General features: G+C 59.2%; 121 protein-coding genes and 1 tRNA gene (1 of these 122 only partly in view). 70 read left to right on the forward strand and 52 right to left on the reverse strand.

All coding sequences use genetic code 11. The features are described from left to right. Positions 1 to 241: the final stretch of a Cdc6/Cdc18 family protein gene (locus tag GJR98_RS05465; protein ID WP_151136238.1), read on the forward strand. 989 nt of this gene lie to the left of the window's left edge; 241 of the gene's 1,230 nt are visible here — the last part of the coding sequence; the start codon falls outside the window, past its left edge; the stop codon is at positions 239 to 241. Positions 242 to 482: 241 nt separating this feature from the next. Here GJR98_RS05465 and GJR98_RS05470 read toward each other — a convergent pair whose 3' ends face one another. Continuing rightward, the gene (locus tag GJR98_RS05470) at positions 483 to 1,634 is read right to left on the reverse strand and encodes a glycosyltransferase family 4 protein (protein ID WP_151136240.1); all 1,152 of its coding nucleotides are present in this window, start codon (positions 1,632 to 1,634) and stop codon (positions 483 to 485) included. Between the two features lie 457 nt (positions 1,635 to 2,091). Then, positions 2,092 to 2,652, reverse strand: a complete 561-nt coding sequence (locus tag GJR98_RS05475) for a hypothetical protein (RefSeq protein WP_151136243.1) — start codon at positions 2,650 to 2,652, stop codon at positions 2,092 to 2,094. Between the two features lie 112 nt (positions 2,653 to 2,764). Between GJR98_RS05475 and GJR98_RS05480 the strand changes: the two genes are divergently transcribed. The 5 genes from GJR98_RS05480 (at position 2,765) to GJR98_RS05500 (ending at position 8,847) form a co-directional block, all read left to right on the forward strand. Then, on the forward strand, positions 2,765 to 2,974 hold the full coding sequence (locus GJR98_RS05480) for a winged helix-turn-helix domain-containing protein (RefSeq protein WP_151136245.1): 210 nt from the start codon (positions 2,765 to 2,767) through the stop codon (positions 2,972 to 2,974). Positions 2,975 to 3,030: 56 nt separating this feature from the next. Continuing rightward, a complete protein-coding gene (locus tag GJR98_RS05485; RefSeq protein ID WP_151136247.1) occupies positions 3,031 to 4,299 on the forward strand; it encodes a sulfatase in 1,269 nt (422 codons plus the stop codon). 57 nt (positions 4,300 to 4,356) lie between these two features. Continuing rightward, positions 4,357 to 5,835 (forward strand): flippase, encoded by a 1,479-nt coding sequence (locus GJR98_RS05490; protein WP_151136249.1) that lies wholly within the window; start codon positions 4,357 to 4,359, stop codon positions 5,833 to 5,835. A gap of 64 nt (positions 5,836 to 5,899) precedes the next feature. Continuing rightward, positions 5,900 to 7,231 carry a sulfatase gene (locus GJR98_RS05495; protein WP_191965423.1) on the forward strand — a complete coding sequence of 444 codons (1,332 nt, stop codon included), beginning with the start codon at positions 5,900 to 5,902 and terminating at the stop codon, positions 7,229 to 7,231. 119 nt (positions 7,232 to 7,350) lie between these two features. Next, positions 7,351 to 8,847, forward strand: a complete 1,497-nt coding sequence (locus GJR98_RS05500) for a hypothetical protein (RefSeq protein ID WP_151136253.1) — start codon at positions 7,351 to 7,353, stop codon at positions 8,845 to 8,847. A 4-nt stretch (positions 8,848 to 8,851) separates the two neighbouring features. Here GJR98_RS05500 and GJR98_RS05505 read toward each other — a convergent pair whose 3' ends face one another. After that, positions 8,852 to 10,255, reverse strand: coding sequence for a sulfatase (locus tag GJR98_RS05505; protein ID WP_151136255.1), 1,404 nt, complete (start codon positions 10,253 to 10,255; stop codon positions 8,852 to 8,854). A 71-nt stretch (positions 10,256 to 10,326) separates the two neighbouring features. Here GJR98_RS05505 and GJR98_RS05510 point away from each other — a divergent pair, with 71 nt between their 5' ends. The 4 genes from GJR98_RS05510 (at position 10,327) to GJR98_RS05525 (ending at position 13,214) form a co-directional block, all read left to right on the forward strand. Further along, positions 10,327 to 11,334, forward strand: coding sequence for a glycosyltransferase family 2 protein (locus tag GJR98_RS05510; protein ID WP_151136257.1), 1,008 nt, complete (start codon positions 10,327 to 10,329; stop codon positions 11,332 to 11,334). Between the two features lie 85 nt (positions 11,335 to 11,419). Continuing rightward, positions 11,420 to 11,890: a dTDP-4-dehydrorhamnose 3,5-epimerase family protein gene (locus GJR98_RS05515; RefSeq protein WP_151136259.1), complete on the forward strand. Its 471-nt coding sequence runs from the start codon at positions 11,420 to 11,422 to the stop codon at positions 11,888 to 11,890. A gap of 68 nt (positions 11,891 to 11,958) precedes the next feature. Next, positions 11,959 to 13,032, forward strand: coding sequence for a glucose-1-phosphate thymidylyltransferase (locus GJR98_RS05520; protein WP_151136261.1), 1,074 nt, complete (start codon positions 11,959 to 11,961; stop codon positions 13,030 to 13,032). A gap of 2 nt (positions 13,033 to 13,034) precedes the next feature. Further along, on the forward strand, positions 13,035 to 13,214 hold the full coding sequence (locus tag GJR98_RS05525; RefSeq protein ID WP_151136264.1) for a hypothetical protein: 180 nt from the start codon (positions 13,035 to 13,037) through the stop codon (positions 13,212 to 13,214). On the opposite strand, the gene rfbD is transcribed toward GJR98_RS05525, so the two are convergent. Beyond that, positions 13,202 to 14,104, reverse strand: a complete 903-nt coding sequence (gene rfbD / locus GJR98_RS05530; RefSeq protein WP_151136266.1) for a dTDP-4-dehydrorhamnose reductase — start codon at positions 14,102 to 14,104, stop codon at positions 13,202 to 13,204. The two genes, GJR98_RS05525 and rfbD, sit on opposite strands and share 13 nt — an antisense overlap. A gap of 53 nt (positions 14,105 to 14,157) precedes the next feature. Between rfbD and rfbB the strand changes: the two genes are divergently transcribed. Next, positions 14,158 to 15,090: a dTDP-glucose 4,6-dehydratase gene (gene rfbB, locus GJR98_RS05535; protein ID WP_151136268.1), complete on the forward strand. Its 933-nt coding sequence runs from the start codon at positions 14,158 to 14,160 to the stop codon at positions 15,088 to 15,090. Next, the gene (locus tag GJR98_RS05540; protein ID WP_151136270.1) at positions 15,091 to 15,552 is read left to right on the forward strand and encodes a GDP-mannose mannosyl hydrolase; all 462 of its coding nucleotides are present in this window, start codon (positions 15,091 to 15,093) and stop codon (positions 15,550 to 15,552) included. A gap of 56 nt (positions 15,553 to 15,608) precedes the next feature. Here the strand turns inward: GJR98_RS05540 and GJR98_RS05545 are convergent, their stop codons facing one another. The 4 genes from GJR98_RS05545 to GJR98_RS05560 form a co-directional block, all read right to left on the reverse strand. Further along, complete coding sequence (locus GJR98_RS05545; protein WP_151136272.1) at positions 15,609 to 16,844, reverse strand: glycosyltransferase family 2 protein; 1,236 nt, start codon at positions 16,842 to 16,844, stop codon at positions 15,609 to 15,611. A gap of 373 nt (positions 16,845 to 17,217) precedes the next feature. After that, entirely contained in the window at positions 17,218 to 18,357 is a 1,140-nt protein-coding gene (locus GJR98_RS05550) for a hypothetical protein (RefSeq protein ID WP_151136274.1), read from the reverse strand. A 236-nt stretch (positions 18,358 to 18,593) separates the two neighbouring features. Beyond that, positions 18,594 to 19,265 (reverse strand): hypothetical protein, encoded by a 672-nt coding sequence (locus GJR98_RS05555; RefSeq protein ID WP_151136276.1) that lies wholly within the window; start codon positions 19,263 to 19,265, stop codon positions 18,594 to 18,596. Between the two features lie 988 nt (positions 19,266 to 20,253). Next, positions 20,254 to 21,447, reverse strand: a complete 1,194-nt coding sequence (locus tag GJR98_RS05560; protein ID WP_151136278.1) for an MFS transporter — start codon at positions 21,445 to 21,447, stop codon at positions 20,254 to 20,256. 5 nt (positions 21,448 to 21,452) lie between these two features. Here GJR98_RS05560 and GJR98_RS05565 point away from each other — a divergent pair, with 5 nt between their 5' ends. After that, positions 21,453 to 21,638: a hypothetical protein gene (locus tag GJR98_RS05565; RefSeq protein WP_151136280.1), complete on the forward strand. Its 186-nt coding sequence runs from the start codon at positions 21,453 to 21,455 to the stop codon at positions 21,636 to 21,638. A 41-nt stretch (positions 21,639 to 21,679) separates the two neighbouring features. Here the strand turns inward: GJR98_RS05565 and GJR98_RS05570 are convergent, their stop codons facing one another. The 3 genes from GJR98_RS05570 to GJR98_RS05580 all read right to left on the reverse strand — a co-directional run bounded on the left by GJR98_RS05570 (position 21,680) and on the right by GJR98_RS05580 (position 22,742). Then, on the reverse strand, positions 21,680 to 21,832 hold the full coding sequence (locus tag GJR98_RS05570; protein WP_154269704.1) for a hypothetical protein: 153 nt from the start codon (positions 21,830 to 21,832) through the stop codon (positions 21,680 to 21,682). A 93-nt stretch (positions 21,833 to 21,925) separates the two neighbouring features. Then, positions 21,926 to 22,177: a hypothetical protein gene (locus tag GJR98_RS05575; RefSeq protein WP_151136282.1), complete on the reverse strand. Its 252-nt coding sequence runs from the start codon at positions 22,175 to 22,177 to the stop codon at positions 21,926 to 21,928. Positions 22,178 to 22,547: 370 nt separating this feature from the next. After that, complete coding sequence (locus GJR98_RS05580; RefSeq protein ID WP_151136284.1) at positions 22,548 to 22,742, reverse strand: hypothetical protein; 195 nt, start codon at positions 22,740 to 22,742, stop codon at positions 22,548 to 22,550. A 212-nt stretch (positions 22,743 to 22,954) separates the two neighbouring features. Here GJR98_RS05580 and GJR98_RS17450 point away from each other — a divergent pair, with 212 nt between their 5' ends. Together GJR98_RS17450 and GJR98_RS05600 are read left to right on the forward strand one after the other, a co-directional pair. Then, positions 22,955 to 25,204, forward strand: a complete 2,250-nt coding sequence (locus GJR98_RS17450) for a PGF-pre-PGF domain-containing protein (protein ID WP_191965424.1) — start codon at positions 22,955 to 22,957, stop codon at positions 25,202 to 25,204. Between the two features lie 108 nt (positions 25,205 to 25,312). Further along, on the forward strand, positions 25,313 to 26,392 hold the full coding sequence (locus GJR98_RS05600; RefSeq protein WP_191965425.1) for a cell surface protein: 1,080 nt from the start codon (positions 25,313 to 25,315) through the stop codon (positions 26,390 to 26,392). Positions 26,393 to 26,445: 53 nt separating this feature from the next. On the opposite strand, the gene GJR98_RS05605 is transcribed toward GJR98_RS05600, so the two are convergent. After that, positions 26,446 to 26,979: a metal-dependent hydrolase gene (locus GJR98_RS05605; protein WP_151136286.1), complete on the reverse strand. Its 534-nt coding sequence runs from the start codon at positions 26,977 to 26,979 to the stop codon at positions 26,446 to 26,448. A gap of 127 nt (positions 26,980 to 27,106) precedes the next feature. On the opposite strand from GJR98_RS05605, the gene GJR98_RS05610 reads away from it, so the two are divergent. The 9 genes from GJR98_RS05610 (at position 27,107) to GJR98_RS05650 (ending at position 35,921) form a co-directional block, all read left to right on the forward strand. After that, positions 27,107 to 27,856, forward strand: a complete 750-nt coding sequence (locus tag GJR98_RS05610; RefSeq protein ID WP_151136288.1) for an ABC transporter ATP-binding protein — start codon at positions 27,107 to 27,109, stop codon at positions 27,854 to 27,856. Beyond that, positions 27,849 to 29,084 carry an FtsX-like permease family protein gene (locus GJR98_RS05615; RefSeq protein ID WP_151136290.1) on the forward strand — a complete coding sequence of 412 codons (1,236 nt, stop codon included), beginning with the start codon at positions 27,849 to 27,851 and terminating at the stop codon, positions 29,082 to 29,084. Before GJR98_RS05610 ends, GJR98_RS05615 begins: the two co-directional genes overlap by 8 nt. After that, complete coding sequence (locus GJR98_RS05620) at positions 29,077 to 30,333, forward strand: ABC transporter permease (RefSeq protein ID WP_151136304.1); 1,257 nt, start codon at positions 29,077 to 29,079, stop codon at positions 30,331 to 30,333. The genes GJR98_RS05615 and GJR98_RS05620 overlap by 8 nt, the downstream gene beginning before the upstream one ends. Positions 30,334 to 30,747: 414 nt before the next feature. Continuing rightward, entirely contained in the window at positions 30,748 to 31,518 is a 771-nt protein-coding gene (locus GJR98_RS05625; protein WP_195759375.1) for a restriction endonuclease, read from the forward strand. Positions 31,519 to 31,771: 253 nt separating this feature from the next. Beyond that, on the forward strand, positions 31,772 to 32,725 hold the full coding sequence (locus tag GJR98_RS05630) for a hypothetical protein (protein ID WP_151136309.1): 954 nt from the start codon (positions 31,772 to 31,774) through the stop codon (positions 32,723 to 32,725). Positions 32,726 to 32,989: 264 nt separating this feature from the next. Next, positions 32,990 to 33,499, forward strand: a complete 510-nt coding sequence (locus GJR98_RS05635) for a DM13 domain-containing protein (RefSeq protein WP_151136311.1) — start codon at positions 32,990 to 32,992, stop codon at positions 33,497 to 33,499. 163 nt (positions 33,500 to 33,662) lie between these two features. Beyond that, positions 33,663 to 33,938 (forward strand): hypothetical protein, encoded by a 276-nt coding sequence (locus tag GJR98_RS05640; RefSeq protein WP_151136312.1) that lies wholly within the window; start codon positions 33,663 to 33,665, stop codon positions 33,936 to 33,938. Between the two features lies 1 nt (position 33,939). Then, the gene (locus GJR98_RS05645; RefSeq protein ID WP_151136314.1) at positions 33,940 to 34,848 is read left to right on the forward strand and encodes a DUF4350 domain-containing protein; all 909 of its coding nucleotides are present in this window, start codon (positions 33,940 to 33,942) and stop codon (positions 34,846 to 34,848) included. Between the two features lie 86 nt (positions 34,849 to 34,934). Continuing rightward, positions 34,935 to 35,921, forward strand: coding sequence for an AAA family ATPase (locus tag GJR98_RS05650; RefSeq protein WP_151136316.1), 987 nt, complete (start codon positions 34,935 to 34,937; stop codon positions 35,919 to 35,921). Positions 35,922 to 35,944: 23 nt separating this feature from the next. Here the strand turns inward: GJR98_RS05650 and GJR98_RS05655 are convergent, their stop codons facing one another. From GJR98_RS05655 to GJR98_RS05665, 3 genes are read right to left on the reverse strand one after another with little or no spacing between them, the layout of a single operon-like run. Then, positions 35,945 to 36,787, reverse strand: coding sequence for a hypothetical protein (locus GJR98_RS05655; protein WP_225316413.1), 843 nt, complete (start codon positions 36,785 to 36,787; stop codon positions 35,945 to 35,947). 47 nt (positions 36,788 to 36,834) lie between these two features. Further along, positions 36,835 to 37,296 carry a hypothetical protein gene (locus GJR98_RS05660; protein ID WP_225316369.1) on the reverse strand — a complete coding sequence of 154 codons (462 nt, stop codon included), beginning with the start codon at positions 37,294 to 37,296 and terminating at the stop codon, positions 36,835 to 36,837. Between the two features lie 48 nt (positions 37,297 to 37,344). Further along, the gene (locus GJR98_RS05665) at positions 37,345 to 38,763 is read right to left on the reverse strand and encodes a DUF58 domain-containing protein (protein ID WP_151136320.1); all 1,419 of its coding nucleotides are present in this window, start codon (positions 38,761 to 38,763) and stop codon (positions 37,345 to 37,347) included. A 102-nt stretch (positions 38,764 to 38,865) separates the two neighbouring features. On the opposite strand from GJR98_RS05665, the gene GJR98_RS05670 reads away from it, so the two are divergent. The 10 genes from GJR98_RS05670 (at position 38,866) to GJR98_RS05715 (ending at position 47,798) form a co-directional block, all read left to right on the forward strand. Beyond that, positions 38,866 to 41,007 (forward strand): DUF4129 domain-containing protein, encoded by a 2,142-nt coding sequence (locus GJR98_RS05670; protein WP_225316370.1) that lies wholly within the window; start codon positions 38,866 to 38,868, stop codon positions 41,005 to 41,007. Between the two features lie 90 nt (positions 41,008 to 41,097). Next, positions 41,098 to 42,141 (forward strand): DUF1616 domain-containing protein, encoded by a 1,044-nt coding sequence (locus GJR98_RS05675; protein ID WP_151136322.1) that lies wholly within the window; start codon positions 41,098 to 41,100, stop codon positions 42,139 to 42,141. A gap of 359 nt (positions 42,142 to 42,500) precedes the next feature. After that, positions 42,501 to 43,160, forward strand: a complete 660-nt coding sequence (gene rdfA / locus GJR98_RS05680; RefSeq protein WP_151136324.1) for a rod-determining factor RdfA — start codon at positions 42,501 to 42,503, stop codon at positions 43,158 to 43,160. 29 nt (positions 43,161 to 43,189) lie between these two features. Next, positions 43,190 to 45,154 (forward strand): archaea-specific SMC-related protein, encoded by a 1,965-nt coding sequence (locus GJR98_RS05685; protein WP_151136327.1) that lies wholly within the window; start codon positions 43,190 to 43,192, stop codon positions 45,152 to 45,154. Positions 45,155 to 45,405: 251 nt separating this feature from the next. Next, entirely contained in the window at positions 45,406 to 45,648 is a 243-nt protein-coding gene (locus GJR98_RS05690; protein WP_225316414.1) for a HalOD1 output domain-containing protein, read from the forward strand. A gap of 77 nt (positions 45,649 to 45,725) precedes the next feature. Then, positions 45,726 to 46,004 (forward strand): ubiquitin-like small modifier protein 1, encoded by a 279-nt coding sequence (locus GJR98_RS05695; protein ID WP_151136331.1) that lies wholly within the window; start codon positions 45,726 to 45,728, stop codon positions 46,002 to 46,004. Position 46,005: 1 nt separating this feature from the next. Next, positions 46,006 to 46,263 carry a hypothetical protein gene (locus GJR98_RS05700; RefSeq protein ID WP_151136333.1) on the forward strand — a complete coding sequence of 86 codons (258 nt, stop codon included), beginning with the start codon at positions 46,006 to 46,008 and terminating at the stop codon, positions 46,261 to 46,263. Continuing rightward, a complete protein-coding gene (locus tag GJR98_RS05705; protein WP_154269707.1) occupies positions 46,260 to 46,724 on the forward strand; it encodes a hypothetical protein in 465 nt (154 codons plus the stop codon). The genes GJR98_RS05700 and GJR98_RS05705 overlap by 4 nt, the downstream gene beginning before the upstream one ends. 39 nt (positions 46,725 to 46,763) lie before the next feature. Then, positions 46,764 to 47,459, forward strand: coding sequence for an AzlC family ABC transporter permease (locus tag GJR98_RS05710; protein WP_151136338.1), 696 nt, complete (start codon positions 46,764 to 46,766; stop codon positions 47,457 to 47,459). Then, positions 47,460 to 47,798, forward strand: a complete 339-nt coding sequence (locus tag GJR98_RS05715) for an AzlD domain-containing protein (RefSeq protein WP_151136340.1) — start codon at positions 47,460 to 47,462, stop codon at positions 47,796 to 47,798. A 155-nt stretch (positions 47,799 to 47,953) separates the two neighbouring features. On the opposite strand, the gene GJR98_RS05720 is transcribed toward GJR98_RS05715, so the two are convergent. The 3 genes from GJR98_RS05720 to GJR98_RS05730 all read right to left on the reverse strand — a co-directional run bounded on the left by GJR98_RS05720 (position 47,954) and on the right by GJR98_RS05730 (position 50,461). Continuing rightward, entirely contained in the window at positions 47,954 to 48,520 is a 567-nt protein-coding gene (locus GJR98_RS05720) for a hypothetical protein (RefSeq protein ID WP_151136342.1), read from the reverse strand. Positions 48,521 to 48,807: 287 nt separating this feature from the next. Beyond that, positions 48,808 to 49,419 carry a GyrI-like domain-containing protein gene (locus tag GJR98_RS05725; RefSeq protein WP_151136344.1) on the reverse strand — a complete coding sequence of 204 codons (612 nt, stop codon included), beginning with the start codon at positions 49,417 to 49,419 and terminating at the stop codon, positions 48,808 to 48,810. Between the two features lie 49 nt (positions 49,420 to 49,468). Then, positions 49,469 to 50,461 (reverse strand): WD40/YVTN/BNR-like repeat-containing protein, encoded by a 993-nt coding sequence (locus GJR98_RS05730; protein WP_151136346.1) that lies wholly within the window; start codon positions 50,459 to 50,461, stop codon positions 49,469 to 49,471. 280 nt (positions 50,462 to 50,741) lie between these two features. Here GJR98_RS05730 and GJR98_RS05735 point away from each other — a divergent pair, with 280 nt between their 5' ends. Further along, positions 50,742 to 51,944, forward strand: coding sequence for an MFS transporter (locus GJR98_RS05735; protein WP_151136348.1), 1,203 nt, complete (start codon positions 50,742 to 50,744; stop codon positions 51,942 to 51,944). 148 nt (positions 51,945 to 52,092) lie between these two features. Here GJR98_RS05735 and GJR98_RS05740 read toward each other — a convergent pair whose 3' ends face one another. Both GJR98_RS05740 and GJR98_RS05745 read right to left on the reverse strand, forming a co-directional pair. Next, positions 52,093 to 54,024 (reverse strand): aldehyde ferredoxin oxidoreductase family protein, encoded by a 1,932-nt coding sequence (locus tag GJR98_RS05740; RefSeq protein ID WP_151136350.1) that lies wholly within the window; start codon positions 54,022 to 54,024, stop codon positions 52,093 to 52,095. 126 nt (positions 54,025 to 54,150) lie between these two features. Further along, positions 54,151 to 55,218: a hypothetical protein gene (locus GJR98_RS05745; protein ID WP_151136352.1), complete on the reverse strand. Its 1,068-nt coding sequence runs from the start codon at positions 55,216 to 55,218 to the stop codon at positions 54,151 to 54,153. Positions 55,219 to 55,344: 126 nt separating this feature from the next. Between GJR98_RS05745 and GJR98_RS05750 the strand changes: the two genes are divergently transcribed. Then, positions 55,345 to 56,427: an archaeosine biosynthesis radical SAM protein RaSEA gene (locus tag GJR98_RS05750; RefSeq protein ID WP_151136354.1), complete on the forward strand. Its 1,083-nt coding sequence runs from the start codon at positions 55,345 to 55,347 to the stop codon at positions 56,425 to 56,427. Between the two features lie 467 nt (positions 56,428 to 56,894). On the opposite strand, the gene purQ is transcribed toward GJR98_RS05750, so the two are convergent. The 4 genes from purQ to GJR98_RS05770 all read right to left on the reverse strand — a co-directional run bounded on the left by purQ (position 56,895) and on the right by GJR98_RS05770 (position 59,074). Further along, entirely contained in the window at positions 56,895 to 57,569 is a 675-nt protein-coding gene (gene purQ, locus GJR98_RS05755) for a phosphoribosylformylglycinamidine synthase I (protein WP_151136356.1), read from the reverse strand. Between the two features lies 1 nt (position 57,570). Continuing rightward, entirely contained in the window at positions 57,571 to 57,822 is a 252-nt protein-coding gene (gene purS, locus GJR98_RS05760) for a phosphoribosylformylglycinamidine synthase subunit PurS (RefSeq protein ID WP_151136358.1), read from the reverse strand. Between the two features lie 86 nt (positions 57,823 to 57,908). Continuing rightward, on the reverse strand, positions 57,909 to 58,772 hold the full coding sequence (locus GJR98_RS05765; RefSeq protein WP_323849378.1) for a winged helix-turn-helix domain-containing protein: 864 nt from the start codon (positions 58,770 to 58,772) through the stop codon (positions 57,909 to 57,911). Positions 58,773 to 58,849: 77 nt separating this feature from the next. Then, positions 58,850 to 59,074 (reverse strand): hypothetical protein, encoded by a 225-nt coding sequence (locus GJR98_RS05770; RefSeq protein WP_151136362.1) that lies wholly within the window; start codon positions 59,072 to 59,074, stop codon positions 58,850 to 58,852. A 209-nt stretch (positions 59,075 to 59,283) separates the two neighbouring features. Here GJR98_RS05770 and GJR98_RS05775 point away from each other — a divergent pair, with 209 nt between their 5' ends. From GJR98_RS05775 to GJR98_RS05790, 4 genes are all read left to right on the forward strand, one after another. Beyond that, positions 59,284 to 60,267 carry a formyltetrahydrofolate deformylase gene (locus GJR98_RS05775; protein ID WP_151136364.1) on the forward strand — a complete coding sequence of 328 codons (984 nt, stop codon included), beginning with the start codon at positions 59,284 to 59,286 and terminating at the stop codon, positions 60,265 to 60,267. A gap of 34 nt (positions 60,268 to 60,301) precedes the next feature. Then, on the forward strand, positions 60,302 to 60,778 hold the full coding sequence (locus GJR98_RS05780; protein WP_151136366.1) for a VOC family protein: 477 nt from the start codon (positions 60,302 to 60,304) through the stop codon (positions 60,776 to 60,778). Positions 60,779 to 60,884: 106 nt separating this feature from the next. Then, positions 60,885 to 61,415, forward strand: coding sequence for a DoxX family protein (locus GJR98_RS05785; protein ID WP_151136367.1), 531 nt, complete (start codon positions 60,885 to 60,887; stop codon positions 61,413 to 61,415). 5 nt (positions 61,416 to 61,420) lie between these two features. Further along, positions 61,421 to 61,756, forward strand: a complete 336-nt coding sequence (locus GJR98_RS05790; RefSeq protein ID WP_151136369.1) for a hypothetical protein — start codon at positions 61,421 to 61,423, stop codon at positions 61,754 to 61,756. Positions 61,757 to 62,051: 295 nt separating this feature from the next. Here GJR98_RS05790 and GJR98_RS05795 read toward each other — a convergent pair whose 3' ends face one another. Next, complete coding sequence (locus GJR98_RS05795) at positions 62,052 to 62,561, reverse strand: CHRD domain-containing protein (RefSeq protein WP_151136371.1); 510 nt, start codon at positions 62,559 to 62,561, stop codon at positions 62,052 to 62,054. Positions 62,562 to 62,662: 101 nt separating this feature from the next. After that, a complete protein-coding gene (locus GJR98_RS05800) occupies positions 62,663 to 63,682 on the reverse strand; it encodes a phosphoribosylaminoimidazolesuccinocarboxamide synthase (RefSeq protein WP_151136373.1) in 1,020 nt (339 codons plus the stop codon). A 150-nt stretch (positions 63,683 to 63,832) separates the two neighbouring features. Between GJR98_RS05800 and GJR98_RS05805 the strand changes: the two genes are divergently transcribed. Further along, complete coding sequence (locus tag GJR98_RS05805; RefSeq protein ID WP_151136375.1) at positions 63,833 to 64,591, forward strand: SIR2 family NAD-dependent protein deacylase; 759 nt, start codon at positions 63,833 to 63,835, stop codon at positions 64,589 to 64,591. Between the two features lie 99 nt (positions 64,592 to 64,690). Here the strand turns inward: GJR98_RS05805 and GJR98_RS05810 are convergent, their stop codons facing one another. Then, positions 64,691 to 65,140 (reverse strand): DUF5518 domain-containing protein, encoded by a 450-nt coding sequence (locus GJR98_RS05810; RefSeq protein WP_151136377.1) that lies wholly within the window; start codon positions 65,138 to 65,140, stop codon positions 64,691 to 64,693. Between the two features lie 154 nt (positions 65,141 to 65,294). On the opposite strand from GJR98_RS05810, the gene cofH reads away from it, so the two are divergent. Both cofH and GJR98_RS05820 read left to right on the forward strand, forming a co-directional pair. Further along, complete coding sequence (gene cofH / locus GJR98_RS05815) at positions 65,295 to 66,665, forward strand: 7,8-didemethyl-8-hydroxy-5-deazariboflavin synthase subunit CofH (protein ID WP_151136379.1); 1,371 nt, start codon at positions 65,295 to 65,297, stop codon at positions 66,663 to 66,665. A gap of 1 nt (position 66,666) precedes the next feature. Beyond that, positions 66,667 to 67,215, forward strand: coding sequence for a metal-dependent hydrolase (locus tag GJR98_RS05820; RefSeq protein ID WP_151136381.1), 549 nt, complete (start codon positions 66,667 to 66,669; stop codon positions 67,213 to 67,215). 35 nt (positions 67,216 to 67,250) lie between these two features. Here the strand turns inward: GJR98_RS05820 and cofG are convergent, their stop codons facing one another. From cofG to GJR98_RS05845, 5 genes are all read right to left on the reverse strand, one after another. Next, positions 67,251 to 68,459, reverse strand: a complete 1,209-nt coding sequence (gene cofG / locus GJR98_RS05825; RefSeq protein WP_151136383.1) for a 7,8-didemethyl-8-hydroxy-5-deazariboflavin synthase subunit CofG — start codon at positions 68,457 to 68,459, stop codon at positions 67,251 to 67,253. 299 nt (positions 68,460 to 68,758) lie between these two features. Then, complete coding sequence (cofC, locus tag GJR98_RS05830) at positions 68,759 to 69,379, reverse strand: 2-phospho-L-lactate guanylyltransferase (protein WP_151136385.1); 621 nt, start codon at positions 69,377 to 69,379, stop codon at positions 68,759 to 68,761. 6 nt (positions 69,380 to 69,385) lie between these two features. Continuing rightward, positions 69,386 to 70,180, reverse strand: coding sequence for a hypothetical protein (locus GJR98_RS05835; RefSeq protein ID WP_151136388.1), 795 nt, complete (start codon positions 70,178 to 70,180; stop codon positions 69,386 to 69,388). Next, positions 70,149 to 71,336 carry a tubulin/FtsZ family protein gene (locus GJR98_RS05840; RefSeq protein ID WP_191965426.1) on the reverse strand — a complete coding sequence of 396 codons (1,188 nt, stop codon included), beginning with the start codon at positions 71,334 to 71,336 and terminating at the stop codon, positions 70,149 to 70,151. Before GJR98_RS05840 ends, GJR98_RS05835 begins: the two co-directional genes overlap by 32 nt. Positions 71,337 to 71,576: 240 nt before the next feature. Then, on the reverse strand, positions 71,577 to 72,482 hold the full coding sequence (locus tag GJR98_RS05845; RefSeq protein ID WP_151136390.1) for a complex I NDUFA9 subunit family protein: 906 nt from the start codon (positions 72,480 to 72,482) through the stop codon (positions 71,577 to 71,579). A gap of 183 nt (positions 72,483 to 72,665) precedes the next feature. Between GJR98_RS05845 and tmk the strand changes: the two genes are divergently transcribed. Further along, positions 72,666 to 73,259, forward strand: coding sequence for a dTMP kinase (tmk, locus tag GJR98_RS05850; protein WP_151136392.1), 594 nt, complete (start codon positions 72,666 to 72,668; stop codon positions 73,257 to 73,259). Positions 73,260 to 73,286: 27 nt separating this feature from the next. Here the strand turns inward: tmk and GJR98_RS05855 are convergent, their stop codons facing one another. Further along, positions 73,287 to 73,607, reverse strand: coding sequence for a hypothetical protein (locus GJR98_RS05855; RefSeq protein WP_151136394.1), 321 nt, complete (start codon positions 73,605 to 73,607; stop codon positions 73,287 to 73,289). A gap of 101 nt (positions 73,608 to 73,708) precedes the next feature. Here GJR98_RS05855 and GJR98_RS05860 point away from each other — a divergent pair, with 101 nt between their 5' ends. Continuing rightward, positions 73,709 to 74,755, forward strand: a complete 1,047-nt coding sequence (locus tag GJR98_RS05860; protein ID WP_151136396.1) for a thiamine pyrophosphate-dependent dehydrogenase E1 component subunit alpha — start codon at positions 73,709 to 73,711, stop codon at positions 74,753 to 74,755. 46 nt (positions 74,756 to 74,801) lie between these two features. Here the strand turns inward: GJR98_RS05860 and GJR98_RS05865 are convergent, their stop codons facing one another. After that, positions 74,802 to 75,035 (reverse strand): Lrp/AsnC ligand binding domain-containing protein, encoded by a 234-nt coding sequence (locus tag GJR98_RS05865; protein WP_151136398.1) that lies wholly within the window; start codon positions 75,033 to 75,035, stop codon positions 74,802 to 74,804. Between the two features lie 109 nt (positions 75,036 to 75,144). Here GJR98_RS05865 and GJR98_RS05870 point away from each other — a divergent pair, with 109 nt between their 5' ends. Next, on the forward strand, positions 75,145 to 75,828 hold the full coding sequence (locus GJR98_RS05870; RefSeq protein ID WP_151136400.1) for a potassium channel family protein: 684 nt from the start codon (positions 75,145 to 75,147) through the stop codon (positions 75,826 to 75,828). A gap of 2 nt (positions 75,829 to 75,830) precedes the next feature. Further along, entirely contained in the window at positions 75,831 to 76,067 is a 237-nt protein-coding gene (locus tag GJR98_RS05875) for an Lrp/AsnC ligand binding domain-containing protein (protein WP_151136402.1), read from the forward strand. A gap of 158 nt (positions 76,068 to 76,225) precedes the next feature. Here GJR98_RS05875 and GJR98_RS05880 read toward each other — a convergent pair whose 3' ends face one another. From GJR98_RS05880 to GJR98_RS05895, 4 genes are all read right to left on the reverse strand, one after another. After that, positions 76,226 to 76,726: a DUF5813 family protein gene (locus GJR98_RS05880; protein WP_151136404.1), complete on the reverse strand. Its 501-nt coding sequence runs from the start codon at positions 76,724 to 76,726 to the stop codon at positions 76,226 to 76,228. A 352-nt stretch (positions 76,727 to 77,078) separates the two neighbouring features. Continuing rightward, complete coding sequence (locus GJR98_RS05885; RefSeq protein WP_151136406.1) at positions 77,079 to 79,415, reverse strand: methyl-accepting chemotaxis protein; 2,337 nt, start codon at positions 79,413 to 79,415, stop codon at positions 77,079 to 77,081. 111 nt (positions 79,416 to 79,526) lie between these two features. After that, complete coding sequence (locus GJR98_RS05890) at positions 79,527 to 79,706, reverse strand: hypothetical protein (protein ID WP_151136408.1); 180 nt, start codon at positions 79,704 to 79,706, stop codon at positions 79,527 to 79,529. Positions 79,707 to 79,758: 52 nt separating this feature from the next. Next, the gene (locus GJR98_RS05895) at positions 79,759 to 80,496 is read right to left on the reverse strand and encodes a tetratricopeptide repeat protein (RefSeq protein ID WP_151136410.1); all 738 of its coding nucleotides are present in this window, start codon (positions 80,494 to 80,496) and stop codon (positions 79,759 to 79,761) included. A gap of 272 nt (positions 80,497 to 80,768) precedes the next feature. On the opposite strand from GJR98_RS05895, the gene GJR98_RS05900 reads away from it, so the two are divergent. From GJR98_RS05900 to GJR98_RS05910, 3 genes are read left to right on the forward strand one after another with little or no spacing between them, the layout of a single operon-like run. Then, positions 80,769 to 81,941: a tubulin/FtsZ family protein gene (locus GJR98_RS05900; protein ID WP_151136412.1), complete on the forward strand. Its 1,173-nt coding sequence runs from the start codon at positions 80,769 to 80,771 to the stop codon at positions 81,939 to 81,941. A gap of 52 nt (positions 81,942 to 81,993) precedes the next feature. Beyond that, positions 81,994 to 83,271 carry a tubulin/FtsZ family protein gene (locus GJR98_RS05905; RefSeq protein WP_151136414.1) on the forward strand — a complete coding sequence of 426 codons (1,278 nt, stop codon included), beginning with the start codon at positions 81,994 to 81,996 and terminating at the stop codon, positions 83,269 to 83,271. After that, positions 83,268 to 84,089 (forward strand): hypothetical protein, encoded by an 822-nt coding sequence (locus tag GJR98_RS05910; protein WP_191965427.1) that lies wholly within the window; start codon positions 83,268 to 83,270, stop codon positions 84,087 to 84,089. Before GJR98_RS05905 ends, GJR98_RS05910 begins: the two co-directional genes overlap by 4 nt. Positions 84,090 to 84,267: 178 nt before the next feature. Here the strand turns inward: GJR98_RS05910 and GJR98_RS05915 are convergent. After that, positions 84,268 to 84,352 (reverse strand) — tRNA-Leu (locus GJR98_RS05915). Positions 84,353 to 84,393: 41 nt separating this feature from the next. Beyond that, the gene (locus tag GJR98_RS05920; protein WP_151136416.1) at positions 84,394 to 84,738 is read right to left on the reverse strand and encodes a ferredoxin; all 345 of its coding nucleotides are present in this window, start codon (positions 84,736 to 84,738) and stop codon (positions 84,394 to 84,396) included. A gap of 93 nt (positions 84,739 to 84,831) precedes the next feature. On the opposite strand from GJR98_RS05920, the gene GJR98_RS05925 reads away from it, so the two are divergent. Continuing rightward, a complete protein-coding gene (locus GJR98_RS05925; protein WP_151136418.1) occupies positions 84,832 to 86,112 on the forward strand; it encodes a hypothetical protein in 1,281 nt (426 codons plus the stop codon). 6 nt (positions 86,113 to 86,118) lie between these two features. Here the strand turns inward: GJR98_RS05925 and GJR98_RS05930 are convergent, their stop codons facing one another. Next, positions 86,119 to 86,637, reverse strand: a complete 519-nt coding sequence (locus GJR98_RS05930) for a peptidylprolyl isomerase (protein WP_151136420.1) — start codon at positions 86,635 to 86,637, stop codon at positions 86,119 to 86,121. Positions 86,638 to 86,852: 215 nt separating this feature from the next. Between GJR98_RS05930 and GJR98_RS05935 the strand changes: the two genes are divergently transcribed. The 3 genes from GJR98_RS05935 (at position 86,853) to GJR98_RS05945 (ending at position 89,340) form a co-directional block, all read left to right on the forward strand. Beyond that, positions 86,853 to 87,080 carry a YgaP family membrane protein gene (locus GJR98_RS05935; protein ID WP_151136422.1) on the forward strand — a complete coding sequence of 76 codons (228 nt, stop codon included), beginning with the start codon at positions 86,853 to 86,855 and terminating at the stop codon, positions 87,078 to 87,080. A 98-nt stretch (positions 87,081 to 87,178) separates the two neighbouring features. Next, a complete protein-coding gene (locus tag GJR98_RS05940) occupies positions 87,179 to 88,207 on the forward strand; it encodes a succinylglutamate desuccinylase/aspartoacylase family protein (protein ID WP_151136424.1) in 1,029 nt (342 codons plus the stop codon). 179 nt (positions 88,208 to 88,386) lie between these two features. Continuing rightward, positions 88,387 to 89,340 (forward strand): superoxide dismutase, encoded by a 954-nt coding sequence (locus GJR98_RS05945; RefSeq protein ID WP_151136426.1) that lies wholly within the window; start codon positions 88,387 to 88,389, stop codon positions 89,338 to 89,340. A gap of 72 nt (positions 89,341 to 89,412) precedes the next feature. Here the strand turns inward: GJR98_RS05945 and GJR98_RS05950 are convergent, their stop codons facing one another. Further along, positions 89,413 to 90,492 (reverse strand): anthranilate phosphoribosyltransferase, encoded by a 1,080-nt coding sequence (locus GJR98_RS05950; protein WP_151136428.1) that lies wholly within the window; start codon positions 90,490 to 90,492, stop codon positions 89,413 to 89,415. 108 nt (positions 90,493 to 90,600) lie between these two features. On the opposite strand from GJR98_RS05950, the gene ahbB reads away from it, so the two are divergent. The 5 genes from ahbB (at position 90,601) to GJR98_RS05975 (ending at position 94,014) form a co-directional block, all read left to right on the forward strand. Next, the gene (gene ahbB / locus GJR98_RS05955) at positions 90,601 to 91,644 is read left to right on the forward strand and encodes a siroheme decarboxylase subunit beta (RefSeq protein WP_151136430.1); all 1,044 of its coding nucleotides are present in this window, start codon (positions 90,601 to 90,603) and stop codon (positions 91,642 to 91,644) included. A 216-nt stretch (positions 91,645 to 91,860) separates the two neighbouring features. Then, positions 91,861 to 92,466 carry a hypothetical protein gene (locus GJR98_RS05960; RefSeq protein ID WP_151136433.1) on the forward strand — a complete coding sequence of 202 codons (606 nt, stop codon included), beginning with the start codon at positions 91,861 to 91,863 and terminating at the stop codon, positions 92,464 to 92,466. Between the two features lie 128 nt (positions 92,467 to 92,594). After that, entirely contained in the window at positions 92,595 to 92,876 is a 282-nt protein-coding gene (locus tag GJR98_RS05965) for an ArsR/SmtB family transcription factor (RefSeq protein WP_151136435.1), read from the forward strand. Continuing rightward, positions 92,873 to 93,283, forward strand: coding sequence for a hypothetical protein (locus GJR98_RS05970; protein WP_195759376.1), 411 nt, complete (start codon positions 92,873 to 92,875; stop codon positions 93,281 to 93,283). Before GJR98_RS05965 ends, GJR98_RS05970 begins: the two co-directional genes overlap by 4 nt. Before the next feature lie 473 nt (positions 93,284 to 93,756). Further along, positions 93,757 to 94,014, forward strand: a complete 258-nt coding sequence (locus GJR98_RS05975) for a hypothetical protein (RefSeq protein ID WP_151136437.1) — start codon at positions 93,757 to 93,759, stop codon at positions 94,012 to 94,014. 7 nt (positions 94,015 to 94,021) lie between these two features. Here GJR98_RS05975 and GJR98_RS05980 read toward each other — a convergent pair whose 3' ends face one another. Beyond that, positions 94,022 to 94,945 (reverse strand): 2-dehydropantoate 2-reductase, encoded by a 924-nt coding sequence (locus GJR98_RS05980; RefSeq protein ID WP_151136439.1) that lies wholly within the window; start codon positions 94,943 to 94,945, stop codon positions 94,022 to 94,024. Positions 94,946 to 95,084: 139 nt separating this feature from the next. Here GJR98_RS05980 and GJR98_RS05985 point away from each other — a divergent pair, with 139 nt between their 5' ends. Continuing rightward, positions 95,085 to 95,987, forward strand: a complete 903-nt coding sequence (locus GJR98_RS05985) for a CPBP family intramembrane glutamic endopeptidase (protein ID WP_151136441.1) — start codon at positions 95,085 to 95,087, stop codon at positions 95,985 to 95,987. Between the two features lie 46 nt (positions 95,988 to 96,033). Here the strand turns inward: GJR98_RS05985 and GJR98_RS05990 are convergent, their stop codons facing one another. Next, complete coding sequence (locus tag GJR98_RS05990; protein ID WP_151136443.1) at positions 96,034 to 96,897, reverse strand: CehA/McbA family metallohydrolase; 864 nt, start codon at positions 96,895 to 96,897, stop codon at positions 96,034 to 96,036. A gap of 207 nt (positions 96,898 to 97,104) precedes the next feature. Between GJR98_RS05990 and GJR98_RS05995 the strand changes: the two genes are divergently transcribed. Further along, positions 97,105 to 98,850, forward strand: coding sequence for a Rieske (2Fe-2S) protein (locus GJR98_RS05995; protein WP_151136445.1), 1,746 nt, complete (start codon positions 97,105 to 97,107; stop codon positions 98,848 to 98,850). Positions 98,851 to 98,875: 25 nt separating this feature from the next. Here GJR98_RS05995 and GJR98_RS06000 read toward each other — a convergent pair whose 3' ends face one another. Then, on the reverse strand, positions 98,876 to 99,910 hold the full coding sequence (locus tag GJR98_RS06000; RefSeq protein WP_151136447.1) for an NAD(P)/FAD-dependent oxidoreductase: 1,035 nt from the start codon (positions 99,908 to 99,910) through the stop codon (positions 98,876 to 98,878). A gap of 131 nt (positions 99,911 to 100,041) precedes the next feature. On the opposite strand from GJR98_RS06000, the gene GJR98_RS06005 reads away from it, so the two are divergent. From GJR98_RS06005 to GJR98_RS06030, 6 genes are all read left to right on the forward strand, one after another. Next, a complete protein-coding gene (locus GJR98_RS06005; RefSeq protein WP_151136449.1) occupies positions 100,042 to 100,743 on the forward strand; it encodes an HAD family hydrolase in 702 nt (233 codons plus the stop codon). Continuing rightward, a complete protein-coding gene (locus GJR98_RS06010; protein WP_151136452.1) occupies positions 100,740 to 101,513 on the forward strand; it encodes an aldo/keto reductase in 774 nt (257 codons plus the stop codon). Before GJR98_RS06005 ends, GJR98_RS06010 begins: the two co-directional genes overlap by 4 nt. 87 nt (positions 101,514 to 101,600) lie before the next feature. After that, complete coding sequence (locus GJR98_RS06015) at positions 101,601 to 102,305, forward strand: RAD55 family ATPase (RefSeq protein WP_151136454.1); 705 nt, start codon at positions 101,601 to 101,603, stop codon at positions 102,303 to 102,305. 6 nt (positions 102,306 to 102,311) lie between these two features. Next, complete coding sequence (locus GJR98_RS06020; RefSeq protein WP_151136456.1) at positions 102,312 to 102,728, forward strand: hypothetical protein; 417 nt, start codon at positions 102,312 to 102,314, stop codon at positions 102,726 to 102,728. A gap of 38 nt (positions 102,729 to 102,766) precedes the next feature. Then, positions 102,767 to 103,174, forward strand: coding sequence for a peptide-methionine (R)-S-oxide reductase MsrB (msrB, locus tag GJR98_RS06025; protein ID WP_151136458.1), 408 nt, complete (start codon positions 102,767 to 102,769; stop codon positions 103,172 to 103,174). Positions 103,175 to 103,307: 133 nt separating this feature from the next. After that, positions 103,308 to 103,583, forward strand: a complete 276-nt coding sequence (locus GJR98_RS06030) for a hypothetical protein (RefSeq protein WP_151136460.1) — start codon at positions 103,308 to 103,310, stop codon at positions 103,581 to 103,583. 148 nt (positions 103,584 to 103,731) lie between these two features. On the opposite strand, the gene GJR98_RS06035 is transcribed toward GJR98_RS06030, so the two are convergent. Both GJR98_RS06035 and GJR98_RS06040 read right to left on the reverse strand, forming a co-directional pair. Then, on the reverse strand, positions 103,732 to 104,160 hold the full coding sequence (locus tag GJR98_RS06035) for a universal stress protein (protein WP_151136462.1): 429 nt from the start codon (positions 104,158 to 104,160) through the stop codon (positions 103,732 to 103,734). A gap of 167 nt (positions 104,161 to 104,327) precedes the next feature. Further along, on the reverse strand, positions 104,328 to 105,287 hold the full coding sequence (locus GJR98_RS06040) for a helix-hairpin-helix domain-containing protein (protein ID WP_151136464.1): 960 nt from the start codon (positions 105,285 to 105,287) through the stop codon (positions 104,328 to 104,330). A gap of 83 nt (positions 105,288 to 105,370) precedes the next feature. Between GJR98_RS06040 and GJR98_RS06045 the strand changes: the two genes are divergently transcribed. Then, positions 105,371 to 106,390 (forward strand): NAD-dependent epimerase/dehydratase family protein, encoded by a 1,020-nt coding sequence (locus GJR98_RS06045; RefSeq protein ID WP_151136466.1) that lies wholly within the window; start codon positions 105,371 to 105,373, stop codon positions 106,388 to 106,390. Positions 106,391 to 106,411: 21 nt separating this feature from the next. Here GJR98_RS06045 and GJR98_RS06050 read toward each other — a convergent pair whose 3' ends face one another. Both GJR98_RS06050 and GJR98_RS06055 read right to left on the reverse strand, forming a co-directional pair. Beyond that, entirely contained in the window at positions 106,412 to 107,029 is a 618-nt protein-coding gene (locus GJR98_RS06050) for an SAM-dependent methyltransferase (protein ID WP_151136468.1), read from the reverse strand. 41 nt (positions 107,030 to 107,070) lie between these two features. After that, the gene (locus GJR98_RS06055) at positions 107,071 to 107,583 is read right to left on the reverse strand and encodes a GNAT family N-acetyltransferase (protein WP_151136470.1); all 513 of its coding nucleotides are present in this window, start codon (positions 107,581 to 107,583) and stop codon (positions 107,071 to 107,073) included. A gap of 100 nt (positions 107,584 to 107,683) precedes the next feature. Here GJR98_RS06055 and GJR98_RS06060 point away from each other — a divergent pair, with 100 nt between their 5' ends. Continuing rightward, positions 107,684 to 107,902 (forward strand): hypothetical protein, encoded by a 219-nt coding sequence (locus GJR98_RS06060; protein WP_151136472.1) that lies wholly within the window; start codon positions 107,684 to 107,686, stop codon positions 107,900 to 107,902. A gap of 126 nt (positions 107,903 to 108,028) precedes the next feature. Here GJR98_RS06060 and GJR98_RS06065 read toward each other — a convergent pair whose 3' ends face one another. Further along, the gene (locus GJR98_RS06065; protein WP_151136474.1) at positions 108,029 to 108,637 is read right to left on the reverse strand and encodes a translation initiation factor IF-2 subunit beta; all 609 of its coding nucleotides are present in this window, start codon (positions 108,635 to 108,637) and stop codon (positions 108,029 to 108,031) included. A gap of 202 nt (positions 108,638 to 108,839) precedes the next feature. On the opposite strand from GJR98_RS06065, the gene GJR98_RS06070 reads away from it, so the two are divergent. Next, positions 108,840 to 109,058, forward strand: a complete 219-nt coding sequence (locus GJR98_RS06070; RefSeq protein ID WP_151139395.1) for a hypothetical protein — start codon at positions 108,840 to 108,842, stop codon at positions 109,056 to 109,058. Positions 109,059 to 109,108: 50 nt separating this feature from the next. On the opposite strand, the gene GJR98_RS06075 is transcribed toward GJR98_RS06070, so the two are convergent. Beyond that, positions 109,109 to 109,831 (reverse strand): fumarylacetoacetate hydrolase family protein, encoded by a 723-nt coding sequence (locus GJR98_RS06075; protein ID WP_151136476.1) that lies wholly within the window; start codon positions 109,829 to 109,831, stop codon positions 109,109 to 109,111. Between the two features lie 453 nt (positions 109,832 to 110,284). Further along, a complete protein-coding gene (locus GJR98_RS06080) occupies positions 110,285 to 111,256 on the reverse strand; it encodes an aldo/keto reductase (RefSeq protein ID WP_151136480.1) in 972 nt (323 codons plus the stop codon). Positions 111,257 to 111,286 lie beyond the last annotated feature (30 nt).

Below are 111,286 nucleotides of genomic sequence, written 5' to 3' on the forward strand. Positions count from 1 at the left end.
CTCTGCGAGTGGTATCGAACCACTCTCACATCGACAGATGCAGGCGCATCTCTCAGAGCTGAAGATGATGGGCGTGATTACTGGACGAGAGAAAAACCTAGGTCGAGGTGGCGGTAAGAAGGTATTGTATGGTCTCAACTACGACTTGCGTTTGATTGTGGAGACCTTAGAACAAACAATCGACGATATCGGTGTACACCGCTCTGTTCAAGCATTCGTGGAGAACCATTCGGAGACGTAGGCCATAGAACAGGTGAAGTCGTGGGGTGGGTGGCTCATATTCTGTGCCTCGAAATAACAGATGAAGTCGTGGGGGAGGGGTATGTTCCTCGCTCGTCGTCATTGGCAACCGTGGTGGACTTCTCCCTTGTCCTCACGGGTCCACAGTTACCTCGAAGAACAGATGAAGTCGCGGGGTGGGGTGGTATCACGAGCACATGAACTGTACTCATCTTCTTGATCAACGGTGGTCGCGACAGCAATCACCAACGTCGGTTAATCGCGCGTTTGTACGTCTTCTCAGCCTGCTCCGCGACGCTGTCCCAATCGTATTGCTCGGCACGCTTCGTGGGTTGGGTCGCCGGCGTCTCACCTGCAAGTGCCCGTTTTAGTGACTCCGTGACTGAATCGACGGTTGGCTCGGCGAGATACCCCGCGTCGCCGATAACCTCACTCGCGGCCGACTCGGGATGTTGTGCCCCGATGACGGTACAGTCGGCAGCCATCGCCTCGGCGTAGGTGATGCCGAAGCCTTCACGGGTCGATGGGGAGGCGAACACATCTGCTGCACGCATGTGCCCAAGCACGTCTTCGTACTCGTCGAGGAACCCGAGGAAGTCCACTCGGTCGGTGTGATTGAGGTTCTCTGCTTGGCGTTGGAGACGGTCGAACTCTGGACCATCTCCAACGATGCCGAGCGTCACGTCGTACTCGTTGGCGACCGAGTCAAAGGCGTCGAGGAGCAGTGAAACGTTCTTATCGGCGATGAGCCGCCCGGCGAAGAGCACGTCGAACGATTCTTGGTCTCGTTTTTCGGGAAGTGGGGCGTTGCGTATTTGGTCAACGTCGATACCGTTCGGAACAACTTCGATATCGTCTCTGTCCGGACCGATGTCAGCGAGGCGGTCAGCGGTGATTCCCGAGACGGCGATTGGGTTTTGGGGGACTCGAACTGTGAGGTGTTCGACGAACTTTCCGAAGGGTGCGAGTGCACCGAGGTAGTCGTTCCAGTAATCTTGCCACACCTCGTGCCACGTCGTAATGACTGGGACGTCGGTGCCGAGAGACGCGAGTTTCGACGAGAGAACTGGGAAGTAGGGGAAGACAGAGGCGACCACGAGGTCGTGGTCGTTCTTATGGAGTTGTTTGGAGAGGGGATAGGCGAGCCGAGCGGCGAAGTCGATTGCTTCAGTGATCGAGCGTCGGTCGTCACTGTAGAGGTCTGTTTCCGGGGCGACTGCGCGGAGAGTGACGCCCTCGTGTTCTATTTCGGAGGGGCCGTCCCAGAAGTGGCGGCCGTAGATTGTCACGTCGTGGCCATTGTCGGAGAGGCGGGTAGCGATTTCGTGGATGCGTTTTTCTGCGCCTCCGGTCACGTAGGGATAAACGACATTCGAGACAAAACAGACTCGCATTATGTACTTGCGGACGACCGAAAATAATATTTTTTCGGTCGGACGCGTTACTGCCCCTTACCGCTCGACTCTCGGGAACTTATAGTCGTACTCGGACACCACGTTTCGTGGGCCAAGTTGTCCGATAGAGTGGCGGGAAGAATCGTCTCGGAGGCGAATCGCTAATCCGGAGCCGTTCGTAACGTTTCGTTGCTCGACGGCGTAATTTGCATATCCCACGGATTCGAGTTCCGACTGAAGCGTCCACACAGACTCCTCGGGGAACCCGTGTGTCGTGAACGAAACCCGTGGGGCACCGCTCTCTCGAAGCGTGCAGTTTCCGTCACCCCAATATCAATGCATTAGGGCCGTCTCGTCCAGCTTGTAATTGTCTGGGACGACCTTACGATGTCTGTCTTCCTATGGTTCATACCAGCTGTCATACACCTCGCGAAAGAGGGCTGCGCACGCGACCGGATTATCCATTGGTATAGTCGTCCTTGTTAAACGCGTTCGACCGCGTCACTGAGTACGGTTGCTCTGACGAGATGAGTCCGTCAGGGAGTCGTAGCCTGACGTGTTCAACGTGCTTTTCGTTGTTGTTCGAGACTTGGAACACACACGACCCGGACTCCTTCTTGTAGAGACAGTCATCCCCAAGGAGTTCGCCAACGACGATAGAGACTTGTGCTGGCGTGAATCCGAGGTCATCAGACTCAGATGGCGAATCTCGAAGCTCAACGCTCGATTCGAGTAACCGCCGCTTGATCGCGTCAGCTGATGTCCCGTAGACAGTGGCAATCGTCTGGAGTGATTCACCTCCTCCGACGTACCGGTCAACGATGTCTTCAGTGTGGTCGTCTAGCCACACGTATCGACTCCCCGCAGGACGGGTCGATACATCGTTCTCCAGCAATCGGTTTCGGATAGTCCCCGAAGATACGTCAAATTCGTCGGCGATCGACTGCATAGATTTGTTTTCGTCCACGTACTGTCTGATGATATCGTCCACTTGCTCGTCTAACCACTCGTATCGCATACTTCGATAGAAGACAACTCACCACATGTTATTTACGAATGTATCAATACAAATATCAGTACGCACATCGTATGTAACCCGTTTTAGTGACGGCGTCAAGTAGGGGGTGGAAATGACCGATATCAAACTCAACCCGACTGACCGCGTGATTCTCCAAATGCTCCGAGAGGGGCGTTGTACACCTTCGTATATCGCCGACGAACACGACTACAGCAGACAGAACGTCACGAACCGACTCAACCGATTGGTCGAACACGGATACGTCGACAAAGTTCACACCGGGTTATACGAACTCGTCAAAGACCCCGGTCAGACTAACTAGTCTCGAATCGTGTCCTTCGGAAGAATAATATCACTTCATGAATACGTGACCGTTAGATGACCACTGACTGGGATAACATCGTCCTCTTGTCAGCCGACGCCCTTCGCGCTGACCACCTCTCCTGTCACGGATACCATCGAGAAACCTCACCCGTGTTAGACGAACTCGCAGAAGAGGGCCTGCACTTCACGAACGCCTACAGCGCGAGTTCGCACACGCGCGAAGCGGTCCCAGCATTGCTGACCGGGGAATATCCAGACACTGCGGTCGGGTCTGATTACCGCCTCGCTACGGATACGATCGCCTCGACGCTATCCGAAGAAGGGTTCGCGACCGGGGGCTTTCACTCGAATCCGTTCGTCTCTCGGGCGTACGGCTTCGACGAGGGCTTCGATAAGTTCGACGACGACCTGCACCTCGGCCAGCACAAACTGATTGCGTTGGCACAGCGTGCACTCGACAAGCTTCGAAATCGGCACTACGCTCGCGCCGAGGAGATCAACGAGCGATCGTTGGAGTGGATCGACTCCCTCGACGACGACCAACGGTTCTTCATCTGGAATCACTACATGGACACCCACGGTCCGTACGAACCTCCGGGGGAGTACGCGACACTGTATCGGGAGGATCGGGTTTCTGACCGGGAAGCGGCTTCGCTGTACCAACGCGCCATCAAGGATCCAGGGTCGATCACGGAGAACGAGCATCAATTGTTGATCGACCTGTACGATGCCGAGATTCGGTACAACGACGAGAAGATCGGAGAGTTTCTCGACGAACTTCAGGAGCGGGGCCTGCTGGAGGAGTCGCTGCTGGTCGTCACCGCCGACCACGGCGACGCCTTCGGGGAGCACGGCTACTACGAGCACCCGCGGTACCTCCACGATGAGATCACCCACGTTCCACTGTTCGTCCGCCCGGCCGGCGGTGCCGACGGTCGGGAGGTGTCGGTCCCGACGAGCACGCTCGATGTGGCCGCTACGATTGAGCGCGCGGTCGGCCGCGAGGTTCGCTCTGGGGGCGTGCCGCTGACGGAGGCACCGTCGGAGGACAGGACGGTGTTCCTGCAGGCCCGCGGGGAAGACGAGCACAGCCACCTGCGGCGCTACTCGCTGCGGACGAACGAGGGTTCGTGTTTCTGCGAGCGCGACCGGGAGACCAACGCAGTCGAATTTGTCGAGTGCTCCGACCGGTCGCTGCGGGAGCGACTGGAAGCGCACGTCGACGAGCGGACCCGCCGAGAGGGCGGCGACGGCGAGAAAGACGGCGAGGAGGTCGACGAGGAGATCGAACGGCGACTGAGCGCGCTGGGGTACAAGGAGTAGTATCGCAAACGTTGGACCCAATACTGCTTAAACCAATAAATTACATCACCAAACACTATGAGTGACGGGTCTTCTCGGCTTGGATCGCTTGCACTTTCGTCTGGAACCTTATTATTCGGAAGGATATTCGGGAAACTGGCTAATGTAGCCGGTCTCGCCTTACTTACGCGAGAATTAACCAGCAGCAATTTTGGTGTCGTTATGCTTGCCTACACTATCTCTTCAGTTATCGGCCTGATATGTGTGTGTGGCATCCCTAACGGTTTAGCTAGTTTGTTACCACGGTTAGACGGGAAAAGGAAAATCAGGGTTTTGTTATCCGGAATCTCTATCTCGATAGCTGGTGGTCTCATAGGCTCAACTTTGCTCGTTTTCTTCCGAAAAGAGATTTCGATGGTCACCAGCGAACCGCAACTAACCACTATATTAGTTCCGTTTGCAGCTTTTGGATTTCTCTTTGGGCTTTCGAAGTCTGTGACCGGGGTCCTTCGAGGTTACAAGTTGTCCACCGAGGCGACCCTTTCCAGAGATATAATTGCCGAATCGCTCTCATTAGCTTTTCTAGTATTTTGGTTTCTCTCCTGGGAGTCATTTGAGGGGGTCTATGTCTATTGGTGGTTGATTCCTATCACTTCCATTCTTGTTGGGTCAGTGCTCTTTCTCAGGAAGATAAGTGAACTTCCCTTTAGTTTTCCGCAGGTTGACGATTACAAGTATATATTGGACTTTTCTTGGCCATTGACGATCGAATCTGGCTTCGTTGTCTTGATGTCTAATATTGATGTGATACTTATCGGTGTTTTTCTGACGTCCACACCAGTAGGGATCTATAAAGCAGCCCAACCAATTGCAATGTCAATGGTAATTATACTAACTTCGTTCACCTTCTTGTATCTGCCATTGGCTTCCGAGATGTACGAGAATGGAGAGCTGAAGGAACTCAACAATCTATACAAGATATGTACAAAATGGATTATCACCTTTTCAATTCCTCTGACTACGGTTATCATTGCTTACTCTGAAACGATTCTAAGTACAGTATATCAGCAGGAGTTCGCAGCCGGTGCAACGGCGTTATCTATCTTAACAATAGGCGTTTTTTTGCGTACCTTTTTTGGACCAAACGGCGCTATGATCAAGGCGATTTCCAAAACCACTGTTGATTTATATGCCTCTGTCGCGAGTCTTCTTACGAATCTCTGTTTGAATCTGTTTCTCATTCCAAGAATTGGAATGGTTGGGGCGGCAATCGCCACTGCTACAGGGTTCACCGTCTTTAATCTCATAGAGGTAGTTGTCACATACAAGTCAGTAAAGATGCAACCCATATCTAAAGAAAACATTCAAATTATCCTCACTGTAATCATATTTGGCGGGGTAGCCCGTCAGTTCTTGGGAGACACAGTTGGATCCTTATTCCTGTTTTCTCTCTTGGTAGGGATAGTTTCTCTAATTTCATCGCTAGTAGTTGCTGACTCTACCGAAGAACGAAGGCTAACCCGTGAGTTTACTACCAAGGTATCGGAGATGTTCTAGATTAGACCAGGTAAGATGATAAGAAAAAGTAATTAATATGTTCGTCTTAGAAGAGGACGTCACTATGGACAATCCGAACGTAATCATTCTTGTGCTTGATTCGTTGAGATTTGATTACGTATCTCCAGAATCTAATAAAAGCTCAAACACGCCAAACATAGGAGATCTAATAACTGATGGAACATACATCGATAACGTTTATTCTTCCGGGTCGTGGACAGTTCCCGCACATGGGTCTCTCTTCACGGGGAAATTACCTTCTGAAACCGGGATTGGTGGTGAGAATCGCCGATTTGATGCGGAACAATCAATTGCACAAATAGCAAGCGATAACGGATACACTTCTATAGGAGCTTCAACCAACCCATGGATAACTGATGACTTTGGATTCGATCGGGGTTTTGACGTCTTTGAGCAAAGCTTTCCAGAACTACCGTTCGGAAGTGACGACCCGAGGAGCGTAATTAAAAACATTGACGGTAGAGGAAATGTCGGAGAGAAGTGGTGTGACTTCATAAAGTGGACGTTATCGTCGAACCAATTAGCTAGAGTTGGGAATTCCATTTACTCATTCCTCTCCGATGAACTACCGTACACAGAAGCCGACCAGTTCAACGAAGATGTCTTGAGTTTGGTGACAGAAGATCAATCGCCGTTTTTCTTATTTGCTAATTATATGGATGCGCATGAACCATACATGGACGAAGACGAGCTCGGTGAAAATGTTAGTTGGAATTTGGAGAGTCTCCAGTCACCACCGACTGCTGACTTGACGGAGAGTCTCCGCCAGCTGTACGCTGATGACGTCCAATTTCTAGACAGACACATTGGTGAATTCTTTGATAGGCTTAGATTGAGAGGGATGTACGATGACTCGTTAATCGTTTTACTTGGTGACCATGGCCAATCTTTGGGAGAAAATGAGTACTGGGGCCATGGGACTTTCCTGTACGAATCGCTAGTCAAGATCCCACTCGTCATCAAGCCTCCATCCGACATGTCACCTATACCTGACATACCTGCGCCCACAAGTATCACAGATTTATTTGATTTCTTATTTGAAGTCGTAAATGGAAGGTCTGACCAGATTGACTTTAATTCCATCTTTGGGAATGAATATGTAGTGACTGAATCTTACGGGCCACACGAATCGCTTTTGGTAGACGGTGTCTCAAGCGACGGTTACAGGGGACTAGCCACGGAGGATTGTTATGGAATTATCAATCTTAGTACTGCTGATGTTACGACAAATATGGTGGAAGATAGCTGTCTCCGGGAGCTTGAATCAATCATTGAATCCAAGAAGGAGTTAACCACAAAGCTAACGGACACAACCGTGACTGGTGAAGTAGATCAGGTAGTCGAGCAACGATTGGAACAGCTAGGGTACAAATGATGAATACAAGGCGGTTTTTAGTCTCAGTGCTGTGCGTTTCGTTCTTGTTTATTCTAATAGAACTTCATCGGCTAAACACTCTCGTTCCTTTGGATCCGTATTGGCGCTATCAAGGCGATATGCTGGCCGCATACGTGATCAACACAGGGCATCTCTCTACAGGTGGTGAGTTTGCAGAACATTCTCTTCTGACAGGGTGGGTCAATTCGTTCTATGACGATTTTGGAAGTCCAGTCATCGTCGCAGTGTTGTCTATAGTTACTGGTAAAGATACTCTCTATATTGAGACATTGCCAATATATGCACCAGCAATGATTCTAGTACAGAGTGTCCTTGCGACAACGATAGTTGGTAAAAGGGACGTTTTCCCGGTTGCTCTAGCTGGGGCCACCTTCTACAAATTCCTCGCCCCTCATACCTTTAGTAATGCTCATAGGGGCGGATTTGCGTGGACGATGCTGCTGTTAACTTTGCTTGCAGTGGTATTGGCGAAACGCCAACCAAGCCGATCTACTGTCCTATTATTGCTTTTTGCTGCTGTACTTCCAATGGCAGCTCATACACTTCCCGTTGCAGCTCTACTACTTCTATTTATACTGTTTCTGTTGAACGAGGTTCTTGGAAGACAAATGTTTGGCTACAAGCGGGCCGCGCTGGTCGCAATTGTAATTTTAGCTTACAATCTATTCGTATCTACTTGGGTTGGCAGAGTTGTATTCAAATTCACCGTGGCCACATCTAGTGTGTCTGAACCAATTACTCTGTCTACGTTAGTACAATCGGTTACTCGATCCGCAGCCGTTCATTCTTCCCTGTTTCCGTATCTAATCGATGGTGCACCACCAGAGTTCCAGATGATAGTAATTATTTCCGTAGCTACCGCAGCAGCGATAACTGTCATTGTTGTCTTGTATCGCCTCAGACAGCTACTCAAATCGAGATCGATTGAGGATATACAAACCTTCGACATAGTCATTGGTGCGGTTGGTATTCAGGCTATAGCGTACATTAGTATCATTCCGTTTTTCGCCCCCAGTGGGGGAATAAATCCCCCTCTGCTTGGACTGATGTTCTTCCCGATATTCTTGGGAAAGTTCTCGGATATAACTAGAAGAATTAATCTACCTGCTGTCCAGCGCCAAACTTGGGTATCGATTGGACTAATTATACTCATTCTCATTCCAGGTGCTATCGCATCCGTTGCAAATCCGATGACTGTAGGAAAGGTGAACTCGTTTACTGAAGATGAATATCAGACTCTTGAATGGGTTAGTAAACACGACTCAAATAGGCTTGTAACTGATTTTGACACGGCTAGTACCTACTATGCAATTGGTGGTCGTTCGTCGACCTATCTCCCACCGCCTGGTGAGCCTGCGTACGCAACAGAGGAGGCGACAAGCCGAATCATACAAATCCATTACACCAATCCAGGTCTCGCGTGTACTAAAGGTGGTACCTACCTAGTAACTGAACGGATGACGGACGTCGGATTAATACATTTAGGATCACTCGTCACGAAACCAAATACTAATATTAGGTCAACTGTCCGGGGAAGCCCTAAATTTAATCTAGTATTTGAAACAAAGGACAGTTTCGTAGCTACTTGCGATTAACTATCTAACCTAGGTAACCAAGTTCTTTCAACCGTTCCTCAGTGTTTTCATTGATTTCTATATTTTCGTCACTATGACTAAGAGAGACTGAATTGTTGATCGTTGTAAGATATTCTTCACGATTCTCCTCACATAAGTCATTGAGAGGCTGTTCTCTTCCATTCTCGACATTGAAAATTTCACGGTTATCCCTGCTATCGATCACCATTTTCGTTCGATACTTGATTAACGAAGCCAACCACTTAGAGTTAGAATTGTTATTGAAATCAACGGGATCCCCCGGTGAGGTCGAATGAGCAATAATTTCTCTGTCCTCTTTGATTGAGTCCTGTAATATATTTTGACCGTGGAAATTCCTTGAGGTCAATTCTGTCCCAGCTTCAGATAGTATTGTTGGCGCAAGATCAAGTAGACTCACTGGAGCAGATATCTCTTTTTCGTCTTGCACAGGTACATCACCTGCAAACACGAGTGGAATACGTAACATTTCCTCGTACAGTGTCATTTCCCTCGGGATCGAGGGGCGACCGGCATGTCCAAAGCATCCGTGATCCCAAAGTTCTTCTCCGTGATCAGAGGAACAGATGAAAAGTGTACTATCAAGGTCGATTTCGTCCACTAATTTAGATATGTTCTCGTCCGCCTGTAGGATACTAGCATCGTAAGCATCACGTAGGTATTGTTGTTGCTCTTTGTCGAGTTCCCAAACGAAGTTACCTTTCCGGGTATGCGTCATAGCCCGTGTGAGGAGACGCGCGTATCGATTTTCATTGAAAGAGAACTCTGATACCTGTTCGAAGTGTTCTTCTGCAAAGTTATACGGATAATGTGTATCCATAAAGTGTATCCAAATGAAAAACGGTTCTTCAACAGCCGACATCCAATCAATCGCTTCTTCAACTAGTTTTTGGTCTTCGACGTGAGGCTGCAGGACTCCAGCGAAGCGATGGTAACTGTCCTTCAGCATCACCCCGATCTTACCGGAGACACCCCCAGAATCAAGAAACTTCTTCCCTTTATCGAATATCTCGCTGGCTATTCTGGAGGATTCAGAGCTATCATCGGATATATTTGAAAAGTCAATGTGAGTGCCGAAATCACTATGGTAATTAAATCTCGGGATTTGGATGTTAGAATTAACAAAACAGGTTTGATACCCACTTTCTTGAAGATATTTTGGGATGGTATCCTTCTCCTGCAAAGCAAGAACACCGTCTGAAAGCGGGAGTAGTCCGGTAAGTGCGGAGGGCATTGAATGTGGAGTACACGGTGCATTAGATCTAGCGTTGAGGAAATTCACTTGGGCAAGCTGCTCGAGTGTAGGAGTAGTGTTTTTAGAGTATCCACCTACAGTCGTGTGGTCGGCTCTTACCGAATCCAAAGTGACGACAACTACGTTATCCGCCATGGTGTTTGAGAGATAATCAAATGCAATAACTTTACTGACTCGTTGACTAATTCTTGATTGAGGTAGATGCTATGAATGAACCCGTCTCCGTTATTTTGGTAAATTACAATACGAGCAATTACACTAACAGCTGTATTGAGTCACTGTTAGATTCGGACTATAAGAACCTAGAGATAATAGTTGTAGACAACAATTCCGATTCAAGCGATATACAACAGTTAGAAGAATTTGACAAGACGGAATTCTATTATCTGGAGGAGAACATTGGATTTGCAGGGGCATGTAATTACGGTGCACAGAAGTCGATTGGTGAATTCATTTTCTTCCTTAACAACGATACTGAACTTGAATCCGACACAATATCATTATTAGTGGAGAAGGTTCGGAATCCTGAGGTCGGTGCAGTAACTCCTCAAGTTAGGTTTCACCACAATCAATCTGTAATCGACCGAGACGTAGGTTATTTCGATACGTTAGCGTATGGGTGGCATCCGCGGCAACAAATGGGTGCAGATGAGTTGAAGTCGTCGGAAGAGGTGATTGAGTCCCCTTGGATCTCCGGCTGTGCATTTATGACGACAAAAGATGTTCTCAAAACAGTCGGCTACTTTGACGAAGATTTCTTTATGTACTGTGAAGATCTGGAACTCTCTATTCGCATCAGAAAACGGGGATACCGTCTCCAAGTTGTAAACGATGCTATCGTGTACCACAAATACTCTGCTTCATCAAAGGACGATGTTGAAATTGATCGGAGTTCCTTCCAAATCAAACATCAATCAAAAAACCGAATGAAGATAATATTTAAACACTATCCCCACAAGCACATAGTTGCTTATTTTCCGCATTTGGTTCTTAGTAATGCGTACTGGTGTCTGGTATTGGCGAGCGACGATGGAATATCAAGTGCCGCAACACAGGTCAAAGAATTAATTAAATATTCGTTATTAGGTGTAGTAGACCGGGGAGACCATGGTAGTAATGCCAACTGGATAGAAATGATGACTAAAAATGGTTTTCGAGATTACCTCAACATCGCGTTGAACCGGTCTGAAACGTATAACGAAAACCAATTCTAAGAAGCATCACTACTAAGTAACGTAGAAATAACACTTTCTGGTTGAATCACACCCCACATATTAATACGCCAATTCCACCAACTAAATGACAATGATACACGGAGTTGAAATCAAAAATCTCCAGGTAAATGCCGACGAGCGCGGCCACCTCGTTGAAGTATTCCGCGAAGATTGGGACGAGTACGACATTGACCCCGCCATGTCCTACTACTCGATGACCTACCCAGGTGTCGTCAGAGCCTGGCACCGACACCTCGAAGGCCAAATCGACCACTTCGTCTGCCCGAAGGGTCGTATCAAAGTCGGCGTTTACGACGACAGGGAGGACTCCCCAACCCAAGGCGAGCTTGACACGTTCATCATCGGCGAGCACAACCAGAAAGTCATCCGCATTCCGGGCGACTGCTGGCACGGGTTCAAAGCCATCGGCGACGAGCCGGCGTTCCTCATCAACTACCCGACGAACCTCTACGACTACGAGGACCCCGACGAAGAGCGAATTCCGTACGACGACGATAGAATTCCGTACGACTGGAACGCCGAAATCCACGGCTGAAACCCCGCAGGCGTCTATCGCGGAGTCACAAACATATTTAACATATTATTGGAAAGTCACATCTGTCGATGAAAGGCGTCTTACTCTCGGGGGGGACTGGGTCTCGACTTCGGCCCATTACCCACACCGGACCGAAGCAACTCGTCCCAGTAGCGAACAAACCAGTCCTTGAGTACGCGATCGAGGACCTCAAAGAAGCGGGCATCACCGAGATTGGAGTCATCCTCGGACACAAAGGCCGCGAAGAGATCCAAGACCTCCTTGGCGACGGCTCTGAGTACGGAGTCGAGATTACGTACATCGTCCAGGGGAACCCACTCGGCCTCGCACACGCGGCAGGGTGTGCGAAAGACTTCGTCGGTGACGACGACTTTGTGATGTACCTCGGCGACAACATCCTCAAACAGGGTGTCGTCGATCTCGTCGAAAGCTTCGAATCGGGGGACTACGGAGCAGGTATCGCACTCCAAGAGGTAGACAACCCACAGCAGTTCGGCATCGCAGATGTCGACGCTGAGGGCAACGTCACCCAACTCATCGAGAAACCTGATGAGCCGCCGACGAACCTTGCGCTCATCGGGATGTACGTCTTCTCTTCTGCAGTCTTCGATGCAATCGAACGACTTGAACCCTCCTGGCGTGGTGAACTCGAAATCACAGACGCGATTCAATCACTCCTCGAAGACGGGTACGCGATCGACTCCCACGTCGTCGAAGGCTGGTGGAAAGACACTGGGAAACCAGAGGACATCCTCGAAGCGAATCAACTCGTCCTCGAAGACAAGTCACTCCGAAAGAGCGGAACGGTCGAATCTGACGCAACCGTTGACGGTCGCGTCGAACTCCACGAGACGGCGACCATCGAAGACGGTGCCGTCGTCCGTGGCCCGGTTTCGATCGACGAAGGCTCGGTCATCAAGTCCGGAACCTACGTGGGGCCGTACACGTCGGTCGGTGCCAACTCGACACTCGATGGAGTGCACATCGAGAATTCAGTCGTCATCGGTAACTCGACGATCGAGACGTCCGGTCGAATCGTCGACAGCCTCCTCGGCAAAGGTGCGAACGTCGGCAGTGCAGACGAGTTCCTCCCTGAAGGCCGAAGACTCGTGGTCGGCGAGAACTCTCAACTGAAACTCTAACAATGCAAATCATCACTCAAGCGTGCACGAAGTGCGGTACCATCGTCTCTGCGAACGAACTCGAATCGAATCGCGTGATGAAGTGCCCTGGACTGGGCTGCCAGAACGTCCTTCGGTTCGACGACCTCGCCGCAGACGAACGTGAACACTTCCTCGAAAACAGAGACCGTTACAACATATAGTCGCTGAACGCGCCCTCGATTTCCTCGAGGTCGTCTCTGAGCGTTGGCTGTGGTCGCCCGAGCTCAGCTTCGATTTTCGAGACATCCAAGGACGAATTCTGTGGTCGTGCAGCGTCACGATTGAGGTCGGACATCGAGGACTGGGCAATGAGCGATTCGTCGGAGCCAATCAGTTCACAAATCTGCTCTCCAAATTCGTACGGAGTGACGGCCGACTGACTTGCCACGTGGAAGGTTCCACTATCATTCGCTTCGAGGAGGTCGAGCGTCGCCTCTGCAACGTGGCCTGCTCGACTAGGTGTGAAGCACTGATCTGTGAACAGAGGGACTTCATCACCAGAACTGAGCGTCGAAGCGACCCACTGTGGGAACCCAGTGATACTTTTCGTGTCCCCTCGAGCTCCGTAGACGAACGATAGTCTGAGAATCAACGACTCAGAGTCCGCATCTCGAACAGACTTCTCACCAGCAAGCTTCGAAGCACCGTACTCCTGGACTGGATCGGTGTCTGTATCTTCTGCGTAGTGTTCGTCTGTATCTCCTGCGAAGACGTAATCAGTAGAGAAGTGAACGAAGTCGATATTTCGCGTAGTGCAGACTTCTGCGATCTCCCCTGGTGCGACACCGTTCACCTGTGCTGCAAGCTCTGGGTTCGTCTCGCAACCATCGACGTCAGTGTATGCAGCACAGTTAATCACAGTATCCACATCGTGCTCATCCACGAGTGCTGCGACACGTTCGGTGTCCGTGATATCTAATTCGTGAAGTGGAATCTCGAATTCCGGGGGTTCCGAATGATATCCTCCAACGACGTCAGCACCGCGTTCTTTGAGCGTCTTAACGACGACGCTCCCAAGTAACCCGTTCGCCCCAATAACGAGAGTACGCATGCAACCTTCGTGTCGATGAAAATGTAAATATATGCCGCCTCGAACATTGCACTATGGATATTCTCGTTACTGGTGGCGCTGGCTTCATCGGTTCCAATTTCGTTCGGTTCCTTCTCAACGAACGCAACGATTCTGTCACCACGCTCGACGCGCTCACGTACGCCGGGTCGCGTGACAATCTCGACGGTGTTCTCGACAATCCAAACCACGAGTTTGTGGAGGGTGATATTCGAGACCGTGAACTCGTCAACGAACTCGTGGCAGACGTAGACGTAGTAGTAAACTTTGCTGCAGAATCCCACGTCGACCGCTCCATCAATGGTGCAGAACCGTTCGTGTCGACGAACGTCCAAGGGACACAGACGCTCCTCGACGCTTCGCTCGAAGCCGACATCGACCGCTTCCTCCAGATTTCGACCGACGAGGTCTACGGTGAGATTCACGAGGGCTTGTTCACCGAAGACGACCCACTCAATCCGCGGAACCCCTACTCGGCGACGAAGGCCGGTGCGGATTTGCTCGTCCAGAGCTACCGGGAGACACACGATCTTCCTGTGCTCATTACGCGTACCTGCAACAATTTCGGACCCCGTCAACATCCAGAGAAACTCATTCCGAAGTTCATCAAGCGCGCTGCTGAAGGCGAGACCCTCCCAGTGTACGGTGATGGGTCGAACGTCCGAGAGTGGATTTACGTCGAGGACAACTGCACCGCACTCGACACAGTTCTCCGAGAGGGTGAAATCGGTGAAGTGTACAACATCGGGAGCGGCGTCGAACTCTCGAACCTCGAGACCACTGAAAAGATTCTGGAAGCTGTCGGCGGTTCATCCGACCAGATTGAGTTCGTCGAAGACCGTGCAGGACACGACCAGCGATACGCGATTGATGCGACAAAAACGAAGGAACTCGGCTGGGAGCCAGAGTGGAGCTTCGAGGATGGCCTAGAAGCGTGTGTCGACTACTATCTCGAAACGGATCAGTAGATGTCTGAAGAGATTTTAGAGGAGAGCAAGCCCATACCAGACGATGAGTGGGAGTCCATTGTCCGAAATGTGCCACTGGTCTCGGTTGATTTGGTTGTTCGACACAACGGTGGGGTTGTACTCGGACTCCGCGAGAACGAACCTGCACGGGGTGAGTGGTTTGTCCCCGGTGGGACAGTGATGAAGAACGAGACACTTACTGACGCAGTCCACCGAGTTGCTCGAGAAGAATTAGGAAGTGACGTAACAATCGAAGAGCGACTGGGGACGTTCGAACACTTCTACGACACCTCCGAAATCGAGGGAGTCGACTCGAAGCACTACCTTGCAACCGCGTTCGTCGTTACTCTCGATGCAGACGAACTTCGACCAGATGCACAGCACAGTCAGTTGAAAGTGTTTGAACCACCGTACGACGATGTCCACCCGTACGTCGAGCGGTATCTCACAAAACTAGACTGAAAACACGTCGAGATTCTATTTTCTTCACCTGCAGACCGAAAGCGCCAGCGAGCGGCTTAGTTGTTGAGCGAACCCAACAGGAACGACCCAAACATAACCTGCAATCCCAGCACCACAGCCACAGTCGCAACCACGTCAGCAACCGCAATCGGAAGCGCACTGAAGCCACTCGTCACCCACGTGTAAGCCAGGAACCCACCATAGGCAAGTCCACCGAGCAACACCGCAGCACCAATCGTTGCGCCACGTTCTAACGACAACCGCTTCGTGAACCACGTCGTGAACGGGTCACTCGACCCACGGACAGGGTCGGACGAAACCGTCGCAAACGCACCGAACATCATCAGTTGGAACCCAGCGAGCGTCAGCAGACCCCCACCGATACCGGTGTGAATCCCGAAGGTCGCTCCACCAAGCTCGACGCCAGTCCACGCCAACAACAGCGCCAACAGACCAACCACTGACAGCCCGAACCCTGGCGCAGAGAACAGGTATCCAGGCGCATTGACGAGCATGAACCGAACGTGCCGCCAGCCGTCGGGGAAGCTCTCCAGATTTGCCTCACCCTCGCGTGGGTGGTACGTAATCGGCTTCTCGGAGATCTCCAAGTCCTTCGCACCGGCTTCCATGATCATCTCCGAAGCGAACTCCATGCCGGTCGAGTCGCACTCCATCGTCTCCCAGGCGTCGCGGGTGAACACACGCATCCCGGAGTGAGCGTCACTCACACCGGCTCCGTAGAACACGTTCAGGAACTTCGTCAGAAGCGGGTTCCCAACGTGCTCGTGAAGCGGCGGCATCGAGCCAGGGAGAATCTCGCCCTCCAGGCGGGAACCCATGGCCATGTCCGCCTCACCGGACTGCACGAGCTCGAGCAACTTCGGGAGTTCTTCGAAGTCGTAGGTCGTGTCGGCGTCACCCATCGCGATGTAGTCACCACGGGTGCGCTCGAACGCGTAGAGGTAGGCGTAACCGTACCCCTTCTTGTCGGGCTCGATGACGATGGCTCCCATCTCCTGGGCGATTTCAGGTGTTCGGTCGGTCGAACTGTCGGCGACGACGATTTCGCCGTACACTTGGAGTTCTTCGAGCGCGTTTTTTATGCGGTCGATACACTCGGCGATGCCTCCCTCTTCGTTGAGGGTCGGCATGACGACCGAGAGGGTCGGTGTGATGTCACTGTGCCTCGAGAGGAGAAGCTCGTCACCGCTTTTGTGGACGTCCGCTGCGGACTGTCCGTTGTGGGCCCCCCCAGATTGGATTTCTCCGTCGGAAACTGATTGCAGACTCATATGCTGGTTCTCGTCGCTTTGCCACTGCTGTGTGACTCTTCACACTGAGCGAGAGCCCACAGACTGGGCTGGCGCGTATTATGGAGTACAAGAAAGTACTGGCTTAAAGAGTTTATCTTCTAAGAAGTCTATATTTCTGATAGGTGTTGGGTACAATACATATTGTTCTATGATGCGTTTCCCAGATGCGGTCGACAGAACCCGAGTCCGACGAAGTGGCGCCGACGGCCGCCACGAACGGACGATAACCTCGACCCTGAGTAGGGAGGCGACGTAAAGGTATAACAACGATATGGGCGTTTTACCTCTGACGATTTCACCACTTCGCCTCGGGGGCGCCGCCGTCGATACCCTGGACCCACAGAGTGGGACCTTACTCTGCTCTCGTCTCGATTGCCGACGCGAAGTCCAAACACGCTCGCTTGAACGCCTCCCGAGCGTCATCGTCAACCAACGCCCCCACGGGGAACTTCGTCTCACCATCGACCGGATCGACGCTCGCTGCATCGATCGCAGCGAGGTCTGCATACCATCCCTCAAGCACACGTCGGTCCCACGTCGCTTCGCCCTTATTGTGCATATGTGCGGGTTGCCAGAAGCTAATCTCGCCTTTCGCGTTCACGGTGAACATCCCGTTACTGCCGCCAATTACCTCCCATCGAGCAGTCACACTCACGTTCGCGCTTCCGCCGAAGTCGTACGAGTCGGCTTCGTCCTGGATGAACTCGTAGAGGTCACGAATCGCAGCAGCTTCTCCACGAGAGAGCGTCCCCTCGCGTTCTTTCGCCGCAACGTCCGCCAATAGGTCGTCTTCGTCGTGCGTCGGTCTCGTCGTCGAGGACTTCGCACTCCGAGCATCTTCTGTCTGCCCGTACAACCGCGGGACGAACGCGGTCTTCGACTCGCCCGCGTACTGCTTGACTTCGACACCGAACACCTCGACCGACGAGAACTCTTCGTTGAGGAACTCGATGACACGCTTCAACTCGCTCGGGAGATCGTCAGCGACGAACAGCAAACGAACCTGTCTCGAACGGAGGTTCTTCTCGACGAGCTCCCACACGTCACCTGTGTCGTCTTCGCCGACGACTGCAGTGAGCACCTGTTCGGGAGAACGGCCGTGTTCTTCACACGTCTCGGTAAACTGCTCTCGGAGGTACGCACCATCCCAGTACAGACACGCGTGCGAGATGTAGTCGAGCAGTTGGCCGACGACCTCTCGGCGGATACGGGTATCTTCTGCCCGCTTGACTTCGACGACAGTCGGGACACCATCTTGGTCGATGAACAGGTGGTCGGCAGACCATCGCTCGCCGCCTCCTTTGGCATCAGGAACACTCAGCTCTCGACCGATGAGTGCCCACTGCTTCGGTTCCTGACCGTTCATCTGGTCGCCAGCGAGCAACCGCGGATACTCGACGAGACTCTTCTGGAGGACGGATTCGTACTCGTAGGGCTGTTCGGTCATTTCGATGAGCGTTCCGTCTTCTTCGAGTAAGATTCCACCATCCATCGTATCTGTCTACTCAGATTGAAGGCAACGTGATAAGTTCTGGTACAGTATTGCGTTTTTGACGAGCAGAGTCGCCTAATTCCACAATTCCCGATGTTGTGAGTGAGAGTCGATACGTCCGGACGTCCTGACGACAATGTATACGAGGAGAACAGTGACTTCTGAGATGATCTTACGCCAGATGCTGCTGGTCCACTCATCAACATCCGTCACTGTCCGAGGTCTTCACCCCGCTGTTACTCGGCGCGTGCGTATGCCTGGAGGTCAGCATCAAGTTCGTCTTCGTCGACGCCGAGAACGTGTGCTAGTATCGACGTCGAATAGTCATGTGCTGCCAAATATGCCCCAATAGCGGATGTGCCGCACTCGACGACAGCGATTGGAACGCCCGCTTCCAGACTCGGCTTCCGAATGTTGCTGTACGAGAGTTGCACCGAGTTCGTAGATGCAACCTCGTCACGGAGGGCGCCCCACAGCCGGCCTCGTTCGAGCGGGTCTCGTGATGGCGGATCGTCGCTGTCGACGTTGGGGTCAGCAAACTTGACGACGCCGGGTGGAATGCGTGTCCGAGATACCCCGGTCCGTGACAGGGGAACGAGCGAACGGGTATACTCCCGCTTTGTCGTATGCACACCTTCGGACCGATTGAGCATGTGCGTGTCGACAATCTCTGCGACCGCTTCGACCGAGATGACGTCTGCGACGGCGTCGTCATCAACAGCCTTCTCTGAGTTACGCAGTGATTGTGGTTCAGCTGTCTCGTCGAGATGGTCGAGTGCGGCGGAAACGTGGGCGTTTCGTGGGACATAGTACGCATGCGCAGAGCCCGACGGTTCGTACCGGCCAGTGGTGGTGACTGCAACGAGCGTACCGTCTTCGAATTCGCGGTCGATTTCAAGCGTTCGCATTAGTGGCTCACCTCCTTGAACTCAGTATACGCTCCGTTAAGCACGGTCAGCATGGTGCCGTCGCGAACGAGGAAGACAACATCTAACTCGTCGTGATAACGGGCCTCGGCGTACTCGTACCCCGCAACGTCGATTGGCGAAGCGTCTCCCCAGGCGACAAGCGGTGATGAAAACGGGTCGCCACTACGTTGGACGAACCGAAAGTCAGCGTGGTGGGTCACCCACGGTGTTTGTGTTTGTGTGGTTGGCGCTTCAGTAGGTGGCTGTGCAGACGGCGTCGTGGATGTGTGTGAAACGGACATGGCTATCGCTACGCGAGTGTGGTATTGCTGTGGACGCAGACGCGAACGGGCGGTCGTCCAGGGTCTGTTCGTTCTGTACTCGATACGAGGACTGATACCCACTTAATTGTTTGGGAGAATTATGGGGTTTGAGGGGGTTAAGAGTCCAGAAAACGGCGTTTCAGGTATCTAAATTTCTGGTCTGATGTTATTGTATATTGGCGCGAGAGGGCGTCAAACTCCAGTTCCAAAATTGCTCATTCGCAGGGGGATTCCGTTATATAATTGTATCGGCGTTTCATGTGGCGGTTTTGACCAACTTTGACACACTGCTGTGCGCGCGCCCTCATCGGTGTCAGCACGGGCGATGTTGTTTGGGCCCTCTTTACCGGTTCTTTGTACGGCCATCGTTGGTTCATCTTTTTTGTGTTTTACCCACCGAGGTAGTCACTCACAGGCATAAGGCAACCAGACTAGCTCCCCCAACAGAATCAACTCACCTGAGCTTGCGATCCCGGGAATAAGATTGGCTGCCTTCTTGTTGAGGCGTCAACGACACTCACTGTTTACTTCTATTTCGCCGTCTGAAGAGGAAGTCGGACATATGTTTGACAACTGTTGATGAACGTTCGCGTCTCTCCTGAAACAAGGCCCCTCTACGAGAGCGAGATTTCTATCAACTTGATTAGGACCTCGTTGTAGACCTACTACTCCACCGCCTCCCCAACCCGAACCCATGCCATCACCGCCACACCCACCAACGCCACCAACGGAATCACCAACAACTGCATCGCCAACGCGATACCCGAATCGGAGATGACGAACCCAAGCGCGGCGGGAACCCCTGCAATCCCCACTGCAGACACCACCAACGCGAAACTGTTGATTGGGGCACTGTGCTCGGGAGCGGCCTCGGTCGAGTAGGCTAACAGCGTCGGATACTGCCCCGACAGCGAGAACCCAATCCCAAAGAGTCCCACGAGCACACCGAGTCCGGACGCGACGAAGAACGTGTAGATGACCGACAGCAGGCAAACCACGGCGAGGCCGAGCATCAACTGAACCGACCCAACTCGCGTGGAGAGTTTCCCGGCGACGAACCGCCCGGGGATGTAGGCCACCAACAACACACTCAACGAGGGCGTCACCAGCGCGGCTGGCACACGCCCCGCAGCAAACGTCGTCAACCACGTGAACAACGCACCCTCGACGCCGGTCGACAGGAAGATTCCTGCGGCCATGACGAGCACTTCTGGACGCCGACCAACACGTCGAATCTCAGAAACCGTGAGGACGTCGTCGCCGTCGCCGTCGAGACGAGGTGCGGGAAGCCACCACACGAGGAGTGCGAGCGGGAGGAACGCCACTCCGAGCGTGTAGTAAGCGAGTCGCCAGTCGCCGACCCAGAGCGCCGCCGTAACCACGAGCGGGCCAATCGTCGCTCCAACGGCCCACATCGCGTCGTAGTAACTGAACCACTTGCCACGGTCACTCGGATGTAAGTGACTCAACAGCGGGCGGTCGGTCCCTCGACCGATCCCACCGAACGACCCGCGTGCGAGGAGTGCGACGAGAAAGAAGGCGAACGAGGGGGTAAAGCCAATCAGGAAGACACTGACACCGGTCCCGACAATCCCCACGAGGAAGACCCGGCGAGTGTTCACCCGGCCGGCGATTGCGCCGACGAGTGCGACGAGAACGAGAAAGCCAATCGTCCCTGCGGGCGCGACGAGACCGAGTTGCCAGTCGGGTGTCCCGAACGTCTCTCGAAGCACAGGCACGACCGACCCCCGCATCTGGAGGCTCGCCCCCTCGAGCGCGACGTACGCGAAGATGACGAGGGTCCACCAGCGTCGCGTGTCGGACGCGGGGGCGGCAGTCGTGTCGTGGGCGTGTTCCATTGGTGGTGTGCTTTACCGCCCGACTGAAAGAGGTTCTCGAATCGGCATTCGCTCGTCGGACTCCAACAGTCACGAGCGACAAGGGATTCGTCGGTGAGAAATCCGCTGAGCAGTGGGTGTCGTGGGAAGCGTTCGACATGCTCCGACAGCGTGAAACAAGTCCAGAAGCGCACACACCCAAGATAGACTAGTCTAGTGTGATTCCAGAGTGATGGTTCGTACCCACAGCGAGTTAATCTGCGCTCGAGTGGATACGGACAGTCGTGGTGTCCAGGTCTGGGTGGCCTGTGAGTCGACGCAGCGTGGCTTCCATCGTTTCACCGTCGCGGTTGTGCGACTTGATGAACGCGTGGAACGATTCTGACACCCGGATTGATTTGCTCATTACCCAGTGATTGTCATGTGTTAGCATAAAACTCGTTATCAGACAGAATCGACGACAATCACGAACAGCAGAACGAGCTGATGCAAGAACCGCTCAACGCAACTCGTGATGTGGGGTCGTGTACAACTGCACGTACTCGTTCACGAGGTCGTCTACGCGCTCGCCGTCGACGTTGAACAGCTCTTCAGTCCTCTCGATTGGTTCTGTCGGATAGACGTGCCGTACACTCCCGTACCCGTAGTAGACCTCGACCGGAATCGCAAACCGAACGAGCACCCACTCACTGGGTTGTTCACAGATGTTGTCCGGAACGATGTCCCCTGCGCTGTAACGTGTCTTGCCCATTGTCGTCGAACTCCCTCGTGGAATGTGCTTCAACAGTATCCCCCCCTTACTTGAGATACTGCGTAACCAATTCGACTACGTCTTTAGCTACCACTGACATAATAATTACTCAACCCACAATCAATTACTCACCGAGTCCAGCGGAGACTACCGAACGAGGCAGTGACAGTGCGAAATTTCGCAGACCGCAACCAGTCAGGCTTCAATCAAAATAACCGAACTCCACGACAAATCACGTGACCTGACGGCGAATCGCTCCGTGAGCGTCGAGCTATAATATCCATATGCTCGTTATACCTCTGTTCGACTGGGTCAAAGACCACAACTCAGGAACGCAGCGTTCCAATACCGTTTGGTTCGACGAGTCGTGTTAGTCAGCAACCGTCCAGACGGCGACCTCGATTATCTCTCGGACCGTCACTCCAACGGCGAATACGTACACTGTCTCGATCGGGAGCCCAAGATAGGTAATTCCCGCAACTGCGAGTGACATGAGGACCGCCATGCCAACCCACGCAAACGAAACTTTCCGCTCTGTGACCGACTGCGTGCCCAGCCCAACCATAGACGACCATTCGCGTGGCTTCACTTAAAATATAATTCTGGTGACGAATGTGCGTGTTCGTTCACGTTACACGCTGAAACTCTCGAACGGAAATCCGCAGACACGTCTCCCCCGAAAAATCGACGGACTGCATGGTGAATCACCCAGAAACCAATACCCCGAAAATCCTGATATTCAAAAGTATTATGACGATTCTATTTGTTGATAGACACATGAGTCGACGCCGTAGGCTGAACTCGAAAGGGTTGAGTCTCACATTTTCTCTCATCGTGGTTCTCTCGATGCTCGCAGGTCCGGTGTCTGCGGGTCTCGGGACGACCGCCGATGGGTCTCACCTCACCGATGGTCCGCCCGCACACAACCTCGACACCGTTCCGGACGACGAACTCACAAGCGCTACTGAGAACGTCAGCGTCTGGGATGGTTCGGTGCTGTCGCTTCGACCGAACAAAACAGACCCTGACTTCGACGCGGCAACTGCATACGAAGTGAAGACAGGCAATTCGTTCGTCAAGGACGGCACCACCCTGAAGTCTCTCAATAAGAACCCGATGTACGTCTACACGAAGGACAAACGGGTTCCCTTCACGCTCGACGGCCTCTCGAACGACAAACTCATCGAAGGCAAGACAGTCCAGTTCGTCGCCGCGAAGTTAGAAGCCGGCGCAACGCCCCCGACGTCGATGTCTGACGCCGCGGAGAACTTCATCGACAACGACAACGTCACCTCGTCAGTCATCTCCGAAACAACCGGAACGAGCGAAACTAACGAGTTCTCGTTCACTCCTGATGAGTCTGGCCTGTGGATGGTCGCTGTTGTCGTTGTCGACGATGGCGAGGAAGGACTCTCTGACAGGGACAACGACGGCAATCTCGAGACGAACGGGAACGTCACCGTTGTCGGTGTCGACGGCCTCGCAGTCCACGAGCAGAAGTCGCACATTGTGACCGACCCGCTCGTGGGGCAGGGAGAACGAACCACCATCGACGTGGATGCGTACGGTCTGTCGGGTGAGGTCATCCACACGATTGCAATCTTCAACGAGACGGACCTCAACCAGTACGAACAGACGATTAACGCAACTGACCGAGACAACATCACGGTCGAAACCCAAATCGCCGAAGTCAACGGCTCGGCAAACCTGACTTCGGATACGATAATGGGCGTGAAGCTGGGTAAGCAGTCGTTCTCTGGCACCGAGACAACTCTCTCGGTGTTCGACCGCCTGAACGACTCGGTCTCGCAGTCGCAGGTTGATGGCGTCACCGTCGTCGAACCGAAGGCGACAGTCTACGCGACGGCTGTGACGAAGGTTGGACCTGCAAAGACCTCAATCGAAGTTCCTGTTCCGGAAGGCCCAGACGGGGACTACGTCGTGATGCACGTCGCAACCCAAAACGGCACGACGAAGACGGTCTCGAACCGCACGCGACTCCGTGTCTACGGGTCGACACCGTGGGTCCGAGTCGTCCCGGATTCAGTCACCATCCCGGATGCAGTCGTGGAAAGCAAGGGCTTCGAGGTCAGCGTCCAGATGAAAAACTACGGGACGAAGACTGGCAAGTGCCAGGCCGAGCTCAAAGCAAACGGAAAAACCATCGACACGCGGTGCGCTAAACTCGGCCCCGCTGAAAAGAAGACCATCACCTTCTCCGGATCTATCGACACTCCCGGAACCTACGACCTGAAGGTCAACAATGAGTTCATTGGAACGATCACCGTGACCGAAGCCGAAACCAGCGGTGGCGGTGGCGGCGGCGGTAGCGGTGGCGGTGGCGGTGGCGGTGGCGGCGGCGGCGGTGGAAACGCTGGCCCACCACCGAAAGCCGACGGCACCTACGACAGTAAGACGCTCTCATTAGAAAAGAGATTCAATGCCTCGCTCCCCGACGGCCGCGGCGTGAACAGCCTGACCATCAGGTTCAGCGAGAACGTCCGTGGACAGGTCCTCGTTCGTGAACGCCAAGGGGTTCCCGGTAGCATCGGCATGCCGGCCGGGAAACCAGTCAGCTGGCTGCAGATCGACGTGCCCGATGCAGTCGAAGACAAACCGGCGACGCTCACGCTCTCGGTCAAAAAGAGCAAACTGAAGGAACTCGGTGTGACCGCCGAGAGCCTCAAAGTGGAGCGCTACAATGACGAAACTGGTGAGTGGGAAGTCTTGGAGACTGAAATCGTCAGCGAATCCGGAGCTGTCGTAGTGATCAAGGCCGAGACGCCCGGCTTCTCCTACTTCGCAGTTACCGGAAAGCAGGTCGATGACAGCGAATCGACGCCGACGGAAACACCGGTCACCACGACCGACGAGTACGAACCAGACGAGAAGACGACCACGACGAGCGAGAAGACGAAGACGACTGATGCGACCACGACGACGAGTTCCAGCATGCCTGGCTTCGGTGTCTCGGTCGCCGTCCTCGCACTCCTCGCAGTCGCGCTCGTCGCGGTCCGTCGCGACTAACGACTACCGCAGTACGCGGCTTTCTTTTCGAGTGCAGTCTCGATACGTGAACCAACCCTCGCGAAGCAATGGCCTACAAGTTTTTACGGCGGGTCGCGCAATCGTAGTTTGATGCTACGTCCCCGTATCTCGATTTCTGTGCTCATAGTCGCCGCCCTCCTCTTCGCGGCTGTCGCACCTCTCTCGCTCGGGGCGGCCGAAGACTACGACATCGATATCGATGGTTCCATCGATACCGTCGACCGGTCTGTCTCGACGTCGTATGGCGAGTTCACTGTCACCGAAGTGGGCCGTGCCAATACCGGTGACAGCGTCACCGTCTCAGTCACTGCACTCGCCGACGAATCGTATTCGATTACCATCCTCGACAGCCAACAACGGATTCGTCGAAGCCGAACCGCGAGCGGTGATACGACGGCGACGTTCGACACCGCGGGGATGGAAGCAGGAACCTACGCTGTCGCAGTCGGCAACCAGTCGACTGACGATGTGTACGAAGTCGAACCACTCGTGATTCGAGCGTACGATGTAGTGCTCAACTCAAACAATACTGTCGAGGAAGATTCCAGTCTCGATGTAACTATCGAACTCGATCAAGTCGAACCTGGTGAGCCAACCGAAGCTGTCCAGGTTGCTCTTACGAGCGACACGAAGCACGTTACAGTCGATGCAACGAAACGTAACGATTCGGCCTACACCGCGACAGTTCCTGTCAATGAGTTCGCCCCTGGCGACTACTCGATGTATGCAGTTGTTCGCTCTGACGACACAGCTCTTGGCGAAAAAGAACTCGTCGGCGTGAGTGACGAGGCGACTGTCGAAGTCGTCGAACGCTCCACCGACGAGTCCGACGAGTCGTCGTCCGGTGGCGGCAGTTCGTCTGGGTCGACCGGCAGCGACACGACCGAGACGCCGACAACCACCACACAGACAGCGACTCCGACAGACACGCAGACGCCGACCGAAACAACGCAGACTGAGACGACCGAACCCACCGAAACCACGACGAAAACGCAGACCACGACTGCATCGACGCAAACGACGGCGACGACGGACAACGTCGTCACGCCGAACGAGCAGACGACACAGGAACCCACGACGTCGTCAGAACTCCCGAATACAGCGCCACAGGTCGTCTTCGGTCTCCTCGTCGTCTTCGCAGTCACCCGGCGACTCGCGTCCAACTAACTCGCTTCTCCGGTTACCCCGTCCCTGGTTCTCTCACACTCGCCGAACAGTACTCACGACTGAATACGGGGCCGTCTCTGTCGTCGCGAGATTCGGTTGTACGCCCAGATTCCGAACGCGACGACAGCCAACACGTACTGGACGTTGAACTGTGGGTCACCAACCGAGTTTACCACACGAATCCACGGTGGGACGTCATCTGCGGGGTACACCGTCGCTGGGAAGGCTGGCCACAACAGGAACGTAAGCACGTCCCAGTCACCGGCCAACAGAAGTCGGTACGTGTCGCCGATGTAGTGCGAGAGCGTTCCGACCGTGAACGCGACAGCATACTCACCGTAGCCTTCCCGCCACCCCACGAACGAGACGACGGCTAACACGGGGAGCATGACGAGCAACGAATGGCCGAGCGAGCGACCACTGACGAGGACGCCGTAGTACGCGAGTGGCTTGTCGATGATGTCGGGTAACTGCGAGCCTAGCAGCGCCGCGGCCAGCATCCACCCAGTGGGGAGTGCACGGCCTCGCAGACGCCAGACGAGTGCGACAGAAAGATAGCCGAGTGCGAGGTGACCGATTGGGAACACTACCAGAACCCAGTCCACCGACGGTAATCAACGGTGTGGTCGAAGTGACTCCAGACTGAACTCACTCCGATACCCATTCGGCAGCTGACACAGTAGGTATATGTCACGTCACTCATCATGTGGTGACATGGCTGATTCGGTCGCTGACCATCGTCTTCGCTCTGCAGACGAGTCCTCCTTCGCCCTCCACTGCCAGAACGTCGTTCGCGAGTACTCACGTGGGTCGGCGTCGATGTTCTCGTCGAGAGGTGACGTGCCGACTGTCCGTGCACTCGACGGCGTCTCCCTCTCTATTTCGACTGGCGAGTTCGTCGCCATCGCCGGCCCGAGCGGAAGCGGAAAGTCGACCCTCCTCCACCTCCTCGCTGCCCTCGACACACCGGACAGTGGCGATATCTCTGTCGCCGGAACCGACGTCACCTCACTTTCGTCACGAGGCCGCACCACGCTCCGACGCGACACTATCGGCATCGTGTTCCAACACTTCCACTTGCTCCCTTCGCTCTCTGCACGAGGGAACGTCGCACTCCCGCTCATCGAACGCGGTGTGCCGAAGCGCGCCCGTCGTGAACGCGCTGTCGAACTGCTCGAACAGGTTGGACTCGGCGACCGTGCTACCCACAAACCGGGCGAACTCTCGGGTGGTGAACAACAGCGTGTCGCCATCGCCCGTGCGCTCGTCTCCGACCCGGATGTTCTCGTCGCCGACGAACCGACCGGCGAACTCGACACGGAGACAGGGCATCGCGTCCTCGACTACATCGAACAGACTGCGGACGAACGCGCAGTCGTCGTCGCCACCCACGACCAGCACGTCATCGACCGCGCCGACCGCGTCGTCCGCCTTCGAGACGGAGTCGTGGTGAACGATGGGTAGGCGCCACAGACTGGTCGGCATCTTCGGGCTCGCCGGCCGTCGGATTCTCGGCCGACTCCGAACTACGTCGTCCAAACAGGTCCTCCTGAGCGTCCTCGGTGTCGCACTCGCGGTGACACTCATGACGACGGTCAGCGGGATTGCACTCGGCGTCGGTGCCGAGAACGCGATTCAAAGCGAGGGTGTCGACTACTGGGTCGTCCCCGAGGCGAGTACGGCCTCGTCGGTCGCGGTCTCGGTCGGGAGTCCACAACTCGGTGAGACCCACTCGATAACCGAGCGCCTGCGAAGCGACGAGCGTATCGATTACGCGACGCCAGTGCAGACGCAACTTCTCAAACTGTCATCGCCCGATGGGTCGACACAAGAGTACGTCCTCGCCGCCGGAATCATCCCACCGGACGAGCCGACGACGGTCGTCGGCGTCTCGACGGCCGAACTCACACCGGGTGACCCTCACTACGCTGATGGGATGTACGACGGTCCACGAACCGGCGAACTCGTACTCAACAGCGCCGGTGCGGAACTGCTCGGTGTCTCGGAAGGTGACGAAGTGACCGCGATGGTTGGTTCTTCGAACGCAACGTTCACCGTTGTGGACGTTCGCGACGGCGACCTGTCGAGCGGTGTGGGGCCGGTTCCGGTCGCGCTCGTTCACCTCTCAGAACTTCAGACGATGACTGGGTCAACACAGGGTGACCTCGCTGACCAACTCCTCGTGAGTACGGACTCACCGAGTGTGAAGTCGGACATCGAGAACCTCTACCCACAGACGTCTGTGGTCACCCAGACTGGACTAGCCGTTCGCGGTGCCTCCACGTCGAGTCTCCCACTCGCGATGGCGGCCGTCTCACTCGTCGTCGCCGTCCTCGTCGGCGTGCTCTTCGTCGCGACGATGATGGGACTCGAAGTCAACGCCGACCGGAAGAACCTCGCCGTCCTGTCGGCGGTGGGCTACCGAACTGGCTCGCAGACCCTCCTCGTCGTCGCCGAAACGGTCGTCGTCGCAACTGTCGGTGGTGTCGTCGGCGTCGTCACCGGTATCGGCGGCATCTACCTGACGAACGCACTCACACAGGAACTCCTCGGGGTCAGTGTCGCGTTGTTCGACCCGATTCTCGTCGTGTACAGTGTCGGTGTCGCAGCCGTAATCGGGCTCATCTCGTCGGTGTATCCGGCGTGGTTGACGTGGCGAACGCCAACGCTGGAGGCGATGTCTCATGACTGAATCGACGCCCGATTCGGCACGGTTCCCACGACTCGCTCGCACTCGTGCTGCGGCCGGAATCGCCGTCTCACAACTCAATCACGCGCGTGGACGGACGGTCCTCACCATCCTCGGAATCACGCTCGCCGTCCTCGCAGCGACACTCCTCGCTGGGACCGGACTCGGCGTCATCGAGACGGGCCAGCAGAAGTTCGACTCTGCCGGCAGAGACATCTGGATGACCGGCGGCCCGGTCAAATTCTCGCCAACTGGCGTCGGTGGCTTCGAGAACACCATCGTCGATTCGCACCAACTATCAGCAGACCTGCAGTCTCGTGACGACGTTCGGGTGGCGGTGCCGATGGCCTTCCAGACAGTGTACGTCAAATCCAACGAGTCCGACTACGAGACACTTGTCGGCGTCGGCGCTCCCGCCCGCGGCGGGTCGGTCCAGATTACCAACGGCTCGGGATTCAGTTCGACCGACGTTCACTACGCCGACGGCAACTACTCCGGACCGATGACGCACGAAGTGGTCATCGACCAGCGCACGGCCGAGATGATGAACGTCTCTGTCGGCGACTCGCTGTATATCGGCGGGACCACCGGTATCGCCCGCCAAAACGAGTTCACTGTCGTCGGAATCTCTCCGACGTTCTCACGGTTCCTCGGCACGCCGAGCGTCGTCGTCCACCTGAGCGAACTCCAGGAAGTCACGGGAACCACTGGTGCCGACAAAGCGACACTCGTCACGCTCACTGTCGAGGATGGCGTCAACCCAGAGAACGTCGCGACCCAACTCGAAGAAGCGTACCCGAACTACGACGTTCGGACTAACGAAGAACAACTCGCCGAACTCCTTCGCGACCAGGCGGTCATCATGGCGGCAGGCGGCAGTCTCGTCTTCCTCGCACTCTTCGCGGGGCTTGCACTCACGGTGAACATCCTGCTGTCGCACGTGTATCACCAGCAGCGCGAGTTCGCCGCGCTCAAAGCACTCGGCACGTCTTCGTCGACGCTCTCTTTGACCCTCGTCTTTCAGGCACTGTTCTTGGGGACGATTGGTGGTCTCCTCGGCGTCGCGTTGAGTTTCCCGGCCGCACGTGGACTGAATCGCATGGCCGAACTCGTCGTCGGATTCGGCGACATCGTCACGCTTCCGATGACCATCCTCGCCGGTGGGTTCGCCATCGCGTTCGTCATGAGCGTCGTTTCGTCACTCGCGGTCAGTCGGCAGATTGCAGGTATCGAACCACTTGATCATCTGTGACGAGCAGCTGATTGGTCGCTGCCGACTGGGGTGAGATATTCTTGGCTCTGTTGAGCTATTCGGAGTGTGACAGGTGTAGCGTGCTGAATAGAGAGGGTTTGTGCAGCAGACGGTCCCTTTTCAATTCACCCCACTAATAGTGAATCAACTACCTGTATAATTGTGAACGGGTCGGATGAACAAAGGTTACTAAGCAGATGAGTTCATTTCAATTGATACATGGTGTCGGGGAAGCTAGAAAGACGGGCAATAAAATTAGCTGCACGTTCGGAGGGTAATATCAAGGCTACGAGATTACTAAACTGCGGGTCAGGCATCTTGCGGCGTTTGTTTATACGTGGTTTTCTCCATGATAAGCCGATACTTGAGTATCTCAGTCAGGACGAACAGCCTCACTACTTCTGTTATAACAATGTGGAGGGTGTCAAAATCGGTGAAATAAGAGAAAAGCCCGGGTGGATAGGAACTTACCGTAGTTGCATGTGGGTCACTAACAGAGGGCTCCATTTCACGGTAGGCAAGTCTAGCGGCGACTTTCACTATTTCTTATCATTCAATTCGGTTCAGAGCGTAGAGGCTAATAACGGAGTGAGAATAAACAAGTTCGTTTTCGAGACAGACGAAGGCAAGGTTCGATTCCCGACTATACCACTGTTTGACATCGATCCAGTTGCGAGCTTCATCGAACAAAAAATCTTGGCCCGAAAGGAGATGGCCGGCAGGGGGGCAGCCCGTAAGAAGAAGGCGGCCCAAATGGAGGTCAAGCCATTTCAATCGGCCGAGAATACCGGTGAGGTCTCTCTCACAACGCTCCAGCAAATGGACGCGTATGATTTCGAGTATATAATCGCACGAGTTTGGAAAAAACGAGGCTGGGAAACGCAGGTGACGAGTGGCTCGGGGGATAGAGGAGTCGACATCACCGCCGTTAAGAGCGACCCGTTTGAGCAACGTCAATACATCCAAGTAAAACGCTACGCCGCGAATAACAAGGTTGGAAGCAATGAGATTCAAAAATCCTCCGGCCTCTACGCACGGAACGAATCGGTTGATGCTGTCGTCGTTGTGACGACGAGTGAATTCACGAGTGAGGCGCGAAAAATCGCGGCGAACCGGAATGTGAAACTCATCAACGGAGCCCAGCTAATCAAGATGATCAAGCGCCACGACATCTCTGTCACATAAAGGTCATATGCGGAAATGGAGACAATTTTTTTTAAATACAACCGAACGCGTCGATGCTCAGTACATTTCAGTGGCCGATATGCGCCCTGTATTCAGCACGACCGCTGAAACCTCATCAATCGCTGTCAGGAGAGGCGTGACACAGACAGAGGATCTATTCGTCAGAGCGCTACCTATACCGGAGGCGGGATTTCAGTAAGGTGTTAGCTACCACAAGACATTTTTGCAGGTGGCGTCCGGTTCCAAACTGCTTATGCCACTCTCTCGCCGGGAGATTCTGAGAGCTGGAGGGGTGTCAACACTGGCTGGACTTGCAGGGTGTCTGAATTTCGGAGGTTGCGCCGAAACGGCCATCTTTGAGATGGTTCAGACCTCTGATTCGGAGGTCACACAGCGACTCTCCACGCCGGCCATTCGGATTGGGCCACTCGGACGGCGACTCGTTCAGTCCGCCATCGATGCCGACATGACGACCTATACCGCGTGTGAGCAACTGCTCCAGAACGGCGTCTACGTCCTCAATGAAGACTACTACCAGGTGACGACGACGGTACGGGAGACGAAACAGGGAACCAGGTATGATGTCGAATATAACTTCACCTCTTCGGAGACGACAGAGACCCCATCGGCTGCCGAAGTGATTACCTTTGATGACCTACCCACCGTTGATCAGCAAGCATTACTGCATGGTTTTCTCAACTATACTCTTGGGAAAAGGGGTGCGACAAAGGATACACAGTTAGGACAAATCAGTGGGAGCAGTTCAATCTGTTATCATACTGATGCTGCGCGGGAGGCTTCCGTTCTGGTTCCGACTGCCCAATACACCTACATCAAGCACGGGGAATCAATTATTCAGTTAGCTGTTAACGAATCATTCCAGGCGACGAGCAAGACCTTCCAGCTAGAGGCACGGAAGATTGCCTCCTCGCCTGCGATGTTTACCCAATACGCGTATCAAGAACTCTTGGGTGAGACAGTAAATCTCGATCAAAAATCACTCACGCAAGAACAGCAGAATATCCTCAGTAAGTCAATCGTGGAGGGTGATAATTGGGAGTCTCAAGGGTATGAGACGTGTTCCGAGGACGCATCACCGGCCTTTGAGAACCTCATGCAGATGATCTTCGCTACCGGGGAATACCAGGATCAACCGGTCCTGTGGGAAAACGAGCAGTATCTCGCTAACCGGTATTGGCAAGTCTGACATCGACTCAGACAAGGTAAGAATCCGGTTGACTAATACCAATTCGCGTCTATCTCAAACGATTCCTAACTGATGGGTCGCGCTGAGTTCCTGCGAGATACGCGCTCTCTATTCAGCACGACCACAGGAACCTACCCGAACACCGTCAGAAGATGCATGCTGAATAGAGATGATGTATTTGTCAGTTGGAACTCGTTGGTGCGGCTGGCCCTACGCTAGTCAGATGTAGAGAACCGATATTTCTTCAGAACGCCTCCTTCCTGTATGGTTACTAGACGAACATTTGTGATTGGAGGGGCAATACTGGCTGTGGTCGTACTCTTGATAGGCCTCGCAGTCATCGGACCGTCGGATTTCTTCCTTCCCGAACAGTCCACACAGGTCGATGAGCAGTCGATTGACGGGGACGCCGAGGTGCTCAAGCGCGGTTCGTTTGTCGGAGTCTCTGGCCACGACGTTACAGGTACAGTACTCTTGATGCAGGACGACGAAGGGCTGTTTCTTCGGTTCGAGAATTACAGTCAGACTCAGGGGCCGGACGTGTTCGTCTACGTGACGCCGTCCCCGACGCCAGACACGGGAGCAGAGATTACCGCTGGTACCAAAGTCCCCCTTGATGGTGGAGCCGATGACGGAGAGAGTACGAAGGAAGGTACGTTCACCCAGCGACTCCCCGACACTGTCAGCGCCGAGGACCTCGATGGTGTTGGTATCTGGTGCGAGAGATTCTCCACTCCGTTCGGATACGCTGAACTCTCTCTCGAGTCCGGATAGGCACCTCTGAGCGCAGAGAAAACAATTGCTGAGGTTTTCTCCGATGAATATGCACCCTCTATTCATCACGATTTTAACAAACTATCAGCAACTGAAGCTTCCAACAACCTCACATTCTCCACCAAGCGATAGTTTAGTTACCCTCGACTGTTCACGACTGCGTATGGCAACGGCACGACGTGAGCGCTTTCTCCGCGCACAACTCGCCTGGATGCTCGGAGCGACGCTCGTTCTCGTCCTCCTCGACTCGCTATCGTACGAGTTGGTGTTCGTCGTGTCACTCATCGGCTTTCTCGTCGTCGTCGAACTCACCGCGCCCATCTCGGTGACGCCGACGTGGCGACGGCGTCTCCTGTGGCTCATCGGCGGCGGCCTCGTCGTCTTCGGCTACATCGTCGTCCAGCGAATCCTCGAAATCCTCCCACCGGGGGTGTTCTAACGTGCGCATCGGGTCACGAGAAGTCGGCTACCCCCATCTTCTCGTCGCGGGGTTGCTCCTCGCGATGCTCCTCGGCGTCGCTGTCGGCGCCAGCACCTCGGCGTCGACCTACGGCGCGTTCAACCCTGCCTGGGACGGCGGCTCCGGTATCCGCGACGTGGCGACGGATGCGAAGATGGAGACGACCATTGCGTACAACACGACTACCTACGGTGAGGTGCGTGAATCCCGGACGGTCGCGTTCGTCGTCTCCCCAGAGTCGGGGTACACAGATGCAGAGGCCGCCCGACTCGAATCCTTCGTCCAGAACGGTGGAACCCTCGTCGTCGCCGAGGACTTCAGACCACACAGTAACGAACTACTCGCCCAACTCGGCACCCAGGCACGCATCGACCAGACCCCGCTTCGAGACGACCGTCACCAGTTCAAGACTGGGGCGTTTCCGATTGCGACACACACAGCGTCGGACCCACTCACTCGTGACGTAGACCAACTGACGCTGAACCATCCAGCGACCGTTTCGGCGAACGGGTCGACCGTCCTCGTTCGCTCGTCGAACTTCTCGTATCTGGACCGCGACGGTGACGCGACACTCGACGAGAACGAGACACTCCAGTCGTACCCCGTGGTGACCGTCGAACGCATCGGAGACGGTGAAGTCGTCGTCGTCAGCGACCCCAGTCTGTTCATCAACTCGATGCTCGAACAGTCTGACAACCGGGCGTTCGCGGACGCACTCGTACAATCACACGACACATTGCTCGTCGACGTCTCACACGTGGACGAACGACCGCCGGTACAGGTTGCACTGTCCATCCTTCGCGATTCGCCGCTCCTCCAGTTGGTCTTCGGCGTCACCGCGCTCGGCGTCCTCGTCGTCGTCGCACGACGTGGTCGAGTCGAGTCGTAACGGGTCCGAGCCAGCACACCTGCCGGAACTCGTGACGTATCGGAAGACCGCAATTATATGTGACTCCCGTCTACAGTACAACAAGAATGCATTCGCCCGAAGAGATCTATTCGGCCATCCTCGACGAGACGTCACAGCTGCTCGTCGGGAACGAAGACGCGATTGAGGGCCTCACAATCGCGTTACTCACGAATGGGCACGTCCTCCTCGAAGGTGTCCCTGGGGTCGCCAAGACGACGATTGCGAATCTCTTCTCTCACGCGGCGGACCTCGACTTCCAGCGGATTCAGATGACGCCGGACGTCCTTCCTGCGGACATCACCGGGACGCACATCTACCGCGAGAACCTCGGTGAGTTCGACCTCCAGCGCGGCCCAGTCTTCTCCAACGTCGTCCTCGCGGACGAAATCAACCGTGCGACGCCGAAGACGCAGTCGGCGCTGTTAGAAGCCATGGAAGAAGGACAGGTGACCATCGAGGGAGAGACACTGCAACTCCCCCACCCGTTCATGGTAATCGCGACGCAGAACCCAATCGAGTACGAAGGCACATTCAACCTCCCGGAGGCACAACGCGACCGCTTCCAGTTCAAAATCATCATCGACCTGCCGGAGCGCAAAGACGAACGCGAGGTGCTGGAGCGCTTCCATCGCTCACCGTCACTCAAGCCCGCGGACATCACTAACGTCATCACCGACGCCGATATCGGCACGGCACGGAACGAAGTCAACGACGTCCACGTCGACGACAAGGTGTTCGACTACATCCTGGACCTTGTCGAGGCGACGCGCACCCACCCCGAAGTCGAGTACGGTGCCTCGCCGCGTGCATCGCTCGCGTTCTTGCGTTCTAGCAAGGCCGCCGCAGCGATTCACGGGCGTGGCTACGTGATTCCGGACGACGTCAAGCGACTCGCACCGCTCATCTTGTCACACCGACTCGTCCTCGGGACGGAAGCGGATATCAGCGGGCGCACACCACGCGAAATCGTTAGGGAAGTCGTCGACTCAGTCCCGACGCCTGATGTCGAACCAGCTGAATCACAGAAACCGCCAGTCGCAGGCGACGACTGAGGCGAGGGGTTCAGCGCGGAGAGTTAGACTTCAGGTTCTTCAGGAAGGTCAGTTGGCTCCCAGCGACAGGTGACTGCGAAGTCAGTGCCCTCACCTGGTGTGACTTCGACGGAGACTGGGACGTCGAGCCCCCGAGCCATCGTCACGGCGAGGAACGAGGCGACGGGTGTATCGAACGTCTCGCCAGTCGCGAATCGACAGTTCTCGACTCGGACCGTCAGTCGTCGATCGTCGTGGTCGACTTCTGCATCGCTCGTGTCCACGAGTTCGAACAACTCCACGAGTGCGTCGGTCGCTTGCTGGGCGAGCGTCGTCGGGTCGTCACCGAGTGGCCCGTCACGACTCTGTTCGAACTCGTCGACGAGGCCACTGCCACTTGGAGAGAGCGCAACACCGCGTTGGGTCTCGTCGTCGGTAATCACGAAGGTATCACGGAGTGTGTCTGAATCGGGAATCGTGTAGGCGCGGTTCTCGGGGACGAACAGACGGACGGTCTCGCGTTCACGGTCTGGAACGTACACACGCGTGTCTTGCAAGCCGAGTTCGTCGACGAGTGCGCTGTGATTCGTCGCGTGGGGTTCGAACACTGACGACCCCACACCCACGGGGATGAACCGTTCTGGGCTCAGATAGCGGGTGACTGCGGCGGAAAACAGCCCAATTGCGCCGAGGACGACGAGCGTCTCTCGAACTGGTGGAACGAGCGCCGCACCCACGACGCCAGCGACGCCTAGCGCAAAGAGGGCGGCCGACGTGCGCCGATATTGGTGCTGTCGGAGGTCAGCGTAGCGTTGTCTGAGTTGGGCGTTCTCGCGTCGGAGTTGGGTAACCTCGTCTGTCTCGGTGGCCCCACTGCTCTCGTTCATCTCTGTCTGCCTTCGCCCCTTCACGTGCCCGTCGAGTTCGTCGAGACTCATTGGCTCGCCTCCCCGTTCACGAGGCCGAGTGTGACGCGTTCGTATCGGTGAATCGCATAGGAGATGGTTGCAGCGGCGACGACGAACAACACAGCGGACTGCCAGACCCATCGCAGGTTGGAGACGAGCACCCATACGACGCCGAGACTGGCGACGTACGTCCCCGCCAGCAGAGCGAGTCGACGACGGGACGGCGGCCACGAACTGGCACCACTCACGAGCAGCGGGAAGACAGCGGCCTGTGTCACGGCGAGCGCTGCCATCCCTGTCTGTGGAAGGACGGTGATGACCAGTAGGTGGGCGGCGACGAACGCCGCGGGACCGGTCGTCACGGTGGCAACCGCGAGGATGACCGCCCCTGCGAGGACACCTGCGACGCCGTGCGTGAAGGCGGCTGCGGCGGTAAAGAGACAGACACCGAGCCCATCCAGTAGCGACAGCTCGTTCGAATTCAGCACACCTCGAATAGTCGGCATAGTTCGTTTCATTAGAGTCTCACTCGGGTATCATTCGGCAGACGTGGCCACACTGGCCGTCGCACTCTCGACTGCGGTCTTCGGTCCGACTTCGTAGGCAGTGACAGTCGGGAGGCGGTCGAGGCGTTTTCGGAACTCTTCGAACTCGATGAACCCGTTGCGGTCGGCTGGCCCCTCGTCGAACAGCACGTTCGGTGTGAGAAAGACCGTCGTTCGACTGCTGCGTTGTGCGGCGACGACGACTGCTTCGTACGTCTCGGCTTTCGACGAATCGTCGGTGACGAGAACGAGGTGGTCGTCGCGGTCGACACGGCTACACGCCGTCTTGACCGCATCGAACAGTGGTTTGTCGACGACACGGGAGACGTACGACGTCGACTCCGTCAGATATGGTCGGAGCGTGCGCGCGAACGCCGAGTCGTCGCCTTCGAGTGCAGCGCCTCGGGCGAGCGCGTCAGTCGGCGCAATCGGGGTAGACGATTCTGCCATCCGGGCCGTTCCCGTGGCCGGCGTGTACGCCAGCAGTTTCCGCCGAACCGTCTGATACGCGTTCGACGAAGACGATGGGCCGAACTCCCATACTGTTCCCTCGTCGGCGACGAGTCGGGTCGAGAGTGGGTCGTTGTACGCCTCCGCTGCCTGCACGAGGCCGAGTGCGACCTCGCGTCCGTACGCGAACATCGTCCGCCCGTCGGGGCCTCTGTTCATGTGTGACCCGACGTCGACGACCAGCGAGAGGAGGTAGTCAGACTCCGACTCGAACTCGCGGATGTGTGGGTGGTTCATCCGCGCAGTCGTCTTCCAGTCGATTTGCGAGAGGGTGTCGCCCGGGAGGTACTGCCGGGTATCGCGGGTGACCAACCCCGGTCCAGTCTGGTCGCTCGAGTGCTCGCCAAATATCGCACCGGACCGTTCTCCACCTTGTCCAACGTGGATTCCGTTGGGTGCGGGCGACTCGACGAGACAGGCGGCGTCGGTCTCGATCGTCACCGTCTCTGTGAAGTATCCCATCCGGTCGTGGAGGGTAACACGGATACTCTCGAACGCGATGCGCCCAGCAATTGGAAACGACACACTACACGTCGCCGACCCAGCGGTCTCACCCGGTTCGAGCGTGACACGCCGATGCTCGTCCGAGGAGACGTCGACACTCGGTGGGGCGACGAACGCCACGTCGAGCGGGGCGTCCAGTGGCGAGGAGAGCGACGCGCGCACGGTGACTGCGGCTCGGTCGCCGACAGATACGGCCGACGGGTCGACCGAGACAGTCGTCGAGAGAGTTTCAGAAGCGGTCGTCATCGTCCGGAGCGCGTCGAGTTGCGCGACGAGAAGCCACGCGGTGAGCCCACCCGCAGCGAACAGTGAAACTGGTTCGCCGAGAACGACGGCGAAGACGGCGAAAAAACACGCAGTCCCGGCGAGCAGCGCCCACCGACGGGTCGGTACCATCGTGCGAGTGATTTGTGGCACTACAATTGAATGTTTGTGTTCGATATCCTCGATTCGTTCGAATGCGAAAACCCATTACGGTGGCATGTTTCGCTACGATTAGTGCGTGGAGACTGGGGGACGATTGGTCGACTCTTGTGTACGATACTCGTACTGCTGAGTGCTGTTTCTGCCCCCGTCGTTGCCGCTCCAACCGACAGTGGAGTTGAGACAGACGACAGCGACGCGCCGAAGCTTACGGCACCGGGGGCACCGTACCCGCTGCAACAACAGACCACCCCTGAAAACTCCACCAACAACAGTAGCGACGTCCTCCACGAGAACCCCGACGAAGTGGACGACGAGAACGAACTCGACCGTCTCCTTTCGTACCTCTCTGGGCGAATGAACTCGAACATTGGCACGAGTACGCTCCAACTCAGTCAGGGGCAGTACGACGCGGCCAAAGCGGCACTCGGTGACGACTACTCGACCTCGCTCGGCAAGTACGTCGACGTGCAAGGCGAGACCGACGAAGAGGGTGCCGGCGATCAGTACGAGACGGTCCAAGAGACACAACGAGAGTACGTCGACACGGTCCAGGAGTTCCGTGAAACACAGCGTGCCTACCGAGCGGCCAAACAGGCTGGCAACGACGCGCGTGCTCGTGAACTCGCACGGAAGCTAACGCAACTGGCCGACGAAGGAGAGACACAAACGGCCACACTCGTGACCACGTTCGCGACAATCTCGAACGAGACTGGAAGCGACCTCTCGGAGAGTCAGGCACAACTCGAGTCGATTCAGGCGAACATCTCCGACCAACGCGACGAAATCGTCGCGCTGGAGTTCACCGATACTCGCATCACGGTCGAACCGTACGACCGGAATATCTCGTTTACTGACCCACTGTTCGTGTCAGGGACGCTCGAAACAGCGAACGGAACGCCAGTCGAGACGACCGATGCTCGGTTCACGATTGGCGAGCAGACGATTCGAGCGCCCATCGATTCGGATGGGTCGTTCACGTTCACCTACCGACCAACGCGCGTGCCAGCGAACGCGTCGAATCTGACGCTTCGGTATCAGCCTGTGAATAGCTCAGTGTATCGGCCGACACAGCGGGGGCTTCCAGTGTCGATCACGCAAGTCGACGCGACAGCAGAGATTGCTGTCCCGACGAATTCGACGTACGGCTACGCTGACTCACTCGCTGTCGACGTGCTGCTTCTCGTCGACGGGTCGCCAGTCGAACAGTTCCCGGTGACTGCATCGCTCGGTCGCACCCGGCTCTCGTCCAGTGCAACTGCCGAAACGGGGCGGGCGACGCTCGACGGAACGGTTCCTGCATCGGCGTCCGTTGGAGACGTGACGATTCGAGTTGCGCCCGACAGCACCACCCGCGCGGTCAGCTTCACCCCTGTGACGGAGCAGGTTCGCATCACGAGTGAACAGACCAGCCTCGACGCGACTGCTCAGACGTCCGAAGGGCAGACGGTCGTCGTCGAGGGTGCCCTCACGACGGAAGACGGCGACGCCGTCAGCGACCAACCGCTCACGGTCCGGGTCGGGACCCGAACAGTCGAGACGACGACTGGTGCGTCGGGTGCCTACCGGACGACAATCGAACGCCCTGCGGACGTGTCCACAGAGAATGCGACGGTCACAGTCGTGTTCGATGGCGACGACACAAACCTCGAATCGACGTCGACGACGGTGGCTGTCCAACACTCCACTGCTGGTGGTGCGAGCGGCAACGGGACAGCAGAGGAAGGTTCGCTTCCGTTTGCGCTGCTGGACGCCCTCTGGGTCGTCGCTGGGGCCGGCCTCGTCGGTCTCGCGACAGTGGTTCTCCTGCGACGGCGAACGGATGACACTACCGAGGTGGTCGAAACTGACTCGCCGTCTCCGAGTGATGAGGGAGTGGATACAGAGACACCCCCGTCTACCGAATCTATCGCGACAAATGCGCTCACATCCGCCAGAGAACTTCTCTCGGCAGGGAACCCGAACGATGCTGTCGTCGTCGCATACACTGGCATGCGACACTCGTTGGCGTCAGTCGCTGACATCGACGACTCGGCGACCCACTGGGAGTTCTCCGAACAGTGCGCAGAGGCTGGCGTCGGCGATGCAGACGCACTCACAACACTCACTGCCGGGTACGAGACGGCAGCGTACAGTGGGCGTACTGTCGACACCGACGAGGCAGAAGCGCTGGTCGACACTGCAGAAGCGCTGGTCGACGCCACGGAAGCGCCGTAACGCGGAGCGTCGCCGACGTGAGAGACGAGTCTCCCAATCGTGGCTGTTGACCAACTGATTTTTGTGCACGCTTCTCGCATGCCCAGATAGATGTCGGAGCGCTCTGATTGGCGGCTCTATCTCCCCGAGCCGATACGCACCCTCCCAGCCGACCTCGCCGCCGTCGTCGCGATGGTCGTGCTCACCTTACTGGCGACGCTCACCCCCGGTCTCGACCAGACGCCACTCCGGGTCGTCGTTGGACTCCCGTTCGTCCTGTTCGTCCCAGGGTACGCACTCATCGCCGCGCTCTTCCCCGAACGCGGACCTGCCCCACACGAGGGTGACGACACGGACGAAACACTCGGTAGCCTCGACGACGACGCGGGAATCGACGGGATCGAGCGCGTCGCGCTCTCGTTCGGGACGAGCATCGCCGTCGTGCCGCTGCTCGGCCTCGTGCTCAACTTCACGCCGTGGGGAATCCGCCTCGTCCCCATCCTCGTCGCAGTCAGTGGCTTCACGCTCGTCGGAGTCGCTGCAGCAGCATCACGTCGGAACGCCCTGCCCGAAGACGAGCGGTTCATCGTCCCGTACGACGACTGGCTCGCCGCCGGGAAGTCGGAACTCTTCGAACCGGCCACGCGCACTGACGCGATGTTGAACGTCGTCCTCGCGGTGAGTGTCGTCCTCGCAATGGGCAGTGTTGGCTACGCAGTCGCGGTTCCCAAAGACGGTGAGTCGTTCAGCGAACTCTACTTGCTGACAGAGAACGACGACGGCGAACTCGTCGCAGACGGCTATCCGGAAGAACTCGTTCGCGGAGAACCTGCATCACTCGTCGTCGGTGTCGGGAATCAGGAACACCAGCAGGTGAACTACACGACGGTCGTGTTGCTCCAGCGGGTCGAAGTGCAGAACAATTCGACGACTGTCCTCGAACAAGACCGCCTTCGGACGTTCTCACCGACGCTCGCTCACAACGAGACGTGGCACCAGCAACACCAGATTCGCCCCACGATGACGGGTGAGCGACTTCGGTTGACCTACCTGTTGTACAAGGGCGCCCCTCCTGCGTCCCCGAGCGCCGAGAACGCGTACCGTGAAGTCCACCTGTGGGTAACCGTTCGGGACGATTCGACTGCAACTGCCTAGTCCGCTGTGGGGTTGCTTACGCGGTCCAACTGAGAGTGTAGGAGTGTACGTCAGAGACAACACTAGTTGTGGTTCACCGAATAGTTCAGGAGACAATTTGAGAAATATATCTGAAGTACCGTATCTTCTCGAATCTACTCTCTAAGCGCCGATATTCCTGTAACTATTGAATACGTCTACGAGATGGTTGTTCAAAGAAAGATAGCACATCTAGCTCGGGATTTGGGAAAGCCCCGCTCACGACTGACCATGTGTCCAACGTCCAATGTAATATATTCGTGTTCTAATTTTATCAGTTCTGATAGCCATCAAGTAATGTTTACAACACTCCATGCCGAACGAATGGGTGTATCGACAGGATGCGCAACTCAGGAAACAAGGTCTCCCGTCGTGGTGGTCGGGGTCCCAAGATAGAGCGGATAGCCGACCGATACGGCCTTCCTGACCTCGGCGACGACCTCGTTGCTGCATGGTTGGGTGACGGTGAGGAGCAGCGGAGCCTCCGCGAACTCGAAGCAGACGTCAACAAGCGGCTTATCCACGCCGCCCTCGACGAGGCCGGTGCTCACGTTCTCGATGGCGAAACCGACAACTTCTATCGACTCTTGACGAGCGACGACGTGTCCGCTGGGAGTCGTACTGCGGCACGAAACGCACTTCGTGAGAAGGGCGTCGATGTCGACCAACTTGAGTCGGATATCATCTCCTACCAGTCGGTGTACAACTATCTGAAACGACACCGCAACGTCGAACGCGAGTCTACTGACGACGACGAGACTGCCGTCGAGTCTGGACTCAGTACGATTCGGAAACTTCGGTCTCGCCTTCGGACGGTCACCATCGACGTTATCGACCGACTCGTCAAGGCGAACGAGGTGTTCATCGGCTCGTACGAAGTCGACGTCGATATCCGCGTCACCTGCACAGACTGTGAGACACGAATGACCCCAACAGCGTTGCTCTCCTCCGGGCACTGTAACTGCGACCCGACGGCGACCGACGGCGCAGTGGACGAGTAGCAACCGACTAAATCCAGATTACAACACGAATGAGTACGTCAGAGGCCCTTCAGCAAGCGACAGTTCGAATCCGAAACATCGGTGGAATCGACAGCAGAGATGTTACGCTCTCTCCAGGCGTCACCGTCCTCACCGGACGTAACGCGACCAACCGCACGTCGTTCCTCCGCGCACTCATGGCAGGGTGCGGGAGTGACGCAGCGAGTATCAAAGGCGACGCCGACGAGGGTTCGGTCGAACTCGAACTCGACGGCCGAACCTTCACACGCGTTCTCACGAGAAAAGGCGGGAGCGTTGCCACGAGCGGGACCCCGTATCTCCAAGACACGACGACTGCCGACCTGTTCGCGTTCCTCCTCGCGTCGAACGAGGCACGGCAGGCAGTCGTGACCAACCGTGACCTCCACGACGTCATCATGACGCCGGTCGATACGGACGCCATCGAAGCAGAAATCGACCGACTCCACACCGAACGCAAGCAGACTGAGAAGAAACTCGACGCCCTCTCGTCGCTCGAAGCCGACGAGCGGTCACTCGAGAAGCGGCGGGACGAGTTGGAAGCGAAGATAGACGACCTGGAGGCAGAACGCGACGAACTCGCAGATCGTATCGACGAAGAAGACCAGACCGTCGAAGCACAACGCGAAAACCAAGACGAACTGGACAGCGTCCTCGACCAACTCCAGGACGCACGGTCGGACCTCGAAACCGTTCGGTTCCGTCTGCAAAGCGAGCGCGACAGCGTCGAATCCCTCCGAGAAGAGCGGTCCGAACTCGAAGCCGAACTGGACTCGTTCGAGGCGGCTGACATCGACCGCGAGTCGGCCTCGGAACGCATCGACCAGATTCGGACGCAGATCGAGGAACTGAACACGACGATCGCAGACCTGCAGACGGTTATTCAGTACACGAACGACGTTCTGGACGGCAAAGCAGGACTGGTCGAAGAGTCACTCGGAGAGGTGTCGGACGACGGCGCCCTCACAGACCAGCTCGTCACGTCTGAGACGATCACCTGTTGGACCTGTGGGACGGACGTCGACCCGGACCAGATAGAACAGACGACGAACCGCCTGCGCGGCGTCAGAGACGACAAGCGAGAGCGACGCGCCGACCTTCGTCGTGAACTCGACGACCTCGAGAGCGACCTTCGGGCCGCAAAACAGGCACAGACCCGTCGGCAGAACGTCCAGCACAAACTCGACCGACTCGAAGACGAACTCGAGACACGGACCGAGCAGATCGACTCGCTGACGGCGAACCGTGAGGAACTCGCCGAACGCGTCGAGCAGTTGGAAGACGAAGCCTCCACCCTCCGCGGACAGGCTGAAAGTGACCTCATCGAACTCCACAAAGAACTGAACGAGGTCGAGTTCTCTCTCGACCGAACACGTGACCAACTCGCGTCGGTGAACGACGACATCGAGTCGATAACCGAGCAGTTCGACGAGCGCGACGCACTCGAAGCGCGTCGTGAGCAACTGACTGCCGACCTCGAAGCGGCACGCACGCGCATTCAATCGCTCACGTCGTCCGCCGTCGACGCGTTCAACGAGGAGATGGAGACGGTTCTCGACCTCTTAGGCTACGAAAACATCGAGCGCGTCTGGCTCGAGCGCGTCGAACGACGCGTCCGTGAGGGCCGCCGGAAAGTGATGAAGACGCAGTTCGAACTGCACATCGTCAGGGAGTCCGACACCGGGGCCGTCTACGAAGATACGATAGACCACCTCTCAGAGAGTGAACGGGAGGTAATCGGCCTCGTCTTCGCTCTCGCCGGCTATCTCGTCCACGAAGTCTACGAAGACGTTCCGTTCATGCTCCTCGACTCGGTCGAAGCCATCGACTCCGCGCGAATCGCCGCGCTGGTCGACCACTTCAAACAGTATCCGTCGTTCCTCGTCGCGGCACTGCTCCCCGAAGACGCACAGGCGCTCGACTCGGCCTACGAACGTGTCACGTGGGGCGACGACGCAGCCTCGTCGTCTGCGTAGGCGTCTCGCTCTCCACGAGTCTCGTTTTTCAGCCCATCTGACCCCGTAGCGACGGGTATAGCGGGTCACCTCTGTCAACGAACTCAACCCCACCCGGAATATACCGCTAGTACGCAAGTGATTTAACATATCGGCAGAACATACAGTACTAACGACATTCGGGGGGATGTGATATTAGCATACAACACGCAGGTCAAGACACAGGGGACGAACAGACACGACTCTGGTACGATTGCGACCGAACGGAGGCAATCTCGGAGGCAATACTCGTTGCCGCGAGTGAACACAGAGACTGTGAGATGACGGAGCTACCGCCGTTGTCCGCGTACACCGACGTCGACGCGCTCAACACACTGTTCGGGACGAAGCGGCCGTCCGCTCCCGCACTGTCGAGTGGGTCACTCGAATTCGAGTACGATGGACTCGTCGTGACCGTCTCGACAGTCGGTACCATCGAAGTTGCAGACAGCGAATCTATCGACCACACAGACTAGCTTCGTACGTCGGTCTTCGGTGTGTTCGATGCGTCACCGCGACGTACCTTTTTGTCTCGTGGACGCCGAAGTGTGGTATGGAACTCGAATTACGCTTCTTCGCAACGTTTCGTGAGGCGGTGGGCCAAAAGACCATCCACTGGCGAGTCGACGACGACTCCACCGTCGGTGACGTGCTTCGCTCGCTCGAAGCCGAGTACGATGGGCTCTCTGGGCAACTCATCGAAGACGGCGAGGTCCGCCCGCACGTGAACATCCTGAAGAACGGCCGTGAGGTCGTCCACCTCGACGGCCTCGAAACCACGCTCGAAGATGGTGACGCGATGAGCGTCTTCCCCCCGGTCGCAGGGGGCTGAGATGGTGCAACGTGAGCGAGCGTTTCGAGGCATCTCGACGCGACTCGTCATTCACTACCTCGAAGGACTCGGTGGCGAGGCCGAAAGCGAGACACACGTCGTCGGGCCCGACTGGACCGTCGATATCGACACCGAGAAAGTCACCATCACGAGTACTATCCAACTCACTGAGGTCCAACTGACCTTCGAGGGAGACGAAGAGGTACTCGACGAACTGATTCCCACGTTCGCTCAGAAGGCGATGCGCGCAGGGGGCTGACCGTGGGAACCGACGGCGACTCGCGGCGCGACCCCGAACGCCTGCGTGACCGACTCGACGCCGAGGCGGACGCAGACGACCCACGAGGCGGTGCCATCGACGGAGCAGCCATCATGATCGCCGCCGCAAAAGCCAGCGTCCCCGCGAGTCTCCTCCCTGTTCTTCTCGACCGGGCACAGGGCTACCTCGACACCCACGCCGACGACTACGCCCGCGAATTCGAGTGCGTCCACGAGACTGACGACACGGCCGTCTACTTCGTTCCGCTCGGCCACTGGGATACGAAAGGCGCTGAACTGGGGTTCTCACACCGAGAGGTCGACGCCGTTCGTCGCGCCCACACCGAGCATCTCCGTCGCATTGGAACCACGGCCGACCGCCGCGACGAGTTCGAGACGGCACTCGAAATCCGCGAAGTCGCCGTCGTCGGTGCCGACCGACCGCGGCAATCCGCGCGCTGATAGACGCCTATTTCGGGGGCGGCCTCCTGTCTCCGACAGATGCCATCACTGCCTCCAGATTTACTCGACGGCATTCGGGATGCGGCGCCACTTCACCTCGGCATCGCGCCGTTCGGCCTCGTCGCGGGCGTCGCCGCCATCGAGCAGGGTCTCTCGATATTCCACGCTATTGGATTCTCTACTGTCGTCTTCGCCGGTGCCTCTCAACTTGCGATGATAGAACTGCTGGGCGCCGACGCGCCGCTCGCTATCGTCATCGGGACGGCCGTCGTCGTCAACCTCCGCATGATGATGTACTCGGCGTCGATCGCCCCGTACTTCCGCGGGTTCGCCGCTCGGTCGAAGACGGTGGCATCGTACCTCCTCACCGACCAGGCGTACGCCCTCTCGCTCGCCCGCTACGGGAGGGACGGCGAGACTGACCGGTTCGCCTACTACTTCGGTGTCGCAGCGTCGCTGTGGTTCGTCTGGCAGCTCTCCACGATTGCGGGGGCGTTCCTCGGCGCTGGACTCCCACCAGAGTGGGGCTTCGAATTCGCCGCCCCACTGGTGTTTCTCGCGCTCCTCGTGCCCGCACTGAAAGACCGTGCGTCGGCAGCGTCAGGTCTCGTCGGAGGCCTCGTCGCTGTCGCCGTCGTCGCCGCGGGCGTTCCCTTCCACCTCGATATCATGGTCGCGGCCATCGTCGGCGTCGGTGCCGGCCTTGCCGTCGAATCACTCGGGGGTGACGCGTAGATGCCGACGAATTACGACCCGGTGACTGTCTGGGGTGTCATCGTCGTGGCCGGCGTCCTCACGTTCTCTATCAGAGGGTCGTTCATCTACCTCTTCGGCCGCATCGACGAGCTGCCGCCGCAGGTTCAGTCGGCGCTCGAATACGTCCCAGCGGCCGTCTTCGCAGCTCTCGTCTTGCCCGCCATCATCGTCCCCGATGGGTCGATTTCACTCTCGCTCGGGAACGAACGACTCGTCGCGGGTATCTTCGCTGCGATTGCCGCGTGGTACACAGAACGCGTCGTCGTCACCATCGCCGTCGGCATGCTGACGCTGTGGATTCTCCGGTTCGTCGTCTGACTCTCAAACGCCACGCGCGGGTCACAGAAGACGGAAGTGGACCCCACGACTGAAGCCGTGCGGTGCCTAACTGTCTTCACTGCGTTACAGACGACTCACGAACAACGCGATTCTGAAAAATCAGGTGTGGAACGGGCGTTTGCGGTCGATACGGGTTATCGGCTGTCTTTCCCCGTCTCGACGTATCTGACGCACTGTCCCTGGTTTTTGAAGTGGTAGTCTTCCCACCCTCCCTTTTTGCAATCGTCCTTCGTCTCCGGTTGACCAACGTCGAATCGGACCCAGTCGAAGTCCCAATCGCGTTCGCCTCCGAGGGCTAATCGAACCTCGACGTAGTACTTGGCTTCGAGGGTTTTTGTCTCGGTATTCCCTGAAGGGACTCCGACACCGGAATAGATTGAATCACGAGGGGGGCTCCCACCGACATCGTGCTCTCCATCGGCATTGACGACAGGGTGATTTCCGGAGCCTAACTCTTCACCATCCGCTCGATATTCGAAGTACGCCAATCCCGGTGCCTGATTGACAAAGTTCAGGGTAACTGCACCGGGGCCAACGTCGTCTACTTCCACGTACGGAGCGTTCTGCCCCACGCGTCCGGGAGCCTGTTTGTTCTTGTTCAGCGTATTGGTGCTCGGCCACGTGCCACCAGTTCCGAACCCCGCCGCTGCCGGGGCTGCGAACGCTGTACTCGCGACTGCCGCACCACCAAGTGTTTTCAATACTGTCCGTCGTCGAACCGTCCGTTTTTCTCGCCTCATCGTGTCTCTCTCCTGCCCCAAACCGGGCTTTTGAGAGATGTTTTTCAATTGTTATAATAATGTCGGACAGATTAGATGAATTTCTCAATATGTCGCAAATCGTTAGATAGCTGTCCGTAGAACCGATTCACACTGTACAAATATAAATTTTTAAACAGATATGGTATCATTCATAATAGTCACTTTGAGCCGATAATGATATTTAGGAGACAGTCTCCCGACTTCAGTCGTACGTTACCACCGTTCGACTACTCGGTGGCCGGTTGCCGAACAATCGTCTTCAACTTCTCCGGGTCGGTCCGGCGCATGTCGCTCAGGTAGATTTCGTGGTGTGCCCCACGGCGACTGTACCCCTGTTCGTCGATGAACTCGTGAACTCGCTCGACAGTCGGTCCTTCGTCCGCATACGGGCCGACGTGGAGCGTCTGTGCCGCGAGTCCTTCGTCGAGTGACTCGTACCGTACCCTCGACAACGCGGGCAGGTCTTTCTTTTTGCCGACGGTCTCACGCGCCCGTTCCACGATGTCTTCGGTCACGACGTCCGGTTGCATCTGCAACAGTGTCCACTTCCACTCGTCTTTCTTGCCCACCTCGAACGCGTCCATATCGTCGGCCCACCAGAGTCCTTCGAGCGGCATGACGACGTACTTCAGGTCCTGTTCGTCTTTGACGATGGACCGAATAGCGTAGCTAAAGGGATACAACGTTTCGACGGCCGCGCTGAATTCGGGCGACGTGTTCGGGTTGCCTTCGCCGTCTATCATCAGGTAGTTGAGCGGCGGCACCTCGACGAGCGAGACCTCGTTCTTCGACTGGCGGTACAGGTCGCGCAGTTCCTTCTTGTAGTCGACCGACTCCATCGTGTGAGTTAGTTGAACTGAAGAGGAGATAAGCGTGCGAGCACCGGTGTCACGCAGGTGGGAGCATCACCATCGCACGTTCCACTGCTGGCAGAACTCCTTCGAGAACCTCCCAGTCGTCTCCACGGTTCGGCGAGTACCAAATCGACCCGTCAGCGACGCCTGCCCACAGGGAGTCGGGCAGCTTCGAGTCTGTGAGAAGTGCATACGGCATCGATCTCCCCGAAATGCCATCGAGCCGTGACCAGTCGTCTCCGATGTACCGGTAGACGACTGCCTTCGCATCACCATCGCCGTGTGCTGCAAGCGGTCCCGTAGAGGCGGAGACGTACCAGACGTGGGTGGCTTCCGGGTGGGCGGCGACAGCCCAGCCGTATCCTCGACCGAAGCCGCTCCCAGACTTTTGCCACGTCTTCCCGCCGTTAGTGCTTCGTGCCCCCGGCTGCCGGGGTACGCCTGCACCACCTTCGTAGACGCAGTCACCATCCGTGGCGTGCCAGACGAGCGAGTGACAATCACGAATCGCCTTTCGACGGTGGTTCGACCACGTCTTCCCGCCGTCGGCACTGCGAACGACAGCTCCGAACTCGATTCCTGCGACGACGAGGTCCGGGTCGTGGGGCGAGACTGCCAGCGCCTGTACGTACGCTGTGAAGGGTGCAGACGCAGGTGAGCGCCACATTCGCCTACCGCGGATGTGCTGGAACGACTCGGACTCCGTCCACGTGACACCGCCGTCGTCGGAGCGGAAGACGCCTGCTGGCCGCACACCTGCGTATATCCGCTCCGGGTCGCTCGGTGCGACGGCAAGCGCCATCACCTTGTGGCCGTCGAGTCCACCGTGCGTCCACGTCACGCCGCGGTCGGTCGACCTGAAGATGCCGTTGCCTTCCGTTCCTGCGAGGACGAGTCCGCTTCCATCGGGCCCGGTTGCGAGTGAATAGACGTCTTCTCCGACGAGATGCTCAGTCGCGGTTGCACCCCCTGCAGTCAGTCGCGCAATACCGGTACCGGTCGTCGAAATGAAACTCCGCGTGGTCATCAGGTGGTCCGTCCTATCTACATACGTATTAGCCGTGTTATAAGATAACAGTTAACATATGAGAAGTCGTACTAGTGGATAGCGCTCAGTGGTCCGGCATCGTGGGGGTGAGCGCGGATGTTGTCAGTAACGGAGAGAGTCGTCGATACGAACGTCGTCGAGGGCTGTCGGGAGGGACTATCCCGAACTACCGGGAGGTGGTACGACGACGATTACTCGAGCTGGTGCGCGATGATTCAAGCTGAGAATCGTCTCCCAGTTCTGGTTCAGTGGTGCCGACATGGCTGAGCCAGAACTCAGGGAACGACAGGGAACTGTGACCGTCACTGGGTGGCAGACGTGGGGAACGCTCGGTGGTTTGTTCCTCGTCTCGGCTGGCTTCATCGCCTACGCGATCGCGCCCGCAAGCGTGCTTCCGCTGTTCATGGATACGTTCTCGATTGGGAAAACGGCCGCGAGCGCATCGATTAGTGCCGTGTTTCTCACGTGGGCGCTGCTTCAGATTCCCGGGGGATATCTTCTCGACCGGTTCGACAACCGCTATCTGGTGTTTCTCGGGACTGGACTCTTCATCCTCGCATCCCTCACGGGATTGTTCGTCGATTCGTACACACTGTTCTTGGGAACTCGACTCGTCAGTGGTGCCTGTGCTGTCTTCGTCATCGTCGGGAGCGTGAACATCCTCGGTCGACTCCTCCCAGAGAACTTCGAAGCACTCGGGCTCAGTATTTTCATCGCGAGTCCGCCGTTCGGCGTCGCTGTGGCTCAGTACAGTGGCCCCCGACTCGCTGCGCTGTACGGATGGAAATCAGCGATACTCGTCTACACGCTCGTTGCACTCTTCGGCCTCGCCGTCTCGGTCACCGTCCTCAGACAGCCGGTCAAAGCGGACAGCCGCGTTACCGTCCACCAGTTCGTCGCAGCCCTTCGGAATCCGACGATTCTGATAATCTCGACCGCTAGCTTCTGTACGTACGCCGTCTGGACGTTTCTCAACACGTGGATGCCGACGTACGGGACAGAAGTCCTGGGCATCGAACTGGCAGCAGCAGGTGCGACGACAGCCTTGGTACCGCTCGCGGGAATCGTTTCGCGGCCGGGTGGTGGATGGCTCTCGGAGAAACTCGGCGGGCGGCTTCAGCCAGTGATACTCATCTCGTTTCTGGCGTCGATTCTGTTCTTGTACCTGTTAAGTATCGCACCCTCACCCACGACGTTCGCCATCTTGTTGGGTCTGACAGGCGGCGCGGTCAACCTCGCAGTCGGTCTCTATCTCGTGTACGTGAATTCGGTGGCTGATGCGTCGACGCACGGGACGAGTCTGGCCGTCCTGCTCACGTTTTCTCAGGTTGGCAACCTCGTCGCACCGCTCGTCGGAGGGTGGCTAATCGCCCAACTCTCGTGGACCGCAGGGTTTGGATTCGCAGCTGGGTTGGCGATTGTCGGCGTCGTGCTGGTCGTATTCGTTCCCACGACGAGGTGACGAGTGGGTTCGAGAGCGTGTTGCCTGCTGAAGGTGGGTCGTACTAGTACGAGTGGTCGAGGCGTCGCCTCTCGGGGAGTCAACAGCGCAAGCACGAAAAGGATGAATCGGTGGCGTCGCGTGGTTCGACTCCAGCCGTTCCGTTCGATTAGTCGTCTGCCGGTGCCGAGGAGTCGCCACGGGAGACGCCCGTGCCGGGTCCGATGTCGATGCCGAGTTCTTCGAGACGCTCGTCGGGGACGACACCGTCGACCCACTGGCGACGTGCGTAGTACTCTTCTTTCATCTCGTCGAGTTCACACAGTTGGCCTTCGGACGCGCCCTGGCCTGGAATCGCCTCGTCACCGGGGATGAAGCGTCCCGGCAGCGAGTCGTCCGCGCCGTCGAACCCTGCGAGGTTGTTGTAGTAGCGTTCCAGCGTGTAGATGCGGTCACCGGTCTCGAGGAGTTCGTCTTCGGTGACGTCGAGGCCGGTCATGCCGTTGTACTGCAGGACGTACTCTTCGATACCCTCTGCGAAGGCGTTGAACTTGCAGATGTCGAAGGAGTCCGAGATGGCGTGCATGTCCTGGAACAGCGCCACGAGTTCGCCCTTACCGCGCCATTCGTGCGGGTCGACCTTCTCTGGGATGCCGAGAAGTTCCGCGGACGGCGTGTAGCCACGCAGGTGGCACGCACCACGGTTCGAGGTGGCGTAGCCGATGCCCATACCCTTCATACAACGTGGGTCGTACGCCGGGATGGTCTGGCCCTTGACGGCCAGCGAGTTGTCGTAGGCGTCGAAGCGCTCGGAGAGCCCGTTTGCACCCTCTGCGAGGGCGTCGGCGAGGTCGCCGTCACGGTTTGCAACCTCGGTGATGAGGTCGATCATGCGCTCGGTGTCACCCCAGTCGAGTTGTTCGCTCAGACTGTCGAGTTTGCCCTGCTCGGACATCTCCATCGCCATGGCCATCATGTTGCCCATCTCGATGGTGTCGACACCCATGTCGTTACAGCGGTCGAGCATGACAGCGATCTCGTCGCGTTCGGTGTGACCGGCGTTCGGCCCGAGTGCGTACGCAGTTTCGTACTCGTAGGACTCGGTACGGACGTTCATCTCCTCGCCTTTGTGCATCACCGACACTTCGACTTCCTTCTTACAGGCGACCGGGCAGGAGTGACACGTCGGCTCGTCGACGAGGATGTTCTCGCGGACGTTCTCACCGGAGATGCGTTCTGCATCGATGTCGACGCCCTCGGCGTCGTGCATCGAAGACGTGGACGTGTACTTCCCGTTCTTCGTCGGGAGGCCGTCCAGCTCTTCGCCAACGTTCATCAGGACGTTCGTCCCGTACACCGACAGGCCACCCTCGTTGGGGCCGGTGACCTCGGACTCACGGATGAGCTGCATCGCCTGCTGGTACCCCTTCTTGAACGTCTCTGGGTCCGCAGGTTTCGGCATTCGCGTACCGGATTTGACGACGACTGCCTTGAGGTTCTTCGACCCCATGACTGCGCCCGTGCCACCGCGGCCGGAGGCGCGGTCGTCTTCGTTGACGATACAGGCGTATTTCACGCCATTTTCGCCACCTGGGCCGATTGCCATCACCGAGAGGTTCTTGCCGAGTGAGCCGTCGACCTCGCCTTCGAGTTCGTCGATTGTGTCGTGGACACCCTTGCCCCAGAGGTGTGAGGCGTCGTGGAGCGTCACGTCACCGTCTTCGACGACGGCGTAGACTGGGTTTTCAGCTTTCCCTTTGAACAGGAGGCCGTCGACACCCGACCACTTGAGTCGGGCACCACTCCAGCCACCGTGGTGCGAGTCGGTGACGGTCCCCGTGAGCGGGGATTTCGTCACGACTGCGATTCGTCCACTCATCACCGTCTGCGTGCCGGTGAGTGGCCCTGTCATCATCGCCAAGAGGTTGTCCGGCCCCATCGGGTCCACCTCTGGACCCTGGTCGAAGACGTACTTGACACCGAGGCCTCGTGCCCCGATGTACTTCTTCGCGTCCTCGTCGTTGATGCCCTCGTAATTCACATCACCAGACGACAGGTCTACCCGCGCAATTCTGTCGTTATAACCACCGAGTTCTGTCATTGTAATCCTCGTTGATTATATACGGTTGCTAGTGGGTTAGTGATTCCCACACTGATGTAATTGAAATTGGTTACGTGTTCGAGAGACAACACTGTACCGTCGCTAGATTGCGGCAATCTGTGCGACTCATCCCGGTTTCGGCCCTGCCGTCCGCAGGGCAAGGCTTCCAGTGGCGTCGACGACAATACTTGCGGGCCCTCGCGGCGGGCACGACCACCACGTTCCCGACGTCTCCGCACCGGTCTCGAGACTCGCGAACACCTGCTTCGGTCCCGACTCGGTGACCGTCACGAGGTCACGGGTCTCACCGGGTGCGAGCTCGATACTCTGCTCGAACGTGTCTGTCTCCGTCTCGATTCGGACCGTGAGTTGGTGCGGTTCGTCGTCTCGGTTCGCTACGGTGAGCGTCGAATTCGCCGGACCGCATCCAACGGTACCGCTCTCCGTGTCGATGTACTTCGTCGGTTCGTCGGGGACGGACCACGTCGTCTCCAGCGTTCGTTCGTCCGTCTCCACGACGACACTGTACTCTCCCGTCCTGTACGTCACCGGCACTGACAGGCGGGTGCGGGCAGGTACTCGGTAGGTGCGGTCGAGAAGTGGCGACCCAGACAGTCCGATTCGAAGTCGAGTCGCGGTCTCACTGCCAGGGTTTTCGACGACGACGCCAGCGGGCGCATACCAGCGGCCAGACCCGTCTCCGACGAGTGGAAGGTCGACTGCCTCTCCACCTTGGTCGACCGAACACGCACGGCCCGGCGGGCACGAGACCATTCCCCAGAACTCGGCAGACTCGCGGCTGAGGACGACTTCGAGTCCGTCACGGGCGTCGTCGACGGTCCACGCCGAACTCGCTCGGACTCCGGTATCTGTCTCGATGAGGACCTCGGCGTCACCCAGCGGAACGTCGACTCGACTGGTGCTTCGCTCGCCGGGAACGAGGTCGAGATTCTCGAAGTAGACGTCGCGCCCGTCGCGACTGACGACGAGCGTCGTGAACACGGAGTCTGGTGTCGGATTCCAGACCGAGAGCACGCGTTCTACTCGCTCTTGTGCGGGCGTCGTCACGGTCGAGTCTCCGGTTCCCTCCTCTGGCGTGGGTGTTTCTGTCTCCGTCTCTCCCTCGGGTGACCCACATCCCGCGAGACCGGTGACACCGGCCGCGACGAGCGAGAGGAGGGCGCGGCGATTCATACCACAGGGTACGAACTCGAAATATATGAACGTCGGCGCCCGAGTACGGCGAGGTGAGTGGTTTCTCACGTCGCAGGCGCACGCCAGACGAAGCGGCTTTACGCACCCATCCGATAGGAGACTCCAATGAGTAAGCCGAGCCCCGAGGTCTACGAGCGGGGACGCGGGATGGACGCGCACAACAAGGTGATGCGTGACATCCGTTCGCGGAAGCAGAAGACCTACGACCCTCACGAGCCGACGCGGGTGTGGATTGACGAGGACAACACGCCCGACGGCGTCTACGACTCGCTGACGATTATCCTCAACACCGGTGGCTGTCGCTGGGCGCGTGCCGGTGGCTGTACGATGTGTGGCTACGTCGCCGAGTCCGTCGAAGGCGGAACCGTCTCTCACGAGGCGCTCATGGACCAGATTCAGGTCTGTCTCGACCACGAAGCTGAGAACATGGACGACGGTGAGAAAGCGGGCCTCATCAAAATCTACACCTCTGGCTCGTTCCTCGACGAGCGCGAAGTGCCCGCCGAGACGCGTGACGCCATCGCCGAGACGTTCGCCGACCGAGACCGGATGGTCGTCGAGTCGCTCCCGGACTTCGTCACGCGCGAGAAACTCGCCGACTTCACCGAGCGTGGTCTGGAGACGGACGTCGCAATCGGCCTCGAAACCGCGACCGACCGCGTCCGCCACGACTGCGTCAACAAGTACTTCGACTTCTCCGACTTCGAAGACGCCTGTGACGAGGCGGCCGCAGCAGGCGGTGGCGTGAAAGCCTATCTGCTGATGAAGCCGCCGTTCCTCTCGGAACCGGAAGCACTCGAAGACATGAAATCGTCTATCCGACGCTGTGCCGCAGTGGACAACTGCCACACCGTCTCGATGAACCCGACCAACGTCCAGCGCTACACGATGGTGGACGAACTCTTCTTCAACGGTGGCTACCGGCCGCCGTGGCTCTGGTCGGTTGCCGAGGCGCTCCGCGACACGGCCGACGTCGACGCGATCGTCGTCTCGGACCCCGTCGGTGGCGGCCAAGAACGCGGCGCGCACAACTGTGGCGAGTGCGACGAACTCGTGTTCAAGGCAGTCAAAGACTTCAACCTCCGGCAGGACCCGAGCGTCTTCGACCAGGTGTCCTGTGAGTGTGAATCCACCTGGGAGTTCGTCCTCGACGCGGAGACGAGTTACAACATGCCGCTCGTTCGATAACCGCGGCCGCGAACCACTATACGTTCGTCCAATTTGTGACGCAAACGTGTTTATTTTCTCTCACTGTGTTCCGGTTAGGACGACCCAATCGACGGTAAGACCGTCCTAACAACGAGATAGGATATTCGTATCAAAGAGGGTGTAACTCGTTCTCATATTCGGGAGTTCGGACACGTGCCCACCCGGACTGCCCGCCATCATGACGAAACACACGTACAAGACCGTCTACTATGCGGATGGGTGGTTCGAGATCCGCGAGGAAGAGAACACCGAGGCGTGGATCGCCACGGACGCTCCTCGCGCTCTCATGCCATAGCACGCGGTACGCGGGTCGGAAAATAACTCCAACCATCGCTCATCGTGTACGCTGCTACATTCGCCCATCCGACCCTGTACCGCTCACCGCCGCTGCGGCGGTCTTTTTTATCGAAAAACGAAGCTCGAACGCGAGCCTCGGCCGTAGAACGCTACCCCTCGAAACCCGACAGCACGCCTCTTCCGTCGGTGTTGCCGAGTTGCGGCAGCGATGCTCGTTCTGGGTGTGGCATCAAGACTGCGACAGATTTGGAGTCACCGAGGATACCAGCGACGTTTCCGCGCGACCCGTTGGGGTTCGCCTCGTCGGTGATGTTTCCGTCTTCGTCACAGTAGCGGAACAGAATACGGTCTTCTGCTTCGAGTTCTTCGTAGCCTTCGTCGTCGATTTCGAAGCGGCCCTCACCGTGTGCGATGGGCAGTTCGATGACGTCGCCTTCGTCGTAGGCACGGGTCCACTGCGTGTCGGCGTTTTCGACACGGAGGTAGACGTGCTCACACTGGAAGCGAGCGCTCGCGTTCGTCGTGAACGCACCGGGTGTCAGTCCAGCCTCACAGCCAACCTGGGCACCGTTACAGACGCCGAGGACGGGGATTCCTTCGTCGATCGCCTCGCGTACAGCGTTCATCACTGGCGACCGGGCGGCCATCGCGCCACCGCGAAGGTAGTCGCCGTACGAGAAGCCACCGGGGAGCATGATACCCGTCGTCTCCTCTGGGAGCGGGTCTTCGTGCCAGACGCGTTCGGCCTCGAACCCGAGGTCGGTGAGCGCGCGGACGGCGTCTCGGTCACAGTTCGACCCGCCAAACTGCACAACTGCAATCATCTCAAGCCTCGACGACCTCGACCTCGTAGTCGTGAATGGTCGGGTTCGCCAGCAAGCGTTCGGCCATCTCGTCGGCACGGTCGGCCGCCGCGTCGGCGTCCGCCGCGTCGAGGTCGACTTCGTACCGTTCGGTAAAGCGCAACGCGTCGAGTTCGAACCCGAGTCGTTCCAGTGCACGCTTCGTGGTCTCCGCCTCCGGGTCGAGCACGCCACGCTTGAGGCGCACCGTCACCGTCGCGGTGTAGGTGGTCATCGGATGACGATGCGTGGTGATGTGCAAAAACGGTTTTGGGTCGCGTTTGATATGCACGAATGTGCGCAACAATCGGAGAACAGTGTCTACGAGGCCGGAGAGCGTTCTACGTCGTGGACGGCGAGTGTCTCGTCGATGACGAGGGTGAGCGTGTCTTCGTCGACGACAAAATCCACGGTGGCCCGAAGTGGGTCGTCCGAGACGACAGTGAGCGTCGGCTTGTCTCGCCACGCAGTGCCCCAGAGATTTGGTTGCGAGAGGTCCACACCGTGGTCGTAGTAGAACGAGACGACTGCAGGGTGGTCGAGGAAGGCCATGCCGATGCCAGCGATGAGCTCCTCCCTGCAACGCGTGCAACTGTAGATGGCCTGAGCCTCTTCGCAGACGTCTGACGGGGCGAGTTCGTCCGTGTTCGTCACGAGGCGTGGTTCCATCCGGCCTCGACAACTCGCGCAGAATCCGTCGCGTGCCTGTGAGAACAACGACAGGACGAATCGCTCTGCGACTTCGGGGAAGGACGCGTCGTCATAGCCTTCTAACACGCCTGGCGGGATACCCGCGTCTAAAATCGTCTTGTCGCAGTCGGCACACCGGACTGTGACATGCTCGTCTACGTAGGTCGCTTCGACCTGCCCGTCACACGCTGGGCAAGGAGGGTCCACCGGGACGGGGCCGATGTCGTCGCCGCGGGTGTACGCCCCACCGAGGATGGCACCGACGATATTCCACCCTGCGAGTCGAATCTCGTACCCAGCGTCGGACTTCTTGACGAAGCGACCGGTGAGTTTGCCGAGGTGGTAGTTGAATCGACCGCTGTCGGGGACGCCAACACGCTCACGGAGTTCCGAGAAGGTGAGTGGTTCGTTCGGGGAGTCGGCGAGAACGCGGAGGATGGCGAGTCGCGTCTCGTCGGCGAGCAGGGAAAACGCCTGCTCGCTGTCGGAATCCACGGAAACCGGCGCATCACGGGAATGCATAGGTACCGATACGTCGGTATCGGAGTTAACTGAATCGCGCGGTGACATTATCAGGCAACCACCCATGCGATGACGGTGACAACCGTGAATGGGAGGAACATCGCCAGTCCCAGACCGATAATCCAACTAGCGACGAGCAGTGGGATGGCGACGATTGGCGCGGGCGAGGAGACTACGAACTGCGCCGCCAACACGAGGGCCACGACGGCAACGAAGCGGCCGAGGACCCGCCCAACGGCGTCGATTCGACGGTTGTGTGCGACGTTCGGGTTCATCAGTTCACACGACACACCACGACTGCATAATAGTAAGCAGAATGATATTTTTGTACGCTCGCGAACAGAAATCTCGTTCACCACCTGATGATACCGGATTCGTCTCGAAATGAACTCACCTCCGAGTTAATTGCGGAGAACGACAGCGGTTTACCGCTTGCCCTCCCACGACGGTATATGTTCAGCATCGAACAGCTGGAGGTGACGGTATGACGCGAGAACTAACCGAGATCACGGTCATCGGAGGAGACAAGACCGGACTCATCGCGAATGTGACCACCCTGCTGTTCGAACGCGGAATCAACGTCGAGGACCTCGACCAGGCCGTCCGTGAAGGAATCTTCCGGATGACCCTCCACGCGGACACCTCGGAGATGACCTGCACGCGCGACGAGCTCCGTGAGGCACTCTCCGACCTCGGTGACGACCTCGGCGTCGAGGTGCAGGTTCGGTTCCCGTCGGACCGCGAGACCCGCGAGATTGCCGTCCTCGTCACGAAGGAGTCACACTGTCTCGAAGCACTGTTCGAGGCGTGGGCGAACGACGACCTCGGCGCGGAGATTTCGGTCGTCATCGGGAACCACGACACACTCGAACCGCTCGCGAGTCACTACGACGTCCCCTTCCACGACATCGGTGACGAGAAGGGTACGTCGAACGAAGACCGACTCCTCGAACTCCTGGCGGAGTACGACGTCGACCTCATCGTGCTCGCGCGGTACATGCGTATTCTCGGGCCGAAGGTCGTCTTCCGCTACGAAGACCGCATCATCAACATCCACCCGTCGTTGCTCCCCGCCTTCCCCGGCGCGGCCGCCTACCGACAGGCCAAAGAGAAGGGTGTCCGCATCGCCGGCGTCACTGCCCACTACGTGACGACCGACCTCGATCAAGGCCCGGTCATCACCCAACGGGCGTTCGACGTCCCTGACGACGCGAGCATCGACGAAATCAAGAACCGCGGGCAACCGCTCGAAGCGGACGCGCTCCTCGAAGCCGTGAAACTCCACCTCGACGACGCGCTCACGGTCCACCGTGGTCGCACCAGTCTCCGCGAGGAAGTTGACCCCGACAATCGTCAACTCGGACTCTCCCGCGAGGCGCAAGCATCCAACCCCGACCGTCCCGTCGACGGCATCATCGACGCACTCGGGACGAAGAAACTGGCCGCCCCCGAACAGTCCGAGGACTGACCACTTTTTGTCGTCGCCCTGCGCAGTTGGGGCGATGACCGACACTTCTGCTCCTGACTTCGACGGTCGACCGAACGGACCCGGTGCGGCCCGCGCACTCGGCGAGTTCGCCCTTCGTGTCGAAGACCTCCCGGCGATGCGCGCCTTCTACCGCGACGTCGTCGGTCTCGGCGGCCCCATCGGTGACTACGACACGGCGACGTTCTTCGGCCTCGGTGAGAGCCACGCCGGTCACGAAGCTGTCTTCGTGCTCTTCGACCGAACTGCCGAGTCAGGGTACGAAGGTATCGACCAAGACACGACGACTATCGACCACTTCGCGTTCAGTATCGACCCCGACGACTTCGACGCTGAAGTCGAACGCCTCCGTGAACACGGTCTCGACCTCGACTTCGCCTACCACGAGTGGGTCGAGTGGCGCTCTCTGTACTTTTCGGACCCGGAGGGGAACAGAGTGGAGTTGGTCTGTTTCGACCCAGAGGGGATGGAGAAGAACGAACAGTACGAGTGACCTGACACGTGAACCACCCCGACCGCGACGAACCGTAACTGCCTGTTGTTCGTGAACGTCCAGAGCAACGTAAAAATATTAACGATTTTTCGGGACAAATATCTACATGGCTATGTCGGGAGAAGTTGGGACGCGACTCTTTGGCCGTGACGTGACGTTAGCGGTGTCGTGGCCGTGGGCCGTGTATTGGATTGCATTCCTTCGAGTGCTCGTCGGGACGGTATTCCTCCACGCGGGGATGGACAAGTTACTGGCAGACCAGCCGTTTACCGCTGGGTGGTGGCTCACCGGAACGGCCAGTGAGGGAGTCCTCGGGACGGTGATGGTCTGGTTCGGACAAAACGCGCCGTGGTTCGTGGATTTCGTGATTCCGTTCGGTGAACTCTTCATCGGAATCGGACTCATCGTCGGTGGATTGACTCGTCTCGCGTCGTTCTTCGGAGCGACGTTGATGTTCTTCCTCTACTTCGGAAATGCCGACTGGGAACACGGATTCGTGAACGGTGACTTGCTCCTCCTCGTCCTCTTTATCACACTCATCATCTTTGGGGGTGGACGGATCTGGGGACTCGATTCGTACTTAGAGAAGACCGAGACGGTGCAGAAATACCCACGACTCAGATACCTTCTGGGGTGATTCTAATGAGCATTACAACGTCAGAAACAGCAGACGAAATCGGTGCGGTGAACAGAATGCAACTGGCAGACAAGATTGCGATGATAGTCGGTGGGGGACTCATCCTCCTCGGCACGACGGTCATGGGCATCTTCGAATCGTTCTTCACCGGCCACACGGTGAGTCCGAACGGAAATCTCGGGGACGTGGTCATTCACACCTCGTTTGACCCGACACTTCGGGCGTACGCAATCGCCCTCGGATTACTCATCTTGTTCCTCTACGGCCTGTTCCGGTTCACGACTCAGCACCAGTGGGGTGGACAGGAGTCAGGTGGTGACGAGGTGGTCACACCTGAGTGAACCTGAACCGCCAACTCAGTACAACCAATTTTCTGCACTCGTGATAACTGGCTGAGTGGGTTGTCTCGGCCGGCAGCTTATTACATATGTGGACTATCTCGAATCCATGAACGTTCTCAAGATACTGTTAGAAGCAATCGAAGGCTACCGCGAGGGTGGCGTCGAAGAAGCGGTTTCGGAAGGCGTCGAAGAAGTTGCGGAAGAAGCGACCGGGAGAGACTTCTAAGAGGCCGTCTCCACGACGCTGATTTTTGCTGTTCGCTGCGGCCCAGTGGGATGCTGTGGGTGAGACAGCTTAGCCCAACTGTCCGCGGATTTCACCGCTGGGAGTTCCAACCGTGTGCACGTTGACGTACGCATTGCCACTCTGGATTGCGTCGTACACGTCTTCTATCGACTCCCAACCACACACGTTCCCGGGGTTGGGTTCTGTAACCGTCTCTTTCGCGAGGATACCGCTTGCTGAGGTTTGCTCGCCCCCGAACAGCGTAACTCCAACCGGTCCGTTCTGACCCGCAGGACCGCAATGGATGTGTGCGGCAAAGACATCGTCAATGTTGGCGACGATTAAGGTGTAACTGAATTGTGTGAGGTCGTCGTCGAACTTGACGAGCAGTTGTCCCTGTGCCTTCGTCTCGACTGGTGGTACCTCTTCGTCACCCCTGAGGTGTGTACGGAAGTTCCGCTTGCGTGGGGACGAGTTGCTTTTTGCAGTGGCTGGGTTTACACCGAGTCCACCCAACAACACTCCTGTCACCCCGAGTGAGACCAGAAACCGTCGTCTCCCGACGTTCGTTTGTCGCATCTCGTCTAGAAGAACGACCGATACAGCTTTTGTTAGTCGCAGATGGGCCCCAGGAAATAGACTATTAATTCGAGAGGACCGCCAGCGCGGGATTCGCGAGCTTACAGGTCGCGAACCGTCGCAACCGCGTCCTCGATGGACGGTGCGTCGAACCACTCGAAGTCGACGTACGCGTTCGTGCCTGCGCAGTAGACGTCCGAGAGTGCCTCGACGATTTCGTCGGGGAGGTTCTCTGGTTCGATTTCGCACTGCTCGCGCCAGTTAGGCTCGCCCGTCTCGATGGCTTCCTGCTTCGCGGCGGAGACGGCGTCGACCCACTCGGGTTGGACGCGCTTGTAGTACTGGCGGACGACCTCTTTCGAGACCTGCTGGCCGTCGTACGAGAAGCGGTTCTCGTCGAACGTGCCGACCACGTCTGCGACCTTCACGGTCCCGTCGTGGTACAGACACTCGATTTTCCCGTCTTCGTGGTCGAACCCGGCGCGGGCGGCGTGGTCGGTCAGAATGTGGTTCACCGCGAGTGCGAGTTCTTCGAGCTGGTCGAGGTCGACGAGACCCGCAATCTCGTCTGCCTCCTCGCGGTCGAGATAGCGGTCCTGTTCTTCGTACTTCGTCGAGAACTCGACGACGGGCTGGGGGAGGTCGACCGCTCCATCGGGCCACTCGTCGACGTCGAGGCCGTAGTCTGCGGGCTCGCCACGCTTTCTGAGACTCGACCCCACGGGGACGGTGTTGCGGAAGACGATCTCGAGCGGGATGAGGTAGTTCTCTCCGGCGGCCTCGTGGTAGGCGTCGTAGTCGTACTCGCCGTCTTCGTGCGGGAGGTCAGGTACTTGCGTGAGTTCGATAGCCATCTCGGTCGGCGGCGACTCGCACTCACCGAGGTCTTTGACTTCACCGTCTTCGACGACGCCGACGTAGTGCGTCGGGACGTGGTTCACGTCCAGAAGTTCGAAGTTGTACGCCCCCATCAGACAGAGACTCGCACCCTTGTTCGGGATGTGGTCGGGCATCTCGCCCCAGTCGAAGACAGAGTATCGGTCAGAGAAGACGAACCGGCCCCGGCCGAGGTCGGTCGCCGTCGGTTCCTCCTCGACGCGGAAGTCCTTCACGCTGGTCATGGTCGTCCCTGTGCGCTCTTCCCACTAAGAACCTTCCACTTCTGTGTGTATCTTGGCTCGAAACATCGGTGATGTATGCACGTATTCGCATAACTGGGACGATTAGGTGCAATCGGGCCGCTTTTTCGGTGCCCGACCGTCTTGTCGGCTATGAACGCCGACCTCGACGCCGATGCAGAGTGGGTTGCCGACCTGCTCCGCGAGGCGGACGTCGCCGTCGCGCTCACGGGTGCGGGGATGAGCACCGCCTCTGGCATCCCGGATTTCCGCGGCGACGACGGTATCTGGAACACCGAGTTCGACCCCCAGTCGTTCCACCGGAGCAGATTTGTAACCGACCCCGACGGCTTCTGGCGAGACCGACTCCGCCTCCACGAGCGAATGTTCCCCGACGGTGTCAGTCCGAACGCCGGCCACGACGCGCTCGCAGCACTCGAATCGAAGGGGGTTCTCGACGCCGTGGTGACCCAGAACACCGACGGCCTCCACCGAGAGTCGGGGTCAGACCACGTCGTCGAACTCCACGGAAACGCGGCGGAGGTCGTCTGCAAGGACTGTGACTCACGATTCGACGCCGACATGGCGTTCGAGCAGGTGAGAGCAGGGACGGCTCCGGCGACGTGTCCCGACTGTGGCGGCATCGTGAAACCCGCAGTCGTCCTCTTCGGCGAACGACTCCCGCGTGTCGCCTACGCCGAGGCGAAACAGCTAGCCGACGACGCGGACGTGTTCCTCGCCCTCGGGTCGTCGCTGACGGTTCACCCGGCCGCAGGACTGGCCGACCGGGCCGCAGAAGATGGGTCGCTCGTCGTCGTCAACTTCGACCCGACGCAGTACGACGACAAGGCCGACAGAGTCGTTCGGTCGGACCTCACGGAGTTTTTGCCAGCGGTCGAAAAACGAATCTGAGTCCCGAGTGCGCCCGGGCCAACGTTGGTTCTTCGGTATCTACGCACGTCTCTTGCAGGTACCACGATGAACTGTTCTTACGAGTAGCCGTGGGAGAACTCAGGAACTGCCGAACTCCTCGTGGAGATACGCGCCCACGTACCCGCCCAGTGCGCCGAGGCCAACGGTGTAGAGGAGGACGAAGGAGAGGCCGATGAGTCCAATGAGGGCGAATCCGAGGATTCCGAAGCCGATACCCATCCGGGGCGCGCCGACGATAGCGAAGAGACTGAAGAATCCGAAGACGACCAGTGCGAGAAGGACGGCGACGAGACTGACGAACAGTCCCGAGAGCGCACCCGACTTCACGCCGAGGTCACGGTCGGTCCCGGTGAGGTACCCCGCGAGTGCCCCGCCGAGAATCGTCGACCCCGGAAGCGGAGAGAGGACGATACTGGCGATTGCACCGACGAGTGCTGAAAAGAGAAGGCTTTCATCCTCCACACCGGTTGACTGCTCCCGGTCGTCGATGGACGCCTCTGACGCGTTTGGGGACGTGGAGTGTTCCATACACGGCACAACTCGGTCTGAGCGGGTAATCCTTTCTCCGACTCGGACTGTTCGTGACCGACCACTCCGCGTGGACGTGGGCACGACATTCCGGCGAGGAAATCCCCTTCCGGGACCACCCAGTTTTTAGGACCGTAGCACGTTCCTCACGACCATGACCGGTGCCGCCCGCGACGACTTCGGGTTCGACCACGTCCCGGAGACCGACCAATCGTTTGAGAACGCCTTAGCGAAGGCACGAACGGGCGAGCGCCTCACCATCGCCGACGGCGTCGAGCTCATGACGACGGGAACCGACCACGAGGGCATCGACCCGGTTCGGAAGGAACTCGTCTTGGAGGCGGCCGACCGCCGGCGCGCCGAGATGGTCGGTGACGAGGTGACCTTCGTCGCCAACCTCAACAACAACGTGACGACGGCGTGTACCACGGGCTGTCTCTTCTGCAACTTCAAGAACACCGCTCACCTCTTCGAGTCCGACTCTGACGTAGACCACGGTGGGTTCACCAAGACCCCTGAAGAGTCCCGGGACATCGTCTCGGATGCGGTCGAGATGGGTATCTACGAAGTCACCTCTGTCTCTGGGCTCCACCCTGCACTCGTCCTCGACGAGGAACACCGCGAGATTCTCGAATCGTACGACAACCCCGCGGCCGAAGTGAACTACAAACCGCCCGAGGCGTACGACGTCGACCCCAGCACCTACGCGGCCCAACTCGACGCGATGTCGGTCGACGGGGTCCACGTCCACTCGATGACGCCCGAAGAGGCCCACCACGCGAAGCGCGGGACCGACTGGAGTTACGAAGAGGTCTACCGTCGACTCGCCGACGCCGGACTCGACAGCGCCCCCGGAACCGCGGCTGAAATTCTCGTCCCTGAAGTGAGAGACGTCATCTGTCCCGGGAAAATCGGCACCGACGAGTGGGTCGCTGGGATGGAAGGGGCGATGGAAGCCGGATTAGACGTGACGGCGACCATCATGTACGGCCACGTCGAAAACGAGATGCACCGCGTGATGCACCTCGACGTCGTCCGCGACCTCCAGGACCGCTACGGCGGCATCACCGAGTTCGTCCCGCTCTCGTTCATCTACCAGAACACGCCGTTGTACGACCGTGGTCTCGTCACCGGCGGTGCCTCGGACGACGAAGACGAACTCATGATTGCCGTCTCACGACTCTACCTCGACAACATCGACCACATCCAGTCGTCGTGGGTGAAGTTCGGGAACGCGAAGGCGCTCAAACTCCTCAACTGCGGCGCAGACGACCTGATGGGGACGATTCTCTCCGAAGAGATTACGAAACGCGCCGGTGGCGAGTTCGGTGAGTTCCGGTCGTTCGACGAGTACGTCGACATGATAACGGCCATCGGACGCCAACCAGTCGAACGCTCGACCGACTATCGGACGCGCCGCCCACTCGACCCGGACGGTGGCCCACACGGCCCGATGCTCGGCCCCCGTGCGGATGGAACACCGATGCTCGAACGCCGCGGTAATTCGGCGACAGCCGACGATTGAGATGATGGCGACGACCCACGCCGCAGTGGGCCTCAGTCTCGCCGCCCCACTCACGTGGGTGGCACCGGAACTCGCAGGTGTCGCTGCGGTTGGCGCACTTCTCGGCGGTATCTTCCCCGACATCGACCTCTTCGTCGGCGTGCATCGAAAATCGCTGCACTTCCCGGTCTACTACACCGTCGCCGCTGGACTGGTGGGGCTCGCTGTTCTCGCCGCGCCCACGGCCCTCACCGTCGCACTGGCGTTTTTCTTCCTCTCTGCCGCCCTCCACTCTATCTCGGATTGGCTCGGCGCAGGTGACGAACTGCGGCCGTGGGACCGAACTTCTGACCGCGCCGTCTACGTCCACCCGGCGAAACGCTGGCTTCGTCCGCGCTATCTCGTTCGCTACGACGGTGCCCCCGAGGACCTCGTGTTGACGCTGGTGTTTGCCATTCCCGGACTGCTCGTCTTCACCGGAGGGATTCGCGTCGCGATCGTCCTCGGCATCACTATCGCCCTGTTCTACACCGGGTTCAGAAGGCGCATGCCCGACTGGTTCGGTATCTGAGCGGCAGCAGAACCAGTCGGTCAGTGAGTGCGGCGTTACGTCTCCGGCGTCGAAAGTGGTCCGTCGCCGTGAGCGACGTGTCGGAGACGCTCACTGTGAACGTCCCCGCCCCGAAGTCGGTCTGCGATTGGTTCCCGAATCCACGTCTCTCGGTTTCGCGGAGCGGGTGCAGCCTCGATACCAGACGGACGGAACTCGTCGGGCAAGTAGCGCGCGTAGACAGGCAAGCGTTCGCGGAGCGGAACACCCGATTCCTCGGCAATGTCGGCGAGTTCTTGGAGCGCAGGCCACGCGTACTCTGGGTTCACGTAGTCGTCGGTGACTGGTGAGACACCACCCAAGTCGTCGACACCGCAGTCGACGAGCCTGGCGGCCTCCGAGAGGTTCGGCGGGACCTGGACCGATATCTCCTCGGGGAGAGCCACACGGGCCATCGAGACCACACGGCGCATCGTCTCTATCGAGGGGCGTTCGTAGTCAGACCGGTCGTTCGGAACGACGTTCTGGACGATGACTTCCTGGATGTGGCCGTATCGCTCGTGGAGTGCGCGAATCGCGAGGAGACTCTCTGCCCGGTCACGCCACGTCTCTCCGATACCGACGAGGATGCCCGTGGTGAACGGGACACCTTCTTCACCGGCGGCGCGAATCGTGTTGAGTCGTTGCCCCGGCGTCTTGCGGCGGTTTCCAGCGTGGGCGGCGACGTCTGCCGTCGTCTCGAGCATCACGCCCATGCTCGCGTTCACTGGCGCGAGGGATTCGAACTGTTCGCGAGTCAGGTCGCCGGGATTCGAGTGCGGAAGCAGTCCCTCGTCGAGCGCGACCTCGCACGCGGCGACGAGATACTCCAGAATGTCGTCGTAGCCCCACTCGTCGAGTTGGCGGTGAATCTCGGTGTATCGCTCGTCTGGCGCGTCACCGAAGGTGAACAGTGCTTCCGTGCACCCAGCGTCTGCGCCCATCTGAACCACGTCTCGGACCTCGTCGAGCGACATGAGCGTCGCCTCGCCGGGGACGTCGTAGTACGTACAGTAGGTGCACGTGTACCGACACGCGGTGGTCAGCGGGAGAAACACGTTGCGAGAGAACGACAGCGACGACGGTGCGTCGACGTCACCGGACTGTGTCCGGTGGGCCGACGAGCGTTGCTCGTCGACGTCGTCGGGGCCGACTGCGAGGAGTCTGTCGACGGCAGCGTCGTCGATGTGAACCTCGACTCCGTACTCGTCGGCACCCGGGAACATACCGCTTGGTGTGCGACGGACTACTAAAAACGTATCACTCGCGGTCGATTCGGGAGACAGAAGTCGAGAGTGAGTCGGGGTTTTGGTGCCAGACACGACCCCGACCTGTCCGAAGATGCGTCAGACGTTCGTAACCCATCGCGTCGGTTACGCTCGGTCACCGTGACGTTCGGACTCCACTTCGTTGCCCGCAGCGTCTCGAAAGACGGCACGGGTGCGCGCGGCGCACGTTGCCTCAGTTCCCGCCGGGCACACGAAGACACCGCGCCTGTCAATGTATATCGTGAACTGTTATGGTCCTATCGGCACTCGCGTGTGACGCTTACCCGGCCGCGACCACGTTCGAGACGGACGCCATGCTCTTCTATCCAGTCTCGTGTTCGCCCCTGACTGTGTAGGAGTACCTCGACGAGGTCAGTCGGTTCGTCCACGTCGACGGCGAGGCGCATCGAGTCGACCTCGACGAACGACGCGCCCGCGTCTGCAGCGATAGCCCGGTGGTCGGCGATAGACGCACCGTGATAATCGACGGTAAACGACGGAGTGCGGACGACGAGCGCGTTCGTCCCGCCACCGAGTCCCGGTGCGGCTACGACGTCGCCTGCGGTCTCGAACAGTCTCGTGAGCGCCTCCGGTGTCGCGAGTGCGAGGTCTGCCATGACGATGGCGACCGGTTCGTCACCGCCGAGTTCGTCGTTGACCACCTCGGTCAGCGGCCGGTCGTCGACGATGACTGGCACGTCGACGTCGACGTCGACTGCGGTGTCTGCGAGAACAACCGGGTCACCACCTGCACGGTCGATGGCGTCGAGAACGTCACGGAGCATCACGAGTGCAAACTCGCGTCGCTCGTCGGCGTCGAAAAGCGGGGCGAGTCGCGACTTCGGAGAACGTCCCCCGAAGGGAACGGCGACTCGCATGAGAAGTTAGCCCAGTTTGTCGTAGGTCTGCTGCTGGGACTTCCAGTAGAGGAAGCCACCTGCGAGCAGCGCGACGACTACGAGTCCACCGGCGGCGTAGATGAGTAGTTGCGTCGTCTGACTCGACTGCTTCGCCTGGTTCGCGCGGGTCTCGGCTTCCTCTGCGAGGGTGGTCGCGAGGCCGAACTCGGCGCCTTCGTAGGCTTCGACAGCGTTGTTGAACGACTGCTGTGCTTCTTGGGTGTTGGAACCACTGGCGGCCGCGATGGCTGCCTTCGCACTGTCGAGTGAGTCGCGTGCGGCGGCGCTCTCTTCAGTGTAGTGGGTCGCGTTCCACGTGCCGATATCGTTACTGGAGCCTCCTTCGCGGGTCTGAGCGAGCGAGAGGACGGTGAACTCCTGTGCCGGGTCGTAGGTGAACTCCTCGACCTCGGGCACCGTTCCGGTCACCGAGACTTCGACTTCGCTCGTTCCGTCGTCAGCGGCGATTTGCGCCCCGCTGAAGTTCTGCCCGTCGAAGGACTGCTGGTCGACTTTCGCGCCCGTCTGGTCGTAGTACGTGACGGTCCACGTCACGTCTTCGAGGTGGGTCTGTCCTGCAAGCGTCCACGCTTCGAGTTGCGGGTCCTTGTACAGTTCATCGAGGGTGACCGATGCGGTCACCTTCGAATCGACCTGCGCCTCGGAGGGCGTGTCCTCAGAGGCGACGCTCACGGCGCCTGCCGGAATCGCAGCGACCGACAGGAGCACGACGAGCGCGAGCGCCAGCTTAGAAAAGCGACTCCAGTTCGTCCTCGTCATCGTTTATGAGGTTCTCCAAATTGGACTCGCTCTCCTGACGAATCTCCTCGATGTTGTCTTGCGCCTCGATGGCGACCTGCTGCAGTTCCTTGATGCGGGGCACGTTTGCCACTCCAGAGAGGAGGATGACACTCGCGACCTTTCCGGCGCCCGGAATCGGGTAGTCCCCACCGCGAACTTCCATGGAACCGGTCTGCTCCTCGATCCATTTCCGCCCGCGCTCTATGCCTTTCCGGTTCAGATGCTCCGGCGGGCCAGCGAGGACGAGCAGTGCGCGTTCGGCGCCTTCGATCTCACAGGGGAGGGTGAGGCGGCCGAGCGCTGCCTTGCGGACGAGGCTGGTGATACGGTTCGTCGTGTGTGCGGTGTCGAGGTTGTCGTCTGGCTCGTCACCGCCGGTGAGTCGCGACAGGAGGCCGCCACTCTTCTTCTTCCGTGGTTCGACGCCTTCGGACGCGTAGCCGACAGTCGAGACGCCGCCGCCGGCCAGCGTGTTGATGATCTCAGACGAGTCGACGACGGACTCTGCGACTTCCTGTCCGTCTTTGACTTCGCCAGCACCGAAGAGGACGCCGAAGCGGTTGACGATCTCGTCGTTGATTTCGTCGTAGCCGCCCTGGACGGACTCGCCGGTCTTCCGCCACGCGTCGTTGTCGAACACGAGCAGATTGTCGACCTCGCGGACGAACGTCTGGAACGACCGTGCGGCGTTCAGGGTGTAGATGCCACCCTCGTCCGATCCCGGCAGGATGCCGAGACCGTAGACAGGTTCAGTGTAGATACGTTTGAGATGTTTCGCAAGGACTGGCGCGCCACCGGACCCGGTACCGCCACCGAGACCGGAGACCACGAGGAAGGCATCGACTTCGTGGACAGGGATGCTGTCGATGGCACCCTGTACCTCATCGATGTCTTCTTCGGCGATTTCCGCACCGAGTTCGTTGTCCGCACCGACACCATGTCCCTTTACGCGGGACTGGCCGATGAGAACGCGCTGGTCCTTCGGGATATTCTTCAATCCGAGCAAGTCGGCTTTCGCAGAGTTAACTGCGACGGCGGCGCGAACGATTCCGGCGTTTCGTTCGCGGTCGTACTCGACGAATTTGTCGACTACTTTTCCCCCGGCTTGCCCGAATCCGATCATTGCGAGCTTCATAGGTTCGGTCCCCTCGCCATTGCGTGAAAGCCAGTACGAACGCGGACATAAGCGTTGTGGGATGTACGTGTAATAACAGAAACAGGTCCGACGAAAAAAAGAGCAACGACGGAGGGATGTTAATCGGACATTATGCCGGTAGAGCCCACTCAGCGGAGTGAACTATCGCGTTTCATAATCAATTAACTAATAACTTATTCGTATCTCACCTGTTCGTTTCGATGAATCACTTTCACCCAGTTAGTTCCGTTCCGAGAGGTATGCCCCAAGTGTCTTCATCGACTCCACGTCGACACCGAAACTGCCCACATCGTTGTCGTCAGTGGTGTTATCGAACTTGAGCGACCGGTACTGGTCGGAACCCATCGGGAATCCGGGAACTGCGCCGAGGACGCTGAGTCCGACGCCCGCGAGCCCCATCGGGAGGGGGACGATGGTGATCGATTTGCCTTCGGCATCGTACACCATCTCGGTGATGTCGCGCAGCGTGAGTTTCTGTGGCCCACCGATGGTGTACGTCTTCCCGACGTGGTCGTCGCCTTCGACGGCGTCGGCGAGCATCGGCACGAGGTCGCCCACCCAGATGGGTTGGAACCGCGTCTTTCCGTTTCCGGGGAGTGGGTACAGTGGAACACCCGGGGCGAACATGCCTTTGAGCCGTTTGGTGAACGAGACGAACTCACCGCCGTCACCGAAGACGACCGATGGCCGGAAGATGACCCAGTCGAGCGACGACGACTTGACTGCCTGTTCTGCGTTTCCTTTCGACCTGATGTAGGCCGTGTCGCCGTCGGGGTCCGCGCCGAGGGCGCTCATCTGCACGAGACGCGGAACGTCGTGTACCTCGGCCGCTTTCACGACGTTCTCGGTGCCCTGCCAGTGGATGATGTCGTGCATCCGATTGCCTCCCTTCGGTTCGAACAGTGGCGAGAGTGCGACGAGGTTGACGACGGCGTCTTTCCCCTCGAACGCGTCGGCCATGGAGTCGTAGTCGGTGACGTCTCCCATCACCGTCTCGACGCCATCCGGGAGGTCCTCGCTGGACGGACTCCGCGACATCGCAGTCACGCTGTGTCCACGCGACTCCAACTCACGGCAGAGGTGGCTACCGATGAATCCGCTTCCGCCGACGACAAGGACGTTCATAACGTCGTAATATTCGGCGGAATGAGGGTAAAGCTAACGGGGGGTTTCGGTCGATTTCGCCGGTTATTGCTCCGATGAGAATCATCTTCGAGGAGCGAGTGACGGACCCCGTCACAGCTGATGACTGACACGACTGCCGCGATAGTTCGGGTGCTTTTTCGTCGGGGCCGAGTCAGTAGTCGTATGCTCGTCACGCTCGAGGGACTCGACGGAAGCGGCAAGACCACCGTCTGGGAGGCCCTCCACGACGTCTATCCGGATGCTGTCTTCACTCGCGAACCGACCGACGATTCGTGGTACGGTGACGCGGTCAACCGTGCAATCGGCGACGACGACGCCGACCCGCTTGCGACGCTGTTTCTGTTTACTGCCGACCACGCCGACCACCTCTCGCGTGTCGTTCGTCCTGCACTCGCCGAGGGCGACCTCGTCATCTCTGACCGATACTCGGACTCTCGATACGCCTACCAGGGTGCCTCACTCCGCGACAGCGACCTCAAGCGCCCGATGGAGTACATCATGGGCATCCACGCAGCGTTCACTCGACCTCCGGACAAGACCATCTACCTCGACGTCGACCCCGAGACGGCGGCCGCTCGAAGCGGCAAGACCAACAAGTTCGAACAGGCGGCGTATCTCGCCGAGGTTCGCGCGAACTACGAGCGCCTCATCGAAGCCGAGCCGGAGCGGTTCGTGCGGGTCGACGCGACCCAACCGCCGGAAGACGTGCTCGACGACGTCGAAGCGGCGCTCGAAGAGATTCTCAGCGAAGCCTAAGCAATCAAGCTCGCGGCGTCTCCCGTGTCACCGGGAGTCGGGGAGGTTCTCGAACTCTTCTGGCGGCGGGACGTAGAGCGTGTCGATGGTGAATCCGAGTGCGAGTGGCATCCCAATCATCACGCCGAGCGCGGCGGCGGGACTGCCGAGATTCACGCCGATGCCGAAGACACCGGTGAACACGAGTGTCGAGAAGAACAACACCAGCGGTATCAGAAAGAGGGCGTACAGGACGTAGCCCCACTGCGTCTTCAGTCGGAGGCGGAAGAAGCGCGTCATCACCGCCGCGATGAGCGTGTGGAGACCGATGACGACGACCATGAGCGCGAGGTTGACCACCGAGACCATGCGCTGCCTAGGGAGGCAATGGTCTTTGGCCTGTCGCTCTCGGCGACTGAGGAGGCATGCGAACGGGGGACGTTTATCACGAAGGACCGTGACGCTCCGCCATGCATCGACTCATCGCAGAACGCGGGTTGGACAGCACGGGGTTCTCCGAGGAAGACGCCCGCGCAGCCCTCCGCGATATGATCCGAGCGCGACGGTTCGACGAGCGTGCACTCGCCCTCCAGCGACGTGGGTGGATGAGCGGCTACCCACCCTTCCACGGGCAGGAAGCCTCGCAAATAGGTGCCGCCCACGCGATGCGTGAGGACGACGTACTCTTACCCACCTATCGGTCGAACGCGCTCCAGATTGCTCGCGGCGTCCCGCCGAGCGACATCTTCCTCTTCCGCCGTGGCTACGCCGAATACCACTCGGACCACGACGTGCCGGTCTTCCCACAAGCGGTTCCGATTGCCAGTCAAATACCCCACGCCGCCGGGGTCGGCATGGCCGCCAACTACCGTGACGACGACTACGCGGCGCTAGTCTGCTTCGGTGACGGTGCGACCTCTGAAGGCGACTTCCACGAAGGACTCAACTTCGCCGGCGTCTTCGACGCGCCGGTGGTCTTCTTCTGTGAGAACAACGGATACGCCATCTCGCTCCCACGCGAACGCCAGACGGCCAGTGAGTCGATTGCCGGGAAGGCCGAAGCCTACGGTATCGACGGGATGCAAGTCGATGGCAACGACCCACTCGCCGTCAGGGAGGCCGTCGAAGAGGGGCTTGAAAAGGCCCGAAACGGTGAGCCGGTACTCATCGAGGCGCTTACCTACCGACAGGGACCACACACCACTGCCGACGACCCGTCACGCTACCGGGACGACGACCCGGACCTCCCCGAGTGGCGGATTCGTGACCCCCTCGAACGATTCGAGGAGTACTGTCGTGAGCAAGGCGTCGTCGACGACGACCTCGTCGAGTCGATGTACGAAGACGCCGACGACGAGTTACGTGAGGCAGTCGAGACAGCGGAAGCGGTCCCAGAACCGGGGCCGGAAGAGCTGTTCGACTACGTGTACGACGACCTGCCGCCAGAACTCGCTCGTGAACGTGAAGAACACATGGCGTTCGTCGAGGAACACGGTCCGTTCGAACTCGACCGCTGAGGGGTCGCTCCTCCGACTCTCCTCCCCGCCTTCGAGAGACACTGAGTCAGTCGTCTAACGAGATGTACGTCTTCGTGTCGGCGACGCCTTGGAGCCCTTGAATTCGACTCGACGCCGTCTTCAGTACCTCGTACACTGCTTCGGTGTCGACCTCCGCGATGATGTCGTACGCACCGGCGACGATGTGCGCCTCCGACACCGTTTCGAGTTCGCGGATTGGCCCGAGTAACTGTTCGGACTCCCCAGCGCCAGTCTTCACCATGATGAAGGCGTGAACCATGCGTGAGATATTCTACCACATGATGCAAAAGCCTTGCTTCCGCCGAGTACGGCAGATTCGTCCGAAACCGGGGTAAGGTTATTTGCCTCCCCCGTCATACCGTATTCGTATGCGGTTCGTTATCATTGGTTCTGGACGGGTTGGTCTGCGCACTGCCCGTGTCCTTCGGGAGGAAGGACACGACATCACCCTCGTCGAATTGGACCCCAACCGCGTCACGCAGGCGCAAGAGCAGGGTTTCGAGGTAATCGAAGGAGACGGTTCCCACGAGGACGTACTCCTCGAGGCTGGAATCGAGGAGGCCGACGCACTCGGGGCACTCACGGCGGACCTCAACGTGAACTTCGCGGCGTGCATGATTGGCAAGCACTTCGGGTGCCGGACGGTCATTCGCATCGACGAAGACTACCGCGAAGAGGTGTACAAGAAGTACGCCCGGGAAGTGGACGAAATCGTCTACCCAGAGCGGCTCGGTGCCATCGGTGCGAAGAACGCGCTGCTCGGCGGGTCGATTCGCGCAATCGCAGATATCGCCCAACACCTCCAGGTCATCCTCGTGACGGTGACCGACAGTTCGCCGATGAACGGCTACAGTATCGAAGAGGTTGCACTCCCGGCGAACGCCCGTCTCCTCGCGTTCGGCAAGAAAGACAAACCCATGGGTATCCCACTACAGAACGACTCACTCGAGACTGGTGACCGGGTTGCCGTCCTCGCCGACTTCGACGTCCTCCACGACGTTCGACAACTGCTCGTCGGCGATGAAGCGGCCGTCGCGGCAGGGGGTGCGTGACGATGGTTCACGCGTACATCATGGTCAAAGCGGCTGCGCTGACCGACGGCATCGACGAACTGAAAGAACAGCTCCTCGCCGTCGACCACGGAATCGAGAGCGCCCACATCGTCGCTGGCGACGTCGACTTCATCGTGAAGGTGGACGTCGGCACACCTGCAGAGGTCAAAGACGTGGCAGGTGGGATTCAGGCAGTCGACGGTATCGAAGACACCCAGACGTACATCGCCATGGACTGACGCTCGGCGAGACTGCCACCCAGTTCTGACGCACACCCGTCGCGTCCCGTTCGACACTCGTTTCGCCTTCTCGGTATCTTACTCGGCCTCGTTTCCCCGAACACAGACTGTTCACGCTCCGTTCGGCGACACAGAAGCAGTCCGAATAGAATTCCGCTTCAGAAGCCTGTTCCTGCAGCGTCGCGTGCACGACTCAGGATGCTCGTCACCGGTTCGGTGTACTCGTATCCGGGGATGATTCCCTCGACGTACGTCCCTTCGACGTAGTCGATGACTGCACCGGCGTCGTCGACACCGCGTCGCTCGTTGATGTCGACGAACGTCGTCTGGACGACTGCTTCCTCGCCGACGCGTCGAACGTCCGGGTCGAGATCGTGACTTCCCGCGATGACGCCGTTTACGTCTTCGATGCGAAGTTCGAACGTCTCGTACCAGCCATCCTCGACGATTTCGGCGACGTCGTCGGCGACGACGGCCGACAGCATCGGAACACGAACCTCGACGTCGAACTCGACGTGTCCGCTCTCCTGTGTACTGACACTGACGACTCCGTCGAACGGTGTCGTCACCGACTCGAACGTCCGGTCGTCGACCTGTTCGAACGACTTGTGGTCGCCGAACGCCCGGCGGACGCGGCCCGGAATCTCGTGGTCGCTCATAGCCAGACGAACGGCCTCACGAGAGAAAAGCCCATTGCGTTGAAGTCTCCTCGAATCGCTATAGGGCGCTGTATTCGGCGGAATGGCGGCACGTTTAAGTATCTCGCCGCACTCCATTCAGGTGACGCTTCGCTTTGGAGGGCCGAAGCGTCAGCGGGGACCAATCTAGGGCGGCATTTCCGCACGGGCCGCTCCCGTGCGGTTGCCTATCCCTTTCTGACGAAACCAACGCTTCGAGCCCGCAGTCTGTCGGTTTCTATACGTCTCGCACGGTGAGAGACTTCGCTCGACTCCCGTGATACTGTTGTGTGAATCCGCTCTGTCTATCGAAAAACGAGTGCCGACTACGCCGTCACTCGTGGTCCGCGCCCGACCCGTCGGTCGCAAGTTCGGCCATCGTGGGCGACGACACCGTCTCTGCTGTGCTCGCGCTCCGTGTTTCTCTGTCTTCTTGCCTGCTCACGGCATCGCTGTCGTCGCCGTCTGCTTCTGACTCGCGACTCGGTTCAGTCTCGGCTCCCTCGGTTCGGACCTCGAACCGGTCCGCGAGCGACCGAAGTTTGTCCGTGGTCGTCGAAAGCTCCTGCATCTGGCCGGCGACGCCAACCATCACGTCGTTCTGGTCGCGTGCAGCACTGGCGACGTCTGCCGCGTCGGTCTGCGTCTCGGACGCGATTTCGGCCGCTTCGTCGGCGAGACGAGCGACCGATTGTGCGGCCGTCGCCTGCGAGGCAGTCGCTTCGTCGATTGCAGCGACGCCGTGGTCGACTTCTTCGAGCCGTTCGACTGCTTCGTCGATAGCGTCGACACTCTCGGCGACCGTCTCAGCACCAGTCGAGACGCGCTCTCGTGCGGCGCGAACGTCGGCGACAGTCCCGTCTGCTGCCGTCTCGACTGCCTCGATGGACTCTGCGATTTCATCCGTCGCCTCGCTCGTCTCCTCTGCGAGGGCTTTCACACTGTCGGCGACGACGGCGAATCCTGCGCCGGCCTCGCCCGCCCGTGCGGCCTCGATAGACGCGTTCAGTGCGAGCAAGTTGGTCTGGTCTGCGATGTCGCCAATGAGGTCCACCACGTCGGCGATGTCGGCGACGTCTTCGCGGAGCGTCTCAGCACCAGTTGCCGCGGCGGCGACTCGGTTGTCGATGGCGTCCATCTCTTCGTGGACGGCAGCGCTCGCGTTACGCCCGGTCTGGCCGTACTCACTGGCGTCACTGGAGAGCTTGGCGAGTTCGTCGGCGGAGGCCGCAACCTCTTCGACAGTCGCCGACAGGTCTTGCATCTCCGCAGAGACGTCGTCGAGAAGCGCCGCCTGCTCGGCTGCCCCTTCGGAGATGTCCGCAGTTCCGTGTTCGACTCGATCGGATGCTGCAGTGACCTCTTCGGTTCCGGCAGTGACGCGTTCACCGGCGGTGTCGACGGTGGTCGCGAACGTCGCAACCTGTCCAATCGTCTCTTCGAGGTCGGTGAGCATCGCGTCGATCCCGTCGCCGACGCCGGCCATCGCCTCGTCGTCGGGCGTGACCGACGTGCGGACCGTCAGGTCGCCGTCCGCGGCGTGGTCCATCGTCTCTCGGTAGTCGGCCGCGGCGACTTCGAGGTCACGCCGAGCGTCCTCAGCGGCTTCGATACGGTCTCGAAGTGTGTCGCGCATGTCTGCAAACGCGTCAGTCAGTGCACCGAACTCGTCGAGTCGGGTGGTCGTGAGGTCGACGTCGAGGTCACCGCCCGCGAGCATGTCTGCCCGGGTTTGGAGACGGCGTAGCGAGACGACCGTCCCGCGACCGATGACGAGTCCCACGAGGCCGAGGCCACCGAGTGCGACGCCGATGAGGATGACGATGTCGCGCTCGACGAGCTGTGCGACTGCGTACGCGTTCTCGGGCGGTGTTTCGACGAGGACGGCCCATTCGGTTCCATCGACGGGTGCGTGTGCGACCACAGCACCGTCTCGTTCGACCACGCCAGCGCTCCCACCCATCGCGGCATCGAGCGCCGGTGTCTCGTCTCCGCCACGGTACTGCGTGAGGACGTTGCTGCCGTACTTGTCGAAGGCGACGACGCCCTCGGCGGTGACGACTCTCGTTCGCGACCCTTCGATTGGTTCGCTGAGCGTCTCGGCGTGTTGTGTCGCATCGACGACGACCATCACGGCGGCGTCTCGACCAGCGACGGGACTGAGGAAGGCGAGTCGTTCGCCACCACCGTACCGGTACACTTCGGAGATTGCGACTCCGTTCGGGTCGAGCATCGTCAGCGACCCGGTCGTCCACGACACGTCGAGGTCCTCGACAGTCTTGGACTCTAACACGCCGTCGGTGCTTCTGGTGATGTGACGATTCGACGGCTTGATGTAGTGAATCGCGAGAACTTCGTCTGGAAGATTCTTCTTCTCATAGCTGAGAGTGGTGTCGATTTCTTCTTCGCTTCCAGACCGGATTGCGTCGTACTCAGAGAGCATTCGGGCCGTCCTTGAGTATCCATCTAACCAACTCGACAACTCTTCTGCCTCCAAGGTTGCGGCCGTCTCGAGTTCGCTGTGCGCGTCTGCTCTGACCTCTTCTCCGACCATGTCGGTCACGTAGAGGCCAAATCCGCCCATTACCCCGGCGACGACCAATAGAACGAACAGAAACTTCCGAAGGTAACTCCGTCTGAGTACCGCCGGCACTAACGTGGCGAGTCTCATGTTATTCGTTCGCAAGCAAATAGGACGTAAAGTGTTGACCCGTCGGCTATCAAGCGTGATAATGTTGCACTCTCGAAGGAGCACAGCGAGTCGTCGCTCCCCGAAGTGCCGTTAGAGCAGTTCGTTCACAGTTACACCGAGTGCAACTGCTGCTGCCCCCGTCGCACCACCCCCCGTTGCGATGTACGTCGGGAGTGCCGACACGACACCGCCACCGGCACCCGCGACTAAACAGAGTGCCATCCCAAAGAGTGCGGCGTCGAACCGGGAGGGTGCGTCCTGCGGGAACACGTTCTAATTAGATGTCATTACAGCCACCGACAAATGGTTTGTGGAGGCGGGACTACTCGCCTCGCTCTTCGACGCCGTCCCCGTCTGTTTCGAGCGCACGCTCGACACCTTCCGACTCGAGGTCTTCCAGCTCGGTTGGCGCGATTTTCTCTAGCGCACGTTCGCGTTCGCTGGTCACCGAGATATCGCGCATCCCGAGCGCGATGGCGGCGTCGAAGCACCGAATCGCCTCTTCGTACTGTCCCCGTTCTGCGAGGAAGAAACCCCGATTGTACCACGCGTGTGGGTGGCGCGGGTCGAGTTCGACCGCTCGCTCTGCGTGGTCGAGCGGTTCTGACGAGTCGCCGAACTCCCAGAGTGCGTACGCGAGGTTCATCTCCGCCGTCGCGGCGTGTTCGTTGTCGTCGTCGATGCGCAGTGCCTCTCGCGCGGCACCGACTGCCTCGTCGTACTCTGCTAACTGGGCGTGGGCGACGCCTTTGTTCACCCACGCCTCCTGCGCTTCGGGAGAATCTTCGTCGGCGTACGCAATCGCACGTGCGAAACTATCGACCGCCTGTTCGTACTCCTCGATCGCGACGTAAGCCAACCCGACTTCGATGAGTGCCGGGATGTCGACGTGCTCGGGGACGACCTGCGACTCGTCTACGATGTCGGCGAGCACGTAGTCGTCGGTCGGGTCGACGAGTCGCGTGTTCTGCCGGAGTTCGGGAGGGTCGAGGTCGAATCCCTCGTACGGGTCGCCGAACCCCGCTCCCTCAGAGTATCGGTGGTCACGTGTCGAGGCCATCCGTGAGTATTGGTGCGGAGACGACATAACGTGGTCGGACACCCAGTGAAAGCGGAGAGATACGTCTGTCGAGGACGTTCTGGGTCGGGTGAAAAATCACAATCCTGTCAGAAATCATGTCAATCGGCCACACGGCTTAAATACTGTCGGTGAGCACCGAAAATCAACTGGGTGGACTCTAATCCGCAGGGGGGTGACGGGTCGAAGCAATCGAACGGCCCTCCGGGCACGCGGGCAGTCGTAGAGACCAGACCTAGTGCAGGAACTTCACCATGAAATTAGGCACAATCGGTGTCGGCAATGCGGGCAGCAAGATTGTCGACAAGATGGTCGAATTCGAATCGCTCACGAACCGAAAGCTCTGTCGTCACGTGATGGTCATCAACACCGCTCGGACAGACCTCACCAAACCGGACCACATCCCGGAGAACAGACGGGTGTTGATTGGTGATACGCATCAGAAAGCCAAAGGTCACGGTGTCGGTGGCGACGTGGACGTTGGCGCGGAAGTCGCCAAGAACGACATGGACGAGATTCGGCGTGCGTTCGACGACGTAGACATCCACGAAGTCGACGCGATTCTCGTCTGTGCGTCCCTCGGCGGTGGCACCGGCAGTGGTGCGGCACCAGTCGTCATCAAAGAGTTGCAGAAGATGTACGACGAACCGGTGTACGGTCTGGGCGTTCTCCCCGGAAAGTACGAAGGTGGCCGTCCGGCACTCAACGCCGCCCGGTCGCTCCAGTCGTTCGTCAACAACACTGACAACTTCATCGCTTTCGACAACGACGCGTGGCGCTCGAAAGGCCAGACCGTCGGTGAAGGATACGAAGGGATGAACCGCGAACTGGCGACTCGTATCGTCACCCTCCTCGGTGCAGGAGAGTACGACGAGGCCACCACCGCCGAGAACGCGATGGACTCCAGCGACATCATCCGAACGCTCGACACCAACGGCATCTCGTCGATTGGCTACGCGTCGACGACGGTGAACAACAACGGAGATGGCCTGTTGAACCGTTTCCGCGAAGAACACGAAATCGAGGACACGACGAACTCCGCGGCGAAGATAAACGGGCTCGTCCGACGGGCCGTCAACTCCCGACTCACGCTCCCGTGTGAAGTCTCGAGCGCCGACCGGGCGTTGATCGTTCTCTCTGGACCACCGTCGGAACTCTCTCGGAAGGGGCTCGAGAGTGCCCGCGAGTGGATCGAAAAGGAAGTCGACACGGTGGAAGTGCTGGCCGGCGACGACCCCCGAGAGAACGCCTCTGCACTCTCGGCCGTGGTGTTGCTGTCGAACGTCACCGAGACGCCTCGAATCAAAGCGATTCAGGAGCAGGCGGTCGAAGCACAAGAAAAGATTGCCGAGCAGGAGGCCGTGCGCGAGGAAGAGATCGCGAACCTGATCAAGGATAAGGACGGCAAAATCGACCCGGTCATCTGACCATGACTCCCGTCAATCGGGGGGGAGTGTACACCCTCCAGGGAGTGACGCGATGAAGCTGGCAGTCATCGGAGTCGGTAATGCAGGTAGCCGAATCGTCAATCAGATGCTGGACATCGAGCAGTCGTCCGGTCGGAACCTCTGTAACGGGAACACGCTGCTCGTCAACTCGACCAAACCGGCGTTCGACGCGCCCGAGCACGTGCCCGAAGAGCGCCGACTGACTATCGGCGACGTCTACTGGGAAGCAGACGGGTCTGATATCGATGGGAATCCCGACCTCGCGGCCGAAATCGCACGCGAAGAGAAGAACGACCTCATCCGTGCGTTCGACCTCATCGAGTTCCACCAGATTCACGGCATCTTGGTCGTCGCTGGCCTCGGCCGCGGCACCGGTGGCGGTGCAGGTGCGGTCGTGATAGAGCAGCTGAAAGAGATTTGTGACGACCCAGTGTACGCCGTTGGCGTCCTCCCCAGCGATTCAGAGGGTGAGCAATCGTCGCTGAACGCGGCCCGGTCACTCCAGTCGTTCGTCGCCGCGGCAGACAACGTGATTGCCTTCGACAACGACGCCTGGGAAGACGACGACCACCCCGACGACGGGACACCGGACTCGGCAGTCGACGAAGCGGAGTCTGGCGACGACGCATCAACTGACGACGATGCACCCGTCGCCAAAGACGACGCTGCCGGTGGAGACTACACACGCATGAACGTCGAACTCGCCAAGCGACTCGTCACCCTGTTCGCAGCAGGGGAGATTCGCGGGAGTTCGGGCTCGGAGAATCTGATGGACCCGAGCGACATCATGCGGACACTCGACACCGGCGGCGTCTCGTCTATCGGATACGCGTCGGTGGACCTGCCACAACCCGGCGGCGTTCGTTCGTTGCTTCGGTCGGTCCAAGACCGGTTCTCCTGGATGCCGGAAGGCGATTGGGGCTCGGACCCCGAAATCGACGGTGACGACGGGGCGACTGACGCGGCGAAGATTAACAACCTCGTCCGACAGGCGGCCGATTCGAAACTCACGCTTCCGTGCGAAATCACGAGCGCCGACCGCGCTCTGATACTGCTCTCTGGCCCCTCTCGAACGCTCTCCCGGAAGGGCTTCGAGGGCGGCCGGTACTGGCTCGAACAGGAAGCGGACATCGTGGACGTGATGGCCGGAGACGAGCCACACGACCGAGCGACCGAACTCACCGTCGTAATCCTGTTCTCGAACGTAACCGACGTCGCCAGAATCGACGCGATTCAAGAGCGGGCCGTCGAGTATCAACACTCCCTCCGTACCGAAGGGACGCCAACCGGTACGACCAACTCACAATGAGCGACCCAATCGACGAAGACTGGAATCAGACACCGTCGTGGCTTCCGAACTGGGTCGCCACTACGGCCACTGCAATGCGTATCGACCTGCGATGGATGCACGCGACGTGGATGGAGGTCGCATTCGCTCGGGGGCTCGAAGTCGACCACTCAGTGGTCGAAAACCGCAAACCCGAGAGTCCCGGTGGCGCGGTCGCCTACCGACTCTGGGCCGCAGTCGGCTTGCTCTTCCTCGCCGTCGCGTACCCAGTGTTCGTCTTGGGGCTCGCGATTCGATTCTACTCCCACCGAATCGACCGAATAACTGCGGGACTCGGCTTCGCCGGCGTCGCGCTGCTCTCGGTCGTCGTCTGGGGACTCTTCACCGCAGCGACGTACATCTCTCCCATCGCGTTCGAGGGGTTCGTCGCCGTCGCGGTTGCAGGTGTCGTCGCGACCATCGCTGCCGTCCTCGCGTTGTTCTTCACCAATAGTGGGGGACGACCAACGACCGTCGCGCTCGGCTATCCGTTAGCTGTGACTGCGTTCTTCCTTCCGCCAGTCGTCGCGTCGCTCTACTCGCCGACCTTGGCGTCTATCGTCTTCCCGAGTTCGACGTCGCTCGCAATCTGGCTGTTGAACAACGTCCTCAATTTCGCCGGCATCGCCGCGTTCATTCGAGCGTCGTTCGAGTTGCAGGGGCTGGCGTACGTCGGAATGTGGTTCGGCCTCGCGGTTCCAGTCGGCTGGGTTCTCGGTGGCCTCGTCACACTCGTCGACAGCGTTCGGGAGTCCGGACCCTCGAACCCAGTCGACGACGGCGGGTCCAGACTGTACTGACACCGGCTTTTCGGAGACTCTTCCCCTTTCGACTCTCGTCCCGATGCATCGCTCTGCACGACGTTGTTCGCAGAGTCGAATGTGGAGAGACGAGAGTTGAACCTCACTCGCAACGAGTTGCTCGCTGGTTCAACTCTCTCTGGACGCATCGCTCTCTGCACGACGTTCAGAGAATCGATGCGGGGGACGAGATTTGAACTCGCGAACCCCTACGGGAGCGGATCTTAAGTCCGCCGCTTTTGGCCTGGCTCAGCCACCCCCGCGCAGTTGACCGTATTCCGAGGGGAAGAAAAGTGCTTTCGTTTTACCAGTCGACAGAGAGGGACCCGTCGCCGTGTGGGTCCGGGGAGAGTTCCTCGTCGGTTCGGCGGTCGATGACGTGAATGACGCCGCGGCCTTTCTTCGCCGGACAGACCTCTGCAGCACGGATGTTCTCGTCGAGTTCGTCCTCGCCGATGAAGTACGACTTGGCCCGCGCGAGGCCGGTTTCGAGATCCATCTCCCAGTTGTCGGCGACTTCCGCGCATCGACCGGCCCCGAAGCACTTGTTGGCCTCGAAGATTATCTTGTACGGCTTTTCTTCGACTGGTGGGGCGTTCTCGTCGGTCCCGAAGTCGCTCGGCTTCGGTCGGTCGGACTCCTCGCTCATCGCCGGTGGTTACAACCCGGCGGACTTTGCGCTGTCGGTCGGTGGGCGCACACCCCCGGTGGGACTATCGGCACACAGACCCTACACAGAACGATGGACGGTACCCCCCGCGAACGGTTCGGTGACCTCGTCCGCGCGGCCACGGCGAGCGAACGCCGCCGGCTCGTCGCCGACATCTGGGCCGCCCGTGGGTGGGAGACGACCGTCGAAAACTCACTCGTCGTCGCTCGTCGTGGCCCCCAGACCGAACACGTCGCCATCGTCTCTGGGCGGTGGTTCGGTGTGCGCCCCTCGGTTCCAGACGACGCCGACGTGGTCGTCGCACTCGATACCATCCCAGCGTCCTCACCCGATGTTCGGATATTCTCGCTCGACGACCTCTACGAACTCGTCCGCTATGGCCTCCCCCTGGAGACCGGTGACCACCTCGTCGAAACTCACTTCGGGGTGACGCTGGACGACGCTCCCAGTTCGGGACGCGGGGCGCGTTCGTCGTTCTCGGCGCGTTTCGATTCGTCTCGGTCCGTGCTCGTCGTCGTCGCCGTCGTCGCGCTCCTCGTCTTCGCCATCGTTGCGACTGCTGGCGTTCCGGGTATCGCTCCGCGACTGGGCGGTGGAACCGACGAGACGCAGCAGACGCAGCCCACGACACCGGTTCCGACAGCGACGCCCGAACCACGGGCCATCGCCCCCGGCGTGACGACGGCAGGCGTCGAGAACGCAACACTACTTGCCGATGCGCATCGGCGAGTCGTAGCGAACGAGTCCTATCGGTGGACGATTGGCTATCGTGAGTCGATCGCTGGCGACGAGACTGGCCGCGAAGTCGAAGTCGTCCACGTCGAAGAACCACACGTGTACAACTCGGAGGTCCAGCGCGTCAGTTGGTCTGGGCTCAGGGCGTATCCGCGGCCGACTGCCTCCGAAGATTCCTACGCCGACGGGGCGATGCGGTACTCTCGACGACCAAACGAACCCGACGGCGTTGCCATCCGCGTTCTCGACCCAGAAGTGCTCGACGGACCGGGGAGGCATGCGATTCGTGCCGAACGCTACATCGGGTGGTATCTCTCGACAGAACGTTCTCGAGTGGTGAACTCGACAGTCGAAGATGGCGTCGAAGTCACCCGAATCGAAGGCAGTGGAAACGATTTCCCGCGCTCTCGTGACTACGAGTTCGTCGCATTCGTCGAAGAAAGTGGGTTCGTCCGGTCCATGCAAGTCTCCTACGAGACGCGCGACGGACTCGGCGTCACCGTCTGGTTCGAATACGACGCAATCGGCAACACGACGGTGGAACCACCGGCGTGGCTTGGTCCCGAAGACCGGCAGACGACGCCGACCGGAGACCAACCGACGAATCAGACCGAGTGAGGTCGCTTACTGTTCGATGTCGACGGATTCGAGGACGACGTCCGACACTGGCTTGTCCTGACGGTCGGTCGGGACCGAGCCGATGTCTTCGACGACGTCCATGCCGTCGGTGACTTTTCCGAAGACGGCGTGCTTGCCGTCGAGGTGTGGCTGTGCGCCGAGTGTGATGAAGAACTGCGACCCGTTCGTGTTGGGTCCGCGGTTTGCCATCGACAGGACGCCGGCACCATCGTGGCTGAGGTCCGAGTCGAACTCGTCGTCGAAGGTGTAACCCGGGCCACCGCGGCCGGTTCCGGTCGGGTCGCCGCACTGAATCATGAAGTTGTCAATGATGCGGTGGAAGAGGATGTCCTCGTAGAGGGGTTCGCCTTCCATCGTCTCGTCGGTCTCGGGGTGGACCCACGTCTTCTCGCCTGTCGCGAGGCCGATGAAGTTCTCGACCGTGTTCGGAACCTTGTCTTCGAAGAGTTCGACCGTGATGTCGCCCTTGTTCGTGTGGAGCGTGGCGGTTGGGTTGTCGCTCATAGTTCCCACGTCGGGCGGGCGAGTGAAAACCGTGCCGCCTTCGGGACACCTCTCGGACGACAGACAGTCTGGACGGTCGCAGTGTCACTGCCTGCTCGCAGGAGCGAGTGTGGGTGCCCAGAGCAACATCAAAGAAGGAAACAGGCTGTTATCAGCAGACAAGAACGGCCACTGGGATTATTGTCTTGCGGCCCAAAGGCACAACTGAAATTCACATGAATCACAACGTCGGCAGTCTCGACCGGACGGTTCGTCTCGCACTCGGAGCACTCCTCGTCGTCATCGGCATCGGCGCGTTCGCGGGTGCGGTCCCGCTCGGACCGCTTCCGCCGACACTCGGCGCAGCACTCGCCGTCGTCTTCGGTGCCGTCTTCCTCGTTACCGGCTACCGGCAGGCGTGCCCACTGTACCTCCCGTTCGGTATCGACACCTCGGATACGTAGTCGCGACCTTCCTCCGTCGGTCGACAACACCGTCTATTCTTTCTACGTCGCGGTGCGGCCCCACTACCTACAAGGCACCCGACCGCGATGCGTCGAATATGCACACTGCGGAGACCGTGACGCTCGCCCGGTTGCCCTCTGGCGTCCCGGTGCAGACGACGGTTCACATCTACGAACCCGACGACGAACCGGACGGACCGACGCTCTACGTGCAGGCCGCCCAACACGGCCGCGAGATAAACGGGACCGAGGTGCTTCGCCGACTCCACGGTCGACTCGAACGCGCGGAGCTGACGGGTCGCGTGGTCGCCGTACCTGTCGCCGACCCCCTGACGTTCGACCGCGTGTCGTACGTCACGCCAGAAGCCATCGACTCGGTCAACTCCAACATGAACCGCGTCTGGCCAGGTGACGCTGACGGCAGTCTCCACGAGCGCATGGCTGCCTCTCTGTGGGAGTACGCCAGTGACGCCGACGCCATCGTCGACCTCCACACCGGCAGTCCCGACATGCTCACTCACACTGTCTACCGCAAGAACGACGACGCCTCGCGTGACCTCGCGGAGGCGTTCGGCGTGAGCCTGCTCCTCGCTGAGGCCGCGGGCGAAGACGCCGAAGAGGAGTGGACCAAGCGCAACTTCGGCGGGAAACTCCGTGTCGCGGCCACGGAAGCAGACATCCCATCTATCACACCTGAACTCGCACACAACAAGCAACTCGTCGAGTCGGCTATCGTCGCCGGCGTCGACGGACTACTCAACGTCTGTCGGAGTCTCGGCATACTTCCCGGTGCCGTCGAGTCGTGGGACGGCCAGACCTATCGGAACCACCTCGGGCGCGTCACCGCCGACACCTCGGGCCTCTTCGTCGCCCGCGAAGACCTCGAACTCGGTCAGGAAGTCCGCCCCGGCGACCACCTCGGGTGGGTGTACGACCCAACCAAGTACACCGTCCTACAGGAAGTCGAAGTAGAGCGCGCGGGTATCATCTACTCCATCGCCCGTGAGGCAACCGTTACAGCCGGGAAGACGCTCGTCGGCGTGGCGCTTCCGCTGGACGGCGGAGTGGACGACGAGTTAGACACAGACGACGTGTTCGGTGACGCGGACGACGAACTCGACATATAGGCTCTCGCACTCTGAAAGCTCCAGATTCGACGTTTTTCCGGCAACAAATTATATCGCCTCACACGTCGTCGAAGTAACACGTACCCATACTCTCGATTCTCGAGTCGTAGTGTCGAGTAAACCCACAGCGTCGCACGAGGCTCAGTCTGTGGGAGTCGATGGGCCAATAGGAGAACCGAATGTCATCGAAACAGGACGGAGACGGACGAATTGATTACAACCGACGTGCCTTACTGAAGGCGCTTCCCATCGCTGGACTTGCGGTAGTCGGAACTGGCACTGCCGCAGCGAAGTCGGCGTTCCCAGCGGTCATCCCACTGCCCATTGGATTCCAACCGGAAGGTATCGTCACTGGCCTCGGTACCGACTTTTTCGTGGGGTCGCTCGCCGGTGGGGCCATCTACCGGGGGGACTTACGAACTGGAAGCGGGGACGTCTTCGTCCCACCCACGGGGGGTCCTGCAGTCGGTCTCTCACACGACGCTCGAAGCAACTACCTCTTCGTCGCCGGCGGCCCGACTGGGCGGGCGTCCGTGTACGACGCGGACACGGGTGCGCTGGTTGCTGACTACGAACTGCAGGACTCGCAGTTCGTGAACGACGTCGTGGTGACGAGGACGGCGGCGTACTTCACCGATTCGGCCCGGCCATCGCTGTACCGGATTCCACTGGGTGCGGGTGGAGACGTCCCCAACCAGAGCGCAGTCGAGGAGATTCCACTCAGTGGCGACTTCACGTCGGTGGCTGGGTTCAACGCGAACGGTATCGACGCACCGCCAAACGGGAAGTACCTCATCGTGGTAAATACGAGCACGGGACTACTCTACAAAGTCGACCCTGCGTCGGGCGACGCGACCGAAATTGACCTCGGAGGGGAGACTGTAACGGCGGGTGACGGTATCTTGCTGGCGGGCAGAACGCTCTACGTCGTCCGAAACCAACTCAACCAAATCGCTGTCGTGACACTCGACCCGGACGCGACTGCGGGCGAAGTCGTCGATGTGATAACCAACCCACTGTTCGACGTGCCGACGACGGTGACGGGGTTCGGGAACTCCCTCTACGCGGTGAATGCACGGTTCGGAACCCCACCAGCGAACGCAGAGTACGACGTGGTTCGGGTATCGAAGTAATCGAACCGTTACTCAGAACCAGAGGCGAAGAAGAGAGATACGGAGTGCATGTCACTCCGATTTCTTCGACCCTCAGAAGTCGCGCAGGTCTTCGAGAACCGCGGCCGCGGCACCGGACTCGATAGCCTCGCGTGCCATCTCCAGACCCTCGTCGATGGAGTCGGCGTCTTCGCGGGCGTAGATACGGAGCGCCGCGTTCAGCGCGACGGCGTCGGCGAAGCGGTCCGTGCGCTCGCCAGAGAGAACTTCTTCGGTAATCGTCGCTGAGTCGCCGGCGACGTCGTCTTCGTTCACGCCGAGGTCGTCGTACTCGAAGTCCATGCCGTAGTTGGCCGTCTCGATTTCGAAGTCGTCGAAGGTACCGTCGGCGCCGTCGGCGGTCCACTCGGCGACCTTCGTGTACCCGGGGCGGATGTCGTCGTAGCCTTCCATGCCCTGGAACATGACGACGCGACGGAGGTCGTGGTGGTGGCTTTCTTTGAGCGTGTCCGTCATCTTCTTCGCAAAGGCGAGGTGGTAGAACGACCCGAGGTGGACCGAGGCGTTCGCCGGGTTCGCGATGGTCTCGATGGTGTTGATGAACGTCCGAACGCCCATGTTGTCACGGCGCTCCCAGAGGGCGTGGATAGCTGGGTTGAACTTCGGCTGGTAGTAGAAGCCGAAGCCAGTGTCGTCCACCATGTCGGCGGATTCGTCGGGTTCGAGTTCCGTGCGAACGCCGAGTGCGTCGAGGACGTGTTTGTAGGCGTCCTGCTTCTGGGTCGGGACGCGGTCACCAGAGTGAACGACGACGGGCGTGCCGGCGGCCGCAGCGGTGACACCCGCAGCGACGCCGAGGATGGCCGTCTTGCCCTTACCGTCGTAGTTCGCGCCACAGTCGACGGGGTCGACTTTCGGCTCGGCGTAGTTGACGTGTTCGGCCATCACGTCGGTGTACGCGGCGAGTTCTTCGGCGTTGTTGTGTTTCCAGCGGTTGGCGAGCCAGAACGCCCCGAGCGTCGTGTGGTCGGGTTCGTCCGCGAGGATGCGCCGCATCGCTTCCATCGCCTGCGCTCGCGTCATGTCCTCGGCGGACTTCGTTCCCGTGCCGACGACTTCTGTCATCAGACGTTTCAGCGGCCACTCCCCGAACTCACTGTCGACTGCTGCCATGCCTGTGTCTTCGAGTGAGCGTGCAAAAAACGTCCTGTTCGGTCCCGCTGAACGAGAGGACTCTCGCGGTCCGAAAGCGATAGGCCCACCGACTCCTAAGCCGGGGTAATGACCGCGCTGTCGGACGACTGGCGGGCCGACCTCGACGAGGTCGATGCCACGCTCATCGACGAGTATCAAAGCGGATTCCCCGTCGAAGCACACCCCTTCTGCGTCGTCGCCGAGGAGCTGGGTATCGACGAAGCGGAGGCTCTCGACCGAGTCCGTCGACTCCGCGAGAAGGGTATCTTCCGACGGTTCGGTGCCGTCCTCAACCCGCCCGTCATCGGGAGTTCGACCCTCGCGGCGGTCTCGGCACCAGAGGACCGATTCGACGAGGTGGCCGAAATCATCAACGGCTACCAGCAAGTGAACCACAACTACCGCCGCGCCCACGAGTGGAACATGTGGTTCGTCGTCACCGCCGGGTCGCGGGAGACACGCGACCGTATCCTCTCGGAAATCGAAGACCGAACCGGGTGTGAGGTGCTCAACCTCCCGATGCTCACGGACTACTACATCGACCTAGAGTTCCCCGTGATGAACGACGACCGGTTCGCCCGCGAGAGTCTCGAAGAGACCGAGGTGAGTGCGACGCGAATTTCCGAGGATGCGACGGGCGACCTCTCGGACCTCGATGCACGCCTCCTCGTGGAGATTCAAGATGGCTTCCCGCTGACGAAGACACCGTATGCGGACGTTGCCGCCGCCATCGACGCCGACACCGACGAGGTCATCGACGCAATCGAGCGCCTCCTCGACGATGGCTGTATCAAACGCATCGGCTGTATCGTCAACCACGTCGTCACCGGCTTTCGGAACAACTGCATGGTCGTCTGGAACGTCCCGGACGACGAACTCGACGCTCGTGGCGAAGTCGTCGGGAGTCTCCCGTACGTGACGCTCTGTTATCACCGACCCCGTCGACCAGAACAGGACTGGCCGTACAACCTGTTCACGATGATTCACGGCCGCGACGCCGACGCCGTCGATGCGAAGATAGACGAACTCGCCGACGAGTATCTCCCGTTCGACCACGAGCGACTCTACTCGACAGAGACGCTGAAGCAGACCGGCGCGCAGTACGAAGAGCTAGTGAGTTCGAGCGAGTAACGTTCCGTCTTCGGCCACTCTTCTCCGACGAGACGGTCAGGTCGTGTTCGATTTCGGCTGTCGGGACGAATACTCCCATCCCGCCCCAAGCACGATTCAGACTCCTATTTCCAGTGGAATTTGGGTCTAACTTGTGCCCCTCTGATGTCCGTCTCGTGCCCAAGTTCGGCAAATTTCCTTAGTATCCCTCGTCCTCCGATTTGTCGGGTGATTCCCATGCGAACAAAGACACTCATCGGTGCGCTCCTCGCAGTGCTCGTGGTGACCGGCGGCGTCGTCGGACTCGCCGGAGCACAGGAGACGACCACCGACCAACCGCCGACCGACGAAGCACCGACCGACGACCGGCTAACTGACCGTTCATCCGACGTCCCCACTGACGCCCAGTTGAGCACGTTCCTCGACCAACTGAACCTCACCGACGACCAGCGCGAAGCCATCGAAGACGAAGTCGCCGAGATGCGCGCAGACGGTGCGTCTACACACGCAATTCGACTCGTGGTCCACGGCCGCCTCCACCAGTACGGTGTCACTGACGCGGAACTGCGTGAACTCCGCTTCGAGCATCGTCTCGACCAGAAACTCGACCGCTTGCAGGACCACTACGGCCTGAGCGAGAGCGACGTCGAAGCAGTTCGTGACGCGGTCGAAACTGCTCGTGCAGACGGTGCGAACCCCGGCGAACTCCGAGAAGTCGCACTCGACACGCTCGAAGAACGTGGCTACGACGTGAGTGACCTGCGGGAACGCTGGAACGAACGCTCCGCGGCCAACTGGCACCGACACACCGGTCACGACCACCGACACGGACCACACCGGTGAGGCCCCACGAGACCTCGCCAACCCGTAGGTCACTCCGCGGTCAGCCATCCATCACAGGTCCCCGCTGATGCGCCGAGAACTCTCCCAGCCCGTGCCGTTTTTATACCAGAGCTGAGTGTTTCGAACAGATGCGTCGGGTGCTCTGGTGGCTCATCGGCGGTGGTCGTGGGGGGAAAAACCGCCTGCGTATCATCCGAACGCTCTCGGACACACCGATGAACGCCAACCAACTCGCCGACGAACTGGATTTGAACTACAAGACGGTGCGGCATCATCTCGAACTCCTCGAAGAAAACGGGGTACTGACCACCATGGGTGACGGCTACGGCAAGACGTACTTTCTCTCAGACCGGATGGAACAGAACGTCGACCTGCTCGACACGATCGCATCGGAGGCTGACCTCGAATGAGTGAGTCCAGCCCCGACCCAACGACGCCGACGTTGCTCCTGACGCTCGTGGGGGTGCTCGTCGCGCTCGTCGTGACGTTGGCCGTTCCGGCACTCCTCGGACGTGACCTTCGCCCCCGACTCGCGTTGTTCTTGCAGGTGAAACTCTTCGTCTCGACGTTCAACGTCGCGCTCCTCGTCGCCCTCGCGTACAACTACGTCCGCGTCTACCGCGACCTCCCGAACCCGTTTACGATGAGTCTCGTCGTGTTCACGTTCGCCTTACTGCTGTACGCACTCACGTCGAACCCACTCGCAGCAGTTGTGTTCGGCTTCCGTCCGGCGGTGAGTATCGGCCCGTTCACGTTCCTTCCAGACCTGTTCGCGGCCGTCGCTGTCGTCGTCTTACTGTATCAGAGCTACCGGTGAGCTATTCCGCTGACTGGGAGTGTCTTCTTGTCAGATATAAGAAATTCATATACCCTCTCCCCGCGTACTTTTGTCTAGCACTTATCACAACAGTTGCATCGCCGCTGAGAATTTCCTGAGAGCAGGCGACGAGCGTTCCACGAGTGTGGAGTTCGACATCGTAGGTCTCATCCCCAGTATCCTCCGTTATGGGTCACCAGTCACGACGGTCAATACTTCGGTTACTCGGCCTCGGTTTGACCGGAGGGCTCGCGGGATGTACAGGAGACGAACCGAGCGGGAGAGACGAAGAGACGATGCACGAGGCACCGAAACGAACGCCGACGCTCCCTCAATCGCCTGTCTGGACCTCTCCGACCGCGTCTCCGACGGCTTCAGCGACTCCTGTTCCGCACCCACGAGACACGCAGCGATTGGTGTTCAAGGGGTGTACCGCGACGATGTTTCTGAGTTGTTCGGAATTCTGGATAGATGTGGACCCACCCGGTGTTGCGTACTATCTCGTCCTCCTCTACGTCGACAGGTCGGCAGAGAAACTGTACAAATTCGCCGCCGGGCCACTCAGGGGGCGATTCGTCGATACGTTCGGTGACACCCGATTCGACCTCCTCGAAGTCTCCATCAAAGTCCCGCGTGAACCGTCGGCCACTATCTACCTCCCGTCGCGGTGCTTCGGTGACTCTGACCATCCACGCAGTCGACTGTCAGGATTCCCCGCCGAAGAGCACTGAGTATTCGCTACCGTTCGTTTCGGTCGGCCCACGGACTGAGTATCGCGTAGACTGCTTCGTTCATCGGTACCTCGACGCCGACCTCGTCAGCGTGCCGAACGACAGACCCGTGGAGCGCTTCGAGTTCCATCGGTTTGCCGTGTGTGAGGTCGTAGTGGAGCGACGAGTACATCTCCGGGTCGAGGTCGCGTGCGAAGTCGAGCCACGTCGGGACGAGGTCGTCGGGGAGGCCGACGCCCTCCGCCCGAGCGACTGCAGCCACCTCTTCGATGATTGCACGAAACATCTCCCACGAGGCGTCACTCTCGCGGACGTCACCGATTGGAAGCCGAGTCGTTGCCGTCATCCCGGCCTGTGCACAGATGAACGCGAACTTGCGCCAGAGTTCGACGGCGATGTCGTCTGCGAGTACCGCGTCGATGCCGTCGCTCTCGGACATCGCGTCGTGGAGCGCCTCGATTCGAGGCGAGGTTCGACCGTCGAGTTCACCGTAGATGAACCGTGCCGGACCGCCAGTGTGTTCGACGACACCCGGTTCCTTGATAGTCGAGAAGATGTACGCGACACCGCCGACCACGTGTGCCTCGCCAATTTCGTCTGCAACCCACCGTTCGCTGTCGACGCCGTTCTGGAACGACACGACTGCCGTGTCGTCTCCGATGAGGGGTGAGAGGTCGGCGGCCGCGCTCTTCACGTCGTGCGCTTTCGTGCACAGTAACACGTACTCGCACGGGCCGATGTCGCTCGGGTCGTCGGTCGCAGGGAGGTCGACTGCCGTGTCGCCGGCGACGCTCTCGACGCGCAACCCGTCGGACTGGAGGGCAGCAAGATGCGCCCCGCGCGCAATGAGGTGTACCTCGTGTCCTGCGTCTGCAAGTCTGGCACCGAGATATCCACCGACACCACCGGCACCGAAAATCGCGAATTTCATGCGTCGGGTACAGCCGGTGTGATAAAAGAAATTTGGGAGGAGAGTCGTATCGGTGGGTGAACGCCTCGTGTGGTTCTCTCGCAGGGAGAATCGTCGCTCTAGATTATCGATGGGTGACACGAACCGCTAGTGAGTACCCATGCCCTCCATTCAAACGCGGATTACTGCGCACCCAGTCGCGGCGTTCTTCTTCCTCGCGTACGCGATTACGTGGACCATCAATGCGCCAGTCCTTCTGTTCGACATGGCGCCGTCGTGGTCGACGTGGGGTCTCTTCACGCTCGGCGCGCTCGGCCCGTTCCTCGCCGCTGTGGTCGTCCTGTGGGTCAGTGGTGAGTCGGTTCGTGAGTGGTACAAACCACGGCTTCGCTGGCGCCTCCGTCTCCGGTGGTACGCCATCGTCGTCGTGCTCCCGCTCGTGTTCGTCGCACTCGGAACGGTGCTGTACGGGCTTCTCGGCTACCCAATCGACCTCGGAGTTCTCGACCTGGGCGTGATGTTCTACCTCACGCTCCCGGCTTTCATCGTGTTCGAAGCCATCGTCGGCGGTGGGAAAGAAGAACTCGGCTGGCGCGGATTCGCCCTCCCCCGGTTGCAGGCTCGATACGGGGCACTCCAGTCCGGTGTGTTCATCGGTGTTCTGTGGGCACTCTGGCACCTCCCGATGTTCTTCACGGCGTCGGCACCCCACGGGACGTGGCCACTCGGACAGCAAGTGCTCTGGGGCGTCAGTGTCGTCGGGTTCTCGGTCGTCCTGACGTGGCTGTACAACGAGACGGGGAGCGTCTGGCTCGCGATGCTCGGCCACGGTGCGATAAACCTGCTGAGTGGACTCGTCCCAATCGACGCCGCCGTCGTGGGCACGCCCATCTACGACGAAGTTCGCGTGGCCGCGATTGGGACGTTCGCCGTGGCCGTGTGGGTGGTTGCACTCGTGCTCGTCGCCACGCGCGGGATGGACCGGCTCTCCCGTGAACCAGCATCGACCAGTGGGTTCCCGGACACTACGTCACCCGCAGGGAACCCTCGCCGGGCCGACTAACTACAGAAAGGTCGCGTCCAGCGACCTGCAACCGCCAAACTGCGGCCTACAACGGCGATAGCCGAGCCAACAACTGTGCTCCGAGTGCGGCGCCGCGTTTCGCGAGATAGCCGCTCTTGAGTGCGCCGACCTTCGCGACGGACGCCGATTTGAAGGCACCTTTCTTGGCCAACACGCTGCTCGTCAGCGCGCCCCGTTTGGCGTAGTACGCGGACTTTCGGCCTGCGGCACCGACGTAGTGTTTCGTACTCGTTGGAATCGGCGTCCTGCGCCCCTGGACCCGTGTCGAGCCACTGCGGATTGCATCGAGAATATCGTCAGCCGAGAGTGAGGCTCGAGACATGTCAGGAATCTCGATTTCGGTGTACGCACGGCCGACGTACCCGACTTTGTGGGCGTCGCTGCCGGCGACACCGGGGTACTGACGGTTCGTAGCGAAGCGCCGAGCGCGACGGTTCTTGTAGCCAGTGAAGAGCCACGAGTTGTACGTCTCGATGGCGTCGAAGGCGTCGCCACCGGAGGTGTCGTGGTATCTTCCGAGTCGCTTGCGTCGGATGCCGTGGCGACTCCGCTGGAAGGGGTGTGGAACGATTGCGACACCGCCTTTGTCGCGGACCCACTGGGCAGTCTCGTCGAGGGGGCGACGCCGGGGCGGAAGCTCTTCGACACCGAGTGCGAGGAGGTGGCCGTCGGCCGTCGAGACTTCCACACCGGGAATTCCGACGAGGCCGTACATCGGTGCCAGTTGCGCCGCTCGGATAGACTCGTGGATGACGTCGTGGTCGGTGATGACGACGGCATCCAGCCCGATCTCTGCGGCCTGCTCTAAGATGAGTTCGACCGGGTCGTGGGCGTCGTACGAGCCCTCCGAGTGGACGTGCGGGTCGATTCGGACTGTCAGCGCAGACACAAGCAGTGGTTAGTCGCCGGTCACGAAAAAGGCACGCCCGAATCGTGCTAGCGTCACTCCCACCACGTCCCGGTGCACTCGTTGGCCAGCGATTGGCGGCACGACTCCTGACGGCACGGAACTCGTCAGAACCGACACACAGGTCAGTTCAGTTACCTAACCTCGTTTCAGCGAAGCTTTACGAATTTCTCAGTCGTGTGTTAAGACATGGCAACCACAGATGGATTCGTCCCCACTATCGGCGTTCGAGACCTTCGTGAGTCTGGTCGTGAACTCGTCTCGGTCGACGGACGTGCAGTCGCGCTCTTCGTCCACGAAGGTGAGGTTCGAGCGGTCGACAACGCGTGCCCGCACATGGGGTTTCCCCTGATACAGGGGAGTGTCGACGATGGTGTCCTCACCTGCCACTGGCATCACGCACGATTCGAACTCACGTGCGGAGACACGTTCGACCCGTGGGCCGACAACGTCCTCACCTACCCAGTCGATATCCGCGACGGCACCGTCTACGTCGACCCACACCCCGAATCGAGCGACTCGCCACACGTCCACTGGTCGAACAGACTCGAAGACGGTCTCGAACAGAACCTCAGACTGGTCGTCGCCAAGTCGGTTATCGGCCTCCTCGACGCCGGCGTCGATGCCACGGACCCGTTGGAGACCGGCATTCAGTTTGGCTGCCGATACCGGAGACAGGGGTGGGGACCGGGCCTCACCATCCTGACCGCGATGGCGAACGTGCTCCCAGACCTCACACCAGACGACCGAAAGCGCGCACTCTACCACGGCCTCATTCAGGTCGGCAACGACGTGTCGAACGAACCGCCACAGTTCGAACAGGACGCGCTGGGTGCGACAGAAACCGACTACGACCGCCTCTTGTCGTGGTTCCGTGAGAACGTCGAAGTCCGAGACCCTGCGGGTGCAGAGCGAGTTCTCAGGACCGCTATCGACGCCGGCTACGACGACGAACACCTCGCACGACTGCTCGCCACGGCGGCGACAGACCACCGGTACATCCAGACCGGCCACGTCCTCGACTTCGTCAACAAATCCTGCGAGGCGCTCGACCACATCGGGTGGGGCCACGCGGACGACGTTCTCCCGAGTCTCGTCCGCGGACTGGCGACCGCAGACCGGGGTGAAGAATCCGCACAGTGGCGTCGTCCAATCGACCTCGCAAGCCTCCTCGACGACACGTTCGACGAACTGCACCGGTTCGTCGAGTTCGGTGCAAAAAAGACGTGGTCACGACCCGACTGGATGCTCGACACACTCCTCGGCGACGACCCAGACGCCATCGTCGACGTACTCGTCGAAGCGATTCGCGATGGGGCGACCCCCGAAGAACTCGCCGACGTCGTCGCGCTCGCGGCCGGAACGCGGGTCGCACAGTTCGCGACGAGTAACGAGTTCAGCGATTGGAACACCGTCCACCACACGTTCACGTACGCCAACGCGGTCCACCAACTCGCGAAGCGAACAGACGCGATGGAGCTCTACCGCGGCGTGTTCGACGCCGCTATCAACGTCTACCTCGACCGCTTCCTGAACACGCCGCCAGCACCGCTCCCTGACGCGAATCCCGATGCAAATCCGAGCGTCGAACTCGATACGCTCAGAGACGCGTTCGACACGGAAGGCCGAGTGAACGATGCCGGGCGAGCAGCCGCCCACTTCCTCGATGCGGGAGGTGACCTCCACACACTCAGAAGTGAACTCGGCAAAGCACTCCTCGAAGAGGACGCTGGGTTCCACACCTACCAGGCCCTCGAAGCTGGGTTTTCGCAGGCAGCGAGCCGCCCGCCAGAAGAAGCACGGGTGCTCTTGGTCGGCGTCGCGCGATACCTCGCCGCACACTCGCCGACGCGTCGCGAGCGCGAACAGACGTTCTCTATCGCCGCACGTCTCCAGCGCGGGGAGTCAGTTCACGAATCGCCGTCGGCGGAGTGAGTGGGGTAAATCCACTCCCTGCGTCTCACTTGCCGGCGATTCGTTCACCTGCTTCGATACCACTCCACAGCGCCGCGTGAACTCGCCCTTCACCGACCGTCCAATCGCCGGCGAAGAACAGCCCGTCAGGTTCGCCGCGTCGGATGACCTCTCGGTTGGCGACGCCGTCGGGGAGGGCGTATCGCCAGCCCTGGTCGTCCACCCAGTCCGGGTCGCGCAGTCTCTCGTCGTCGAGCAGGTCTGCGACCATGTTCGCCACGTCGTCCGCCGCGTCGTCGAGCGGGTCGTCGTAGTGTTCTTCCGACCACTCGGGACTTGGTTGGACGACGAGCAGACTCTCGCCGTCGGGGACGTGGCCGTCTTTGCACTCTTCGCGTGCGACCCATCCGAGCGGGTGTTGTTTGTCCGGATTGACGAGGGCGTACCACGGGTCGTCGCGCTCGAACGGGTAGTGGAGTATCACCGAGCGAATCGTTCGATACTCGACGCTCCCAATCGCTTCACGGAGGCCAATCATACACTCGTCTCCCCACCCCATCTCGGTGAGGAGGCCCGCAGTCTGCGGTGCAGGCGGTGTCAACAAGACCACGTCGTACGGCCCGTGTCGGGTGCCCTCCTCGTCGACGACAGACCAGTAGCTCGTATCTGGATTGTGGTCGATAGCCGCGACTCGGGTCCCGCGTTCGACGGTGGCGTCAGTCTGGGCGAGCAGTCGCTTCGCCAGTTGGGTGATTCCCTCTGTCCACGTCCACTTGTGTTGGTCGCGCCCGTCGCCTTCGGCGATGACGCCGTCGGCGTCGAACGTCCAGACCGGTTCGTCGATATCGACGAGTCCCGTTTCGCCGAGGTCACGAATCAGTCGTTCAGTCCGGTGGTCGTAGTCTTTGACGTAGTTTGCCCCGTGGTCGTACCGACACCCGTGTTTGCGACGTGTCGCCGCGCGCCCGCACACGCCACGACTCTTCTCCAGAATCGTCACGTTCGCGTTCGCGTCACGGAGCGCATATGCCGCCCCTGCCCCTGCGGCGCCTGCCCCGACAATACACACGTCACGCGTCATGTCGACACCCCGTGTGCGAGTCCAGCCAGCATCGTCTACACCAGTGTTTTGGAGGCGCTAAAAGACTCGCAACGCGGCGGTATGAGTCGGAGAGGCGAAAACGATTCACGTCTCGCACCCACAGACCTCGTATGTACGATTCGGTCATCTTCGACCACGACGGCGTGTTGACCACGCTCGTCGATATCTCGCTCCTCCAGGATGCCACGTGGGCAGCCTTCGACGAACTTGGCGTCGTCGACCCGGACCCCGACCACGTCAGACAGATGGTCATCAACGTCAGTCTCGAAGACGTCCACACTGTCGCCGGCGCGTACGACCTCGACCCAGAGACGCTGTTCCGTGTCCGAGACGAGTTCTCCTCTTCGTACCAGTGTGACGCCGTCGCCGACGGACGAAAAGTCCCCTACGACGACTTCGACGCGATTCGGCGAATCGACGCGCCCATGGGGATCGTCTCCAGCAACCAGCAGGCGACGATCGACTACGTTCTCGACCACCTCGACGCCGCCGAGTTGTTCGGAACGGCCTACGGGCGCGAACCCTCGCTCACGAGTCTCCACCGCAAGAAACCCGAACCCTACTATCTCGAACTGGCGATGTCCGATCTCGGCGTCGAATCGCCGCTGTTCGTCGGCGACAGTGACAGCGACATCGCCGCTGCCAATGCAGCGGGTGTCGATTCGGCGTTCATCCGTCGCGACCACCGTGCGGACCACACGCCCTCGCCCGACCCGACACACGAAGTGTCCGGCCTCGACGACTTGCTCGCCATCGACGGCGTTCCCGTCGTCGACGACGTGACCGCTGCTGACGGGGAGGCGCTCCGATGACTCGCGTCCCGCACGTCGGACTCGGAACGATGGGTCTCGACACGCCCGCCGAGGCAACTGCTGTGACGACGGCACTGGAGATGGGCTATCGCCACGTCGACACGGCCCAGATTTACGAGAACGAGGCCGTGGTTGGTGACGCCATCGAGGCCGCCGAGACACCGCGCGACGATGTGTTTCTGGCGACCAAAGTGTGGGCAGACAGCCTCGCACCCGACGACGTGCTCCGGACGACTCGTGAGAGTCTCGACCGACTCGGAACCGACTACGTGGACCTGCTGTACGTGCACCGCCCGATAGAGACGTACGACCCACCCGAGACGCTGGCCGCGTTCGACGAACTCGTCGACGACGGACTCGTGCGCGCCGTTGGCGTGAGCAACTTCACCGTCGCCGAACTGGACGAGGCACTCGACCTGTTGGACGCGCCGCTGGTCGCCCACCAGACAGAGTACCACCCGTTGTTCCAGCGCCCCGAACTCCTCGAACACGCCGAAGAACACGGCTACAGCGTCGTTGCGTACTCACCGCTCGCGGGTGGACAGGTCCGCGACGTTGCGGAAGTCGTCTCGGTTGCAGAGAAACACGACGTCACTCCTGAGTCTGTGAGTCTGGCGTGGTTGGCCGCAAAGGGTGTCTGTGTCATCCCGAAAGCATCGAGTGAGCGACACCTGAGAGCGAATCTCGAAGCAGTCGATATCGACCTCGATGCAGAAGATATCGCCGCCATCGACGCTGTGGAGCGCGAAGTCGAACTCTACCCTGAGTGAGCGACGTGACACTCCGTTCGGGCTGGAAATATCATCGATGATACCTGTCCCGGAACGGTTATAATAGGAGGTACGGTGTGTCCGACCATGCGGATTCCGAGTGGGGTAAGCGGGTTCGACGAACTCATCCAGGGTGGCTTCCTTCCACGACGCCTGTACGTGCTGAGTGGACCGCCGGGGAGTGGAAAGACGACGTTCACGGCGCAGTTCATCGCCGAAGGACTTCGAAATGGCGAGCAGTGCATGTACATCACCATGCACGAGACCGAAGACGAACTTGTCAACGACATGTCTAGCTTCGACTTCGGCTTCGAGACGCTCACGAATTCAGATGGCTTCCGATACATCAACCTCGTGAGCCCCAAGGGGAAACATCTCCTCAATCAGTTCTCACAGAGTGGCAGCACATCGAGTGTCCAGAGTCTCACAGACAAGATTGTCGCCTTCGTCAACTCTCGACAGGTCGACCGTCTCGTCATCGACTCGACGATGCTTCTTCGACTGTTCTTCGCCAACGGGTCCGAAGAGATGACGCGGTTCCTCACCGCACTCAAACAGGGCGACGCGACGACGCTCCTCATCTCGGAGATGACCGACCCGTCGTCGTACGCCGACGAGCACTTCCTCGCACACGGTGTCATCTTCTTCCACAACTACCTCGAAGCGACGGGGATGACCCGAGGGATTCAGGTCATCAAGATGCGCGGGACGAACATCGACTGCGATATCCGGTCGCTTTCCTTCACCGACAACGGGCTCGTCGTAGACCCCCGGTCGAAGGTCGACCTCTAAGGACCCATGTACGAACGGACTTTCGGCACAGATTGGCGAACGATATCGGACGAAGAGGGGATTCGACGGATGTACGCTCTCGGTGTCTCCACCGCGCTTGGCTCACCGAATCCGGGTGAGTTCGAGCGAATTCGTCGGCAGGCGAGCACCGCCTACGGGCGGAGCGTCCTCCAACTCTCGTTCGAAGAGGGAAAGCAGCGTGTCGCCCGCAACAGAGGCGAGTACGACACGAAACAGGACTTGTGGGACGCGCTCGTCGACGAAGAGACCACACCCGCCACGACGGGACGTGCCGACGTCGGCATGCGAACGCCCACGGACAAACAGGGCGTTCCCGAGGCCGTCAGTCGAATCGACGTGCTCGACGCGCAGTCAGACGAGTTCGCTCGGCTTCGACTTCCTGACTTCCTCCGGCGCGAGTAGCCGACGCGGCTTTCTTTCTTCGCTCCGTCTGTTTACGTATGAGCGACGCTGAATTCACCCTCTCCGAGTCTGAGTGGCGAGATCGACTCTCGAAAGACGCGTATCGCGTCCTCCGAGAGCAGGGGACCGAACCGCGGTTCTCCGGCGAACACGTCGACCGTTCCGACGACGGCGTCTACCGATGTGTCGGGTGCGGGGCCGAGTTGTTCACTTCGGACACGAAGTACGACTCTCACTGTGGGTGGCCGAGTTTCTACGCCGCCAACGACTCGAACATCGAACTTCGCCGCGACCTGAGTCACGGCATGGACCGCACTGAAGTCGTGTGTTCGTCGTGTGGTGGCCACCTCGGCCACGTCTTCGACGACGGTCCACAACCGACGGGAAAGCGCTACTGTATCAACTCGGTGGTGCTCGACTTCGACCCCGACGCAGACGACGCGTAGGCAGAGACTCCCGACCCAACGGTCCGGCGATACGAACGAAACACGTCGAATTCGGGCGGTTAGGACACGTCTAACCACGAGAATGTCACGGTAGCCGACTCGTACCAAACAGGGATACCGACGTAGGAGTAGCATGTCTCGTGGCTACTCCACCACCTACCACGCTCCTCGGCGACGCTCCTCGTTCACACCGTACGTACTCGTCGTCGGTGGACTCCTCCTGTTTTGTGTGGCTATCCTCGCACCGGTCGCCGACCTCTCTGCTGGACTCTCCGTCGCGAGTCTAACGACCAACGCCGGCGCCATCGCACTCGATGGCCGAACCCTCGTCGTCAGTGGTGGGCTCTTACTCATCAGCGCTGTGTCCACGCTGTTTGGACTCCTCCTCTTGCTGATTCGACTCAAGTAGCCGGCAGAGGGCGCTCGGAACGTAGCCACCGCGCACGGGTCACAGACTCACAAATCGAGACGTAGAACGACGCCCTGTCGCAGGAAAACGGAAGTCTCTGTACTCGTCGCACCCGGTCCACTCGTGGGATGCCGTCCGTGGTGTGTGGTTAGTTGGCTTTGATTGGAGTCGCCAGAACCGGAATGTCCGACTCGATGACGACCGACCGCGAGACACTCCCGAGGATGTTGTCTTCGAAGCGGGCGTGCGTTCCCATGGCGATGAGGCCCGCGTCGATCTCGCTGGCGTAGTCGAGAATCTCGTCGGCCGGGTCTCCACGGCGAAGCGAAAGTTCGGCGTCGACTCCGAACTCCGTCATCGTCTCTTGTGCCGTTTCGAGTGCGGCCGAACCCTTCGCTTCGAGTTCCTCGCACACCTCGTCTTGTCGCTCTTGGGCGAGCGTCAAGAACGCACGCTTGTCGACGACGTAGAGAAGATGGACCGACGCACCACGCTCAGCGGCGAACGCGGCGGCGTCTTCCACGATGGGCGTCATCGAATCGCTCCCGTCGATTGGCACGAGGATGGTGTCGTACATCAACTGGAGATTAGACTGCAGGCGTATCAACCCCCTTCGTCGGTTCCCGAATCGTGGGAACTTCCAACCGCTCAACAATCGAAGACGCTGTCGCCGTCCCGAACTCTTGTGGACTGACCCGAGCCGAACTTACGACCACACGAACGAACTCACGACTGCACGAATCCTCACTCGTCGGTACGTTCCGGGCTCTCGCCACCGTCAGATGAAGCATCGTCACCTGAGGCATCGTCGTCTGGTGCATCTTGGTCGTCTTCGACTGCCGTCGCTGACCCAGCTTCTTCGTCGGTCGTCGACTCCGCAGTTGGTTCGTCGGCCCCCACGTACGACTCGGCCCGTCGCTTCCACTCCTGTACTCGTCGTTCAGAGACGTCTGCGGCGGTCGCAATCTCCTCGTCGCCAGCGGTCCGGAGTGCAGACACCGTATCGATGCCACTCGCCACGAGTCGAGTCGCGTACGCTTCGCCGATTCCACGGATGTTCCGCAGGTCCTGTGGGTCGCGTTCTTCTTCGACCACCGTCTCGACGACGGGGACGATTTCGGCGAGTTGCCCGGTCATCGCATCGACGCGGCCATCCAATCCGTCGACTCGTGATTCGAGTTGGTCGACCCGGTCGACGAGGTCTCGATGGGTGTGATCGGCCACTGTGTCGGTCTCCTCCGATGGAGCCGCAGTCACGCCTTCGACGGCTTCCTCGACGCCCGCCGAGGCGACGGCCTCGGTAGCCTGTTCGTCTCCTGCTGTCTCCTCACCGGGTTCGTCTGCTCCGCTATCGGCCGACTCCTCGCTTTGTTCTTGTTCTGTCTCTACCTCTTCTTCCTCTTCTTCCTCCTCTTCCTCTTCTTCCTCCTCTTCCTCCTCTTCCTCTTCTTCCTCTTCTTCTTCACCGTCGCTGTCGCCGTCTGCATCAGATTCAGCACCGTCCTCCTCGTCGTCCAGTCCGTCGTCGGACGCGTCGCGTTCCGCTGCGACGTCGTCCGGAAGGATGTAGACGAGCGCATCCGCAGGTGCGTATCCGATGACGTGCTTTCGCTTCGTGTCCGACGTGAGTACGACCCCGCCCGAGTCGAGCGCTTTGTAGCCACCGCACTCGAAACTGGTTCCATCTGTGAGGTACACCTTCATGAACAATAGTAGGCTGGCTAACAGAATGAGTGTTTTTAGCACGCTCGTTGGGGTTTATCACCTCGCGGGGCGCCCATCGACCAATGAAGGTATTCGTCATCGGCGGAACAGGACTGCTCGGTCGAGCAATCGTCCGACGACTCGTCGACGCCGGCCACGACGTGACGAGTTTCCAACGCGGCGAGACCGACGGTGTCCTCCCCGACGCAGTCACTCGTGTCACCGGTGACCGCGAAGACGGCGACGCACTCCACGCGGCGATTCACGACGCTGACCCATCCGTCGTCGTCGACTTGGCGTGCTTCGATGCCGCGACTGCCCGTGCCGCCGTCGAACGCTGTGCGGACGTGGTCGACCGATACGTCTTCTGCAGTACAATCGACGTGTATCACCGCCCTCCCCCGAAGAACCCCGTCACGGAGTCGAGCCCCCGCAATCCCCCGGTGAGCGACTACGCGGCCGGCAAAATCGCTGCCGAGGACGTATTCTTCGACGCACACGACCCCGACGACTTCGACGTCGTCGTCTTGCGTCCGTGGAACACCTACGGCGAAGGTGGGACGCTCGTCCACTCACTCGGGATGGGGTCGTACTACATCGACAGAATCCGCGCGGGGAAGCCTATCATCGTCCACGGCGATGGGACGTCGCTGTGGGGTCCGTGCCACACCGACGATGTCGCGCGCGCGTTCCGTGGTGCAGTCGAACGCTCCGACGTCGGTGGCCGGGCCTACAACGTCACGAGCGAAGAGACGATGACGTGGAACCAGTACCACCGGCGCGTCGCGTCCGCCCTCGACGCACCCGACCCGACGTTAGTTCACGTCCCGACCGACGTTCTCCGGCGGGTCGCACCAGACCGGACGCGGATGCTCCGCGACCACTTCCAATACAGCACCGTCTTCGACAACACACGTGCCATCTCCGACCTCGGCTTTCGCTACACGGTCGATTTCGAGACGGGCGTCCAGCGAACGGTGGAGTGGCTAGACGAACACGACGGCGTTGACAGCTGGGAGACCGAACCATTCGACGACGCGCTCGCCACGGCGTGGACGGAGACGACCGAGTCGTTCGTCGACCAGTTCGACGGGGCTGTCTAACGTCGCTCGTCAGTTACTTCACTATCCTAACTCCGGCTTTCGAAGAATCAGTTCCTCGCAGGCGTGTTGGTGCGGTTCGCCTGCTGAGTCGTCGTCGAAGACGTAGTCGTCGGCGTGGAGGACTGTCCAGCCATCGTAGTACGACCGCAGTTCACCGGGCTCGTACAGATGCTCGTTGTCACCCCAGTCGGGTGCTGGTGCGACGTCTGGATGGTCGACGAAGGCCCACACTGCGTGGACGCCACCGGGACGAGTCACGTCGCGGAAGTGCTCGAACTGTGACGCTCGGTTCGCTGGACGAATGTACTGCAGTGTGCCAATCGAGTAGACGAGATCCCACTGTGTCTCGAACGTGAGGTCGTTTACGTCGCCTCGGCGAGTGTCGAGTTCGACGCCCCGGTCTGCTGCGAGTCGTTCTGCTTTGTCGAGTCCGTTCGGTGCGATGTCGACTGCAGTCGTGTCGAATCCCTGTTCGGCGAAGTACACCGCGTCGCGTCCCTCTCCTGCACCGATGTCGACGACAGATGGGGCTGCCTCGTCCGAGAGGGCTTCGACGGCACGGGTCGCCAGCCCGTTTGGCTCGGTACCCCAGTAGTAGTCGTCACCGGCGTAGATTCGTTGTAACTCCTCGAATCGCATGACTGAAGCGACTCTATCGTGTCGAATAACGATTGGGTTTCTTAGATATCGTCGAACGGTTCGGGGTACGAAAGCGCCCCGCCCGTCTCCGGGTCGTCGCCGATGGTTGCGACCATGAAGACCTCCGGCGGCGTCTCGAACGGGTTCTCGAACCCGCGAATACCCGCAGGATGAAAACCGAACTGAGAGTAGAATTCGGGTGCCCCGTGGAGGAAGACGAGGTCGAATTCGGCCTCCGAAGCAGCATCGAGTGCTGCTTCGACCAGCGAACTCCCGATTCCACGGCCCTGTTCGTCAGGAAGCACGGCAACCGGTGCGAGGGTGAGCGCCCGAATCGACGGGTCGTCTTCGACCGTAATTCGAGTACAGAGAACGTGGCCGACGACCTCGTCGTCGTCGCCGTCCCGGGCGACGAGAGAGAGCGACGGCTCGAACGCGTCGGTCTCGCGGAGGGCGTCGACTAACACTGCTTCGTCTTCGGTCGGGAAGGCAGCAGCGTGGACCGCTGCGACGGTGTCGGTGTCTGCTGCGGATTCCTGTGTGATGAGGACCATTGGGATAGTTCTCGGCGGACCCGACGGTTAGCTCACTCGTTTCTCTCGAACCGCGAGAATCGACAGTGGATTTTCAGTACGTGCGAGTCGACAACAGAGTATGCTTCCAGCACTGATTGCTGCCTTCGGCCTCGTCGAACTGCTGTTTCCCGACCGGTTCCTCGACGTGGTGACTCGCATGGCCTACGAAGGCGACGGCGACATGACACCGAAGTCGTGGGTGCGGACTGTAGTGAGAATCGAGGGTGCTGTTCTCGTCCTTCTCGCGTTGTTCATCGTCGGTCGGCGGTCCAGTGGCGGGGACGAAGCGGACGACTAAGCGCGTCCTGTTCTGTGGTCGCTGAGTGACTCACAGCTCGTTGCGACTGCTGCAGCTGTCCCAGTGAGTGAGCCAACCGGGAAACGTAGAAGTTGAGAACCGAGACGAGAGACGTTCTGAACGCGATTATGCGAGTTCAGCGAACGCGAGCGACCCGCTCGTGTTCTTGATGTAGACGCGGACAGTCTGGCCTTCCTGGGCGCCGGGGACGAAGATGGTGTACTTCCCGCGCTGGGCGACACCGTCGCCTTTGCGGCCAGTGCCGGTGATTTCGACCTCGTAGGTGCGGCCTTCTTCCACTGCTTCGCGCTGGCGCGTCTTGCTCGCACTGGAGCGCTTCTGAACCGGACGGAAGGCACCACATGCCTCACAGCGGAGCATGTCGACGCCGTCTTCGGTCACGAGACGGGTGTCGGGGAGGCCACACTCCGAGCAGGTGACGTACTCTTCGACGTAGTCGTCGAGCGCCTCTTGGAAGTCCTTGATGGAGAACGACCCACTGTAGCGGGCGCGGTCGCCCTCGAGTTGGCCACTCGTACCGAAGGTGCGCTGGATGGCACTGTGGAGGTGTTCCGTCGTTCGCGAGAGTGCGTCGGCGATTTCACCGAGGTTGGTGAGTCGAGTGAACGCGCCGTCGGTCTCGCCTTCGGGGTCTGGTATTTTCAGACGTTCTTGTTCGACGTTTCGTTCCGGAAGGATATCGAGCGCTCGGTCAAGCGCAGACTGATACTCCATAGGCCTTCGAGAATCTGGCGACGTATAGCCGTTCCGTGAGCGTCTTTCCCGCGGGCGCGACGAGAGGCCCCCGATTCGGATGCTCGATTACGGCACGAGAGGCCCGAAACGGGGCCACTCGGCGACAACTGTCTTCGTTTCACAATCGGTCGCCTCGGAACCGGACGCCACCCCTTCAGTGCTGGCGCTCGAAGCGTGGGCTATGGGATACACGTGGCAGTACTACGACCTCGTCCTCGCCGGAATCTTCGGGAGTCTGGCCGCCGGTGTACTCGTCGGACAGTTCACGGCAGTACAACCGACGACGGCAATCGTCGGATTCAGTTTCGTCGCGGCCGCGGTGATGGGCCACGGACTGTTCGTCAACGGCCCTGTCGACCAACCCACGGACCTCACCGACGAAGTCGACGCGCTGAACTGACCGGTGACGTCCACTCGTCACCGTCTGATTTTCGACCGGGTGCCGCCTGCTCACTCCGACGGCGAGACGACGCGGTTCGTCAGCGTTCCGACGCCCTCGTACCAGATTTCGACCTCGTCACCGGGTTCGACGAGACCGGGGTTCGCCGGACTGCCGAACGAGATGACGTCACCGGGTTTGAACGTGTAGCGCTCCGAGAGGAACGAGACGACTTCGGCGGGTGAAAACAGCATCTGCTGTGTGTTCGCTTCCTGCCGTAACTCACCGCCGACGTGGGTCGTCATGTCGAGGTCCGACGGGTCGACGTCGGTCTCTATCCACGGGCCGAGCGGCCCCGAGCCGTCGAAAGCCTTCCGAGCGGTCCGACCCGGTTGGTCGAGCGCGTCGAGGTCGTTCATGATGGTGTATCCGCGGACGACGTCGGACACCTCGTCTTCGGACACGTTCGTACATTCGCGGTCGATGACCGCGGCCAACTCGCCGGCGTAGGTCAGTTCGTCTGTCCACGCGGGATACTCGATGTCTGCTCCCGGGTCGAGAACCGAGACGGGTGGCTTGATGAACCAATCCGGTTGGTCGGGAATGTCGTAGTCCATCTGGTCGACCGTCGCAGCGTAGTTTCGACCGACGCAGTAGAGCGCAGACGGGTCGCACGGTGCGAGTAGGTCGGCGTCGTCACCGAGGTCGTACTCGTCGCCGTCGGCCGTCACGACGCCATCTTCGTACTCACCGGTCACCACGCCTTCGTCGGTTCGAATCCGTGCCAATCGCATCGCTCTGATGTCTCTCGGCCACGTACTTCAACAGACGTGTCTCCGCAAGATGGCGACGCCGGGAGCTCAGTCCATCTTCGGCATCGACTGGTTCTCCCGGTCGAAGAGGTTGTGAATGCGCTCGGTTCGGTGGGAGTCGAACTGACGTTGACACAGAGCGACCCACGAGTCGGTCTCGGTGTCGTCAGTGGTGTGTGTCGAAGGGCGGTCTGTTTGCAGGGTCGGTTCGTACGTCGGGTGTGTATGTGTGCTCACGGGTGGTGGGTGGTTCGGGTCGAATCGGTCGGTCGGACGGCGATGCTGCGGCGAGGAGAGTTAGTGGTGTACGCGTACGACCGACATGTGTACCCGGCAGTACAAACTAGTCTATAATAAATGTTAATGATTAATCTTCGTCGGCTGTCTGATTGCCCGCCTCGACGTGGAAAACGGAGGGCTGTCGCGCGACTGCGCTTACTCGTGACCCGAAACCCGAACCGGCTGGTAGGGTTCTTCCAGATACTCGATATCCGAAGCTGAGAGTTTGATGTCCAGCGCTTCGACGGCGTCTTCGAGGTGTTCGATGCTCGACGTCCCGACGATTGGGGTGGTGACCCACTCTTTGTGGAACTGCCACGCGAGGGCGATTTGGGCCATCTTCACGTCTTTCTCGGCCGCGAGTTCTTGGACGCGTTCGTTCACCTCGGGACCACCACCTTCCCCGTACGGACGGCCGACATCTGCTTCGTGTTCGCCACGCGTCGTCGATTCGAACTCTTCGTGTGGCCGTGTGAGGAAGCCAGCGGCCATCGGACTCCACGGCATCACGGCGATATCTTCGTTGGCGCAGAACGGCAGCATCTCGCGCTCTTCTTCGCGGTAGGCGAGGTTGTAGAGGTTCTGCATGGAGACGAACCGGTCGAGACCGAGTTCGTCCGACGTGTGGAGTGCGTCGGCGAACTGGTACGCCCACATCGACGAAGCGCCGACGTGTCGGACCTTCCCGCGACGAACTGCGTCGTCGAGGGCACGGAGTGTCTGTTCGATGGGCGTGTCGTAATCCCACCGGTGAATCTGGTAGAGGTCGACGGTGTCCATTCCGAGGCGGTCGAGTGAGTTGTCGAGTTCCTGCTCGATGGTCTTCCGTGAGAGGCCACCCGAGTTCGGGTCGTCGTCGCGCATCTGCCCGTACACCTTCGTGGCGACGACCATCTCGTCGCGGTCGTAGTCGGCGAGGACCTCGCCGAGAATCTCTTCGGACTCGCCGTACGAGTAGACGTTCGCGGTGTCGAAGAAGTTGATACCGAGGTCGATGGCGCGTTCGATGAGTTCACGGCTCTCGTCTCGGTCGAGTGTCCAGTCGTCCCAGTTGGTCCCGAAACTCATACAGCCGAGACAGATTTCACTCACGGTGGTCCCAGTCGACCCGAACGTTGTGTAGTCCATACGGGACGTTCGACGACAGACTAGTTAACG

Origin of the sequence: Haloferax marinisediminis, from assembly GCF_009674585.1 — an archaeon.
GTDB lineage: Archaea > Halobacteriota > Halobacteria > Halobacteriales > Haloferacaceae > Haloferax > Haloferax marinisediminis.

Bases quoted from the DNA above. Each gene is read 5' to 3' on its own strand.
- GJR98_RS05470 (WP_151136240.1), bottom strand. From the start codon at position 1,634: ATGCGAGTCTGTTTTGTCTCGAATGTCGTTTATCCCTACGTGACCGGA.
- GJR98_RS05475 (WP_151136243.1), bottom strand. From the start codon at position 2,652: ATGCGATACGAGTGGTTAGACGAGCAAGTGGACGATATCATCAGACAG.
- GJR98_RS05480 (WP_151136245.1), top strand. From the start codon at position 2,765: ATGACCGATATCAAACTCAACCCGACTGACCGCGTGATTCTCCAAATG.
- GJR98_RS05485 (WP_151136247.1), top strand. From the start codon at position 3,031: ATGACCACTGACTGGGATAACATCGTCCTCTTGTCAGCCGACGCCCTT.
- GJR98_RS05490 (WP_151136249.1), top strand. From the start codon at position 4,357: ATGAGTGACGGGTCTTCTCGGCTTGGATCGCTTGCACTTTCGTCTGGA.
- GJR98_RS05495 (WP_191965423.1), top strand. From the start codon at position 5,900: ATGGACAATCCGAACGTAATCATTCTTGTGCTTGATTCGTTGAGATTT.
- GJR98_RS05500 (WP_151136253.1), top strand. From the start codon at position 7,351: ATGCTGGCCGCATACGTGATCAACACAGGGCATCTCTCTACAGGTGGT.
- GJR98_RS05505 (WP_151136255.1), bottom strand. From the start codon at position 10,255: ATGGCGGATAACGTAGTTGTCGTCACTTTGGATTCGGTAAGAGCCGAC.
- GJR98_RS05510 (WP_151136257.1), top strand. From the start codon at position 10,327: ATGAATGAACCCGTCTCCGTTATTTTGGTAAATTACAATACGAGCAAT.
- GJR98_RS05515 (WP_151136259.1), top strand. From the start codon at position 11,420: ATGACAATGATACACGGAGTTGAAATCAAAAATCTCCAGGTAAATGCC.
- GJR98_RS05520 (WP_151136261.1), top strand. From the start codon at position 11,959: ATGAAAGGCGTCTTACTCTCGGGGGGGACTGGGTCTCGACTTCGGCCC.
- GJR98_RS05525 (WP_151136264.1), top strand. From the start codon at position 13,035: ATGCAAATCATCACTCAAGCGTGCACGAAGTGCGGTACCATCGTCTCT.
- rfbD (WP_151136266.1), bottom strand. From the start codon at position 14,104: ATGCGTACTCTCGTTATTGGGGCGAACGGGTTACTTGGGAGCGTCGTC.
- rfbB (WP_151136268.1), top strand. From the start codon at position 14,158: ATGGATATTCTCGTTACTGGTGGCGCTGGCTTCATCGGTTCCAATTTC.
- GJR98_RS05540 (WP_151136270.1), top strand. From the start codon at position 15,091: ATGTCTGAAGAGATTTTAGAGGAGAGCAAGCCCATACCAGACGATGAG.
- GJR98_RS05545 (WP_151136272.1), bottom strand. From the start codon at position 16,844: ATGAGTCTGCAATCAGTTTCCGACGGAGAAATCCAATCTGGGGGGGCC.
- GJR98_RS05550 (WP_151136274.1), bottom strand. From the start codon at position 18,357: ATGGATGGTGGAATCTTACTCGAAGAAGACGGAACGCTCATCGAAATG.
- GJR98_RS05555 (WP_151136276.1), bottom strand. From the start codon at position 19,265: ATGCGAACGCTTGAAATCGACCGCGAATTCGAAGACGGTACGCTCGTT.
- GJR98_RS05560 (WP_151136278.1), bottom strand. From the start codon at position 21,447: ATGGAACACGCCCACGACACGACTGCCGCCCCCGCGTCCGACACGCGA.
- GJR98_RS05570 (WP_154269704.1), bottom strand. From the start codon at position 21,832: ATGAGCAAATCAATCCGGGTGTCAGAATCGTTCCACGCGTTCATCAAG.
- GJR98_RS05575 (WP_151136282.1), bottom strand. From the start codon at position 22,177: ATGGGCAAGACACGTTACAGCGCAGGGGACATCGTTCCGGACAACATC.
- GJR98_RS05580 (WP_151136284.1), bottom strand. From the start codon at position 22,742: ATGGTTGGGCTGGGCACGCAGTCGGTCACAGAGCGGAAAGTTTCGTTT.
- GJR98_RS17450 (WP_191965424.1), top strand. From the start codon at position 22,955: ATGAGTCGACGCCGTAGGCTGAACTCGAAAGGGTTGAGTCTCACATTT.
- GJR98_RS05610 (WP_151136288.1), top strand. From the start codon at position 27,107: ATGGCTGATTCGGTCGCTGACCATCGTCTTCGCTCTGCAGACGAGTCC.
- GJR98_RS05615 (WP_151136290.1), top strand. From the start codon at position 27,849: ATGGGTAGGCGCCACAGACTGGTCGGCATCTTCGGGCTCGCCGGCCGT.
- GJR98_RS05620 (WP_151136304.1), top strand. From the start codon at position 29,077: ATGACTGAATCGACGCCCGATTCGGCACGGTTCCCACGACTCGCTCGC.
- GJR98_RS05630 (WP_151136309.1), top strand. From the start codon at position 31,772: ATGCCACTCTCTCGCCGGGAGATTCTGAGAGCTGGAGGGGTGTCAACA.
- GJR98_RS05635 (WP_151136311.1), top strand. From the start codon at position 32,990: ATGGTTACTAGACGAACATTTGTGATTGGAGGGGCAATACTGGCTGTG.
- GJR98_RS05640 (WP_151136312.1), top strand. From the start codon at position 33,663: ATGGCAACGGCACGACGTGAGCGCTTTCTCCGCGCACAACTCGCCTGG.
- GJR98_RS05650 (WP_151136316.1), top strand. From the start codon at position 34,935: ATGCATTCGCCCGAAGAGATCTATTCGGCCATCCTCGACGAGACGTCA.
- GJR98_RS05655 (WP_225316413.1), bottom strand. From the start codon at position 36,787: ATGAACGAGAGCAGTGGGGCCACCGAGACAGACGAGGTTACCCAACTC.
- GJR98_RS05665 (WP_151136320.1), bottom strand. From the start codon at position 38,763: ATGGTACCGACCCGTCGGTGGGCGCTGCTCGCCGGGACTGCGTGTTTT.
- GJR98_RS05675 (WP_151136322.1), top strand. From the start codon at position 41,098: ATGTCGGAGCGCTCTGATTGGCGGCTCTATCTCCCCGAGCCGATACGC.
- rdfA (WP_151136324.1), top strand. From the start codon at position 42,501: ATGCGCAACTCAGGAAACAAGGTCTCCCGTCGTGGTGGTCGGGGTCCC.
- GJR98_RS05685 (WP_151136327.1), top strand. From the start codon at position 43,190: ATGAGTACGTCAGAGGCCCTTCAGCAAGCGACAGTTCGAATCCGAAAC.
- GJR98_RS05695 (WP_151136331.1), top strand. From the start codon at position 45,726: ATGGAACTCGAATTACGCTTCTTCGCAACGTTTCGTGAGGCGGTGGGC.
- GJR98_RS05700 (WP_151136333.1), top strand. From the start codon at position 46,006: ATGGTGCAACGTGAGCGAGCGTTTCGAGGCATCTCGACGCGACTCGTC.
- GJR98_RS05710 (WP_151136338.1), top strand. From the start codon at position 46,764: ATGCCATCACTGCCTCCAGATTTACTCGACGGCATTCGGGATGCGGCG.
- GJR98_RS05715 (WP_151136340.1), top strand. From the start codon at position 47,460: ATGCCGACGAATTACGACCCGGTGACTGTCTGGGGTGTCATCGTCGTG.
- GJR98_RS05725 (WP_151136344.1), bottom strand. From the start codon at position 49,419: ATGGAGTCGGTCGACTACAAGAAGGAACTGCGCGACCTGTACCGCCAG.
- GJR98_RS05730 (WP_151136346.1), bottom strand. From the start codon at position 50,461: ATGACCACGCGGAGTTTCATTTCGACGACCGGTACCGGTATTGCGCGA.
- GJR98_RS05735 (WP_151136348.1), top strand. From the start codon at position 50,742: ATGGCTGAGCCAGAACTCAGGGAACGACAGGGAACTGTGACCGTCACT.
- GJR98_RS05740 (WP_151136350.1), bottom strand. From the start codon at position 54,024: ATGACAGAACTCGGTGGTTATAACGACAGAATTGCGCGGGTAGACCTG.
- GJR98_RS05745 (WP_151136352.1), bottom strand. From the start codon at position 55,218: ATGAATCGCCGCGCCCTCCTCTCGCTCGTCGCGGCCGGTGTCACCGGT.
- GJR98_RS05750 (WP_151136354.1), top strand. From the start codon at position 55,345: ATGAGTAAGCCGAGCCCCGAGGTCTACGAGCGGGGACGCGGGATGGAC.
- purQ (WP_151136356.1), bottom strand. From the start codon at position 57,569: ATGATTGCAGTTGTGCAGTTTGGCGGGTCGAACTGTGACCGAGACGCC.
- purS (WP_151136358.1), bottom strand. From the start codon at position 57,822: ATGACCACCTACACCGCGACGGTGACGGTGCGCCTCAAGCGTGGCGTG.
- GJR98_RS05770 (WP_151136362.1), bottom strand. From the start codon at position 59,074: ATGAACCCGAACGTCGCACACAACCGTCGAATCGACGCCGTTGGGCGG.
- GJR98_RS05775 (WP_151136364.1), top strand. From the start codon at position 59,284: ATGACGCGAGAACTAACCGAGATCACGGTCATCGGAGGAGACAAGACC.
- GJR98_RS05780 (WP_151136366.1), top strand. From the start codon at position 60,302: ATGACCGACACTTCTGCTCCTGACTTCGACGGTCGACCGAACGGACCC.
- GJR98_RS05785 (WP_151136367.1), top strand. From the start codon at position 60,885: ATGGCTATGTCGGGAGAAGTTGGGACGCGACTCTTTGGCCGTGACGTG.
- GJR98_RS05790 (WP_151136369.1), top strand. From the start codon at position 61,421: ATGAGCATTACAACGTCAGAAACAGCAGACGAAATCGGTGCGGTGAAC.
- GJR98_RS05795 (WP_151136371.1), bottom strand. From the start codon at position 62,561: ATGCGACAAACGAACGTCGGGAGACGACGGTTTCTGGTCTCACTCGGG.
- GJR98_RS05800 (WP_151136373.1), bottom strand. From the start codon at position 63,682: ATGACCAGCGTGAAGGACTTCCGCGTCGAGGAGGAACCGACGGCGACC.
- GJR98_RS05805 (WP_151136375.1), top strand. From the start codon at position 63,833: ATGAACGCCGACCTCGACGCCGATGCAGAGTGGGTTGCCGACCTGCTC.
- GJR98_RS05810 (WP_151136377.1), bottom strand. From the start codon at position 65,140: ATGGAACACTCCACGTCCCCAAACGCGTCAGAGGCGTCCATCGACGAC.
- cofH (WP_151136379.1), top strand. From the start codon at position 65,295: ATGACCGGTGCCGCCCGCGACGACTTCGGGTTCGACCACGTCCCGGAG.
- GJR98_RS05820 (WP_151136381.1), top strand. From the start codon at position 66,667: ATGATGGCGACGACCCACGCCGCAGTGGGCCTCAGTCTCGCCGCCCCA.
- cofG (WP_151136383.1), bottom strand. From the start codon at position 68,459: ATGTTCCCGGGTGCCGACGAGTACGGAGTCGAGGTTCACATCGACGAC.
- cofC (WP_151136385.1), bottom strand. From the start codon at position 69,379: ATGCGAGTCGCCGTTCCCTTCGGGGGACGTTCTCCGAAGTCGCGACTC.
- GJR98_RS05835 (WP_151136388.1), bottom strand. From the start codon at position 70,180: ATGACGAGGACGAACTGGAGTCGCTTTTCTAAGCTGGCGCTCGCGCTC.
- GJR98_RS05840 (WP_191965426.1), bottom strand. From the start codon at position 71,336: ATGAAGCTCGCAATGATCGGATTCGGGCAAGCCGGGGGAAAAGTAGTC.
- GJR98_RS05845 (WP_151136390.1), bottom strand. From the start codon at position 72,482: ATGAACGTCCTTGTCGTCGGCGGAAGCGGATTCATCGGTAGCCACCTC.
- tmk (WP_151136392.1), top strand. From the start codon at position 72,666: ATGCTCGTCACGCTCGAGGGACTCGACGGAAGCGGCAAGACCACCGTC.
- GJR98_RS05855 (WP_151136394.1), bottom strand. From the start codon at position 73,607: ATGGTCTCGGTGGTCAACCTCGCGCTCATGGTCGTCGTCATCGGTCTC.
- GJR98_RS05860 (WP_151136396.1), top strand. From the start codon at position 73,709: ATGCATCGACTCATCGCAGAACGCGGGTTGGACAGCACGGGGTTCTCC.
- GJR98_RS05865 (WP_151136398.1), bottom strand. From the start codon at position 75,035: ATGGTTCACGCCTTCATCATGGTGAAGACTGGCGCTGGGGAGTCCGAA.
- GJR98_RS05870 (WP_151136400.1), top strand. From the start codon at position 75,145: ATGCGGTTCGTTATCATTGGTTCTGGACGGGTTGGTCTGCGCACTGCC.
- GJR98_RS05875 (WP_151136402.1), top strand. From the start codon at position 75,831: ATGGTTCACGCGTACATCATGGTCAAAGCGGCTGCGCTGACCGACGGC.
- GJR98_RS05880 (WP_151136404.1), bottom strand. From the start codon at position 76,726: ATGAGCGACCACGAGATTCCGGGCCGCGTCCGCCGGGCGTTCGGCGAC.
- GJR98_RS05885 (WP_151136406.1), bottom strand. From the start codon at position 79,415: ATGAGACTCGCCACGTTAGTGCCGGCGGTACTCAGACGGAGTTACCTT.
- GJR98_RS05895 (WP_151136410.1), bottom strand. From the start codon at position 80,496: ATGGCCTCGACACGTGACCACCGATACTCTGAGGGAGCGGGGTTCGGC.
- GJR98_RS05900 (WP_151136412.1), top strand. From the start codon at position 80,769: ATGAAATTAGGCACAATCGGTGTCGGCAATGCGGGCAGCAAGATTGTC.
- GJR98_RS05905 (WP_151136414.1), top strand. From the start codon at position 81,994: ATGAAGCTGGCAGTCATCGGAGTCGGTAATGCAGGTAGCCGAATCGTC.
- GJR98_RS05910 (WP_191965427.1), top strand. From the start codon at position 83,268: ATGAGCGACCCAATCGACGAAGACTGGAATCAGACACCGTCGTGGCTT.
- GJR98_RS05920 (WP_151136416.1), bottom strand. From the start codon at position 84,738: ATGAGCGAGGAGTCCGACCGACCGAAGCCGAGCGACTTCGGGACCGAC.
- GJR98_RS05925 (WP_151136418.1), top strand. From the start codon at position 84,832: ATGGACGGTACCCCCCGCGAACGGTTCGGTGACCTCGTCCGCGCGGCC.
- GJR98_RS05930 (WP_151136420.1), bottom strand. From the start codon at position 86,637: ATGAGCGACAACCCAACCGCCACGCTCCACACGAACAAGGGCGACATC.
- GJR98_RS05935 (WP_151136422.1), top strand. From the start codon at position 86,853: ATGAATCACAACGTCGGCAGTCTCGACCGGACGGTTCGTCTCGCACTC.
- GJR98_RS05940 (WP_151136424.1), top strand. From the start codon at position 87,179: ATGCACACTGCGGAGACCGTGACGCTCGCCCGGTTGCCCTCTGGCGTC.
- GJR98_RS05945 (WP_151136426.1), top strand. From the start codon at position 88,387: ATGTCATCGAAACAGGACGGAGACGGACGAATTGATTACAACCGACGT.
- GJR98_RS05950 (WP_151136428.1), bottom strand. From the start codon at position 90,492: ATGGCAGCAGTCGACAGTGAGTTCGGGGAGTGGCCGCTGAAACGTCTG.
- ahbB (WP_151136430.1), top strand. From the start codon at position 90,601: ATGACCGCGCTGTCGGACGACTGGCGGGCCGACCTCGACGAGGTCGAT.
- GJR98_RS05960 (WP_151136433.1), top strand. From the start codon at position 91,861: ATGCGAACAAAGACACTCATCGGTGCGCTCCTCGCAGTGCTCGTGGTG.
- GJR98_RS05965 (WP_151136435.1), top strand. From the start codon at position 92,595: ATGCGTCGGGTGCTCTGGTGGCTCATCGGCGGTGGTCGTGGGGGGAAA.
- GJR98_RS05970 (WP_195759376.1), top strand. From the start codon at position 92,873: ATGAGTGAGTCCAGCCCCGACCCAACGACGCCGACGTTGCTCCTGACG.
- GJR98_RS05980 (WP_151136439.1), bottom strand. From the start codon at position 94,945: ATGAAATTCGCGATTTTCGGTGCCGGTGGTGTCGGTGGATATCTCGGT.
- GJR98_RS05985 (WP_151136441.1), top strand. From the start codon at position 95,085: ATGCCCTCCATTCAAACGCGGATTACTGCGCACCCAGTCGCGGCGTTC.
- GJR98_RS05995 (WP_151136445.1), top strand. From the start codon at position 97,105: ATGGCAACCACAGATGGATTCGTCCCCACTATCGGCGTTCGAGACCTT.
- GJR98_RS06000 (WP_151136447.1), bottom strand. From the start codon at position 99,910: ATGACGCGTGACGTGTGTATTGTCGGGGCAGGCGCCGCAGGGGCAGGG.
- GJR98_RS06005 (WP_151136449.1), top strand. From the start codon at position 100,042: ATGTACGATTCGGTCATCTTCGACCACGACGGCGTGTTGACCACGCTC.
- GJR98_RS06010 (WP_151136452.1), top strand. From the start codon at position 100,740: ATGACTCGCGTCCCGCACGTCGGACTCGGAACGATGGGTCTCGACACG.
- GJR98_RS06015 (WP_151136454.1), top strand. From the start codon at position 101,601: ATGCGGATTCCGAGTGGGGTAAGCGGGTTCGACGAACTCATCCAGGGT.
- GJR98_RS06020 (WP_151136456.1), top strand. From the start codon at position 102,312: ATGTACGAACGGACTTTCGGCACAGATTGGCGAACGATATCGGACGAA.
- msrB (WP_151136458.1), top strand. From the start codon at position 102,767: ATGAGCGACGCTGAATTCACCCTCTCCGAGTCTGAGTGGCGAGATCGA.
- GJR98_RS06030 (WP_151136460.1), top strand. From the start codon at position 103,308: ATGTCTCGTGGCTACTCCACCACCTACCACGCTCCTCGGCGACGCTCC.
- GJR98_RS06035 (WP_151136462.1), bottom strand. From the start codon at position 104,160: ATGTACGACACCATCCTCGTGCCAATCGACGGGAGCGATTCGATGACG.
- GJR98_RS06040 (WP_151136464.1), bottom strand. From the start codon at position 105,287: ATGAAGGTGTACCTCACAGATGGAACCAGTTTCGAGTGCGGTGGCTAC.
- GJR98_RS06045 (WP_151136466.1), top strand. From the start codon at position 105,371: ATGAAGGTATTCGTCATCGGCGGAACAGGACTGCTCGGTCGAGCAATC.
- GJR98_RS06050 (WP_151136468.1), bottom strand. From the start codon at position 107,029: ATGCGATTCGAGGAGTTACAACGAATCTACGCCGGTGACGACTACTAC.
- GJR98_RS06055 (WP_151136470.1), bottom strand. From the start codon at position 107,583: ATGGTCCTCATCACACAGGAATCCGCAGCAGACACCGACACCGTCGCA.
- GJR98_RS06060 (WP_151136472.1), top strand. From the start codon at position 107,684: ATGCTTCCAGCACTGATTGCTGCCTTCGGCCTCGTCGAACTGCTGTTT.
- GJR98_RS06065 (WP_151136474.1), bottom strand. From the start codon at position 108,637: ATGGAGTATCAGTCTGCGCTTGACCGAGCGCTCGATATCCTTCCGGAA.
- GJR98_RS06070 (WP_151139395.1), top strand. From the start codon at position 108,840: ATGGGATACACGTGGCAGTACTACGACCTCGTCCTCGCCGGAATCTTC.
- GJR98_RS06075 (WP_151136476.1), bottom strand. From the start codon at position 109,831: ATGCGATTGGCACGGATTCGAACCGACGAAGGCGTGGTGACCGGTGAG.
- GJR98_RS06080 (WP_151136480.1), bottom strand. From the start codon at position 111,256: ATGGACTACACAACGTTCGGGTCGACTGGGACCACCGTGAGTGAAATC.